Origin of the sequence: Tunturiibacter empetritectus (assembly GCF_014201375.1) — a bacterium.
Lineage (GTDB): Bacteria > Acidobacteriota > Terriglobia > Terriglobales > Acidobacteriaceae > Edaphobacter > Edaphobacter lichenicola_D.
The window spans coordinates 1-115,343 of sequence record NZ_JACHDZ010000007.1 but is presented as its reverse complement, the minus strand read 5'-3'; the positions used below and the strand labels follow the sequence as shown (position 1 = coordinate 115,343).

The 115,343-nt window shown below is 59.0% G+C and carries 109 protein-coding genes, 3 tRNA genes and 1 riboswitch (1 of these 113 running past the window's edge); of the genes, 65 read left to right on the top strand and 47 right to left on the bottom strand.

The window, feature by feature from the left end; translation table 11 throughout:
* Both HDF10_RS18295 and HDF10_RS18290 read left to right on the top strand, forming a co-directional pair.
* A protein-coding gene (locus HDF10_RS18295) for a VOC family protein (protein WP_183815984.1) crosses the window boundary here: on the top strand, positions 1-239 show its 3' portion. It extends 139 nt beyond the left edge of the window; the window shows 239 of its 378 coding nt (coding positions 140-378); its start codon lies off the left edge, out of view; it ends in the stop codon at positions 237-239.
* A 92-nt stretch (positions 240-331) separates the two neighbouring features.
* Complete coding sequence (locus HDF10_RS18290) at positions 332-868, top strand: PaaI family thioesterase (protein WP_183815982.1); 537 nt, start codon at positions 332-334, stop codon at positions 866-868.
* 111 nt (positions 869-979) lie between these two features.
* Here the strand turns inward: HDF10_RS18290 and HDF10_RS18285 are convergent, their stop codons facing one another.
* Entirely contained in the window at positions 980-1,699 is a 720-nt protein-coding gene (locus HDF10_RS18285; RefSeq protein ID WP_183815980.1) for a glycosyltransferase, read from the bottom strand.
* A gap of 175 nt (positions 1,700-1,874) precedes the next feature.
* Here HDF10_RS18285 and HDF10_RS18280 point away from each other — a divergent pair, with 175 nt between their 5' ends.
* Both HDF10_RS18280 and pdxS read left to right on the top strand, forming a co-directional pair.
* Positions 1,875-2,537: a leucine-rich repeat domain-containing protein gene (locus HDF10_RS18280; RefSeq protein WP_183815978.1), complete on the top strand. Its 663-nt coding sequence runs from the start codon at positions 1,875-1,877 to the stop codon at positions 2,535-2,537.
* A 336-nt stretch (positions 2,538-2,873) separates the two neighbouring features.
* Positions 2,874-3,827, top strand: a complete 954-nt coding sequence (gene pdxS, locus HDF10_RS18275) for a pyridoxal 5'-phosphate synthase lyase subunit PdxS (protein ID WP_183815976.1) — start codon at positions 2,874-2,876, stop codon at positions 3,825-3,827.
* A gap of 99 nt (positions 3,828-3,926) precedes the next feature.
* Here pdxS and HDF10_RS18270 read toward each other — a convergent pair whose 3' ends face one another.
* Positions 3,927-4,271: a hypothetical protein gene (locus HDF10_RS18270; RefSeq protein WP_183815974.1), complete on the bottom strand. Its 345-nt coding sequence runs from the start codon at positions 4,269-4,271 to the stop codon at positions 3,927-3,929.
* A 200-nt stretch (positions 4,272-4,471) separates the two neighbouring features.
* Positions 4,472-4,999 carry a hypothetical protein gene (locus tag HDF10_RS18265; protein ID WP_183815972.1) on the bottom strand — a complete coding sequence of 176 codons (528 nt, stop codon included), beginning with the start codon at positions 4,997-4,999 and terminating at the stop codon, positions 4,472-4,474.
* Positions 5,000-5,115: 116 nt separating this feature from the next.
* On the opposite strand from HDF10_RS18265, the gene HDF10_RS18260 reads away from it, so the two are divergent.
* The 8 genes from HDF10_RS18260 to HDF10_RS18225 all read left to right on the top strand — a co-directional run bounded on the left by HDF10_RS18260 (position 5,116) and on the right by HDF10_RS18225 (position 11,548).
* Positions 5,116-5,691 carry a TetR/AcrR family transcriptional regulator gene (locus HDF10_RS18260; protein ID WP_183815970.1) on the top strand — a complete coding sequence of 192 codons (576 nt, stop codon included), beginning with the start codon at positions 5,116-5,118 and terminating at the stop codon, positions 5,689-5,691.
* A gap of 337 nt (positions 5,692-6,028) precedes the next feature.
* On the top strand, positions 6,029-6,691 hold the full coding sequence (pdxT, locus tag HDF10_RS18255) for a pyridoxal 5'-phosphate synthase glutaminase subunit PdxT (RefSeq protein ID WP_183815968.1): 663 nt from the start codon (positions 6,029-6,031) through the stop codon (positions 6,689-6,691).
* A gap of 85 nt (positions 6,692-6,776) precedes the next feature.
* Positions 6,777-6,992 (top strand): hypothetical protein, encoded by a 216-nt coding sequence (locus HDF10_RS18250; RefSeq protein WP_183815966.1) that lies wholly within the window; start codon positions 6,777-6,779, stop codon positions 6,990-6,992.
* 43 nt (positions 6,993-7,035) lie between these two features.
* Positions 7,036-7,815, top strand: a complete 780-nt coding sequence (locus HDF10_RS18245; RefSeq protein WP_311732816.1) for a cupredoxin domain-containing protein — start codon at positions 7,036-7,038, stop codon at positions 7,813-7,815.
* On the top strand, positions 7,812-9,653 hold the full coding sequence (locus HDF10_RS18240; RefSeq protein WP_183815964.1) for a cytochrome c oxidase subunit I: 1,842 nt from the start codon (positions 7,812-7,814) through the stop codon (positions 9,651-9,653). Before HDF10_RS18245 ends, HDF10_RS18240 begins: the two co-directional genes overlap by 4 nt.
* A 35-nt stretch (positions 9,654-9,688) precedes the next feature.
* The gene (locus HDF10_RS18235; protein ID WP_183815963.1) at positions 9,689-10,462 is read left to right on the top strand and encodes a cytochrome c oxidase subunit 3; all 774 of its coding nucleotides are present in this window, start codon (positions 9,689-9,691) and stop codon (positions 10,460-10,462) included.
* Between the two features lie 23 nt (positions 10,463-10,485).
* Positions 10,486-10,680, top strand: a complete 195-nt coding sequence (locus HDF10_RS18230) for a copper resistance protein CopC (RefSeq protein ID WP_183815962.1) — start codon at positions 10,486-10,488, stop codon at positions 10,678-10,680.
* 40 nt (positions 10,681-10,720) lie between these two features.
* Complete coding sequence (locus tag HDF10_RS18225) at positions 10,721-11,548, top strand: isocitrate lyase/PEP mutase family protein (RefSeq protein ID WP_183815960.1); 828 nt, start codon at positions 10,721-10,723, stop codon at positions 11,546-11,548.
* 76 nt (positions 11,549-11,624) lie between these two features.
* Here HDF10_RS18225 and HDF10_RS18220 read toward each other — a convergent pair whose 3' ends face one another.
* Together HDF10_RS18220 and HDF10_RS18215 are read right to left on the bottom strand one after the other, a co-directional pair.
* Positions 11,625-12,221 carry an NADPH-dependent FMN reductase gene (locus tag HDF10_RS18220; protein WP_183815958.1) on the bottom strand — a complete coding sequence of 199 codons (597 nt, stop codon included), beginning with the start codon at positions 12,219-12,221 and terminating at the stop codon, positions 11,625-11,627.
* 305 nt (positions 12,222-12,526) lie between these two features.
* A complete protein-coding gene (locus HDF10_RS18215; RefSeq protein ID WP_183815956.1) occupies positions 12,527-14,449 on the bottom strand; it encodes a CCA tRNA nucleotidyltransferase in 1,923 nt (640 codons plus the stop codon).
* A 217-nt stretch (positions 14,450-14,666) separates the two neighbouring features.
* Between HDF10_RS18215 and HDF10_RS18210 the strand changes: the two genes are divergently transcribed.
* From HDF10_RS18210 to HDF10_RS18185, 6 genes are all read left to right on the top strand, one after another.
* Positions 14,667-15,206, top strand: a complete 540-nt coding sequence (locus tag HDF10_RS18210; protein WP_183815954.1) for a DUF6982 domain-containing protein — start codon at positions 14,667-14,669, stop codon at positions 15,204-15,206.
* A 246-nt stretch (positions 15,207-15,452) separates the two neighbouring features.
* Entirely contained in the window at positions 15,453-16,448 is a 996-nt protein-coding gene (gene lpxD / locus HDF10_RS18205) for a UDP-3-O-(3-hydroxymyristoyl)glucosamine N-acyltransferase (protein ID WP_183816218.1), read from the top strand.
* 57 nt (positions 16,449-16,505) lie between these two features.
* Positions 16,506-17,342, top strand: a complete 837-nt coding sequence (locus HDF10_RS18200) for a response regulator (RefSeq protein WP_183815952.1) — start codon at positions 16,506-16,508, stop codon at positions 17,340-17,342.
* 352 nt (positions 17,343-17,694) lie between these two features.
* Positions 17,695-18,051 carry a hypothetical protein gene (locus HDF10_RS18195; RefSeq protein WP_183815950.1) on the top strand — a complete coding sequence of 119 codons (357 nt, stop codon included), beginning with the start codon at positions 17,695-17,697 and terminating at the stop codon, positions 18,049-18,051.
* A gap of 292 nt (positions 18,052-18,343) precedes the next feature.
* Positions 18,344-19,018, top strand: a complete 675-nt coding sequence (gene tmk / locus HDF10_RS18190) for a dTMP kinase (protein ID WP_183815948.1) — start codon at positions 18,344-18,346, stop codon at positions 19,016-19,018.
* Between the two features lie 181 nt (positions 19,019-19,199).
* Entirely contained in the window at positions 19,200-20,597 is a 1,398-nt protein-coding gene (locus HDF10_RS18185; protein ID WP_183816216.1) for a cytochrome P450, read from the top strand.
* Positions 20,598-20,715: 118 nt separating this feature from the next.
* Here the strand turns inward: HDF10_RS18185 and HDF10_RS18180 are convergent, their stop codons facing one another.
* Positions 20,716-21,141, bottom strand: coding sequence for a TOBE domain-containing protein (locus HDF10_RS18180; protein WP_183815946.1), 426 nt, complete (start codon positions 21,139-21,141; stop codon positions 20,716-20,718).
* Between the two features lie 86 nt (positions 21,142-21,227).
* Here HDF10_RS18180 and HDF10_RS18175 point away from each other — a divergent pair, with 86 nt between their 5' ends.
* A complete protein-coding gene (locus HDF10_RS18175) occupies positions 21,228-21,986 on the top strand; it encodes a CAP domain-containing protein (RefSeq protein ID WP_183815944.1) in 759 nt (252 codons plus the stop codon).
* Between the two features lie 140 nt (positions 21,987-22,126).
* Here HDF10_RS18175 and HDF10_RS18170 read toward each other — a convergent pair whose 3' ends face one another.
* Complete coding sequence (locus HDF10_RS18170; protein ID WP_260177988.1) at positions 22,127-23,446, bottom strand: carbohydrate porin; 1,320 nt, start codon at positions 23,444-23,446, stop codon at positions 22,127-22,129.
* A gap of 415 nt (positions 23,447-23,861) precedes the next feature.
* On the opposite strand from HDF10_RS18170, the gene HDF10_RS18165 reads away from it, so the two are divergent.
* From HDF10_RS18165 to HDF10_RS18145, 5 genes are all read left to right on the top strand, one after another.
* Positions 23,862-25,019: a DNA polymerase III subunit gene (locus HDF10_RS18165; RefSeq protein WP_183815942.1), complete on the top strand. Its 1,158-nt coding sequence runs from the start codon at positions 23,862-23,864 to the stop codon at positions 25,017-25,019.
* Entirely contained in the window at positions 25,016-26,059 is a 1,044-nt protein-coding gene (locus HDF10_RS18160; RefSeq protein ID WP_183815940.1) for an L-threonylcarbamoyladenylate synthase, read from the top strand. The genes HDF10_RS18165 and HDF10_RS18160 overlap by 4 nt, the downstream gene beginning before the upstream one ends.
* Positions 26,060-26,100: 41 nt before the next feature.
* Positions 26,101-26,715, top strand: a complete 615-nt coding sequence (locus tag HDF10_RS18155; RefSeq protein WP_183815938.1) for a class IV adenylate cyclase — start codon at positions 26,101-26,103, stop codon at positions 26,713-26,715.
* A 48-nt stretch (positions 26,716-26,763) separates the two neighbouring features.
* Positions 26,764-27,096 (top strand): energy transducer TonB, encoded by a 333-nt coding sequence (locus HDF10_RS18150; protein WP_183815936.1) that lies wholly within the window; start codon positions 26,764-26,766, stop codon positions 27,094-27,096.
* Between the two features lie 135 nt (positions 27,097-27,231).
* Positions 27,232-28,938: a methyl-accepting chemotaxis protein gene (locus tag HDF10_RS18145; protein WP_183815934.1), complete on the top strand. Its 1,707-nt coding sequence runs from the start codon at positions 27,232-27,234 to the stop codon at positions 28,936-28,938.
* 68 nt (positions 28,939-29,006) lie between these two features.
* On the opposite strand, the gene HDF10_RS18140 is transcribed toward HDF10_RS18145, so the two are convergent.
* Positions 29,007-29,978: an energy transducer TonB gene (locus HDF10_RS18140; protein WP_260177987.1), complete on the bottom strand. Its 972-nt coding sequence runs from the start codon at positions 29,976-29,978 to the stop codon at positions 29,007-29,009.
* Between the two features lie 407 nt (positions 29,979-30,385).
* Here HDF10_RS18140 and ileS point away from each other — a divergent pair, with 407 nt between their 5' ends.
* From ileS to HDF10_RS18090, 10 genes are all read left to right on the top strand, one after another.
* Positions 30,386-33,358, top strand: a complete 2,973-nt coding sequence (gene ileS, locus HDF10_RS18135) for an isoleucine--tRNA ligase (protein ID WP_183815931.1) — start codon at positions 30,386-30,388, stop codon at positions 33,356-33,358.
* Complete coding sequence (lspA, locus tag HDF10_RS18130) at positions 33,358-33,903, top strand: signal peptidase II (protein WP_183815929.1); 546 nt, start codon at positions 33,358-33,360, stop codon at positions 33,901-33,903. The genes ileS and lspA overlap by 1 nt, the downstream gene beginning before the upstream one ends.
* Before the next feature lie 24 nt (positions 33,904-33,927).
* A complete protein-coding gene (uvrA, locus tag HDF10_RS18125; protein ID WP_183815927.1) occupies positions 33,928-36,933 on the top strand; it encodes an excinuclease ABC subunit UvrA in 3,006 nt (1,001 codons plus the stop codon).
* A gap of 134 nt (positions 36,934-37,067) precedes the next feature.
* A complete protein-coding gene (locus HDF10_RS18120; RefSeq protein WP_455685157.1) occupies positions 37,068-37,550 on the top strand; it encodes a DUF4760 domain-containing protein in 483 nt (160 codons plus the stop codon).
* 254 nt (positions 37,551-37,804) lie between these two features.
* Positions 37,805-38,593: a hypothetical protein gene (locus HDF10_RS18115; RefSeq protein ID WP_183815923.1), complete on the top strand. Its 789-nt coding sequence runs from the start codon at positions 37,805-37,807 to the stop codon at positions 38,591-38,593.
* A gap of 70 nt (positions 38,594-38,663) precedes the next feature.
* Positions 38,664-39,776 (top strand): hypothetical protein, encoded by a 1,113-nt coding sequence (locus tag HDF10_RS18110; RefSeq protein WP_183815921.1) that lies wholly within the window; start codon positions 38,664-38,666, stop codon positions 39,774-39,776.
* A 328-nt stretch (positions 39,777-40,104) separates the two neighbouring features.
* Positions 40,105-41,169: a hypothetical protein gene (locus HDF10_RS18105; RefSeq protein WP_183815919.1), complete on the top strand. Its 1,065-nt coding sequence runs from the start codon at positions 40,105-40,107 to the stop codon at positions 41,167-41,169.
* Between the two features lie 312 nt (positions 41,170-41,481).
* Positions 41,482-42,870: a tetratricopeptide repeat protein gene (locus HDF10_RS18100; RefSeq protein ID WP_183815917.1), complete on the top strand. Its 1,389-nt coding sequence runs from the start codon at positions 41,482-41,484 to the stop codon at positions 42,868-42,870.
* Between the two features lie 25 nt (positions 42,871-42,895).
* Positions 42,896-43,363 carry a hypothetical protein gene (locus tag HDF10_RS18095; protein WP_183815915.1) on the top strand — a complete coding sequence of 156 codons (468 nt, stop codon included), beginning with the start codon at positions 42,896-42,898 and terminating at the stop codon, positions 43,361-43,363.
* Positions 43,364-43,396: 33 nt separating this feature from the next.
* Positions 43,397-43,933, top strand: a complete 537-nt coding sequence (locus tag HDF10_RS18090; protein ID WP_183815913.1) for a hypothetical protein — start codon at positions 43,397-43,399, stop codon at positions 43,931-43,933.
* A 392-nt stretch (positions 43,934-44,325) separates the two neighbouring features.
* Here HDF10_RS18090 and HDF10_RS21240 read toward each other — a convergent pair whose 3' ends face one another.
* A complete protein-coding gene (locus tag HDF10_RS21240; protein ID WP_311732814.1) occupies positions 44,326-44,529 on the bottom strand; it encodes a hypothetical protein in 204 nt (67 codons plus the stop codon).
* 15 nt (positions 44,530-44,544) lie between these two features.
* Complete coding sequence (locus tag HDF10_RS21235) at positions 44,545-44,829, bottom strand: hypothetical protein (RefSeq protein ID WP_311732813.1); 285 nt, start codon at positions 44,827-44,829, stop codon at positions 44,545-44,547.
* Positions 44,830-44,841: 12 nt separating this feature from the next.
* Between HDF10_RS21235 and HDF10_RS21230 the strand changes: the two genes are divergently transcribed.
* Together HDF10_RS21230 and aqpZ are read left to right on the top strand one after the other, a co-directional pair.
* Positions 44,842-45,075 carry a M48 family metalloprotease gene (locus HDF10_RS21230; protein ID WP_306458008.1) on the top strand — a complete coding sequence of 78 codons (234 nt, stop codon included), beginning with the start codon at positions 44,842-44,844 and terminating at the stop codon, positions 45,073-45,075.
* A gap of 224 nt (positions 45,076-45,299) precedes the next feature.
* Positions 45,300-46,028 carry an aquaporin Z gene (gene aqpZ / locus HDF10_RS18080; protein WP_183815911.1) on the top strand — a complete coding sequence of 243 codons (729 nt, stop codon included), beginning with the start codon at positions 45,300-45,302 and terminating at the stop codon, positions 46,026-46,028.
* Between the two features lie 22 nt (positions 46,029-46,050).
* On the opposite strand, the gene HDF10_RS18075 is transcribed toward aqpZ, so the two are convergent.
* Together HDF10_RS18075 and HDF10_RS18070 are read right to left on the bottom strand one after the other, a co-directional pair.
* Positions 46,051-48,150, bottom strand: coding sequence for a hypothetical protein (locus HDF10_RS18075; RefSeq protein ID WP_183815909.1), 2,100 nt, complete (start codon positions 48,148-48,150; stop codon positions 46,051-46,053).
* A gap of 58 nt (positions 48,151-48,208) precedes the next feature.
* A complete protein-coding gene (locus HDF10_RS18070; RefSeq protein ID WP_183815907.1) occupies positions 48,209-49,060 on the bottom strand; it encodes a prolipoprotein diacylglyceryl transferase in 852 nt (283 codons plus the stop codon).
* A gap of 66 nt (positions 49,061-49,126) precedes the next feature.
* On the opposite strand from HDF10_RS18070, the gene hpt reads away from it, so the two are divergent.
* Both hpt and HDF10_RS18060 read left to right on the top strand, forming a co-directional pair.
* On the top strand, positions 49,127-49,690 hold the full coding sequence (gene hpt, locus HDF10_RS18065) for a hypoxanthine phosphoribosyltransferase (protein ID WP_183815905.1): 564 nt from the start codon (positions 49,127-49,129) through the stop codon (positions 49,688-49,690).
* A gap of 968 nt (positions 49,691-50,658) precedes the next feature.
* Entirely contained in the window at positions 50,659-51,309 is a 651-nt protein-coding gene (locus HDF10_RS18060) for a dihydrofolate reductase family protein (protein WP_183815904.1), read from the top strand.
* Positions 51,310-51,589: 280 nt separating this feature from the next.
* Here HDF10_RS18060 and HDF10_RS18055 read toward each other — a convergent pair whose 3' ends face one another.
* The 3 genes from HDF10_RS18055 to HDF10_RS18045 all read right to left on the bottom strand — a co-directional run bounded on the left by HDF10_RS18055 (position 51,590) and on the right by HDF10_RS18045 (position 54,848).
* Positions 51,590-52,063 carry a nuclear transport factor 2 family protein gene (locus HDF10_RS18055; protein ID WP_183815902.1) on the bottom strand — a complete coding sequence of 158 codons (474 nt, stop codon included), beginning with the start codon at positions 52,061-52,063 and terminating at the stop codon, positions 51,590-51,592.
* Positions 52,064-52,267: 204 nt separating this feature from the next.
* Positions 52,268-53,242, bottom strand: coding sequence for a YncE family protein (locus tag HDF10_RS18050; RefSeq protein ID WP_311732812.1), 975 nt, complete (start codon positions 53,240-53,242; stop codon positions 52,268-52,270).
* A 532-nt stretch (positions 53,243-53,774) separates the two neighbouring features.
* Positions 53,775-54,848, bottom strand: coding sequence for an LLM class flavin-dependent oxidoreductase (locus HDF10_RS18045; RefSeq protein ID WP_311732811.1), 1,074 nt, complete (start codon positions 54,846-54,848; stop codon positions 53,775-53,777).
* Between the two features lie 135 nt (positions 54,849-54,983).
* Between HDF10_RS18045 and deoC the strand changes: the two genes are divergently transcribed.
* Together deoC and HDF10_RS18035 are read left to right on the top strand one after the other, a co-directional pair.
* Positions 54,984-55,775, top strand: coding sequence for a deoxyribose-phosphate aldolase (gene deoC / locus HDF10_RS18040; protein ID WP_183815900.1), 792 nt, complete (start codon positions 54,984-54,986; stop codon positions 55,773-55,775).
* A 762-nt stretch (positions 55,776-56,537) separates the two neighbouring features.
* Positions 56,538-58,541 (top strand): SpoIIE family protein phosphatase, encoded by a 2,004-nt coding sequence (locus HDF10_RS18035; protein WP_406706691.1) that lies wholly within the window; start codon positions 56,538-56,540, stop codon positions 58,539-58,541.
* Between the two features lie 163 nt (positions 58,542-58,704).
* Here the strand turns inward: HDF10_RS18035 and HDF10_RS18030 are convergent, their stop codons facing one another.
* Positions 58,705-59,634, bottom strand: a complete 930-nt coding sequence (locus HDF10_RS18030) for a DUF2076 domain-containing protein (RefSeq protein WP_183815898.1) — start codon at positions 59,632-59,634, stop codon at positions 58,705-58,707.
* Positions 59,635-59,976: 342 nt separating this feature from the next.
* Between HDF10_RS18030 and HDF10_RS18025 the strand changes: the two genes are divergently transcribed.
* From HDF10_RS18025 to HDF10_RS18015, 3 genes are all read left to right on the top strand, one after another.
* On the top strand, positions 59,977-61,662 hold the full coding sequence (locus HDF10_RS18025; RefSeq protein WP_183815896.1) for a hypothetical protein: 1,686 nt from the start codon (positions 59,977-59,979) through the stop codon (positions 61,660-61,662).
* A gap of 275 nt (positions 61,663-61,937) precedes the next feature.
* Entirely contained in the window at positions 61,938-63,275 is a 1,338-nt protein-coding gene (aroA, locus tag HDF10_RS18020) for a 3-phosphoshikimate 1-carboxyvinyltransferase (RefSeq protein WP_183815894.1), read from the top strand.
* Positions 63,276-63,331: 56 nt separating this feature from the next.
* Complete coding sequence (locus HDF10_RS18015; protein ID WP_183815893.1) at positions 63,332-64,447, top strand: glycosyltransferase family 4 protein; 1,116 nt, start codon at positions 63,332-63,334, stop codon at positions 64,445-64,447.
* A 9-nt stretch (positions 64,448-64,456) separates the two neighbouring features.
* On the opposite strand, the gene HDF10_RS18010 is transcribed toward HDF10_RS18015, so the two are convergent.
* From HDF10_RS18010 to HDF10_RS17975, 8 genes are all read right to left on the bottom strand, one after another.
* Entirely contained in the window at positions 64,457-64,981 is a 525-nt protein-coding gene (locus tag HDF10_RS18010; protein WP_183815891.1) for a bifunctional nuclease family protein, read from the bottom strand.
* Positions 64,981-66,363 carry a tRNA (N6-isopentenyl adenosine(37)-C2)-methylthiotransferase MiaB gene (gene miaB / locus HDF10_RS18005; RefSeq protein ID WP_183815889.1) on the bottom strand — a complete coding sequence of 461 codons (1,383 nt, stop codon included), beginning with the start codon at positions 66,361-66,363 and terminating at the stop codon, positions 64,981-64,983. Before miaB ends, HDF10_RS18010 begins: the two co-directional genes overlap by 1 nt.
* 158 nt (positions 66,364-66,521) lie before the next feature.
* Entirely contained in the window at positions 66,522-66,950 is a 429-nt protein-coding gene (locus tag HDF10_RS18000) for a hypothetical protein (protein ID WP_183815887.1), read from the bottom strand.
* 713 nt (positions 66,951-67,663) lie between these two features.
* Positions 67,664-67,740, bottom strand: a tRNA-Glu gene (locus HDF10_RS17995).
* A 27-nt stretch (positions 67,741-67,767) separates the two neighbouring features.
* Positions 67,768-67,844 (bottom strand) — tRNA-Glu (locus HDF10_RS17990).
* Between the two features lie 98 nt (positions 67,845-67,942).
* A complete protein-coding gene (locus tag HDF10_RS17985; RefSeq protein WP_179582933.1) occupies positions 67,943-68,218 on the bottom strand; it encodes a DUF507 family protein in 276 nt (91 codons plus the stop codon).
* Positions 68,215-68,493: a DUF507 family protein gene (locus HDF10_RS17980; protein ID WP_179638107.1), complete on the bottom strand. Its 279-nt coding sequence runs from the start codon at positions 68,491-68,493 to the stop codon at positions 68,215-68,217. The genes HDF10_RS17985 and HDF10_RS17980 overlap by 4 nt, the downstream gene beginning before the upstream one ends.
* Before the next feature lie 107 nt (positions 68,494-68,600).
* The gene (locus HDF10_RS17975) at positions 68,601-68,999 is read right to left on the bottom strand and encodes a (2Fe-2S) ferredoxin domain-containing protein (RefSeq protein WP_260177986.1); all 399 of its coding nucleotides are present in this window, start codon (positions 68,997-68,999) and stop codon (positions 68,601-68,603) included.
* A 10-nt stretch (positions 69,000-69,009) separates the two neighbouring features.
* On the opposite strand from HDF10_RS17975, the gene HDF10_RS17970 reads away from it, so the two are divergent.
* The 8 genes from HDF10_RS17970 to HDF10_RS17935 all read left to right on the top strand — a co-directional run bounded on the left by HDF10_RS17970 (position 69,010) and on the right by HDF10_RS17935 (position 77,560).
* Positions 69,010-69,468: a hypothetical protein gene (locus tag HDF10_RS17970; protein WP_183815885.1), complete on the top strand. Its 459-nt coding sequence runs from the start codon at positions 69,010-69,012 to the stop codon at positions 69,466-69,468.
* Positions 69,469-69,477: 9 nt separating this feature from the next.
* Positions 69,478-71,325 carry a single-stranded-DNA-specific exonuclease RecJ gene (gene recJ / locus HDF10_RS17965; protein ID WP_183815883.1) on the top strand — a complete coding sequence of 616 codons (1,848 nt, stop codon included), beginning with the start codon at positions 69,478-69,480 and terminating at the stop codon, positions 71,323-71,325.
* A gap of 93 nt (positions 71,326-71,418) precedes the next feature.
* The gene (locus HDF10_RS17960) at positions 71,419-72,660 is read left to right on the top strand and encodes an efflux RND transporter periplasmic adaptor subunit (protein ID WP_260177985.1); all 1,242 of its coding nucleotides are present in this window, start codon (positions 71,419-71,421) and stop codon (positions 72,658-72,660) included.
* Positions 72,661-72,662: 2 nt separating this feature from the next.
* Entirely contained in the window at positions 72,663-73,637 is a 975-nt protein-coding gene (locus tag HDF10_RS17955; RefSeq protein WP_183815882.1) for a tetratricopeptide repeat protein, read from the top strand.
* Between the two features lie 53 nt (positions 73,638-73,690).
* Entirely contained in the window at positions 73,691-75,037 is a 1,347-nt protein-coding gene (locus tag HDF10_RS17950) for a TolC family protein (RefSeq protein ID WP_183815880.1), read from the top strand.
* A 128-nt stretch (positions 75,038-75,165) separates the two neighbouring features.
* Positions 75,166-76,653: a hopanoid biosynthesis associated radical SAM protein HpnJ gene (gene hpnJ, locus HDF10_RS17945; protein WP_183815878.1), complete on the top strand. Its 1,488-nt coding sequence runs from the start codon at positions 75,166-75,168 to the stop codon at positions 76,651-76,653.
* A 107-nt stretch (positions 76,654-76,760) separates the two neighbouring features.
* Positions 76,761-77,180, top strand: a complete 420-nt coding sequence (locus tag HDF10_RS17940) for an EamA family transporter (protein ID WP_183815872.1) — start codon at positions 76,761-76,763, stop codon at positions 77,178-77,180.
* Positions 77,177-77,560, top strand: coding sequence for a hypothetical protein (locus tag HDF10_RS17935; RefSeq protein ID WP_183815870.1), 384 nt, complete (start codon positions 77,177-77,179; stop codon positions 77,558-77,560). Before HDF10_RS17940 ends, HDF10_RS17935 begins: the two co-directional genes overlap by 4 nt.
* 141 nt (positions 77,561-77,701) lie before the next feature.
* Here the strand turns inward: HDF10_RS17935 and hpnE are convergent, their stop codons facing one another.
* The 4 genes from hpnE to HDF10_RS17915 are packed head-to-tail and all read right to left on the bottom strand — an operon-like array spanning position 77,702 to position 82,078.
* Positions 77,702-79,153: a hydroxysqualene dehydroxylase HpnE gene (hpnE, locus tag HDF10_RS17930; RefSeq protein WP_311732810.1), complete on the bottom strand. Its 1,452-nt coding sequence runs from the start codon at positions 79,151-79,153 to the stop codon at positions 77,702-77,704.
* Positions 79,150-80,088, bottom strand: coding sequence for a phytoene/squalene synthase family protein (locus HDF10_RS17925; RefSeq protein ID WP_183815868.1), 939 nt, complete (start codon positions 80,086-80,088; stop codon positions 79,150-79,152). Before HDF10_RS17925 ends, hpnE begins: the two co-directional genes overlap by 4 nt.
* The gene (hpnC, locus tag HDF10_RS17920; RefSeq protein WP_311732809.1) at positions 80,085-81,026 is read right to left on the bottom strand and encodes a squalene synthase HpnC; all 942 of its coding nucleotides are present in this window, start codon (positions 81,024-81,026) and stop codon (positions 80,085-80,087) included. Before hpnC ends, HDF10_RS17925 begins: the two co-directional genes overlap by 4 nt.
* Positions 81,023-82,078, bottom strand: coding sequence for a zinc-dependent alcohol dehydrogenase (locus tag HDF10_RS17915; RefSeq protein WP_183816197.1), 1,056 nt, complete (start codon positions 82,076-82,078; stop codon positions 81,023-81,025). Before HDF10_RS17915 ends, hpnC begins: the two co-directional genes overlap by 4 nt.
* Before the next feature lie 127 nt (positions 82,079-82,205).
* Here HDF10_RS17915 and HDF10_RS17910 point away from each other — a divergent pair, with 127 nt between their 5' ends.
* Together HDF10_RS17910 and HDF10_RS17905 are read left to right on the top strand one after the other, a co-directional pair.
* Positions 82,206-82,985, top strand: a complete 780-nt coding sequence (locus HDF10_RS17910) for an MlaE family ABC transporter permease (protein WP_183815866.1) — start codon at positions 82,206-82,208, stop codon at positions 82,983-82,985.
* An 18-nt stretch (positions 82,986-83,003) separates the two neighbouring features.
* On the top strand, positions 83,004-83,846 hold the full coding sequence (locus HDF10_RS17905; protein WP_183815864.1) for an ABC transporter ATP-binding protein: 843 nt from the start codon (positions 83,004-83,006) through the stop codon (positions 83,844-83,846).
* A gap of 47 nt (positions 83,847-83,893) precedes the next feature.
* On the opposite strand, the gene HDF10_RS17900 is transcribed toward HDF10_RS17905, so the two are convergent.
* The 4 genes from HDF10_RS17900 to HDF10_RS17885 form a co-directional block, all read right to left on the bottom strand.
* A complete protein-coding gene (locus tag HDF10_RS17900; protein ID WP_183815855.1) occupies positions 83,894-85,129 on the bottom strand; it encodes a Gfo/Idh/MocA family protein in 1,236 nt (411 codons plus the stop codon).
* Positions 85,130-85,167: 38 nt separating this feature from the next.
* Entirely contained in the window at positions 85,168-86,223 is a 1,056-nt protein-coding gene (locus tag HDF10_RS17895) for an FAD:protein FMN transferase (protein WP_183815853.1), read from the bottom strand.
* Complete coding sequence (locus HDF10_RS17890; RefSeq protein ID WP_183815851.1) at positions 86,220-86,858, bottom strand: flavin reductase family protein; 639 nt, start codon at positions 86,856-86,858, stop codon at positions 86,220-86,222. The genes HDF10_RS17895 and HDF10_RS17890 overlap by 4 nt, the downstream gene beginning before the upstream one ends.
* Before the next feature lie 791 nt (positions 86,859-87,649).
* The gene (locus HDF10_RS17885; protein ID WP_183815849.1) at positions 87,650-88,996 is read right to left on the bottom strand and encodes a BON domain-containing protein; all 1,347 of its coding nucleotides are present in this window, start codon (positions 88,994-88,996) and stop codon (positions 87,650-87,652) included.
* A gap of 174 nt (positions 88,997-89,170) precedes the next feature.
* On the opposite strand from HDF10_RS17885, the gene HDF10_RS17880 reads away from it, so the two are divergent.
* Positions 89,171-89,247 (top strand) — tRNA-Met (locus HDF10_RS17880).
* A 106-nt stretch (positions 89,248-89,353) separates the two neighbouring features.
* Here the strand turns inward: HDF10_RS17880 and HDF10_RS21600 are convergent.
* Positions 89,354-89,893 (bottom strand): zinc finger domain-containing protein, encoded by a 540-nt coding sequence (locus HDF10_RS21600; RefSeq protein ID WP_455685156.1) that lies wholly within the window; start codon positions 89,891-89,893, stop codon positions 89,354-89,356.
* Between the two features lie 21 nt (positions 89,894-89,914).
* Positions 89,915-90,322: a hypothetical protein gene (locus HDF10_RS17870; protein ID WP_183815846.1), complete on the bottom strand. Its 408-nt coding sequence runs from the start codon at positions 90,320-90,322 to the stop codon at positions 89,915-89,917.
* Positions 90,323-91,367: 1,045 nt separating this feature from the next.
* Here HDF10_RS17870 and HDF10_RS17865 point away from each other — a divergent pair.
* From HDF10_RS17865 to HDF10_RS17855, 3 genes are read left to right on the top strand one after another with little or no spacing between them, the layout of a single operon-like run.
* On the top strand, positions 91,368-92,405 hold the full coding sequence (locus HDF10_RS17865; protein WP_183815844.1) for a P-loop NTPase family protein: 1,038 nt from the start codon (positions 91,368-91,370) through the stop codon (positions 92,403-92,405).
* Complete coding sequence (locus HDF10_RS17860; protein WP_183815842.1) at positions 92,402-93,916, top strand: DNA polymerase Y family protein; 1,515 nt, start codon at positions 92,402-92,404, stop codon at positions 93,914-93,916. The genes HDF10_RS17865 and HDF10_RS17860 overlap by 4 nt, the downstream gene beginning before the upstream one ends.
* Positions 93,909-97,127, top strand: coding sequence for a DNA polymerase III subunit alpha (locus HDF10_RS17855; RefSeq protein ID WP_183815840.1), 3,219 nt, complete (start codon positions 93,909-93,911; stop codon positions 97,125-97,127). Before HDF10_RS17860 ends, HDF10_RS17855 begins: the two co-directional genes overlap by 8 nt.
* Before the next feature lie 214 nt (positions 97,128-97,341).
* Here the strand turns inward: HDF10_RS17855 and HDF10_RS21485 are convergent, their stop codons facing one another.
* Positions 97,342-97,638 (bottom strand): LytTR family transcriptional regulator DNA-binding domain-containing protein, encoded by a 297-nt coding sequence (locus tag HDF10_RS21485; RefSeq protein ID WP_183815838.1) that lies wholly within the window; start codon positions 97,636-97,638, stop codon positions 97,342-97,344.
* Between the two features lie 332 nt (positions 97,639-97,970).
* Positions 97,971-99,593, bottom strand: a complete 1,623-nt coding sequence (locus HDF10_RS17845) for a sigma 54-interacting transcriptional regulator (protein WP_406706750.1) — start codon at positions 99,591-99,593, stop codon at positions 97,971-97,973.
* A gap of 378 nt (positions 99,594-99,971) precedes the next feature.
* Here HDF10_RS17845 and HDF10_RS17840 point away from each other — a divergent pair, with 378 nt between their 5' ends.
* The 7 genes from HDF10_RS17840 (at position 99,972) to HDF10_RS17815 (ending at position 104,431) form a co-directional block, all read left to right on the top strand.
* Positions 99,972-100,283: a radical SAM protein gene (locus HDF10_RS17840; protein WP_183815836.1), complete on the top strand. Its 312-nt coding sequence runs from the start codon at positions 99,972-99,974 to the stop codon at positions 100,281-100,283.
* Positions 100,284-100,353: 70 nt separating this feature from the next.
* Positions 100,354-101,022 carry a radical SAM protein gene (locus HDF10_RS17835; RefSeq protein ID WP_221271858.1) on the top strand — a complete coding sequence of 223 codons (669 nt, stop codon included), beginning with the start codon at positions 100,354-100,356 and terminating at the stop codon, positions 101,020-101,022.
* 49 nt (positions 101,023-101,071) lie between these two features.
* Positions 101,072-101,989: a hypothetical protein gene (locus tag HDF10_RS17830; protein WP_183815833.1), complete on the top strand. Its 918-nt coding sequence runs from the start codon at positions 101,072-101,074 to the stop codon at positions 101,987-101,989.
* A complete protein-coding gene (locus HDF10_RS17825; RefSeq protein WP_183815831.1) occupies positions 101,980-102,852 on the top strand; it encodes a hypothetical protein in 873 nt (290 codons plus the stop codon). Before HDF10_RS17830 ends, HDF10_RS17825 begins: the two co-directional genes overlap by 10 nt.
* Positions 102,853-103,079: 227 nt before the next feature.
* Positions 103,080-103,370 (top strand): acetate and sugar kinases/Hsc70/actin family protein, encoded by a 291-nt coding sequence (locus HDF10_RS20615; protein WP_221271855.1) that lies wholly within the window; start codon positions 103,080-103,082, stop codon positions 103,368-103,370.
* Positions 103,336-104,055 (top strand): BadF/BadG/BcrA/BcrD ATPase family protein, encoded by a 720-nt coding sequence (locus tag HDF10_RS17820; RefSeq protein ID WP_221271854.1) that lies wholly within the window; start codon positions 103,336-103,338, stop codon positions 104,053-104,055. The genes HDF10_RS20615 and HDF10_RS17820 overlap by 35 nt, the downstream gene beginning before the upstream one ends.
* Complete coding sequence (locus HDF10_RS17815) at positions 104,027-104,431, top strand: hypothetical protein (protein ID WP_221271852.1); 405 nt, start codon at positions 104,027-104,029, stop codon at positions 104,429-104,431. Before HDF10_RS17820 ends, HDF10_RS17815 begins: the two co-directional genes overlap by 29 nt.
* 187 nt (positions 104,432-104,618) lie before the next feature.
* On the opposite strand, the gene cobF is transcribed toward HDF10_RS17815, so the two are convergent.
* The 8 genes from cobF to cobG form a co-directional block, all read right to left on the bottom strand.
* Positions 104,619-105,389: a precorrin-6A synthase (deacetylating) gene (gene cobF, locus HDF10_RS17810; protein WP_183815827.1), complete on the bottom strand. Its 771-nt coding sequence runs from the start codon at positions 105,387-105,389 to the stop codon at positions 104,619-104,621.
* Between the two features lie 70 nt (positions 105,390-105,459).
* Positions 105,460-106,290 carry a cobalt-precorrin-6A reductase gene (locus HDF10_RS17805; protein WP_260177984.1) on the bottom strand — a complete coding sequence of 277 codons (831 nt, stop codon included), beginning with the start codon at positions 106,288-106,290 and terminating at the stop codon, positions 105,460-105,462.
* A 30-nt stretch (positions 106,291-106,320) separates the two neighbouring features.
* Entirely contained in the window at positions 106,321-107,109 is a 789-nt protein-coding gene (cobM, locus tag HDF10_RS17800) for a precorrin-4 C(11)-methyltransferase (RefSeq protein ID WP_183815825.1), read from the bottom strand.
* Positions 107,106-107,471 carry a cobalamin biosynthesis protein gene (locus HDF10_RS21480; RefSeq protein ID WP_183815823.1) on the bottom strand — a complete coding sequence of 122 codons (366 nt, stop codon included), beginning with the start codon at positions 107,469-107,471 and terminating at the stop codon, positions 107,106-107,108. The genes cobM and HDF10_RS21480 overlap by 4 nt, the downstream gene beginning before the upstream one ends.
* Positions 107,468-108,718 (bottom strand): precorrin-6y C5,15-methyltransferase (decarboxylating) subunit CbiE, encoded by a 1,251-nt coding sequence (gene cbiE, locus HDF10_RS17790; RefSeq protein WP_183815821.1) that lies wholly within the window; start codon positions 108,716-108,718, stop codon positions 107,468-107,470. Before cbiE ends, HDF10_RS21480 begins: the two co-directional genes overlap by 4 nt.
* 2 nt (positions 108,719-108,720) lie before the next feature.
* Entirely contained in the window at positions 108,721-110,232 is a 1,512-nt protein-coding gene (locus HDF10_RS17785; RefSeq protein WP_183815819.1) for a precorrin-2 C(20)-methyltransferase, read from the bottom strand.
* Positions 110,229-110,852, bottom strand: coding sequence for a precorrin-8X methylmutase (locus HDF10_RS17780; RefSeq protein WP_183816191.1), 624 nt, complete (start codon positions 110,850-110,852; stop codon positions 110,229-110,231). Before HDF10_RS17780 ends, HDF10_RS17785 begins: the two co-directional genes overlap by 4 nt.
* Entirely contained in the window at positions 110,842-112,143 is a 1,302-nt protein-coding gene (cobG, locus tag HDF10_RS17775) for a precorrin-3B synthase (RefSeq protein WP_260177999.1), read from the bottom strand. Before cobG ends, HDF10_RS17780 begins: the two co-directional genes overlap by 11 nt.
* A gap of 110 nt (positions 112,144-112,253) precedes the next feature.
* A riboswitch (cobalamin riboswitch) is annotated at positions 112,254-112,447 on the bottom strand.
* 830 nt (positions 112,448-113,277) lie between these two features.
* Here cobG and HDF10_RS17765 point away from each other — a divergent pair.
* A complete protein-coding gene (locus HDF10_RS17765) occupies positions 113,278-114,072 on the top strand; it encodes a tyrosine-type recombinase/integrase (RefSeq protein ID WP_183815813.1) in 795 nt (264 codons plus the stop codon).
* Positions 114,073-114,532: 460 nt separating this feature from the next.
* On the opposite strand, the gene HDF10_RS21035 is transcribed toward HDF10_RS17765, so the two are convergent.
* From HDF10_RS21035 to HDF10_RS17755, 3 genes are all read right to left on the bottom strand, one after another.
* The gene (locus HDF10_RS21035; RefSeq protein WP_311732821.1) at positions 114,533-114,706 is read right to left on the bottom strand and encodes a hypothetical protein; all 174 of its coding nucleotides are present in this window, start codon (positions 114,704-114,706) and stop codon (positions 114,533-114,535) included.
* 44 nt (positions 114,707-114,750) lie between these two features.
* The gene (locus HDF10_RS21030) at positions 114,751-114,918 is read right to left on the bottom strand and encodes an FGGY family carbohydrate kinase (protein WP_260177983.1); all 168 of its coding nucleotides are present in this window, start codon (positions 114,916-114,918) and stop codon (positions 114,751-114,753) included.
* 17 nt (positions 114,919-114,935) lie between these two features.
* On the bottom strand, positions 114,936-115,343 hold a 408-nt coding region (locus tag HDF10_RS17755; protein ID WP_183815811.1), incomplete at its 5' end, for an ROK family protein.

Below are 115,343 nucleotides of genomic sequence, written 5' to 3'. Positions count from 1 at the left end.
ACGGCCAAACCATTCACCTCCAAAAGGCAGCCTCCGACGAGGTCATGCAATGCGTTCGCGGCCACACCGAGATCTATCTCGAGGTCTCCAACATCCACCCGCTCTGGGAGCATGTAAAGACCCTCAAAGACCGCTACCGCATCCGAGACCTCTTCGACCGCGACTACGGCATGACCGAGTTTCATATCTCCGACCCGAACGATTGCCTCGTCTTCGTTGGCGAACCCAGCTCCAGATAACAATTGCTGGCGACAACGCAGGTTCGTTGGAAAAATGAATGACTATTCATTTCACCCTTCCCTGTGCTAACGTCCGAAGCACAGGTCGATCTATGAGCGAAGACACAACCCTCCCCGACGACGCCCGCCACACCCCCGTCTCCATGGACGGCAACCCGACCATCGACGAGCGCGCTAACCACTGCTTCGGCTGCGGCCCCGCCAATCCTCAGGGCCTCCATCTCCGCTTCACCACCGACACCTCCAACCCCCAGGCCATCACCGCAACCTGCCACTTCCAGCTCGACCGCATGCACGAGGGCCCTCCGGGCCACATCCACGGAGGCATCGTAGCCGCACTCCTCGACGAGGCCATGAGCAAGCTCAACCGCCCCCTCAACGTCCTCGCCATGACCCGTCACATGGAGATCGACTATCTCCGCCCCGTACCGCTCTACAAGCCGTTAGTCCTCATAGGCCGCCATCTCAGCCGCCCAGAAAAGGACGACGGCACCCCCGGGCGCAAGCTTTTCCACCAGGGCGAGATCCAGCTCCCGGACGGCACAGTCCTGGCCCGCAGCAAGGGCCTCTTCATAGCAATTGACGAAAAGCTCCTAGCCGCAGGCCTGGCAGCCCAAGCCGAAACCTAACAGTCCAAGTCGGCCAACGGCCGAACCTGAAGCAGTTGAACTACCAAGACCGGTACACCCGCCACGAAGTGGCCGCTCTCCGCGCAGGAGGCCCGTCCGGCAGGACAACATTTACCCAGCCTCACCCCAGTACCCCTGATCCTCCAGAAAGTACTCCTCATCCCACGTATGCACCATCGTCTTAAAGAACATCCAAACCATCCGCCAGTGTCCCAGCTTCTGAAACCGCCGGTTCGTCGTCAGCACCCGCCCCCGCACAATCCGAAACCGCTGCCGCGCCACGCCCTTCGACAGCAGATAGTCCTCCGCAAACAGAGCCCGCTCATTGAACCCACCCAGCGCCCAAAAAACCTCGCGGTCAAACAGCATAAACATCCCCGTAGCGAACGGCTTCGTAAACGACCCCACCCTCTGCATCAGGTTATTTCCCGCATACAGCAGATCGTCGAATAGACTCCCCTGCCGGCAGGCAATATTCGTCGTAGCCAGGTGCAATCCCCGCCGCTCCATCCGCCAAAGCGCCCGGCGCAACAGCGTAGGCTCAGGCAGCTCCACATCCGCATCTAGAAACAGCACATACTTCGTAGTCGCCAGCTTAGCTCCGGCATTCCGCCCAACCGAAGGCAGCCCACCCTTCACCACCTCCACCGCCAGCCGGTCGCGAAAGCCCAGCGCCACCTCCACCGTCCCGTCAGTCGAACCCGCATCCGCCACCAGCACCCGCGTCTGCGCCATCCCCGTATAGTCCTGTCGGCAAAGAGATTCCAGCAGTTTAGGCAACATCGCCACTTCGTTCTTCGCAGGAATCACAATCGTCAGTTCACCAACCATGCAGAGGCCTCCGTCGAGGCCCACACACCGCCCCGTAAGCGCAGCTTGAGCCCGCAACCCTGTTGTCCTGATAAATTGCAGTTGAATTTTCAGTCAAATCCACCCCCACCGCCCCAAACTAGACAACACCGCCGACGAACTAAGATCGCGCTAAGACCAAGCTAAGATCGATCACATGCCAACCTCCCCAGCCCTCCATCTAAACCTATGGAAGCAGCAACTCGGAGTGGTGCCCGACTCCGTCTGGCAACAAACCGAGATCGAAACCCTGGTTCTAGCCGACAACGTCCTCACCCAAATCTCCGGAGAAATCCGCCGTCTTACCAAGCTTCGCATGCTCGATCTAGGCCACAACCAACTCAGCCAAGTGCCCCGCGAGATCGGCGACCTACCCAGCCTCACCGACTTTCTCTACCTTCACGACAATCGCATAAGTTCGCTGCCCGACTCCTTCGCCAGCCTGACGCACCTGCGCTACCTCAATCTGAGCGAGAACGCATTTCATGTCCTGCCAGAGTGCGTCACCGGAATGTCTCGCCTGCAGGAGCTTCGCATCTCCGACAACTCACTCGAGTCCTTGCCCGTCTCCATCGAACGCCTCTCCCATCTCCGCGAGCTCCACCTCAGAAACAATAAGCTGAGCACGCTGCCTGACTCCATCAGCCTGATGCACGAGCTCCGTCAGATCGATCTCCGCAGCAATCCGCTCACCAAGCTGCCCGCTGCCATTGCCCAACTCCCTCGACTAGAGAAATTGGATCTACGCTGGGTCACGACGCTGAAAGAGTGTGCATGGATAGCAGATCTCGAAGCACGAGGCTGCGCGGTATACCGTTAGACGCGCTGAGACTGATCGGCTAACCGCATCGTCCTGCCGGACGGGCCTCCTGCGCGGAGGGCGGTCACTTCGTGACGCGTATATCGGTCTCGGCAGGATCAGCACCATAGATCCTCCCGCTGGTCTGCCCGAGCATCGCGAGGACCCAAGCCGCTCATCCCACCCAAACAAGGTACACGCGTCACGAAGTGACCGCTCCGCGCGTAGCGGGCCCGTCCGGCAGGACTCCAAAGCTGCTAAACTTAGAATCCTCGCGGACAATCCCGCAGCATCGTGCGCCCACCGCCGCGCACCGCCACAAGAAACCGCGCATCGCCCAAGAAACAAGGAGACACCATGGCAGACCACACCACCAACGGCAACTTCGGCTCCCCGTCCCTCCGCCTCAAGCTCGGCCTCGCCGAGATGCTAAAAGGCGGCGTCATCATGGACGTCATGAACGTCGAACAGGCCCGCATCGCCGAAGAGGCCGGAGCCATCTCCGTCATGGCACTCGAGCGCGTCCCCGCAATGATCCGCGCCGAAGGCGGCGTCGCCCGCATGGCCAGCCCCAAACTCATCAAGCAGATCATCGCCGCCGTCTCCATCCCCGTCATGGCCAAGGCCCGCATCGGCCACTTCGCCGAAGCCCAGGTCCTCCAGCATCTCGGCGTAGACTTCATCGACGAGTCCGAAGTCCTCACCCCCGCCGACGAAACCTACCACATCGACAAGCACGCCTTCACGACGCCCTTCGTCTGCGGCGCACGCAACCTCGGCGAAGCCCTCCGCCGCATCGCCGAAGGCGCAGCCATGATCCGCACCAAAGGCGAGCCTGGCACCGGCGACGTCGTCCACGCAGTCCAACACATGCGCCAGATCGTCCGCGAGATCAAAGCCCTCACCGTCCTCGGCGACGAAGAACTCTATAACGCAGCCAAGGTCCACAGCGCCCCCTACGAGCTCGTCCGCATGGTCGCCAAAGCCGGCAAGCTCCCCGTCCCCAACTTCTCCGCAGGCGGCATCGCCACTCCAGCCGACGCAGCCCTCATGATGCAGCTAGGCGCCGAGACCGTCTTCGTTGGCTCAGGAATCTTCATGAAGGAGCGCGCCACTCCGCTCGACGTCGAGAACGACCCGAAGGAGCGCGAAGAGGCTGTCAGCCGCGCCCGCGCCATCGTCATCGCCACCACTCACTTCAACGACCCCAAGATCGTAGCCGAAGCCAGCGAAGCGGTCATAGGCTCCATGAAGGGTCTAGCAGCAGCAGCCATCGAAGAGCAGGACCTGATGCAAACAAGAGGCTGGTAAATAGTCTCCCCCGACCAACGGGAGGACCACGCGAAGCGGTATACACGCCACGAAGTGGCCGCCCCACGCGTAGTGGGCCCATCCGGCAGGACAAGCTCTTTACTGAAAGTTCCTAATCGGCTCCCAGGGCAAAACCACAATCGTCTTCCCCTGCCAGTACCCCATCACCCCACGCGACAGAATCCTGCCACTGGTCTCCATTTCGACAGAAAAACGATGTTCCGCCATAAACTGACTCGCCCCTGCCGCAGTCGGAAACACCACGAACTCCTCAGGATGCTCCGCAACATCACGCCGCAGACTAGCCTGCACTGCGGCCGCATCTTCCGGCGGCGTCGCAGCCACGATCCGTCTCTCAGCCACAGCGTCCGGTCGAACCAGCGGCGCAACCGACGCCTCGGCGGACAGACCCATCAGCAAAAACACGACGCACGAACTAACCATGGCCCGAGGAACTCGCACCCCTTATCTATAGCGAAACAGCCTCCCCGCGGCCATCCCCCAAACGATGCATCCCACGCCAGATCTTCACTTGGCTAATCCATCCGCTCTAGAACGCCCAACGCTGTCCTGCCGGACAAGTCTTTCAGAGAAACTGAAATCCCGATGTTTCTCCAGGAATGGCAGTTAATGAGAGTGGTTGATCACACATGGGATGCAATCGCATCACCCGTGAGGACCGGAGCGGCCTTGGACTGCGGACGCGCCAGCCAATACAAAGCGACCACGTGCGTGATCATCAGCAGAGGCACGTACAGAATCGGGATGGCATAGGTGGAGCCCAACTCTCCAGCCATCGCAGGAAGGCCGAGCCGGACAGCGTGGTAGTAGGCGAGGAAGAGATCGCTCACGCCCACGAGATTGAAGGCAACGATGAACAGCCAAAACAATGGGCGCACCCTTGCCGTGAGAAGCGCCAGCAGGGCCAGCACTCCAGTCGCAAAGTCGCCATAGGCGGTGTACGTAGTAAAGCCAGAGGGCAGATGACCGACAACGCCTGGGAGGAGAAAGACGAGGCCGAAAAAGCGGAAGCTATGCAGAGTCGCGATGGCCCGGTGCGCTTCAAACCGCTCCATCGACCTGAGTCTGGGCAGGATGTACACGCTGAAACAAAGCAACCACGCAACATAACCTAAAACGAGATGGATTTGGAAGATAGTTTGTGGCGACATTTGGTGCCTCCTGCCACATGGGATTATAGACGTCATCCTATGGACTCAGAATTTCTTCGAACGATCTGCGGGATTGGTTGAGCTGTGAGATGATCGCCGACATCTTATAATGCGTCATGCGCTATCGGCCAGAGCACAAAGGCGAAGTCCATCAGAAGATTGTCAAAGACGCCTCACGCCGCGTTCGCACCGAAGGAATCACCGGCGCCGCGGTTTCAGCCGTGATGAGAGATGCCGGCCTGACCCACGGAGGCTTCTACAAGCACTTCGGAAGCAAGGACGAACTGCTGATGGAGTCGGTGACCGAGGCATTCCAGGAAACGGCCGACCGTCTTGCTCACGTCGCGAAGCAGTCCAAACCCGGAACAGCGTGGAAGGCGATTGTGAAGGCATACCTGAGTCTGGAGTTTTGCAATCATCCGGAGTATGGGTGTCCGATGACGGCTCTTGCGCCTGAGTTGGCGCGGGCCGATAAGGCGATGAAGGCCCCGATCCTTGGGGAACTAGTGAAATACAAGAGTCGAATGCTTCCGTTTATGCCAGGCCGGCGAACTGCGGACAAGGAGCGAGCTTTCTTTTCCATCTTTTCAACCATGATCGGAGCCATTGAAATCGCTCGCATGCTGCCGGAGCCCGCGATGCGCGAGAAAGTGCTGGCGAGCGCAAGAGAGTTTCTCCTACAAAGCTTTTGAGTTTTGGGGTCGACTTGGCAGTGCCAGACGCCAAACGTAAGTACCCCGAAGAATATGCCGGGAAAACCAACTGTCAAGCCCCAACTCCCCATAAACCCTTCGATAACCGACAGTTACGCCTGGCGTATCGAGGCGATCCAATCCTTTATACTTAAGACAGGCAAGTATCTCAGTCACGACCGTGCAGAAAGGAACGATAGCCTCCCACAGCAATCTAACTCCTTCCGCAAGAATACTTTGCCAGCAAGTCTTTTCGTTATAATACTTTGCAATTTCGATCAGACCTTAAGTCATTCATAACAGATACTTTATACATAAGATCCAGGGGGAGGGAGACATGACACAGCAACCAGCACCGCCACATCTACCCACCCTCGGCATCCTGGCCCTCCAGGGCGCCTATGAGGCCCATGCCCGGACCCTGGCCACCCTCGGCGTCACCACAAGGCTCATCCGAACCCCCGACCAGCTCCTCACCCCCGACGGCCACCCCAGCATCGACGGCCTCATCATACCCGGCGGCGAGTCCACCACCATGCTCAAATTCCTCGAGCGCAACGGCTTCCTCGACTCCCTCACCACCCTTGTCCGCACCCTCCCCACCTTCGGCACCTGCGCCGGAGCCATCCTCCTCGCCAACGACGTCCAGAATCCTGCTCAGATCTCCCTCGCCGCCCTCGACATCACCGTCGAGCGCAACGCCTACGGCCGTCAGTTGGACTCCACCATTCTCACCGCCCCTACCAAACTGCCCGGCGGGCCCCTCGAGATGGTCTTCATCCGCGCCCCCCGCATCACCCGCACCGGACCCCAAGTCGAAACCCTCGCCACCCGTGACGACTTCCCCGTCCTCGTCCGCCAGGGTCATCTCCTCGCCGCAACCTTCCACCCTGAGCTCGGCCACGACCCCCGCGTCCACCAGTTCTTCCTGGACCTCGTCTCCTCGACCTTGTCCAAAGCCATCTCAGACGTTGGCTCCTTTGAAAACACAAGTCCCTGAAATCAGACCCCAAAGCCGCTAACGGATCCCGCATCTAGGCCAAATCTTTACGATTTCTTTACGCCGTCGTAACTAACATTCGTATATGAGTTCCAGCCCCGTCCAGACGGATGTCCTCAAGAACGGAAGATCCGAAGGTCAGTTCCTTCTCTTCACCGGCAAAAAAACGCAGCTAGACAGCATAGCCAATGCAGTCGACACCAAAGTCGACGTAGACATGCTCGCCCCTCTTCTGGTCGGAATGGCTGCAGCCATAGTCTTCGTCATCCTCTACGCCTTCCTCCTCGGCAAGCTAGGCTGAGGCACTCTCTCCTCTCACCTCGCGGACAAGATATCCTGCATAGGTGATCTGCTCCCGCCTTACGAGCGCCTGCCTTCCCAGCCTCTGGCTCGATCGCGCCGCAATCCGCAGCCCATGGCTGTTACCCAGAGACGCCAGCGCCCACGGCCTCGCCCTTGATCACCACCTGCTCCTCAACCTCTGGATCGCCCTCGCTCTCCTCGCCCTCGCCCACCTCATCCTCCTCATCGGCCTCCTCGCCCGCCGCCATCCCGAACCAACGCGCCTCTGGCGCATCGAGTACCTTCCGCTCGCCGCCCTCGCCCTCCTCTTCGCCGCACTCACCCTCAAGGCCGAGCGCCTCTGGGCCTCCTCTCGCTATACCGGAGCTTCCCCCTCAGCCCTCCAGGTCGAGGTCACCGGAGTCCAGTTCGCCTGGTACTTCCGCTATCCCGGTCCCGACGCCACCTTCGGCCTCACCCACCCCAGCCTCGTAGCCCCCGGCGAAGGCAACCCCCTCGGCCTCAGTCCAACCGACCCGCACTCCGCCGACGACCTCGTCTCCTCCCAGCTCGTCCTCCCCGCCAACCGCGAGGTCGACCTCCGCCTCCGCGCCCAGGACGTCATCCACGGCTTCTCCATCCCCGAGATGCGCCTCAAGCAGAACGCCGTCCCCGGCCAGACCATCCACCTCCACTTCACTCCCACCGCCCCCGGCACCTACGCCATCCTCTGCACCCAGCTCTGCGGCCTCGGCCACTACCGCATGAACGCCACACTCCTCATCCTCCCCCCAGACCAATTCGCATCCTGGTTAGCCGCAAAACAAAAGGCAGCCCCATGACTCCCCCCTTCAACACCCCGCCAGCGCAGCCGCATTCCACAAGCGCCACAAGAAGAAGACTTTGCGCAGCCCTCTTCACGACCGATCACCGAGTCATCGGCATCCAGTACCTGGTCCTCGCGCTCCTCTCGGTAGTCATCGGCACCCTCCTCTCCCTTCTGATGCGTATCCACCTCGTCTGGCCCGACTGGCCTCTCCCCCTCCACGGCCCCATCCTCCCCGAAGACTACCTCGCGCTCGTCACTATCCACGGCACCATCATGCTCTTCTTCGTCCTCACCACCGCGCCCCAGGCCGGCTTCGGCAACCTCATCCTCCCCGCCCAGATCGGCGCTCGCAGCATGGCCTTCCCTGCCCTCAACGCCGCCAGCTTCTGGCTCACCGCCGCCGCGCTACTTACGCTCCTCAGCTCCACCTTAGTCCCCGGCGGAGCAGCCATCTCCGGCTGGACCGCCTACCCACCCCTCAGCGCAATCCCAAGCTCAGGCCCCGGCCAGGCCCTCGGCATGGACCTCTGGCTCACCAGCATCGGGCTCTTCGCCATAGCCTCCACCGCGAGCTCCATCAACACCCTCACCACCATCGTCCGCAATCGCTGCCACGGCATGACCTGGGAGCGTCTCCCCCTCACAGTCTGGGGATGGTTCACTGCCGCCCTGCTCAGCATCATCGCCTTCTCCGTCCTGCTCGCAGCCCTCCTGCTCCTCTTCTGCGACCGCCACGCCGGCACCAGCTTCTTCCTCCCCACCGGCGATCTGGTCAACGGCATCCTGCACCAGGGCGGCAACGGCAGCCCCCTCCTCTGGCTGCACCTCTTCTGGTTCTTCGGACACCCCGAGGTCTACATCGCCATCCTCCCCGGCATGGGCCTCACCTCCATGCTGCTCGCGAACTTCAGCCACCGCCGCGTCTTCGCCTATCGCACCATGATCACCACCACCCTCCTCATCGGCCTCCTCGGCATCCTGCTCTGGGGACACCACATGTTCGTAGCCGGCCTCAACCCCTTCGCCAGCTCCGCCTTCTCCATCTCCACCATGGCCATCGCGCTTCCGGCTGCAGCGAAAGTCCTAAGCTGGCTCGCCACCATCTGGCGCTCCCGGCCCAGCTACAAAACCCCAATGCTCTTCGCCCTCGGCTTCGTCAGCCTCTTCCTCACCGGAGGCCTCACCGGCCCCATCCTCGCCCAGCCCATACTCGACGAGTACCTCCACAACACCTTCTTCGTCGTCGCCCACTTCCACCTCATCATGGCGATGGCCGGCATCTTCGGCCTCTACGCCGCGACCTACTACTGGTTCCCCCTCCTCACCGCAACCAGCCACCACCCAGGCCGCCTCCTCTCAGAGCGCCTCGGCCACCTCCACTTCTGGTGCACCCTCCTCGGAGCCTACGCCGTCTTCCTTCCCATGCACCTCACCGGTCTCGCCGGCGAACCCCGCCACTACGCCCAGCTCACCGGAATTCCCGGCCCAGGCGGCTCCCTCAGTCCCGCCGGAGCTCTCCTCTCCCACACCCTCCCGCTCAACCGCTTCATCACCTACACCGCCCTCTTCCTTGCCACCGCGCAGCTGATCTTTCTCTTCAATCTCGCCCGCAGCCTGCGCAAAGGAAAGATTGCCTCGTCTAACCCATGGCAAGCCACCACGCTTGAATGGCACCCAACCATGAATCCTTTCCCCCCACTACCCGCATCCGATACACCAGACATCTCCGTACACCGTGCTCCATGCCAATATCAATCCAACCAGGTTGAAATTTCGTTCCTGCCACAATGGGCGCCCATCCCATTCGAGCAAGATGAAATCGAAGACGTCACAGACACAAAACCGGAGTAAGCTGTCCAATACGCGTGCACTCAGAGGGCAACTTCATGCCGGCAACCATCACTCCCAATAAAACCGAGCAGGAACGAAAACGCCGCGTAGAAGACCACGACAACGGCTCAGGCCGACGTCCACCAACCGACAAGCGCACCGGCGGCGGTGGAGACAACGACAACTGGAACGATCGCCCCAACGGTCGCCGCGGCCCCTATGAGCGCCTCCATCGCTACCGCATGGGCCTCTTCTTCGCCCTGGCCAGCGATCTCATGTTCTTCGTCGCCATCGTCAGCACCTTCTTCGTCAACCAGTCCACCGGCCACTTCGACGCCTACAACCACTACGTCAACGAGTGGCTCCCCACCACCATCCCGCCCATCCTCTGGCTCAACACCGCCGTGCTCATGCTCAGCTCCGCCGCCATCGAGTTCGCCCGTCGCAACATGTTCCGCGAGACCGACGTCATGGACGAGTGGCTGGGCCTGGGCAAGCCAATCACCCGCCGCGCCCTGCCCTGGCTCTCCGCTACCATTGCGCTCGGCATCCTCTTCCTCGTCGGTCAGTGGATCGCCTGGCGTCAGCTCGCCCTTCAGCACATCTTCTTCAAGACCAACCAAAGCAGCCACTTCTTCTATCTCATCACCGGCGTCCACGCGGTCCACCTCTTCCTCGGTATCGCGGGTCTCATCACCGCCTTCACCGGCCTTTACGTCTCCCGCCAGCTGGAAACCCGCCAGATCCTGGTCGACGGCGCAGCCTGGTACTGGCACGCGATGGGCCTCCTCTGGCTCTTCCTCTTCACCCTCCTCGTCTTCTTCCAATGAACCGCACCTCACGAAGAACTCTCATGGCATGTATTCTCTTCGCCGCGTCACTCACCCCCGCGCCAACCCTCGCCCAAGGCTGCACGCAATGCCAGGACAATACCGCCGCCACCCCTCCCAAAACCCAGGCCGCCTATCGCCACGCCATCATTCTGTTAACCGCAACGGCCAGCAGCCTCTTCGTTGGCTCCCTCTTCCTCTTCAAACGCCACCGCTAGCTCGACCTTCAGATCTCTTCCCCCAGCGAGAACTACAAAGATGACACGCGACCAAAAATACAAGGCGTTTCAAGCGCTTCATCAGCGCCCGGGAGCCTTCGTTATTCCCAACCCATGGAACGCCGGTACCGCAAAGATCCTCGCCGCACTCGGGTTCGAAGCCCTCGCCACCACCAGCGCCGGCTATGCCTTCTCCGTCGGATATCAGGACTCCGCTCCAGAGCTCACTCGTGAGCACATCCTCGAAAATGCACGCGAGATCGCAGAGGCCACCACCCTCCCCGTCTCAGCAGATCTCCAGAATGGATTCGGCCACTCCCCTGATAGCTGTGCGGAGACCATTCGATTTGCCGCTGCCACCGGACTGGTCGGCGCATCGATCGAAGATGCTACCGGCGATCCGTCCAATCCCATCTACGAACTGCAGGCGGCCAAGGATCGGATTGTGGCAGCATCCGAAGCGGCCCATCGCCATCAACTCCTCCTCACCGCACGAGCCGAAAACTTTCTTCACGGCAAACCCGATCTTGACGACACCATCCGCCGTCTCCAGGCCTTCGACGAAGCGGGAGCCGACGTTCTCTACGCACCCGGACTCCCCACCCTTGAAGCCATTCGAACGGTCTGTGCCTCTGTCTCCAAACCGGTCAACGTCCTGATGGGTCTCAAAGGAGCAACCTTCTCCGTAGAAGAACTAGCCGCCGTCGGTGTCAAGAGAATCAGCGTAGGTGGAGCATTCGCCCGAGCCGCATTCGGCGCATTCCTAAAAGCGGCCCGCGAAGTGAAAGACCAGGGCACCTTCAGCTTCGCAGCGGACGCCATCCCAAGCGCAGAGATGGCCCATTACATGACCGAACCCAAGCACTAACGTACTCACGTCTACACTCACTCAAAACCATCGCAAAAGCTTCGCGACACAGGAAGTGAAGTGATGCGGATAAGTTTTAAGCAGGCACACCCTTCGCCCGCTCCGCCTTCATCGCCCGCATATACCACTCAAACTCATCAAAAAACTTTCCGCTCTTCTCCGCCAACTCCTGCGTCAGCGCAACGCCCTCCTTGCTCAGCGAGCTCCCAATCGACGGAATCGGCTGCAGCGAAGGAATCGTCGTCATCCCCACCTCAGGCAGCAACGCCCGTAACTGCATCGCCGCTCTCACTCCACCATATAGGCCGCCCGAATAGCACACGATCGCCGATGGCCTGAAGATATACTCCTCCAGAAAATAGTCGATCAAATTCGTCATCGCCGGCGGAATGGAGTGGTTGTACTCCGCGCTCACGATGCAAAATCCATCCGCACGCGCATACAGCTTCGCCAACGGAGCCAGCTTCTCCTGCAACTTCTTATACTTCGCCGGAGGATTTTTCTTAACTTCCTTCCACATCTTGTCCAGCAAAGGCAGCTTCAACTCCGCCGCATCGACAAGTACCGCCTTGTGCCCCCGTTTTTCCAGCTCCGCAATCACCCACTTCGCAGCCCGATCGCCCATCCGATCACTCCGCACCGATCCCAGCAACACCGCAACCACCATGAACATTCACCTCGAACCCATGAGATGCGTCCACACGCAACGGAGAGCAGAACTACGGTCGAAATTACACGCTCCAGCAAACCCATGCCGCTGTTTTAGCCGCTGTTACAGTCGCTGCTGTTGCTGTTGTTCTAGTCGTTGCTATTGTCGTTGCCGTTCGCCCTGTCGCTGTTGCCGTTCCAGCTGTCATCCTGACACTGAGCTTGTCGAAGGGGAAGGATCCCGAAGGTCTCCATCCATCCAAAACCTTCCGACCCTTCCGCGCAAACATTCAAAATATCTTCCTGACATCCAACCGGCGCCGAAGACCCTTAGCGGCGCTTCTTCGGAGCAGTCTTCACTGCCTTCTTTGAAGGTGCATGCTTTGCCGGCTGATGCTTCACAGCAGCCTTCTTCGCAGGAACAGCCTTTGCCGCCGTCTTCTTCGCCGGCGCTGCTTTCTTTGCCGGAGCATGTTTCCTCACAGCAGCTTTAGCCGCAACCTTCGCGGGAACTTTCTTAATCACGGTCTTTACCGGAGCCTTCTTCGCAACAGCCTTTACAATTTTCTTCACCGGCGCCTTGCTCGAAGTCTTCACGAGGGCCTTCTTCACCGCAGCTTTAGCCACCACCTTCTTGGCCGCAACCTTCACCGGATCCTTGGCAACCGCCTTACCCTTCACCGGAGCAACGGCCTTAGAGACAGGTGCAGCCTTCTTCGCAACAAGCTTCACCGGGGCTGCAACCTTCACTGGCGCAGTAGTCTTCAGCGGCACAGCAGCCTTCACGGGCACAGCAGCCTTCGCCACGCCATTCTTAGCAGGAGCAGCAGCACTCGCCTGAACCCCGTTCGTCTCCGCCACCGCCACAGCCTCCGCATCGCCATTCGCATCCACTGCAGCAGCCTTCTTGCGGCTCTTGGCCGGCTTGGCATCCTTCTTCGCCACCCGCGGCCTGCGCAGATGCACCGGCGGCGGAGGAGCCGGCGGCGAGTAAGGCTCAAGATAAGCCTTCATCTCCTCAACCGTTCCCAGCTTGCCATCCATCAGCTCAAAGAAAAGTTTGTCCAGCAGCTCGCCATACCCCGACAGTTCAGGAACAATCCGCATCTCCTGCATCAACACATAAGGCAGCTTCTGCTTCGCATGAGCCCACTCGGTAAAGAATCCCTTGAACTTGTTCTGAATTCCAGCGTTCTTCGACGTATGCGCCACCCACAGGATCGACTCCGGCTTAGCCGAGTGCAACAGCTTCCAAGCCTGCGAAGGCGACGCCGCGCCCTTGCCCGAGAACTCCGCCGCAAACGCCTTCGCCTCGTCCTCCAGCGACTCAATCTCGTGCACGAACCCCTGCCGCGCAAAGCTCTTCTTCAGCGCCGCCACTTCCTTCGGAGCCATCTTCGCCGTCAGGTAGGGAAAGTTCGCCGCCGCCGTCTCAGGATGAATCCCCTGCATCTGCAACTGCGACTGCACATCCCGCAGCTTCTCCAGCTCCGTCACATTCGCCTTGGCCGACGACAGTGCCGGGAACAGATTCTTCATCCACCCCTCGGCCTCAAGCTTGCGCAGCACCCGCAGCGGATCCTCCTCGTGGAAGATCTCCTCGGTCTCATACCCGCGATGAAACTCCCCCATCGCCGAGATATACCCTTCCTGCTTCCCTGTCTCATACCGTGCCTGGGTCTTCTCATCCATCTGCCAGCTCAGCCGGGCCATCAGCCGCGCAGCACGAATCATCCTCACCGGATCTTCGATAAACCCATAGTTGCTCACCAGCCGCAGTTCGCGATTCTCAATGTCCGCCACCCCGTTCAACGGATCCATCAGCAGGCCATACGAACCGTCGTTCAGCGAGAGCGCCATCGCGTTTGCCGTAAAATCCCGCCGTCGCAGGTCGTCCAGAATCGTTGCAGCCTTCACCACCGGCTTACCCGGCTTCGGATAAGTCACCGTCAACGTGCTGCCAATCTCCATCCGCACGCCACCGGGAAACCGCACAAACAACGCCTGGCCGGCTTCGTTCTCACCAGTGATTACGGCATGAGCTTTCTCTAAATCTTTCTTCAACTTGAGGGCATTTCCCTGAACCACTACATCCAGATCCCGCACCGGCGATCCGCTGGTCATGTCCCGCACCGCGCCCCCCACCAGAAACACGGTAAGTCCTTTGGCGCGAGCCACTTCACGCACTGCCAGCAGCGAGTCACGCTGCGCTTGAGAGAGACGATTTTCGAGCAGGTAGATGTAGTCAGCCATAACTGGTACTTTTACTCCAAGCCGGTTCAAACCGGACCGCTGCAACCCATCGAAGCCCCCTCTACTGCCAGGCTAAGCTCCGACGAATCAAGCGTTTATAATGGTGAGCACAGGTAAACGCAAAAGGCCAATGTAACACAGCATTAGCGAATTGACTACTCCAACTGCACCTTTTTCGTTGCTCTAACCCCTGGTATGCGACAATCCGCGAGTCCTTATGTCCTCAGCGCACAAGAAGGTAATCGTCCGCCGCTTCACCGGAGACACCCTCCCCGGCTACCTGCCGCTCGCCGGCTTCACGCGCAACCGCATCGTAGACCTCCTCGACCTCGAAGGCCGTGTCATCTCCCTTGCCATCAATGACATAAAACACATCTGCTACGTCCGCGAATACAACCTCCACGACACCGCCAACCCCGAACGCCTCACCCGCCGAACCTTCCTCGCCAAGCCCCGCACCGAAGGCCTCTGGCTCCGCCTCACCTTCCGCTCCGGCGACCTCCTCGAAGGCCTCGCCCCCATCGACGCGACCCTCGCCGACGACCTCATCAACGACACCGGCCTCCAGCTCACCCCACCCGACGTCCGCTCCAACACCCAGCGCATCTTCGTCCCCCGCACCTCCCTCACCGAGCTCCAACTTCTCGCCGTCATCACCACCCCCTCGCGCCGCAAGCCCCTCCCAGCCTCATCGGTCCCCAGCCTCCAGGAGGACCTCTTCACCAACCTCATCCCACCCAACACCCGCCCCAACTAAACCCAAGCTGTCCCGCCGGACGGGCCTCCTACGCGGAGCGCGGTCACTTCGTGACGGGTATACCGCTTTGCCCAGCGCTCCCGATGGTCCCGAATGACGCTCATTCCGACATCGAGAGGACCACGCGAAGCTCTAAAAAGGCGTGCGAACGCCCGCCGCCCGCGCAGGGCGCCCGTCCGGCAGGACAGCACGCTCTCCCCAGCCCGTTCCATTACAATCCACACCATGCAACCCCGCACCAGCTCCATCACCCTGGCCGAACTGGCCGACTACCTCGGCGCCAGCCTGCACGGCGATCCCGCCGCCAAAATCACACAGGTAGCCGGCATCGAAAGCGCCACCACCGGCGCCCTCGCCTTCGTCGCCAACCCGAAGTACGCCTCCCTCGCCCACACCACCCAGGCCACCGCCGTCCTCGTCGAACCCGACTTCCCCCAGATCCCCGCCGCAACCCTCCGTCTCAAAAACCCCTACCTAGCCTTCGCCCGAGCCATCGAGCTCTTCTATCAGCCGCCCACCTACGCCCCCGGCATCCACCCCACCGCAGCCATCGCCCCCACCGCGCAGATCGGCACCAACGCCCACATCGGCGCCTATGCCGTCATCGGCGATCACGTCACCATCGGCGACAACGCCATCATCCTCCCCCACGTGGTCATCTACTCCCATGCCGGCATAGGCGACAACCTCTTCGCCCACGCCCACGCCATCGTCCGCGAACACTGCCAGCTAGGCGACAACGTCACCCTCCAGAACGGAGCCATTGTAGGAGCCGACGGCTTCGGCTTCGCCCGCCAATCCGACGGCAGCTGGTACAAGATCCTCCAATCCGGCCCCGCCATCCTCGAAGACAACGTCGAAATCCAGGCCAACGCCTGCATCGACCGCGCCTCCATCGGCGAAACCCGCGTACACGCCGGAGCCAAGATCGACAACCTCGTCCAGGTCGGCCACGGCTCCACCGTCGGCGAGAACACGCTCCTCTGCGCCCAGGTCGGCCTTGCCGGCTCCACGATCATCGGCAAAAACGTCATCCTCGCCGGACAGGTCGGCGTCGCCGGCCACTGCACCATAGGCGACGGAGCCATCGCCACCGCCCAGAGCGGAATCCCCAACGACGTTGCCCCGGGAAAGGTCGTCAGTGGCTATCCCGCCATCGACAACCGCCAATGGCTTCGCTCCGTCGCCCTCTTCAACCGCCTGCCCGAACTACTACGCGACATAAAGTCAAAACTAAAATAACCATCCACCATGTGACCCTCGTCGTATATAAATCAGAGACGTACTTGGGGGTAGGACATGACGGAACCTCCCGAAAGTCTCCGCAACGGCTCGAACGAGATGCAAAGCACCACGACCCAACCCGTTCGCGTCCTTCTGCTCGATGACGAACCCACCAATCTCCATCTCCGCTCCGCCATCCTGCGCCAGCACGGTTACGAGTGCGTCCCCGCCTCCACCATCGAAGAGGCCACCGACCTCTTCAACAACATCGACATCGCCGTCCTTGACTATCATCTCGGAGCCGGCCAGTTCGGCACTGAAGTCGCCGCCCTCCTCCGCCGCCGGCGGCCCCACGTCCCCATCATCATTCTCTCGGCCACCATCGACCGCTACTTCGGCGGCGTCGAAGACATGCATCTCCTCAAGGGCCACAGCTCCGTCGAAGACCTTCTCGACGCCCTCAGCTCTCTCGAAGCCAAGCGTCGCGGTGCACCCGTAGTCGTCGACGCCCGCGACTTCTTCTACTCCCGCATCGCCATGGCCATCGGCACCGATGTTCTCGTCCAGATCTTCGACGAAAAAGGCGTCTGGCAATACTGCAACGACAGCGTAGCCGAGTACCTAGGTCAGCCCCGCGAATGGTTCATCGGCCGCAGCGTCTTCCAGGAGATGCGTCCCTTCATGCGCGACTGGAGCGACGTCCTCCAGACCGTCTGCCTCACCCGCGAGACCTACATCGACCGCACCCATCGCGGCCTGCTCGCCCAGCCCCGCCCGCAGGAACCCCAACTCACCTGGAGCGTCCTCGCCTTCCCCATCACCCTGCACGACAACCGCTCCGGAGCCGTCCTCACCGCCCGCATCCTAGACAAGCCCCCCACCCGAACCTCCGAACTCCTCCCCTTCCTCTAAACGTCAATTAGGACCTTAGCCGGCTGCTTAGGCCTCTCGGCACATTGACGGCTAAGGCTCGAGCAAATTCGTGTGGGTGTTGGCCTGGTTGGGGGGCGCGACTCCAGAGTCTTTTGACTTCAAAGACTTTACAGATGCGTCATTTCGACCGGAGACGTGCTGTCTCATCGCACGGCGGAGCGGAGAGACCCCGTATTTGTCTCTGCTTGTCTTCCTGGAATTAGATCAAGTCGTAGACATGCAATTCAGGAGGGATTTTCAAACTACACCTTCATGAAAGTTGCTCGAATCAACCGGCTCTGGCGCATCAACTCGAAAACGGGTCAACGACACCCTGATACCCTTGAACCTTATGCGTTCTCTGCTCGTGCTCGCCCTTCTCACCAGCCTCACCGCCACCGGCTGCCACTCCCCCTACGTTGAGACCACGGTCAGCAATCGAACCGGCCAACCCATCGAGCTCCTCGAAGTCGACTACCCCAGCGCCAGCTTCGGCACACAAAACCTCGCCACCGGCGCCGACTTTCACTATCGCTTCAAGGTCCTCGGCTCCGGTCCCACCAAGCTTCTATACACCGACAGCGCCCATCAGGAACACAAGTCCGACGGCCCCTTCCTCAAAGAAGGTGCAGAAGGTCCCCTAGCCATCGCCATTACGACCACCGGAGTCACCTGGCAACCCGCGCCCACCGTCACCAGCGCCAGGTAGACCCATCATCCATTCGAGCCCGGCAGGCTCACTTCACTCCGTGTGTCTCACTCCCGGCCCTCAGCTGTCTGCCATGAAACTCGCGACCGTGAGATCGAATCATCAGCGTAATCACCAAACCTAATGCCAGAAGCACAAAGACCATTGCAAAAATCACGACCATCATCATACGTTAGGGCCCTCTGCTGCACTCGCTTTCCGCAGCGCGCAACATAATAATCCTTCTCGGGATCGACTGGCCAATACTTTCTCCCGAACTCTCCCCATCACCATCTGGGATAAGCTGAAGACAATGCCGCGCGGATATTTCATTACCTTCGAAGGCCTCGACGGCTCCGGAAAGACCACTCAACTACGCCGCCTGGCCATCTCCCTAGAGTCCAAAGGCCGCACCGTCGTCACCCTCCGCCAGCCCGGCGGAACCGTCCTCGGCGACCGCATTCGCAGCATCCTGCTCGACTCCCGCTCCGAAGCCTCCCTCGGGCCCATCGCGCCCGCCGCCGAGATGGCCCTCATGTTCGCCGACCGTGCCCAGTCAATCGCCGAGGTCATCCTTCCCGCCCTCGCCGCGGGCTCCATCATCCTCTGCGACCGCTACACCGACTCCTCCGAGGCCTACCAGGGCGGAGGCCGCCAGCTAGGCAGCCAGCGCATCCTCGCCATGCACGCCGCCGCCTGCGACAACCTCCAGCCCGACCTCACCCTCCTTCTCCTTCCCTCGCTCGAGTCCTCCCTTCGCCGCGCCCGCCGCCGCAACCAGCGCCACGTCGAAAAGCAAGGCACCGACGAAAACCGATTCGAGCGCGAGTCCGACGACTTCTACCGCCGCATCTACGAGAAGTACGAAGAGATAGCCGCCCGAGAACCTCACCGCGTCGCAACCATCCGCGAAGACGCCTCCATCGACCACATCGAAGAGATCATCCGCAGGATCGTCCTTTCTCGACTCGACCACGCCGAAGCCTGATCCCGCTTCTTTCCACCTCGTCAATGCTGCTCCCCCCAGCCCGCAGAACTGTGTTCTCCTCGTCTAAGAGAACATCTAAGACAGATAAGAAGCCGCAATGACCACCCCTCCCCCCACCCTCGAAGCCCCACCCGAACCGGCCGCCTCGGTCAAGCTTTCCGACAACGGTGGCAAAGGCCTCATGCCGCCCGGTCTGAAGCACTCCCTCCCCTTCTACGCCTTCAAGCCCTGGGTCAAACTTGGCAGCCCCATCCTCCTCTTCGAGTACCTCCTCAAGACCTACGGCAACATCGCCTGCTATCGCTTCCTGGGCACGCCCATCGTCTTCATCAACGATCCCGAATACATCCGCGAGATCCTCGTCACCCAGGCCGCAAGCTTCGTCAAGGAGCGCACCGTTCGACGCATGAAGGTACTCCTCGGCGAAGGCCTCATCACCTCCGACGATCCCATCCACATGCGTCAGCGCAAGATCGCCGCCCCTGCCTTCCATCGCCAGCGCATCGCCGCCTATGGCGACCAGATCGTAGCCTGCGCCGCCCACCAGAGCGAAACCTGGCAGAGAGAATCCCCCTCCGGCCAGCCCATCGACATCGCCGCCGCCAGCATGAAGCTCTCCCTCGAAATCGTCGCCCGCACCCTCTTCGACACAGCCGTCACCGACGACATCCGCAGCATCAACGACGAGGTCAACACCATCATGGGCCTCTACAACTTCATCGTCGCTTTCCCCAAAATCGAATCCTTCCTCCACCTCCCTATCCCCGGCATCATGAAGTTCCGCCGCTCCAAGGCCCGCCTCGACGCAGTAGTCGACCGCCTCATTCGCGAGCATCGCGAAGCCGCCGTCCACGCCCAACCCGGCGAAGCAGAAAAGACAGGCGGCGATCTCCTCTCCATGCTCCTCGCCAGCAAATACGAGTCCGACGATCCCACCACCCAGCAAACCGGCATGTCCGACGAGCAGGTCCGCGACGAAGTCCTCACCATCTTCCTCGCCGGCTACGAGACCGTAGCGAACGGCCTCGCCTGGACCTGGTACCTCCTCAGCCAGAACCCACACATCGAAGCCAGACTCCACGCCGAACTGGACGCCGTCCTAGGCACCGGCCCCACCCAACGCCTCCCCACACTCGCCGACTACCCAGCCCTCCGCTACACCGAACAAGTCTTCGCCGAATCGATGCGCCTCTACCCGCCCGCCTGGGCCATGGGCCGCATGTCCACCAAACCCATCACACTCGGTCCCTACACCATCCCACCAGGCGCGCACTTCTTCTTCAGCCAGTACATCATGGGTCGCGACCCCCAATACTTCCCCGACCCGCTCCGCTTCGACCCCGACCGCTTCTCCCCCGAGAACAAAGCCGCCCGCGCCAAGTTCACCTACTTCCCCTTCGGCGGAGGCAGTCGCCAGTGCATCGGCGAGAGCTTCGCCTGGATGGAGGGCGTCTTCAGCATCGCCACCCTGGCCCAGCGCTGGCGCATGACCTACCTCGGCGAAACCCCACCTGAAGTGCAAGCCAAGATAACCCTACGCCCCCGCGACCCACTAATGATGCAGCTAATCCCCCGCTAAAAAAGCCACGCCAAATCCCGACCAACGGGAGGACCCCAGTTTTTACCCACCAAGACCGGTATACCCGTCACGAAGTGACCGCCGCCCGCGCAGGGAGCCCGTCCGGCAGGACAAGCAATCAATCCACGGCAACAATCACGCTCGAAGCCTTGAACGCAGCACAAACCGTCTCGCCTATATGTAACTCCAACCGGTGCAAACTCCCATCAGTGATCACACCTGTCAGCAACTCACCACCCGGCAGCTTGATCGAAACCTCATCGTTCACGCTGCCCTCATGAATACTCTCCACCACACCGCAAAGAATATTCCGTGTGCTGATCCTGCTTTTATCCAACTCCTTCCCTATGATGATCCAGCTCGCCTTCACCAGCGCATAAGCCTTCATCCCATCCTTCAAACCCATGGCATCCACGCTGCCATTCGTTATGATCGCGGCAACCTCATCCCCACCCCCAGTCCTCAACAGCACCTCGGAGTTCACCGCACCCTTCGTAATCTTGCTGATCGTTCCCGCCAACATATTCCGCGCACTCGTCTTCATGTACATTCTCCTCATCCCTATCGTACTCAACCGCAAAAAGCCACCAGGCGGCAACCTTCCCAAACACCAAGAGTTCCAACTAACACATGCAAACCGCAAGCCAAGCACGAAGCCTCCTCCTCGCACTAACCCTCACAGCCCCACTCGCCTTCGCCCAAACCGCTCCCTCCCGAGCCGAGCAGACCATCCTTCAACTCACCAATCAAACCCGAGCCGCCCACAACCTCCCGCCCCTCCACTGGGACAGCGACCTCGCCCACGCCGCCCGAGTTCACGCCCAGCGAGTTCTGCATGAACAAGGCGAGTTACTCCATCAGTACCCAGGCGAACCCGACATGACCACCCGCGGCGCCCAGGCCGGAGCCCACTTCACCACCATCGCCGAAAACATCGGCCGCGCCCCCGACCCCGCTACCCTCCAACAAACCTGGATGAACAGCCCCACCCACCGGGCCAACATTCTCGACCCCAATCTGGACGTGGTAGGCATCGCCATCATTGCAGACCAGGGCCTCCTCACCGCCGTCGAAGACTTCTCCCACAGCGCAATCGTCCAGTCGTACGACGGCCTCGAAAAGCGCGTAGCCCAGACCCTTCAATCCCACGGCATCGCGCCCGCTCCCTCCAACGCAGACGCCCACCAGACCTGCACCATGCCCACCGGCGCCGCAGGCTCGCCAAAGCTAGTCGTCCAGTGGGACGGCCCCGACCCCACCCTCCTGCCCGACGCTCTCCTCCACGCCATCTCCACCGGCCAGTACACCTCTGCCGAAGTAGGAGTCTGCGCCAGCAAACAACCCAACCCGCAGTTCACCACCTACAACGTAGCCGTCCTCCTCTACTAAGCAACGGCGAAAGATATCTAATCGCGACCAACGGGAGCGCCAACCGAAGGGGTATACCAGTCACGAAGTGACCGCCGCCCCGGGGTCCCCACAAACAGGTCTTCGTTTGTGGGGTGGTCAAGCGCAGGGCGCACTTAGTTTTAGAAGATAATCCGCATCCGAGCATTCAGCAGCACACTCGTATAAGCCTTCGCCGCGTACATAGGATGAATTGACACCTGCACGTCCGGCCCGATCTCCATGCTCTTGGTCATACGAATCCGATAAAACGTCTCGAAGATACTCTCGTGCCGTTTCCCCGAACGCGTCGGTTGAATGTAGTTGAACGCCGCTCCGAACATATCGCCCCGCCGGCCAAACGGGCTAACGTTTGTCAGCCCCAGCGTGTCGGTCTGTCTGATCGCCGTTCCCGTCTCCGTCGCGAATCCATACCGACCGAACGGTGCCCAGCCATTTGCAAACTCATGATCGAAACCAAACGCTACACCATGTCCGCTTCCCGTATTCTTCGTATCGTCACGCCACCCCCCAACGCGCAGCTTCAAATACTTGCTCCCAGGCGCACCATCAAACCAGCCGAACTCGATCCCCTCAAGAAATTTATTGTCCCCCATCGTTCCGATCCCTGTGTACTGTGAACCGATGGTGTCAATCGCCAAGGCGTGCATATAGAAGTGGTGCGAAATCTGAAAATCAACCGCTCCGCCACCCGCATACGTTCCGTCCGAAGCAATTGCAAGGTTGCCGTCGTTCTCTCCATTTAAAAACTGAGTTCTCTCATCGTTGTTCAAAAAGCTCAGGCTGACGAACTGATTCGGATGCAGCTTGCCTGCATAAAACGACAGTCTCTTATGCATGAAATCCTGCCGCCAATAAAGAACGTTCACGGAAATTGGCCGTTGCGCTCCGCCCCCTTGAAGGCAATTCAAAAAAATCCCCGACCCCATCTGGTCGCTAAGGTTCCACTGCTGACTCATTCCAATGTTCGTTCCCGAACGCACCAGCAGCGCAATCGAGCCAGCCGTGCTCCCCCTCTCATACACCGCCCAGTTTCCCGTAAAGTCCAGCCGCCCGCTTATCTGGTCATGACGCTGCGCCGTATCCGGGATCACCGTCGCATACTGATTGAGGAACGTATACGTCGCTCCAAATCGAAGCCGCGCACTCATCTCCAGCCAGCCCCCACCCATGTCCGCTGCCTTGGTAACGAACCTGAAAGGATCGGTCTTAAACAGCGGATCTGCCGGCACCAGCCCCAGCGCCGCCGAAGCCGAGTCCAACTCTTGCGGGTACCGCTGCAGCGGCTCATTGATCGCCGGCTCAGACTGTGGCTGGTACTGAGTCGTCTCATCGGTAGCACCCGGCCTCACGGTTTGACTGCTCTGCTGCCCCATAAGAGCAGGCGAAGCTCCTATCAGGACCACCGTAACGGTCGTTCGTACGCACTTCGTGACGTCCATGAAGCTCCTTAGCAACGCATCTCTGTTCAGAACTAAACAACTGATGCGGCGTCATCATCCTTCGTGTCATGAATAATCTGTCTCCGGATCAGGAGAGCCACAAGGCGGCACAGTCCAGAACTTTTGCGCGGTAATCCATGTCAACCCCACAAACCTTTGTACAGAGCACAAAAGCAGCTAATGACGCACCTTTCAACGCATCCGGCGTTTGGCGTATTACCCTTGTTCGAACGAGTATCATGGAGGTAGGCGAAGTATTTGAAACAATCGACAAATATCTCAAAATCACTGAGAACACTCCGATAAAGGTCCAGACGTAACCTTCATCGTTGGAAGACTTTAGCACTAAATCAGTACCCAGGGGAGTATCCCGCAGCCGCATCGAACACCCAAGCCGAAGAGGAGTCCGCAAGTCGTGACCGCACAAACCGCTCTCCCCGCCACCTTCAACGACTTCCTCGGCAACAGCACCGCCATCGAGCATCTCCGCACCGCCATCGCCGCGGGCCGCCTTCCCCACTCCCTCATCCTCGCCGGACCCAGCGGAGCAGGAAAGTACACCCTCGCCCTCATGCTCGCCATGGCCGTCGAGTGCGAACGCCAGCCCCGCGATCTCTGGTCCAACGGCCAGGCCCTCGCCAGCTTCTGTGGCGTCTGTCACAACTGCACCCGCATCGCCTCCGCCGCCAACCTCGAAGACGAGGTCGAAAAAGCCGTAGCCATCCGCGAAGAGCTCAAGACCGAAGCCGACAGGAAAGACACCCGCGTCCTCGTCCAGCCGCACCCCGACGTCCTCATCGTCCCACCCGACCCCCCGCAACTCCTCATCAAGCTCGGCCAGATCCGCACCGTCATCCAGCGCTCCCACTACCTCCCCAACGAGGCTCCACGCAAGATCTTCATCCTCACCGCTGCGAACATGATGAAGGAGGCCGCCAACTCCCTGCTCAAGGTCCTCGAAGAGCCACCCGCGACCGTCCACATCATCATCCTCGCGGAGAATCCCGGCGAACTCCTCCCCACCATTCGCTCCCGCTGCGCCACCGTCCGCTTAGGCGCCCTGCCCGTCGAAGAGATCGAGATGCTCCTCACCGATCGCCGCCCCGACATACCGCCAAAGCAGCGCACCCTCATCGCGCGCCTCTCCCAGGGAGCCGCCGGCAAGGCCCTCAGCTTCGATCTCGAAGCCTACACGGCCTCCCGCGCCGACGCACTCCTCTTCCTGCGCAACGCCGCCGCAGCCAACTCCGGCACTGCCGAACCCGACCACACCGCCCTCTTCAAGATGACCGAGACCTACCGCGCCGGAGCCGAAGGACAACAAAAAACCTCCGCTCTCCTCCGCAGCCTCTCCCTCCTCCTCGAAGATCTCCTCCTCCTCGGAGCAGGCACGCCCGAGCTTGTCCGCAACACCGACCTGCGCCCCGAGCTCGACCGCTTCGGCAGCGTTCTCAGCTTCGCCTGGATCGAATCCGCATCCCGCGCCCTCGACCAGGTGCAAAGCGGTATGCGCCGCAACCTCCTCCGCAGCCTCTCCCTCGACGCCTTCGCCGGACAGCTAGCCGCAAGATGAGCCAGCCCATCCCACAACGAACCACAGAACGAACCACGGAGCGTCTGACCTCCAGCCCACAGGACATCGCCCGCGCCGCCGAGATCCTTCGTCAGGGAGGCACCGTAGCCTTCCCCACAGAGACCGTCTACGGCCTCGGAGCCAACGCACTCGACCCCTCCGCAGTCGAGCGCATCTTCCAGGCAAAAGACCGCCCCCACTGGGACCCCCTCATCGTCCACGTCAGCAACCGCGCTATGCTCGACGAAGTCGCCACCGTCTCCGCACAGGCAGAGCGCCTCCTCGAAGCCTTCTGGCCCGGCCCCCTCACCCTCCTTCTCCCCCGCAGCAAAAAAATCTCAGACGCCGTCACCGCAGGCCGTCCTCTCATAGGCGTCCGTATGCCTGCCCATCCCATCGCACACGCGCTCCTCGAAGCCGCAGGTCTACCCCTCGCCGCCCCCAGCGCCAACCGCTTCGGCCGCATCAGCCCCACCACCGCAGCCCACGTCCTCCAGGATCTCGACCACCGCATCGACGCAGTCCTCGACGGCGGCGCAACCACAGTAGGCGTTGAATCCACCGTCCTCGATCCCAACCAGTCCCCGATGATCCTCTACCGCCCCGGCGCCATCACCGCAGCCATGCTCGAACCCATCGCAGGCCCAGTCACCCTCTATCAACCCCCGCAGCAGTCAAGCTCCGAACCCCAAAGCCTTCCATCCCCCGGCGTCGGCATCCGCCACTACGCCCCCCGCGCCCAACTCATCCTGGTCGACAGCGAATCCGACCTGCAATTCCAGCTAGCCGCAACCCCCGCCACCACCAACGACCGCATCGGCGTTATGCTCCCCCAGGGCTGGACCATCACCAACACCGCGTTAGAAGTCTTCCCATGGAACTCCATCGAAGACCCCACAGCCCTCGCCCAGACTCTCTTCGCCGGACTGCGCGACCTCGACGCCCGCGGCGTAGCCATCATCCTCTGTCCCATGCCCAAACCCGAAGGCCTCGGCCTCGCCATCCGCGACCGCCTGAAAAAAGCCGCAAAATCAAAGTAGCGGCCTCGTTTTGCACCACACACCCGCCGTATACTCCAGTCATGCAGAACTCTGAGATCGAACTCAAGTTCCCCGTCCCCGATCCAGAAGCTCTCCAGGCCCGCCTCACTCAACTAGGCTTCCACCTCGTCACCCCCCGTACCTTCGAGCACAACACCCTCTACGACACACCCAACCGCGACCTGCGCACTCAAAGACAGATCCTCCGCCTCCGCCAGTACGGCAGCCTCTGCACCCTCACCCACAAGCGCCTCCCCGACCAGCAGGACCCCGTCGACACCACCCGCTACAAGATCCGTGTCGAGACCGAGACCACCCTCGCCGAGCCCGAGGCCATGGCCGAGATCTTCAAGCAGCTGGGCTACCTCCCCGCATTCATCTACGAGAAGTACCGCACTGAGTGGTCCCACTCCACAAGCCCCGACGAAGTCACCGCCCACCTCGTCCTCGACGAGACCCCCATCGGCATCTACGCCGAGCTCGAGGGCCCCACCGCCTGGATCGACCAGACCCTCGCCGCGCTCAACATCGACCCGGCCACCTGCCTCACCGACAGCTACGGCAAGCTCTTCCTCGACTGGAAGCAGCGCACCGTCAGCCCGGCCGAAAATCTCACCTTCGCCGAAGTAACCTCCCCCGTCCTCTCCCTCAGCTAAAGCCTCCCGCCCCTCCGCCGATACAACCTCTGTACCCGGAGGTTTTCCTTGGCAATCCCACTTCGCTCTTCGCGCCCCCTTCTTCTTGCCGGAAGCGTCGCCCTCTGCGTTGGCACTGCCTTCGCAGGCAACGTTCATCGCGCAATCGTCTCCCGTACCAACCCCTCCTATCCGGAGCTGGCGAAACGCATGCACGTCGGCGGCAAGGTCGTCCTTCTCGTCACCATTCAGGCGGACGGTACCGTATCGGCCACCAAGGTAGAGTCAGGCCACGCTCTCCTCGCCCCCGCCGCCCAGGACGCGGTCACCCACTGGCGCTTCGCTCCAAACCCCGATGCCACCGAGTCCGAGATCGAAGTCAACTTCAACCTCGACCAGTAGCCCAAAGCATCAGTAGCCAAAGCATCAGTAGACCAAAAGCCCAAGCATCATCGCGACAGAGACCCCGTCGGGATCATCCGGCGGTGTTCTTAAACCCTGAAATCAATCACCCCTCAACTCTGCTCCGAGGTCCTCATGCAACTGCAGTCGAAGATGTTCCTGATGACTGGCGCCATCGTCGCCACTACCGTTCTCAGCGCATGTATCGCCCACCGGTACATCGGAGAGGCCAACGCTCTCTCGAACATGGTCACGGAGAATCGCATCCCCGTCATCATGTCCAGTCGCGACATCCGCTCCCACTTCACAGACACCGTTCGCCTGCTTGAGTCCTACATGCTCTTCGGCATTGACGCGAACGCCTCGGCGACCTACCGCAACGCCCGGCGCACACAGTTCGAGCAGGCCGAGGCCTCGCTGGCCCTGCTCCACCAGCAGACCTCGCACTTCGACCTGGGCTCCGATGCCTCGCGGCTGATCGCCCTCGACAACGACCTCGCAGCGCTCAAGGTCCTCGAAGAGAAAGTCGAAAGCCTGAACGAATCGAAGACCCCGCAGGGCTCCGCCGCAGCCTACGACACTCTGCAGAACCAGATCATCCCTCTCGAAAACACCCTCTTCTCCAACATCACCGAGATCACGCAGTCCCAGACCCGACTCGCAAACGAAGAGCAGGCGCACCTCCGTGAGGCCAACCACTTCACCCTCATCGTCCTCTGGCTCGGCACCATCATCGCCTCCCTCATCGGCATCTCGGTATCGATCTATCTGGCTCGCAAGATCACCTACGCCCTGAACATGGTCATGCACCGTGCCGATGCCATCGCATCGGGCGATCTCAGCGGCCAGCCTCTGGTGCTCGACACCAGCGACCAGACCGGAGCCCTCGCCAACGCCGTCCAGAAGATGCAGTCCAACCTCGCCGGCATCATCGGCACCCTGGCTCAAACCGTCTCCACCATCACCGGCAGCGCCGCCACCATGGGCACCGCCAGCGATCAGATCCATCGCCGCATGGATCAGCAGAGTCAGCAGACCCAGCAGGCCGCCACCGCCATGCAGGAGATGTCCGCCTCCATCGCCGAGGTCTCCCGCCACACCCAGTCCGCCGCCGAGACCGCCCGCAGCGCTGCAGAAACAGCCCGCGAAGGCGGCACCATCGTCAAGCAGGTCCTCGGCAGCATGCACTCCATCGCCACCGCCGTTAGTGACACCTCCGCCACCGTCGGCCTCCTCGGCGACGACTCGCGCCGCATCTCGCAGATCGTCACTGTCATCGACGAGATCGCGCGCAAGACGAACCTGCTCGCTCTCAACGCCGCGATCGAGGCAGCCCGTGCAGGCGATCAGGGCCGCGGATTCGCCGTGGTCGCCGGAGAGGTCCGCCGTCTCGCTGAATCCACCGCGCAGGCCACCGGCGAGATCGCCAGCATGATTCAAGGCATTCAGGACCGCACCCTCACCGCCATCGCCAGCATGGAGAGCGGCACCGGAACGGTTCAGCAGGGGGTCATCACCACCACCCAGGCAGGCGAGGCCCTCGAGCGCATCATTGGCATGGCCGAACGCGTCGACCGCATGATCGCCCAGATCGCCATCGCCGCCTCCCAGCAGACCGCTGCGGCCGACCAGTCCAGCGCCAGTCTGCACTCGATCCACTCCCTGAGCCACGAAAATCTCACCGAGATGGCCACCACCGCAGCCGGAATTGAATCGCTCCGCACCACCGCCGTCACGCTCGAGCAGCAGGTCGAACGCTTCAGCCTCAGCTCGGCCCCCGACTCAAGGCTGATTCGCGTCGCAAACTCCCCCGAGCGACACGCCACCTTCCAACACGCATAACCAAACCATCACTCTCCAAAACAAAGAGGCCCGCCAACAGCGGGCCTCTTCTTTTGAAACAATCATCGTTAGAAGATCTGGAAGTTAACCTCGATGTTCAACTCGACTACAACAGGCTTTCCGTTCTCCATCGCTGGCTTGAACTTGTACTGTTTCACAGCTTCAACGGCTTTTTCGTTCAGCCCCATGCCAATACCCTGCACCACATGCACATGGCTTGGAAGTCCATCCGCCCCGACCCATAGGCTGACTACCACGATCCCGGCGACCTTGGCCTTGCGGGCCTCTTCGGAGAACTCCGGCTCAACCGTATAGATGGGCACCGGCGCGGAAACGCCGCCGCCGATCCGCCGGGGTCCACCGCCGGTATTTCCGCCCGACCCTGGACCAATTCCGGAGCCATTCCCGGCACCCATGCCCGTCCCACTGCCATTTCCCATTGACATTCCTATCAGCGGAGAGTTGGCCACACCGAGTTGCGGAATACTGGTCGCCATCTTGATATCTTTCTGCATTTCGACGGTCGGATCGATCTTAATCTTCGGCTCAACCAGCGGCGGAGCCTTCGGCGGAACGATCTGTGTATCCGCTGCCTTGGGCGGCGTTCCCTTAGTCACCGGCGTCGGCCCACGTTGCCCACCGCCTCCACCCATCGCCTGAGCCTTGGGCGGAGCTTGTGGCGGCACCGAAAGATCCGTCACCTGAACCGTCCTCACGGGAGCGGCAAACTGAACCTTCTTCGCCAACAAAAACGCGATCAGCAGAATAATCAATCCGTAGATCACGACGGCGGAGGTCGTCGCAATCGGATTCTGCTTCGTCTTCATCCGATCGACAACCGCAATCGGCTTTGACTCGAGCACCAGCGGCGGCAGCTTCACCGGGAAGAACACATCCCGCACGCTGTTCAACAAGGAAGCAAAGACTCCCTCTTCCTCAATAATAAAATCGTTGTCAGCGGGCCTCGACTCAAGATGCAGCGGCGTTTCGTCCGACCTGCTGAAAGCATCCCGCAGGTTCGCGAAGAACGAGGTCCACATAGACCCATCGGTCTCCTCGTTCAAATTCGGTGCATCTGCCGGTCGCAGGGTCGGAGCCTGTCTCTCTGGATCTATCTGCGGTGGTGGTGTCAATAAACTATTCGCCATAAGCTGCTTCGCCTCGGTGCAGTAAGCCGCAGCTCCCGCACACCACTTCCAAAAATCTCACCGCCTCGAATCTCTTCTCTTCTTACGCACCACGTGCCAGGTCGGTTCTCTTTCCGGCTCTGGCCAACCCGCCTGGTCATTAAACATTCTACAAACATTCACGAACCGGCGCTTGTACCCTTGGACGCACGTCACTACAGGAATGTCTCCTTGCCATCCTATGTACCACCCCTCCGCGCCGTCTACAATAGAGGTTTGCCACAAACTGGATCTTTGTCACAACGAACCAAGAGGACCGAATGTCGGAAGCAACCCAGGCAAAACCCGAACTCAAAGCGCTAAAGTCCACGCTGAACCTGCCACAGACCGCCTTCCCTATGAAGGCCAATCTGCCGCAAAACGAGCCTGCCCGCCTCCAGGCGTGGCAGCAAAGTGACTTATACGCTCAGATCCGCGCCGCCCGCGCCGGCCAGCCCAAGTACATCCTCCACGACGGCCCACCCTACGCCAACGGAGCCATCCACCTCGGCCACGCCCTCAACAAGTGCATCAAGGACTTCGTCGTCAAAACCAAGACCATGGCCGGCTTCGACGCCCCCTACGTCCCCGGCTGGGACTGCCACGGTCTGCCCATCGAAATCAAAGTCGACGAGCAGCTGGGCCGCAAAAAACTCGAGATGGACCCAATCGCCGTCCGCCGCGCCTGCCGCGAGTACGCGCAGAAGTACGTCGATCTCCAGCGCTCGCAGTTTGAGCGCATCGGCGTCTTCGGCCGCTGGAACGATCCCTACCTCACCATGAGCTTCGGCTACGAAGCCAGCATCGTCGAAACCTTCTACGACTTCTTCGAGAAGAAGTTCGTCTACAAGGGCCTTAAGCCCGTCTACTGGTGCATCCACGACTGCACCGCGCTAGCCGAAGCCGAGGTCGAGTACGACCAGCACACCTCGCCCAGCGTCTACGTCCGCTACAAACTCACCAGTGACACGGCTCAGATCGACCCACTCCTCGCAGGCAAAAAAGATCTCTACACCGTCATCTGGACCACCACCCCGTGGACCCTCCCCGCGTCGCAGGCCGTAGCCTTCAACCCACAACTCGAATACGTCGCCCTCGCCTGCGAAGGGGGCACCTACCTCATCGCTCAGGCACTCATGTCCTCGGTCATCGCTCACTGCCACCTGGTGAGCGCGAAGAACCCCGCTGAGCCCGCATCGCAGGCCGACATCCTCGCCGTCTTCACCGGCAATCACCTCGAGCGCGCCACCTTCCAGCACCCTTTCCTCGACCGAAGCATCCTCGGCGTCACCGCCGACTACGTCACCGCCGAGCAAGGCACCGGAGCCGTTCACACCTCACCCGCCCACGGCGTCGACGACTTCTACACCGGCCAGCGTTACCACCTCCCCGAGATCCAGTACGTCGACAACGCCGGCCGCCAGCGCCACACCGGCACCAACGGCGGAGGCGGAGTCGCCCAACCCTACGAAGACCTCACCGTCTTCAAATCCAACCCCGTCATCATCGAACTCCTCAAAGAAAAAGGCGCACTCCTCAGCGACACCACCTTCGAGCACTCCTACCCCCACTGCTGGCGCTGCCACAACCCCGTTATCGTCCGCGCCACAGAGCAGTGGTTCATCGGCATGGAAACTCCAATGATCACCGACGAAGGCGCCACCACCACCTTCCGCCAGCGCGCCCTCGACGAGATCAAACAAGTCGTCTGGGACCCAGCCTGGGGCGAAGAGCGCATCTCCAACATGATCGCCACCCGGCCCGACTGGTGCATCTCCCGCCAGCGCATCTGGGGCGTCCCCATCGCCGTCTTCCTCTGCGACAAGTGCGGCGAGCCGCTCAACGAACCCGCCGTCAACAAAAGCATCGTCGACCTCTTCAAAAAAGAGGGTGCCGACGCCTGGTACGCCCACGATGTCGCCAGCCTCCTTCCCGCCGGAACCGCCTGCGCAGCCTGCAGCCACCAGGAGTTCCGTAAAGAGATGGACATCCTCGACGTCTGGTTCGAATCCGGCTCCAGCTGGCACGCCGTCCTCGATCTCGAACCCGAGCTCCACTCTCCCGCCGACCTCTACACCGAAGGCGGCGATCAGCACCGCGGCTGGTTCCACTCCTCTCTTCTCACCTCGGTCGCCGTGCGCAACCACGCCCCCTACAAGATGGTCGCGACCTCCGGCTGGACCCTCGATGAACAAGGCCGCGCCTTTTCAAAGAGCCTGGGAAATGGAGTGGATCCTGTAGACATCGCCAAGCGTCTCGGCGCGGAGGTCATCCGTCTCTGGGTAGCCTCCGTCGACTTCCGTGAAGACGTAGCCGCCAGCGAAAACCTCATGCAGCGCGTCAGCGACAACTACCGCAAGCTGCGCAACACCCTGCGCTTCCTCCTCGGCAACCTCCACGACTTCAACCCAGCGACCGACGCGATCGCCTTCGCGAACCTGCAGCCCCTCGACCAATACATCCTCGCCCGCACCGCCGAGCTCGACGCCAAGATCCGCGCCGCCTACGACAGCTTCGAGTTCCACCGCGCCTATCACGCCCTCAACGAGTACGTGAACACCGACCTCAGCGCCCTCTACCTCGACGTCCTCAAAGACCGCCTCTACACCTTCGCGCCTAACCACCCCGGCCGCCGCAGCGCACAAACCGCTCTCTGGCGCATTGCCGAAACCCTCACCCGCCTCATCGCCCCCATCCTCAGCTTCACCGCCGACGAGGTCTGGGCCTTGTTACCCAAGGTAGAAAACCGCGAGTCCAGCGTGCACCTCGCCCTCTTCCCCGCCATGTCCGAGATCATCCCCGGCACCACTCGCAAACTCGAAGAAGACTTCGACCATCTCCTCACTCTGCGCGACGAAGTTCTCAAGGTCCTCGAAGAGGAGCGCACCGCCAAGACCATCAGCAACAAACCCTCCGAGACCGAGATCGTCCTCGGCTGGCTCAACACCCTCGCCGAGCAGCCTAACCCCGTCTTCGAGCAGTACAAGTCCATTCTCCCCGAGCTCTTCGGCGTAGCTCAGGTCGAAATCTCAAACGCCATCATCACCGAAGGCACCGTAGAAAAGGGAGCCTTCTACGTTCAGGCCAAACCTGCCGCAGGCTCGAAGTGCGAACGCTGCTGGCGCTTCACCGAAGACGTAGGCCACGAAGCAAACTACCCAACCGTCTGCCTCCGCTGCGCCGAAGCCCTCGAAGCCATCCACTTCCCACCCTACGAAGCGCCACCCAACAACGCAACGGAGTCGCAAGCCTGATGTCCCTAACGAACAAGACGACCTACGAAACCCCAACCCCGGCCACCGAAGCCAGGCCACGCGATCAACGTGGCCTCACGCTTGCCATCGCCGCCGCAGTCGTCCTCCTCGACCGCATCACCAAGCACATCGTCGCCCAGCAACTCCCCAACGGCCAGGCCCACACCGTCATCCCCGGCGTCTTCCGCATCACCGACGTGCACAACACCGGCGCGGCCTTCAGCATGTTCGCCGAATCCGCCTCGCCCACCACCGTGCGCAACATCCTCATCGCCTTCTCCGTCATCGCCGCCATCGTTCTCCTCGGAATGCTCTGGCGAACAGGCCGCGCCCTCACACTCAGCTCTGCCGCTCTCGCGCTCATCCTCGGCGGGGCTGTCGGCAACCTCTACGACCGCATCCGCTACAGCTACGTCGTCGACTTCCTCGAAGTCCACATCGGCAACTACCACTGGCCCGACTTCAACGTCGCCGACAGCTGCATCGTCATCGGCGCCTGCCTCCTCCTGATTGAAATCTTCCGCCCGCAACCGATCGACTCCTAAGCCTCACCCGTGTACCCACTCCCTATGAATGACCAGATCACAATCCGCGGCGCAAGAACCCACAACCTCAAGGGCATCGACGTCGACATCCCGCACAACGCCCTCACCGTAGTCTCCGGCGTCAGCGGCTCCGGCAAATCCTCGCTCGCCTTCGACACCGTCTACGCCGAAGGCCAGCGCCGCTACGTCGAATCGCTCTCCGCCTACGCCCGCCAGTTCCTCGAACGCATCGAAAAGCCCGACGTCGACTTCATGGACGGCCTCGCCCCCGCCATCGCCATCAAGCAAAAGAATCAAACTCGCAACCCCCGCTCCACCGTGGCCACCGCCACCGAAATCTACGACTATCTCCGCCTCCTCTACGCCCGCTGCGGCACTGTCACCTGCCTGCACTGCGGCGGCATCGTCAAGCACGACACCGTAGACGAAATCGTCACCACCCTCTTCGCTCTACCCGAAGGCACCCGCACCTACGTCCTCTTCCCCATCATCCGCACCGAAGTAAAACTCGAGCCGATGCAGATCGCCACGCCCGACGTCGAGGTCGAAGCTCCCAAACCCAAAAAGACCGCCGCAAAGAAATCCGCGAAGTCCACAAAGCCCGCAGCCATCGAGACCCTCACTCTCACCGACGCACTCAAAGACCGCCTTACCGAACTGCGCCGCCGCGGCTACAACCGCCTCTACCAATCAGGAAAAATAGTAGAGTTTTCCACGCCCGAGTCCCTCCTCGAACTCGACTTCACCCAACCCATCTTCGTACTCATCGACCGCCTCGCCATCACTCCCGAGAGCCGTGCCCGCATCGTCGACGCCATCGAAACCGGCTACCGCGAATCCGGCGAAGTCCAGTTCCACACCGTCCCGCGCGAAGACAACGAGAACCCAACGAAGTTGCGCTTCTCAGCCGCCTTCGAGTGCACCACCTGCCACCGCGCCTACCGCGAACCCGAACCCCGCCTCTTCTCCTTCAACAACCCCTACGGCGCCTGCCCCCGCTGCCAGGGCTTCGGCAACACCATCGACTTCGACCCCAACCTCATCATCCCCGACAAGTCGAAGACCCTCGACGAAGGCGCCATCGCCCCCTGGACCACCACGAAATACCGCCCGCATCACGGCGAGATGAAGCGAGCCGCAAAGGCCGCCGGCATCCCCACCGACGTCCCCTGGTACGACCTCACCGCCGCCCAGCAAGCCGTTATCGAAGACGGCAACAGCACCTTCCCCGGCATCCGCGGCTTCTTCGCCGCCCTCGAACACAAAAAATACAAGCTCCACGTCCGCGTCTTCCTCTCCAAATATCGCGGCTACGCCCTCTGCCCCGACTGCCGAGGCCAGCGCCTCCGCGCCGAAGCCCGCGCCGTCCTCATCGCGCCTCAAAATGGTCCAGCCCAGAACATCTGCGAGACCTCAGCCCTCACCATCACCGGCGCACAGCAGTTCTTCGACAATTTGCAACTCACACCGGCACAATTAGAAGTTGCCGGAAAGATCCTCGAAGAAGTCCGCCAGCGCATCCACTTCCTCCACCAGGTGGGCCTCGACTACCTCACCCTCGACCGCCTCAGCTCCACCCTCTCCGGCGGCGAAGCCCAGCGCATCCAACTCGCAACCTCCCTAGGCTCCCGCTTAGTCGGCGCACTCTACGTCCTCGACGAGCCCAGCATCGGCCTCCACACCCGAGACACCGCCAAGCTCATCAGCATCATGAAAGACCTTCGCGACCTTGGCAACACCATCCTCGTCGTCGAGCACGACCCCGACGTTATCCGCGCCGCCGACCACCTCCTCGACCTAGGCCCCGGAGCCGGCGAACTAGGCGGCCAACTCCTCGCCTCCGGCACCGTCGCCGAGGTCACCGCCAACCCAAACTCCATCACCGGAAAATATCTCTCCGGTCGCGCCACCATCCCCATCCCGAAGCACCGCCGTGAACCCGGCCGCGAACACCTCAAACTCACCGGAGCCCGCATCCACAACCTCCGCGGCGTCGACCTCGACATCCCCCTCGGCCTGCTCTGCTGCGTCACCGGCGTCAGCGGCTCCGGCAAATCCACCATCGTCCACCAGGTCCTCTACCGCGCCCTCATGCAGTCGCTCGGCCAAACCGAAGGCGCAGACCCCGCGCACCTCTATCGCGAACTCTCAGGCACCCAGCACCTCAACGACGTCGTCCTCGTCGACCAGTCACCCATCGGCCGCACCCCGCGATCCAATCCAGTTACATATATCAAAGCCTTCGACGACATCCGCGCCCTCTTCGCAGCCCAACCCGACGCCAAGCGCAAAGGCTTCGGCCCCGGACACTTCTCCTTCAACGTCCCCGGCGGCCGCTGCGACGTCTGCGAAGGCGACGGCACCGTCACTGTCGAGATGCAGTTCCTCGCCGACATCGAACTCCCCTGCGAAGAATGCAACGGAACCCGTTACAAATCCACCATCCTCGACATCCGCTACAAAGGCAAGAACATCCATGACGTCCTCAACATGACCGTCAAGGAAGCCCTCGTCTACTTCGCCGGCCACCCCAAGATCGTCGACAAGCTCTACGTCCTCGACGAGGTCGGCCTCGGCTACGTCCGTCTCGGCCAATCCGCCACCACCCTCTCCGGTGGCGAAGCCCAGCGCGTCAAGCTAGCCTCCCACCTCGCCACCGCTCGCTCCATCACCAACCGCAGTGCCAACGACACCGCCGCCAAAGCCCGCAGCCGCACCCTCTACATCCTCGACGAGCCCACCACCGGCCTCCACTTCGACGACGTCGCCAAGCTCCTCGCAGCCTTCCGCAAGCTCATCGAAGGCGGTGGCTCCCTGCTCGTCATCGAGCACAATCTCGACGTCATCAAATCCGCCGACTGGGTCATCGACATGGGCCCCGAGGGCGGCAGCGGCGGCGGCCAGATCGTAGCCACCGGCACCCCCGAAGAGATCGCCGCCAACCCTGCATCCCACACGGGCCACTGGCTGGCCCCCGTCCTCAACCTCGCCGCCCCAAAAACCGAGCCAGAACTCCAGGTCACCGCTTAGACCGAACAGAAAGCATCGGCTCTGGTCGTCATCAACCTCTTTCATCCCCTGTTCGTAGCAATCAGACGGCTGTTATTGTAGAGGCGATGAGAAAAAAGAGAGCAGCTACCGCCAACGCAATTCAGTAGGCTGAACTGATTCTGAAGCTATATGAACTCCGGCGGGAGGCGGTCATGCGCGAAGCGCGCTCCTACGTAGGCGGCGATTTTCTACCAGCATCCGCCAGCGAATTTATCCAGATCGTCAGTGCAGGCGACAGGCGCAGTAGCTTCGTTCTTCAAGTCTATGGATACTGGGAGATGGTCGCCGCCTTTGTAAGAAGCGGCGCTCTAGACGCGGAGTTGCTCTACAATACCTGCCCCGAGATGTACTTCCAATACGCCAAAATTCAACCCTACCTGGCGCAGTTTCGCGAAGAGATGAACATGCCTGAGTTCCTGATCAGCATCGAACAGCTTATCGATCGATCACGTACGGGCCGCAAGCGTCTCGAAGCCATGCAAAAGAATCTGGCGGCCATCGCCGAGGTACGAAGTCGCTCTGCGTCAAAGCCACGGACAACTTCAAAGCCAACCTCAAAGCCACGGACAAAGTCAAAGCCACAGACAAAAAGATAACTTCACTCCAGGTCACCGCGTAGCCCGCAGCATTCCATCCCCGACCATCCCGGACCATGCCCGGACCGCGCCGTTCCCCAGAACACCGTTTGCCTTTTCGCGTTCCATCGGTCTAGTATCGAAGTTTTCTCCTCCCCAGGCATTGCGGGCCCCCATTTCAGAAAACCCAGGGGGATACTATGGGTTCATCCAGTCCCAACCGACCTCGTCCTGGCCTTAGAGTAGCCAGATTAGCCACAGCAACCTTATTCGGCTTGTGCGCTCTCTCTGTCGCCGCCGTCGCTCAAGCCAACGACCCACTCCTCCCCGGCGTCACCTACGTCTGCAGCGGCGAGCGCATGTTCATCGAAAGCTGCAACATCCGCGACACCTCAGACACATCCACCTGCATGGTCGGCCATCCCGATCACATCCAGCCCAACGGCCTCATGCAATACACCAACGCCACCCGTGGCGCCCTCAAAAAACTCTTCCCCACCTGCACCCAACCCTCCGCCAAACAGGTCGCCGCCGCAAAGGCCTTCCAGCAGAAGCAGCAGGACCTCTACAACGCGAACGCCCAGAGAGCCGAAGACCAGCTCAAAGCCCCCCCGCAACAAGCCCCGTCCGGCGGCGGCTACGGCCAGCCCGCTCCCCCAAAGAACGCCGAAGAGCGCGCAATGCGCCGCTGTGTCTCCTCCGGCAGACTTCCCACCACCTGCACCGGCAACTCACTCCTCGGAGCCTTCGGCCAGATGCTCTCCCAGGTCCTCCCCGGCGCCAACAAAGAGACCATCCCCGGTCCCGACATGGCAGGAGTCTTCGAAGGCCCCGGCCACTGGCGTCTCGACTTCATCGACGGCGGCGTCCTCGTCAACTGCTCCTTCCTCTCACCCAATCAAGAGGCCTACTCCCTCGACTTCAAAGGCGGCCACGCCGTCCTCACCATCAACACCAGGCCCAAGCCTCTCGTCCTCATCCTCCACGGGACTGAAACCATCACCGGGCCACCCGGCCCCGTCACCATCGACGGCGTCGTCGCCGGCGGCTACACCCCTAGGTAGCTCCTCTCCCGGCCACACCGAAACCTCCCAGACCACCACCCACGAAATCGTCGACAAGAGCCAGACCGGCATGTACGGCCAATCCCAGCTCACCTACCAGGGCAACGGCCAATACGACGCCGCCACCACTCACACCAGCAGCACCTACGTCCCCGGCGCATCCACCCCTGGCTACACCAACTTCGTCCCCAAGCGCGCCACCTGCCCCGCCATCAACCTCTCCTCCAAGGGCGTCGGCACAGGCATCCAGACCTTGCAAACCGATCTCCTCAAGACCGCGTTCGGCGGCGAAAAAGGCCCACCCACCCCTCCCGGAATCCGCATGCACGGCATCTTCGCGGCATCCACCGGCTTCAGTGTTCAGTTCTTCCCCGAGTCCGCCATCCTCGGCTGCGGCCCCGATGCCGCACGAGCCTATCCCTACACCGTCGAGCCCGGCACATCCGGCGTAGCCATCAAAATCGCCGCACCCGATCACCCCCTCGCCCTCACCATCAAGCCCGACGGCTCACTCGACCCCGGCGACTCCGGTCCCTACCAGGTCCACGGACGCGTGGTCACCGGCCAGGACAACAACGACAACTTCACCTTTGCCCCCCTCGAACAGACCTGCAACCTCGCCCCCCTTACCCCCAGCAAGACCATCCCCTCCTCCGGCGGCGCCACCACCGTGCTCGCATCCGCTGGAAGTCCGGCAGCATCCGTTGGAAATCCAGCCGCAACCCCATCCAACAACGGCAGCACCCTCTCCTCCTCTACCGCGCCCCTCGGCAACGCCACTCTGTTCATCGTCTCTGGACTCCCCCCACAACCCGGCGCACCCAACCCTCTCGCCGGACATCCCTACACCCTTCTGCGCAACAGTGTCGCCGACATACTTGCCAAGCAAGGCATCGCCGTTCCTCAGGGTTCGAACCCTTATAAGGTCCTCGGCATCGCCTGCGGAAATCACACCCCCGACTGCCAAAAGATTCTGGATGCGGTCAAGGCAAACGCCGCCTCCGCCATCCGCGCCGACGCCAACGGCAGCGGAACCTTCCCCGGCGTCTCTCCCGGAACCTATTACCTGATGATCTCCGCCCGCTACAACAACCAGGCCCTCGTCTGGGACCACCCCATCCAACTAAAGCCCGGCCCAAACTCACTCTCGCTTGATCAGCGCAACGCAACGCCGATCAATTGAAAACAAACCACACGTCCCGCTGCCGCGACCTCGGGACCCCGGTCCCTGAACCTTATATAAGCCGTTCGACGCCTCGCGCGTGCGATCTAGTTTGCGGCGTCAGCATAGCTCAACAGCTCTTGGATGCGGGTCTCGTCGACGAGCTTCAGGTTGATATCATGCGGGTATTTTTAAGCATCGGTCTCCGGTCTTTTGAAAGCTCCAGCCTTGAGCACGTCCGGCTCGAGAAAATCAACTTGCAGAAAGTCGGCGTGAGAACAAACCTCAGATTCCGTGCGAAGCAGCCGTTGACCTTTCAGGCCACCTTGTCTGCCACTAGAATGGCACAGTGACCCTTCCCCGCCCTGCATTTATCGCCTCAGCCGCCACGATCGTCGTCCTCTTCCTCTGCTGGCTCTTCTGGCACTCGCGGTCCAGGGCGCCCGCTCCTCCACCCTCCTCTTCCGTTGCAGCCTCCGGCCCCGTCAGCGCGACAGACACTGAGGACCTCGCCCCCACCCTGGTCTACGCGCACAATCTGCTCCTGCGCAAAGGTCCCAACTTCCGTATCTACATCCGCTGGATCCGGGGACAGATGGTTCGCACCCGTCGGCAGGTAAATCCGTCCTTCGATGACCCGGATTCTTTCGTCCTACAGATTCAGAAGGGTGTCATCCACGCGAACATAGGAGACATCAGCAACTATCTGAACACCAGCTCTCCGCCCAACTCTCCTCTCACCAACATCTCGATTCAACCCGAAGGCGAACAAATCAAGCTGCAGGGCACCGTACACAAGATCGTTCCCCTTCCCATCGAACTCATCGGCACCCTCTCTCCCACTCCGGATGGCTTCGTCAAGTTTCACCTCACAAAGCTCAACGTCTTGAAGGTTCCGCTGAAAGGCCTCCTCGGAGGCTTCCATGTCGAACTATCCGACCTGGTTCATACGAGTAACATCCCCGGAGTTCAGATAGTAGACAACGACATCATCTTTGACACCCAGAAACTGCTCCCCCCGCCGCACATCCATGGCCAAATAACCACCGTCCGGGTCAGCCCGCCGGACATCGAAGTGCTCTACGGCAACGCGGGCAATGACGAGACCCGACTCGCACAGTGGCACAACTTTCTCCGTCTCAGTGGAGGCACCCTCGACTTCGGCAAGCTCACCATGCACCACGTCGACCTCACGATGATCGACGCCTCTCAGGATCCCTGGTTTGACCTCGACCTCGTCAACTATCAGGCTCAACTCGTCAACGGCTATACGCGCATGACCGCACAGGCTGGCCTCGAGATCTTCATGCCCGACCTCGATGAGCAAACCCCGAAGAAAGCCGGCCAGAGCGTCACGCTCGAATGGCTCAAAGACCGCAACCGCTCCCTCCCGGTTGACGTCCCTGCCAAGTAGCGCGTCCGAAGCTTCGCATTGCTTTTAATGACTGGGACAGCGGCCGCCGAGAGGCCTCTCCAAGGCGCAATGAAACTTCAAAGCGTCCCCGGATGCCTCTGGTCTCAGAAACTCATCCCTTCACGCCATCTCCGCTCTGTCTTCCACAACTCGCCTCTTGACGCGTCTGTTATCCTCTTAGTAGGGAAAAGCTACTGAAGCCCGGCCATCCAGGTCGGGCTTTCGTACTTAACAATCGCAGTAAAGTCCAAACCTAAAGTCAGTCGTTCGAAGACTTTGCACACTTTAAGGGTAGTAGGGGGAGTACCGGAGATGCACGACACAAGACGCAACAAGTCAACACCTGCACACAGGCTACGCCCACGTCCCCCTGCCATCCTGTCGTTAATATTTTTCTCTCTAGTCCTTGCATCAGGGTCGGCCCGGGCACAACTCCCCGCAGGCGCCATCGACACCACGGCCGCTCCCAAACCCGCACCGATCGACCCCGCCCGCGCCCAGGCCAACGACGCCCTCGACAAGCAGGACTACCCCACCGCCCTCAAAATCCTCACCCTACTCGCTGACAAGAATCCCACCGACGCCCACCTCCTCTATGACCTGGCCTTCACCCAGGACGCACTCGCCGAAACTCCCGCCCAGACCACCGCCGCAGAGCAAACCTACCGCCGCGCCATCGCCGCCGACCCCAACTACTTCGACCCCCATCTCGCCCTAGGCCTTCTCCTGGCCCGCGGCGGCCGGCTCACCGACGCCCACAATGAGCTCCTCAAATCCACCACCCTCACCACCGACAACCCCGCCCTCAAAGCCCGCGCCTACCGCGCCCTCGCCCGCATCGACCAGACCGCCAACCCCTCCGCCGCCAGCGACGAACTCCTCTCAGCAATCAAGATCACCCCCGAGACCCCCGAGGACATCCTCCTCTCCGGCGAGCTCGCCGAAGCCTCCGGCGACACCACCGCCGCCGAGCTCGCCTACCGCCGCCTCCTCGCCGTCGACCCCCAGAATCACGACGCCACCGCTGCCCTCACCCATCTCCTCCTGCGCCAACAGCGTCCCGACCAGGCCGAATCCCTCCTCACCACCGCCCTCGCCAAAGACCCCAACAACCCCACCCTCAACGCCCAACTCGCCAGCCTCTACGAGCAGCAGGGCAAGACCACCCAGGCCATCCCACTCGCCGCCAAACTCCACGCCGCCCACCCAGAAGACGCCGCCATCACCCGCCTCCTCGCCCGTCTCTACAGCCGAAACAAGCAGTACGACCAGGCCGCCCCCCTCTACAACGGTCTCCTGACCAAATCCACGCAGGACCCCACCCTCCTCGACGACAGTGCCGACGTCCAGATCCACCTCAAAAACTTCGCCGAAGCTGAAGCCCTTCTCAAGCGCGCCCTCGCCCAGCCCAACGCCTTCCCCACTAAAGACGATCTCGCCCAGGCCGCCAGCCATCTCGCCTTCGCAGCGTCCGCAAACAACGACCCCGTCACCTCCTTGCAAGCACTCGAAATTCGTGATAAAGTGCTGCCACAGTCGCCTTCAAGTCTGTTCCTTGCGGCAACTGCGCACGACAAACTGCACCACACCAAACAGGCGACCGACCTGTACAAACAGTTCCTCTCCGTGGCAAACGGCCAGTTTCCGGACGAGGAGTGGGAGGCCCGCCACCGTCTCCTCACCCTCGATCACCTGAAGTAGGCAAGCGCTCCCTTCGAGGTGCGTTATGAAATCGATCCGTCGGTTCGCTCTTCTTCTCTCTCTGCCGCTGCTTCTGTCCTCTCCAGCAACCGCACGCGCCGCCTCCTTTGACGACACCCTTCCCACCGCCCAGGCACTCGCGCAACTCGAACTCCGCGCCCAGCAGGCCAATCCCCGCGATCAGTGCTTCCTCTACACCGAGCTCGTCCATGTCATGACCGAGATGGCCGGCAAGCAGATGCTCAACGGCGACGTCGATCAGGCCACCGCTACCCTCAAGAAGGTCAACGCCTACGCGATGCTCATCCACATGGATATCGCCAGCAACTCCAAGCGCCTCAAGAACGCCGAAGAGTTGATGCATCACACCTCCTACCGCCTCGGAGAGTATCTCCATAAAGCCTCCAATGAAGATCGCGACACCCTCCAGGCCACCCTCAAGCAGCTCGACCAGGTCCACGACGAACTTCTCGCTCAGGTCTTCAAGCACTAAGAACCAGACACCAGTAATCCAGACCAGGAACCGATGCTCCGCAGACTCTCGCTCGTCCTTCTTCTGCTCTCGCTTGCCCTGTCCCTTCCCGCCCAGCGCACCGACGCCTCCCTCTCCGACGGCGAAGTCGAGCAGCTCCGAGAGGTCGCCTATTATCCCAACGACCGCGTCCTTCTCTTCATCAAGCTCCTCGACGCACGCAACAAATCCATTCAGGATCTCTTCGCCACTCCGCGAAAACCCGGCCGCGAGCAGGACACCCACGATCTCCTCGAGCAGTTCACCGCCATCGCCGACGAGCTCAACGACAACCTTGACGACTACGGCGCCCGTCACCGCGACATCCGCAAAGCTCTCCCCAAGCTGGTCGAAGCCACCGAGCGCTGGTCCTCCAACCTGAAGGCCCCGCCTGACAACGAGACCTACAACGTCTCCCGCAGGCTCGCCCTCGAAGCCGTCCACGACCTTCACGATCAAGCCACCCAACTCATCGAAGAGCAGAAGGCCTGGTTCCTCGCCCACCCACCGCAAAAAGAAAACAAGAACGCCCCTATAGACCTTCCCCGATAGCATCGAAGAATATGTCCTTCCGGACGGGCGCCCTACGCGGGCAGCGGTCACTTCGTGACGCGTATACCTTTCTTGCAGCGACGATCTCTTGTGGTCTTCCCGTTGGTCGGAACCGATTTTCTTCCGACCAACGGGAGGACCACGCGAAGCAGTAAAAGGCGTGCGAACGCCCGCCCTCCGCGCAGGAGGCCCGTCCGGCAGGAAAGTGTCTAAGCACGAACCTACCAACGTACCTCCTGCACAGCCTCGCCTCTTATAAAATCGTCCTGTAGCACCAAGACAAGGACGAAGCCCTGACCACCCCGAAGCATCCCGGCCCCTCCCCCCTGCGCCAATTCCTGCAGCTCTTTTCATCGCCTTCGCCCACTCTTTTCGACCACCTCTCCGCCCCATCACCCGCAGCCCCGATTCGTCCTCACACGCCCCGCAAACCCCGCACCCCAAAATCCAAGTCCGCCGCCACCTCCCTCGTAGCCGTCTTCGAGGAGCAGTACCGCGAACTCCGCCCCCGCGCCCCCATCCCTCCGCTCGACATCCGCTTCCGCCGCTTCACCTCCCTCAACACCACCATCCGCCTGCGCGAAGGCCGTCTCCACGTCCGCCTCTCCGACCTACTCGAGTCCGCGCCCGACTCCATTCACCACGCCATCGCCCACATCCTCCTCGCCAAGCTCTACAAAAAACCCATCGCCCCCGCCCACGCCGACCGCTACCGCCGCCACGTCTCCTCCGAGGCCATCTCCCGCCAGGCCGAGCACATCCGCCAGACCCGCGGCCGCAAACGCCTCTCCACCCCCTCCGGCCATCACTACGACCTCAACGAAGTCTTCGAATCCCTCAACACCCGCTTCTTTCACGGACTCCTCGGCCGCCCCACCCTGACCTGGTCCGCCCATAACGCCCGACGCATGCTCGGCCACTACGACGCCGCCCACAACACCATCGTCGTCAGCCGCGTCTTCGACCGTCCCGACACCCCACGCTGCGCCATTGAGTACCTCCTCTACCACGAAATGCTCCACCTCAAGCACCCCGTCCGCGTCAAAGCCGGCCGCCGCTGCGTCCACTCCCGCGAGTTCCAGGCCGAGGAGCGCCTCTTCCCCGAACTCGAAGCCGCCAAAGCCTACCTCAAGCGTCTCTAAATCCTTCCCCTGCAATCCGCGCCAATCAAAATTTCACGTGCCGGGATAAAATCCCGTGCTACGATTTCGCTACGTAAGACGTCAGCGTTTCTCGCATTCGGAATCGCGTAGGAGTCGTTGAACCATGCGACTATTGCCATTGCACTAGTCGCATGGGCCCCGTTCTCCAGTTATCTTTCCGACAGGCGAAAATCCAAATCACAAGAAAGAGCAGGCAGACCCCAATGGATCTCTCGAAACGTGCAGCAGCGGAGTTCTTCGGCACCTTCTGGCTTGTCTTCGGCGGCTGCGGCAGCGCCGTCCTCGCTGCGGCCTTCCCCAACCTGGGAATCGGCTTCGCCGGAGTAGCTCTGGCCTTCGGTCTCACCGTCCTCACAATGGCCTTCGCCATCGGCCACGTCTCCGGCTGCCACCTGAACCCCGCAGTCTCCATTGGCCTGGTCGTCGGCAAACGCTTCGCGCCCTCCGAACTCCTGCCCTACATCATCGCGCAGGTCCTCGGAGCCATCGCCGGCTCAGGCGTCCTCTACCTCATCGCCAGCGGCAAACCCGGCTTCTCCCTCGCCGCCGGCTTCGCCTCCAACGGCTACGCCGACCACTCCCCCGGCGGCTACTCTCTCCTAGCCTGCTTCGTAGCCGAGGTCGTCCTCACCGCCTTCTTCCTTCTCGTCATCCTCGGCGCCACCGACGAGCGCGCCCCCAAAGGCTTCGCCCCCATCGCCATCGGCCTCTGTCTCACGCTGATCCACCTCATCAGCATTCCCGTCACCAACACCTCGGTCAACCCCGCCCGCAGCACCGGCCCCGCCATCTTCGTAGGAGGCTGGGCACTCAGCCAGCTATGGCTCTTCTGGGTAGCACCGATCTTAGGAGCAGTCCTGGGCGGCCTCATCTCCACGGCCTTCTTCGCCGCCCCGCAGCCACCAATCCGCGAAGAGATGTCCCGAAACTAGACAGCAATGCCACGTCACAAACTCATAGCGGCGCCGCACTCCGACTAAGCCAAGCGCCGCCGTGATATTCCTTCAGAGTGAGTTTGTAGTGATCCTTCCAAACCATCCAGCCGGGATGATACGGCACGATCGTCATCTCCTTCACCACGGCGCCGTTCAGAGAGTGTTCATCTCCATCCACAAATTGAGCAAACCCCCGAGTGTCTTCAACCAATGGCGATACGCAAAATCCGGTCCTCATCATTGTGGGCAACACACGATAGTCCCGTCTCGTGCCATCCGATAATTTCAATAAAATTCTCACCTGCGTTGGTTTGAAAACTATGCCGATAAGCCTGCCAAACGGCGTAGGCTCCAGATCTATCTCAGCAAAAATCGGTTTTCCAGACCCGGACATCACAATCCTCTCTCCGGTTTTATAGACACCTGTCTGCAGAATGTTGAAATCGGAACGATCCTGCACAACGTCTTTCTTGTGCAGATAGGCAAACTGCTCATCCACCCTGGACACGGTGTAGTTGTCTAAAAACGCGGCCCAACTGACCCCATCATTAAGCGAAGGCAGATGATTATCCTCCATGGGAACGAAACCGAATAACAGATAATTGGGAGCTTTTTCCGTCCGTAAATGCTGCTCATTGATCAGAGCAAGTTTTGGTGTCCACGCAGTATAGCTTTGGATGACGGGACGCGGATTCCAAGTGTCGCCCGATGCAAGAATGTAGGCATCGTCGGTCGGATAGATATCCACTGTTCCCGCCAGCTTCGGCACCGGATATTCCTCCCTGATCTTCGCAAGTCCCTCAAGATACGCGTTGGAGAGTTCGTCGTTTTCGAACAGCCGAATCCGCAAACCATTCCACAAATGTCCGTACACTCCAAGAACAGCATCGCCGGCAAGGGTGGAGATAGATTTTTTCTCTTCAGTAACGTCATGCCGCGATATTGGCAGGTCTCCGACTGGCGCCTTCGTCTTCTGCTTGTAATTCGGAATGATGGCCTTAGCCAGGTTGAGCACTTGAGGGTTATACCGAATTGTTATGCCAGCTAACACCAGGGCACATAAAACAAGAGTGACTCGAACTCGACGGTCCCAACCTAAAAACCCCGTCAAAATGCTTGCGAATACCAGGCAACTCGCCGCAATAGGCGCATGCATATCGTGCCGTACAAAACCGCTCTTGAAGCCTACAAAAAAGAACAGCGTAAAACAGACACCGAGAAATAACTTCGACACGCCCGTAACCACCATTGACCTCGACAGGTTCCAAAGAACTGCGGCGGCTGCAACAAGGTATGCCGCGATCTCCACATTAGGCAGGTACCCTAGAATGCCTCGAAATTCCCCCTGCAACCCCATCGCCTCGGTATATCCGGAGAGTATCTGGACGCTACTCGATCCATAGTCCGCAAGCCCATTAAACGGCTGCCCCGCCATCGTCCAAAACAAAAGAAGGGAGAGTATCGGCACGACAACAACTACTACCGCCAGCATGACGTATCTCTGATACAGGAGATAACTCGCAATAAGAAGAACCATCATCGCGCATAGAACAATCATGTTTCCTTTTACTAAAGGAAGTATGCCTAGTGGAATGCAGAGCGCGGCCACTGACGCCAGTCGCCGAAAATTTGACTGCGGCTGTTTTTCCTGATGACCGCAAAACTTCGCCGCGCTAAGAGCCAGAAGAAGTGGATAGGAAAAAAACAACGCATCGCGTGACTGGGCAAACCAGCCAAGAAATACAAGGAAGAGAATGGCAATTGTCCGATTCTCATTCCCGGCCATATACAGCAACGCCCCCAGATAGCAGAGCGCAAAAATAAGGCTGGTGAGCAGTATCAGGTGGTCGACCAGCGGGTGATAGACCTGCGAATACATCGCGGCATAGGGACCAAATGTGAAAATAACGTCATGGCCGATTCTCATGTGATCGGCCACCGCCTCGTTCATGGACATCACCCATGATCGATCAATGCCTCCACGTGGCGTCTCCGGATTCAATGGAACGATCAGTCCAATAACTGTGATGGCTGCGAAAAGCGGAAACCAGACCTTCAGAAAAATTTGATACGCCGTAGTACTCCGTAACTCAAATCGGCGAGATGTCTCTTGCTGCATACCTCTCCTTATACAACTCAGCTTTGAAGGTTAAATTCAAAACGAAAGCAACCGAATATCAGGAAACAACCGTCGGATGCGGCTCGACAAACGGAGTTGGCTTCCGCGCCACCCCCATCACCACCAGCCCCACCACCACCGACCCCAGCGCCGCCACCTGCGCATTGCTCATTCCCCAGTAAAGCCGCGGATTCACCCGCACAAACTCCACCAGAAACCGAGCAATTCCACTCAGAAAAAGATACAGCCCGGTCATCCACCCCAACGGCCTCGCCTTCTTCCCTAACCGCCAAAGCAACCACCCCAGCGCCATCGCAAACAGAAACTCATACACCGGCGTAGGCTGCACCAGAGCATCCGGCGGAGTCGGCAACACCAGCGCATCCTTCGCCATATGCACGCCCCACGGCAGCGTCGTATTGATCCCGTAGTCCCCATCGCCCGACGTCAAACACCCAATCCGCCCCACACCATATCCAATCGCAGCCGCCGGAGCCGCCAGATCCAGCATCCGCACCGCAGCCTTCCCCCCAGCCAGACCATCAGGTTTAGCAATCCGACCCTGCCACATCAGCATCGCGATCCCGGCCAGCATCCCGCCAAACCACGCAAACCCTGCCTGAAACCAGTGTAGAAAATCCATCGCCACCGCAAACGGCCGACTCCACCCCGGAGCAATAATCTGCCGATACGCCGCATAAAGATCCGCCGGATTCTGCAACTCATGCCAGGCCTTCGCGCCCAGCACCCCCGCGATCACCACCAACGCAACCACGTTCAGCGCGTCCGCATCGACGCCATTCCGAACAAAGTTCTTATGCAGCACCACCGTCGCCGCCACCGCCGCCAGCCACAACAACAACCCAAACGTACCCAGATGAATCGGGCCAATATCGATATAGGGAAACATAATCCTCGCTCTATAAAAGTATAACGGCCTTTGCCTCAGCCCCCCACTCGCGTTAGCCTATCCCTTATGGCCACCAGCACGCCCGTCTTCCCCCCCGCCTCAGAGATGGAGATTCTCTTCTCCAAACAACAGATCGCCGACCGCACCCGCGAAATCGGAGCCCAGATCTCCGCTGACTACAAAGGTCAATCCATCGTCCTCATCGGCGTCCTCAAAGGCGCAGCCATCTTCCTCGCCGACCTCGCCCGCGCCATCCAGGTCGACAACACCTTCGACTTCGTCGCCGTCTCCAGCTACGGCCGCGCCCGCGTCTCCTCCGGCGCCGTCAAGCTCATCAAGGACATCGACAACCCCATCGAAGGCAAGCACGTCATCATCGTCGAAGACATTCTCGACACTGGCCTCACCCTCAGCTACCTTCGCGGCCTCATGCTGCAACACAAACCCGCGTCGCTAAAGATCGCATCCTGCCTCGACAAACCCGAGCGCCGCCTCGTTCCCATCGAAGCCGACTACGTAGCCTTCAGAATCCCCAACAAGTTCGTCATCGGCTACGGCATGGACTACGCCGAGCGCTACCGTGGCGTAGAAGACATCCGCATCTTCCCCTCCGACGTCGCCGGCCACTAGCCACAACACAGTCTGCTCTCGTTTTCTTGCACAACGTGCCCGTTCTAATTCTCCCCCTCAGCGGCGTCAAAGAGGGAGCCCCATCGCTTTTGCCGTAGTCCGTTGTTTTGGTTGTCATCCCGTCAGGATCTGCTTCTGCGGTTGTCCTCTCACATCCAGCAACAAACGATCGGGTGCCCCATCCATCGCAGCCTTATGCGATGGATGGGAATGTAAACCTCTCCCAGCCGGGCCAAGGCTGCCATGAACGCGCAGTTCCAGACTCTCATTTCCCTAATTTCCCACAAAAACACCAGTATTTCCACATAAATAACGCGCTCGACTCCATTGCATCGCGGGCAATTCCGAGTAGTATTTTTTCAGCGGAAGAGCAATCTTCCAGGAGGAGAGAGTAGACAACAGCTATCGGAGAGGGCCGGCAACGGAACTCGAGGGCACTCAGGCAACTGAAGGCCGGATGATAGAACGAGAAAGCTCTTACAACGGACGCGATAACGAAAGAGAACGGCAATGCGGGCTACGCTCGCAGTACCGAAGGATTTCGGAATTGACAAGGTTGTGATCCGGGCCGTACTGGATCTTCGAAAAATCGGATAGCAAAAAGGGCGAGGTCTCGCAAGGGACCCGCCCTTTCGCTTGTGCTTCAACTCACCCGAGTCCAGACTCCCGCGGCAGCAACTCATAACTCCGCAGCCGCTTCACCTGATTCCACACAATCGCTTGTCAATGAGTGACTTGGCGATTTTGCGTCAACCGAGGAAGCAGTTCTGTTGCTCCAGATCTCAGAGTCACTAGCTCGGCACTTTGCATCGATCCGCCGTTTGCCAAATTGATTCGGGGTAGCTGGTTTGCTAGAGTCGTCGTCATGTCTAGCGCTCCACGGAGCAGATACGCGAGTTGCTCCACTCAAAGTTGATTACGTCACCACGGGCGGGGCTAATCAGAATTTTCGAAAGCGAGGAGCATGCATGTCAAAGGTTCGTGTCGCGGGATTTGGTCTTTCGTTGGACGGTTTTAGCGCAGGGATAGAGCAGAGCCTGGACGATCCGCTGGGCAAGCGCGGTCCAGAGATCTTTCAGTGGTTCTTCCATACCAGGACATTCTCCGCCATGCTCGGGAAGGAAGGCGGATCTATCGATGTGGACGACGCGTTTGCACGGCGGGGAATGGAAAACTTTGGAGCCTTCATCCTCGGCCGCAACATGTTCGGTCCGGTGCGTGGCCCATGGCAGGACTATTCGTGGAAGGGATGGTGGGGGGCCAATCCGCCCTACCATGCGCCAACCTTCGTTCTGACCCACTACGAGCGCGAGCCCCTCGTGATGGAAGGCGGGACGACCTTCTACTTCGTCACCGGTGGAGTCGAAAAGGCGCTGAGGCTCGCGAAGCAGGCAGCGGGCGACAAGGACGTCAAGATCGGAGGCGGTGTTTCCACCGTGCGGCAGTATCTGCAGGCGGGGCTGATCGATTCCCTTCACTTTGCACTTGCACCTGTTGCCCTCGGTCAAGGGGAGGCACTGCTTACCGGTCTTGACCTGCCCGCGCTGGGATTCTCTGTGACCGAGCACGAGGCGACGGAGCACGCGACACACGTTGTGCTGGAGAAGCTGCGAATTTGAACGAAATGATGAAGGAGAGCGAGCAGCTGCGGCGAAAGAACATCCCGCGGTAAGGGCGACGTGTGATCGGCACGCTCTCAGTTAGCCGTAACAGGCCAATGCGCTCATTGAGTTCTGTGCAGAGAGCCCTGTGAGTTCCTGATCGACTGAGAACCGCCCGGAGCTGTCTGGTTCGGGCTAGCCGGCCACTAGCCACAATGGCTAAGCCTTTCTGCGTCTCGACCTGGTAAAAGCCCCAGCAGACCATGCCAGTGCATAACGAAAGGTCAGGCGTTCTCTCCTACTTACATTTCACGCGATTATCGTGCGAGGCGATGATCTGCCATGTACCGCCGCGCTTCAGCCACGTGTCAGTCCAAACCTGGCACACCTCTATGTTCGGCTGGGACTTATCTTTGCCGACATAATGTTCGCTGCCGTAGACAACGGCAAGACTGTCTCCGAAGAAACGCACTTTAGCCTCATCAAGTTCGCACTCATGAGCGGTGCGTGGGCCTTTCTCGTCCTTCAGTTCATCAGCTTTTGTGAAGCGCGCACCGCTCGTGGAAGTGCCTTGGAAGTCGTCGGCAAGCAGACCAGCGACGACACCGTTGTCAACACATACACCCTCAGCCCACTTGCGCTCCATCTCGATGATGTACTTCGCGGTTTTATCATCCGCCGAAGACCAGTGACTCTGCTGGGCGTATGCCTGAACAAGGAACAACGTCTTCGCGATTGCCACCGCGAAGACTCGTAAACGCGTTTCTCGCATGGCGAAATCCTACACTACGCTCCGATGGTGACGCACTATTACACATTCGGTTATTTCGGTTGCATGTCGGCAAACCGCAGCACCGCACGCCTTCGGTGTGGATGATACTTTGCACGCTAGATGGCAGCATAACGCTGCACTGGGTTGGCAGAATTGATTGTTATTCAGTACACCCAAGCCGCATCAGAAGCTACCTTTCGCGGCCTACTCGGAATTCAGCGTCCAGATCGTCAACGTCGCAGTGTTGTCATCGACCGCCGCCAGAATCGCCTTATCCTCCGTCGTGCGCACCGCTAAACCAAACGATCCGCCCTGGGCCGGATCCACCGGGATCTCCTTCACAAATCTTCCGTCCGTCGTAAACTCGACGATCTCGCTCGGCTGATTTGCATCGGGATTGATGCCATCGTTGTTGGTCACCAGCAGGTGCCCATTCGGAGCCATCGCCAGCCCCAGCGCCCCGTGCAGATGAACATTGTCCTGGTAAATGATGGTGCCCAATCCACCATCCGTATGACGGTCCGCCGCATCCCACACCGCGAAGACGGCGTTGTCCCCCGTCGAGGCAACGTACAGCACGTCGCGCCGATCGTCGTACACCAGTCCCGTGGGAGCCACAAACAGCGTCACCGGATCGCCGCGGTGAATATACCCCGAAGCAATCGTCTTCGTACTCAGCAGCGTCAGACCGCTAAAGCTAACCTTGAACTTCAGCCGGACGACCGTCCCCGTCAGGTCATTGGTGATAAACGCAGTTGCCCTGTCTCCGCCGTCAACCAGCGCCATGTCCCACGGCCCCTGTATCTCCGCACTGGTGAACGTCTGTATCAGCTTGCCCTGATTGTTGATCACCAACAGCGACCCGGGCCCTGCAGTCGCTGCGGTACCATCCGCCGTCGGCGCATTCCCGACCACCACGAACCCATACTGCAGCGTCCCCAGCGCCGTAGAAAGCCCCAGCGGTTTTTTACCCTGGAAGAACACGGTCGTCGATCCGCTCTTCGGCACCCTGACGATGGTCGTTCCCGTACCCTGCAGAGTCATGCTGTTGTTGAAGTTCGAGACGAGAATGTCTCCACGCTTCAGCGGCCCAGACCCAGCCTGAAAGTTATCCCCAACAAACGCAACCCCGTACGGATTCGCATCCCCATTACTCGGTACCGTCGAGACACTTCTCACCGGGCTCGGCAGAAAAGCATCGTCGCCGTCATGGTGTTGCGCGAGTCCTATTCCAGTCGCACAGACCAGCAACGTAACGGCTGTAAGAGTTTTGCTCCAACCAGTTCTGCTTCTTTGGCGAAGCAGCGGCACATCTGTTTCACGGTGCGAGAAACATTCGTAGATTCGCATTTCGTTGTACCTCGAAGCGAGACATCTCTGCCTCGAGTGAGACCACAGCGGAACCCATCTCTCAGCAGCAAGCGAAACAATAGACCACTCACATTAACCATGTCGGTAGAAGGCGCAACGAATGACAACATATTTACAACTTTGTGACACGAGTGACAATTGCGTCCGGTAAACCGACTCCGCCTGGAAGAAAAATCAACTCCAGCAACCTGCGGTCATAGTGCCGCGACAGACGCTCGAGACGAGCGTCGTAATGCACTTTTCGCGCGTGCGAGGCCGCTACAGAGTCAGAAGAGAACCCGTCTGCGCTGTCTCAATCTCCAGCCGTAAACTTCACGTTCAATCACCCATGAATGATTCGCTAACTTCGAAGATCAACCATCCGCGCATCTCTCTCCCCGGCGAATGCGCCCAACTCAAACTCCTCCGCCAGCAACTCATAACTCTGCAGCCGCTTCGCCTGATCCCACACAATCGTATTCACGATCAGCTCCCCAATCCCCAACTCCTCCGCCATCGCCTCCATCTGTTCCCGCACCACCGCAGGCGTCCCCACAAAGTACCGCGGCCACTCTCCCTCCTCCTGCGGCATATCGCCCAACTTGTACAACTCCCGCGCCGCGTCCTCCGGCGACGCCACCGGTCGCCGATCACCCTGCCGAATCCGCCGCTGCAGCAGCCGCACGCTCGAAAACAGAAACTCCGCCTCCTCCTGCGTCTCCGCGCAGATCACACCCACCGCCACCGTAGCCTCCGCCGTCCTCCGGTAAGCACTCGCACTGAACCCACGCCGATAAGTCTCAATCGCCGCCCGCGTATTCACCGGGCTGAAGAAATGCGCAAACGAGTAAGGCAGCCCAAACTCCACCGCCGCCGCCGCGCTCCACATACTCGACCCCAGCATCCACACATCCGGCCCACCCGGCATCTCCGGCGAAACCCGAATCCCTGCAAACGGATGCCCCTCCGGAAACCGATGCCCCAGAAACGCCAGCAACTCGCCCACTTGGTCCGGAAAATCATCGAGCATCTTCGTCTTCCTGTCCCGCTTCAACGCCAGCGCCTCAATCGGCCCACCCCCCGGCGCGCGCCCAATCCCCAGGTCCACCCTGTCCGGATAGAGCGCATGCAGCATCCGAAAACACTCCGCCACCTTCAACGGCGTGTAGTGCGGCAGCATAATCCCGCCCGACCCAATCCGTATCCGCTTCGTCTCCGCACCAATCCGGGCTAGCATCACCTCCGGAGCCGTACACGCCAGCGTATCCATCGCATGGTGCTCCGACATCCAGAACCGGCTATACCCCAGCCCATCCACCAGCCGCGCCAGCTCAATCGAGTTCGCCAAAGCCACCCCGGCGAAACTCCCCGCAGGCACCGGCGACTGATCCAGCACCGAAAGCCGCAATCCGTTCTTCAAGCCATTATTGATCACACTCTTTTGATGTATAAAACCCGAGATCGAACCACCCCGGCTCGCAAGTACTCACATCTGTTAAACCAGCCCCAACCCCCGTATGATAGAAAGTAACCCGGCGCGAACACCTCCCCTCGCCGAAGGAGCACTTTTTTGAACACGCTGTCCATCACCGATCCCCTCCCCCACGGCCCAGAGCACTTCGACGCCGCAGCCTTCGCCGCCCACACCCTCTCCTCCCTGCAGAACCTCGCCGCCGTCCTCGACCACACCCTCCTCAAGCCCGACGCCACCCGCACCCAGGTCCTCCAGCTCTGCAACGAAGCCGCCGAACACCGCTTCGCCTGCGCCATGGTCAACCCCGCCTGGGTCCCCCTCGCCACCGCCGCCCTCCAAGGCACCGGCATTCCCGTCGGCGTCGTCATCGGCTTCCCCCTCGGCGCCACCCTCGCCATCTCCAAGCGCGAAGAGACCGCGCACATGCTCAAACACGGCGCCCACGACATCGACATGGTCCTCAACGTCGGCCTCCTCAAGTCCGCCCAGTCCGCAGACTACGAAGCCATCCGCCAAGACATCCACGGCGTCGTACAGATCGCCCACGCCGCCGGAGCCATCGTAAAAGTCATCCTGGAAACCTGCCTCCTCACCTTCGAAGAAAAACTCCGTGCCTCCGAGCTCGCCCTCGCAGCCGGCGCCGACTTCCTCAAAACCAGCACCGGCTTCTCCACCGGCGGCGCCACCGCCGACGACATCAGTCTCCTCCGCGGCGTAGCCGGCACCCGCGCCGGCGTTAAAGCCTCCGGCGGAATCCGCTCCCTCGCCGACGCCACCACCATGCTCCGCGCCGGCGCCTCACGCATAGGAGCCAGCGCCAGCGTCAAAATCCTCAACGAGCTCGCAGGACACGCCCCAGACCCAGCCACCCCAGCCCCCACCTACTAAATCCACCGCGTCTTATCACATAAAGACGGGACGCCTAGCGACGGGACGTTTAGCGATGAGGCGTCTAGTGATGGGGCGTGAGTGATGAGGCGTCTTTAAAGGCGTCATCTCGACCGGAGCGACGAACAGCCTTATCGTTCGTCGCGCAGTGGAGAGACCCCTGTATTTTGTCTTTGGTTGTTGCCGTTCTTGTTGTCATCCCCGAAGGGGATCTGCGGTTGTGGTTGTCGTTGCTTTTGCCGTTGCCGCTCTTCGCCGTCATCCTGACGGAGTGAAGGATCCCGACACCTTCCACCCACCCATACCGTTCGAACCTTCAACCCAAACACTCCAATCGTTTTCGCTCTTCCCCACAAAAATCGACCGAAGCGGTCCAGCCTCACCATGAACAGCGCAGCGAAGAGCCACCAGTCCCCTGTCAAGCCCCCGAACGACCAATCCCATTCAAAATCAAAAACATAGACGTGGCGTACCAGTTCTATCGCCTCCGCTATAATGGATATAGCACTTAAATTTTCGACCCCGGTCACCGGGGTCGTCTCGTTTAAGCAGCTATACACCCGTCAAAGGAGAATTAGACTACAAACCCTTTGGAATGAGGATTCTGCAGCTAAACCTTTTGCAATGTTATTTTTGCGAGTAGCCTCTCCTTGCAAAGGCAACAAAAATAACCCACTTACACGACAATAATATGGGGGGGTACCCCCTGAGTGCCAGGAGCGTATGAATCACACGATCACAACCGGAGAGGAGCCGCGAGATATGACGCCCACACTGGCTCCAGCGGAAGAACCCCGGCTGCTCGTCCACACCGATCCGCAATCCCGATCAGGCACTCCCCAAACCCAACCTCACCCGGTAATATCAACGCAAAGCAGAATGCCTTCCCCCATCAAACCGAGTTCCACGCCACCCGCTGCTCCCGAAGCACCCGCGCCCGAGCACCCCTACGAGGGGGACTACCGCCCGCCCACCCAGCAACTCTTCCACCCCCACGCCGCCGACCCCAAAATTCGCGTCGAGCCCCTCCAGGTCGAGTTCCTCCACAACCTTGCCGACGCCCTCAACACCACCCTCGACCTCAACACCCTAATGCACCGCGTCGCCGACCTCGTCCGCGCCGTCATCGACTACAAGATCTTCGCCATCCTCCTCATCAACGAGCGCGCCTCCGACCTCCGCATGCGCTTCCAGATCGGCCACTCCTCCGAGGTCGAGCGCATGCGCATCAAGCTCGGCCGCGGCGTCGCCGGCCAGGCCGCACTGCAACGCAAATCCCTCCTCATCGAAGACGTCACCACGCAGGAGAACTACATCGACGCGAACCCCAACGTCCGCTCCGAGCTCGCCGTCCCGCTCGTAGTCAAGAACAAGGTCATCGGCGTCCTCGATCTACAGTCCGAGACCATCGGCTACTTCACCATGGAGCACCAGCGCCTGCTCGAGCTGGTCGCCTCCCGCATGGCCATCGCCATCGAGAACGCCCGCCTCTACACCCGCGTCTCCCGCCAGGCCCAAACCCTCGCCGTGCTCAACGAAATCTCCCGCGAGATCACCAGCATCCTCGATCCCGACGATCTCCTCGAACGCATCGGTCAGCTCCTCAAGCGCGTCATCGACTTCCACATGTTCACCATCCTCCTGTGGAACGACCGCACCCAGCTCTTCGAGCATCGCTTCTCCTCCCGCTTCGGCGAACGCGTCACCCGCGCACGAACCATCGCTCTCGGCGAAGGCCTCATCGGTACCTCCGCCCAGCTCCGCGAGCCCATCCTAGCGCCCGACGTCCGCAAAGAGCCACGCTACGTCGAAGCCAACCCCGAGGTCCGCTCCGAACTCGCCATTCCCCTCGTCTACAAAGGCGAGGTCATCGGCGTCCTCGACCTCGAACACACCCGCGTCAACTACTACAACGACGATCACCAGCGCACCCTCTCCACCCTCGCCTCACAGGTTGCCATCAGCATCGCCAACGCCAAGCTCTACCAGCGCATCCACGAGGAGGAGCAGCGCATGGAGCGCGACCTCGACATGGCTCGCCAGGTCCAGCTGCGTCTCATGCCCTCGCACCCGCCCAAGCTTGATCGCGCCGAGATCGCCTCCCGCTTCGTCGCCGCCCGCTCCATCGGAGGCGATGTCTTCGACTACCTCGACTACGGCTCCGGCCGCATCGCCATCGCCGTAGGAGACGTCAGCGGCAAAGCAGCTCCCGCCGCACTCTACGCCGCCCTGGTCAGCGGAATCCTCCGCTCCCTAGCGCCCCAGCATCTCTCTCCCGCAGCTATGCTCACCGCGCTCAACGACCAGCTGCAGGAGCGCAAGCTCGACTCCCAATACGTCACCATGCTCATGGCCGTCTGGGACGACAACAACCAGACCCTCCAGATCGCCAACGCCGGCTCCGTCCAACCCCTCTTCGTCGCCGTCAACTCCGACACCAGCAAGCCGCCCACCGTCCGCACCATTCAAGCCGAAGGCTTCCCCCTCGGCCTCTTCCCCAACGCCGAGTACGAAGAGTTCACCCTCTCCACCCGCCCCGGCGACCTCATCGTCTTCTTCTCCGACGGCATCGTCGACGCCATCAACGCCACCGGCGACATGTTCGGCGACGAACGGCTCACCCAACTCCTCGAGTCCCAGCACCAACCCACGGCCCAGTTCACGGTAGACACCGTGCTCCAGGCGGTCACTGACTTCCAGGCCGGCACCGCCCACTTCGACGACGAGACCATAGTGGTCCTACGAGCCACCGGCCAAAGCACCTAGAAATCTCTTCCCTTGCGACCAACGGGAGCACCGGGCGAAGCGGTATACAAGTCACGAAGTGACCGCCCCACGCGAAGTGGGCCCGTCCGGCAGGACAGCAGCATCTACAAAGGAAAAGAGGCCCGCACCAAGCAGGCCTCTCCTCACTTCAACAAGATGCACTTTAGGCGAAGTTACTATCGTCTCCACCACCCGACCCATCATCGCAAGAGTTGCCGCTATCATCGAACGAAGCATCATCACTCGAACTATCCGAATCGTCGAAGCTAGCATCATCGCCAGCACCTGTGTCATCGGACCCATAAAGAGAATCCCGATCGTTTGAGGATGTATCCGAACCGCCACGCGACCCAAAGTCCCGATCCTCCTGCTGCCCCAGCGACCTCTCATCCGCCGAAACATCGTGTCCTCCTCCGCCTCCACGATCATCGCCATAGTAGTTATTGACGATCTCCTCGGTCGGACGCTGACCACCATCGAAGCCGCCCAGTCCCTGACTGCCGCCATACCCAGCCTCATGCCCAAACCCATGCATCAGCGACTCCACGCCCTGAAACGCCAGCGCACCTGCCGCAACTCCAGCAGCCGTCTGCAGAGCGCCCCGCATAAACCCACCTCCACCCATCCCCTGCGGAGCCCCATACTGCGACGGAGCCCCATACTGAGGAGCAGCACCATACTGTACCGGAGCCCCATACTGAGGAGCGGCACCATACCCGCCTCCCACCGGAGCATACGGTGGATAAGCCGGCCCCCCGCCCTGCAGATAAGCCTGCTGTGGTGGTGGCGGTGGGGGTGGCGCCGGCTCCTCATTGCGCCCCAGTAGACTCCCCAAAAAACTCGTCGCATGTTTCGGCTCCGGATGCTGTTGCATCTGCTCGATCTGCGCCTTCGCCTGCGACAGCTGTGTCTGCGCCTGCTCCAGCGCATACTTCTGCACCAGCACCGTCTGCGCCAAAATGTATAGTGCATCTGGGTTGCGTCCCAATCCCTGCTGCAGCATCTGTTCCGCGTCCGTATCTTTCTCTGCAAGCTGCGTCTTCTGGATGCGGTCGATCAGACCGCCAATCATATCCTGTTCCTGAGGAGTCATCTTCAATCCCTTTCCGTTATCCTGCACCAACTACTTACAGCGCCCGCAAAGTCTGTGGAGCACTTCCAATGGACGTACACCACGCCGTAACGTCGACACCAACATCACGCACAGTAGAAAATAAGATCCCGTCTCAATGCTGATAGGATGCTTCGCGCCTCTCTCAAGACAACCTACGCAGGCCAGTCTACTTTCGTTCACTCAGAAGCCATGCGCTTCACTATCCATTCTCACCTCGTCTGAGCCTTCTTCAGCTTTACTTAAGATTCACCAGTTCCTAACATAGCCGGCATAGAGTCCTCTCCGTAACTCAGCACGAAAATCAACACCACGGAGACACTAATGCAACCCTTCTTTCCGAAGTCAAAAAGTTCCTGGCAGCCGCTCCTCAAAGGAGCCGCAGCTCTTTCCCTGGCCACTCTCGTCGGTATCCCCGTCAGCGCGCAGGACCGCGACCACGACGACCATATACGCTTCTTCCCTGGGAATCTCGTCGTCTCTCGCAGCGTCTACGACAACAACCCCAACAACGTAAAGGTAGGCGCGTTCCTCCCCCCAAACTGCGCCAACACCACCACCCCCTGCGTAGCCGCGACCAACGACGGCACCTTCCCCTACGTCTTCAATAACGTCCTCGCCGATGGCAGTTTCGGCATCACCTCCAAGGTCTATCTCGACCAGGTCACGCCCTGGGGCTTTCTCGTCGACAGCCTCGAGGTCCCCAACAGCTCCCAGCGCAACATCCGCTCCGAGAGCAACCAGCTCGTCACCAGCTTCAGTTCGAAGTCGGAAGAAGCCCTCAACCTCTCCACCGACGGCAAGCTGCTCACCTTCATCGACTACGTCGCGCCCGTCAACACCATCGACGTCTCCAACTCCAACACCCCCGGCGTCATCGATCCCACCAACCCCGTCGGCGTGGCCTACTATCGTGCCGTCGCCACCGTCAACCGCTCCGGCAAGTTCACCTTCACCGAAACCAACGCCTACAGCGGCAACAACGGCCGCGCCGCCATCTTCAACAACACCAACGGAGCCAACTTCTTCTACACCTCCGGCAACGCTGGCAACGGCAGCAATCCCCAGCCCAACGGCGTTATCCTCGGCGCCGGCGCTCAGATCATCGATCCCGCCAACGCCCTCGAGAGCTTCCAGACTCCCGGCACCCCCACCCCTGTCGCCAGCTTCTCCGTCACCCTGCTCGGCGATAAGGCAGACAAGATCGGCAAGGACGACAACTTCCGCGGGCTCACCGTCTTCAACAACGTCCTCTACTACACCAAAGGCAGCGGCGGCAACGGCGTGAACACCGTCTACTTCGTCGACACCACCGGCACCGCCTGCCCCAACGGTGTAGGCGTCCCCGCCGTCGGAGCAACGCTCCCCATCTCTCCCCTGGCGTACGACCCAACCAAGCTCCAAACTGCTGGCCTGCCCAGCAACATGTGCATCCTCGCTGGCTTCCCCACCGCATTGGCCAAGACCGCCAACCCAGTCGCCTTTCCCTTCGGCATCTGGTTCGCCAACGCTGACACCCTCTATGTAGCCGACGAAGGCGACGGCTTCGCTAGCGACACCACCCTCTACACCCACGCCGCCGCCCAGACCACTGCAGGCATCCAGAAGTGGATCTTCAACTCCTCCACCAAGTCCTGGAGCCGCGCCTACACCCTGCAGACCGGCCTCGAACTCGGCGTCCCCTACACGGTCAACCGATACCCCACCGGCAACAACTCCGCCACCAGCCTTCCCTGGTCGCCAGCCACCGACGGCGTCCGTAATCTTACCGGCAGGGTCAACGACGACGGCAAAGTTACTCTCTACGCCATCACCTCCACCGTCAGCGGCAGCGGAGATCAGGGCGCCGATCCAAACCGCCTCGTAGCCGTCACCGATGATCTATCCAACGCCGACGCCACCAAAGCCGCCAAGGAAAAGTTCACCATCGTACGTAAAGCCGACTTCGCCGAAGTCCTCCGCGGCGTCTCCTTCACCCCTGGCACACGGACGGATCACGATCGCTGGTAGTCGCACTTCACCCCAAAACACCCATCCACCTCACAACGCATCGCGGCGGAAGTACATCTCCCGCCGCGATACGTTAAATCGCTTTATTTTGCACAAAACTCAGAGAACGCCTCTAGTACATCTCCTCGTTGGAGGTATGTGAAGTAAGAGCGTAAGCGATATCCCACCGGCTTTCCCAGTCTCTTCAGGCGTCTACCACCCTCATCTCTACTCTTCTACTCTGGCCGTCTTCCGCGGCTCTCGCAATCACGCAAAGGATTGTAAGCTAGAACTCAATGTCTTCCTCTTCCAACACGCAAACCATTCGTCCCGCGCGCAACTTCAAGGGCTCTCTCACCCTCCCGGGCGACAAATCCATCTCCCACCGCTACGCCATGCTGGCCGGCCTCGCCGAAGGCACCACCCGCCTCTCCAACTTCTCCACCGGCGCCGACCCCCACTCCTCTCTCGCCTGTATGGAGGCACTCGGCGCAACCATCGTCCACAAAGAAGACAAGACCATCGAGATCACCGGCACCGCAGGAAAATTTCTGCAACCCTCTGCACCCCTCGACTGCGGCAACTCCGGCTCGACTATGCGTATGCTCGCCGGCCTCATCGCCCCTCATCCTCACACCTTCACTCTCATCGGCGATCACTCCCTCAGCCTCCGTCCCATGGAGCGCATTCGCAAACCGCTCGGCCAGATGGGCGCAAAGATCGACCTCACTCTAAATCCCGGAGACAAAGACGGCCACGCCCCCATCACCGTTCACGGCGGCCCACTCCACGCCATCGACTTCGACACCCCAATCCCCAGCGCCCAGGTCAAAACCGCAGTCCTCTTCGCCGGCCTCCAGGCCAACGGCACCACCAGCCTCACCGAATCCATTCGCACCCGCGACCACTCCGAACACGCCCTCCAGGCCTTCGGGGCAACCCTCAATCGCACCAGCTCTCGAGGAGGAGAGGTCACAAAGCTAAGCATCCCCGGCCATCAAACCCTGAAAGCAATCGACGCCACCATCCCCGGCGATATCTCCTCCGCGGCCTTCTTCCTCTGCGCCGCGCTCCTCTTCCCCGACTCCAACCTCATCCTCGACAGCGTCGGCATGAACCCAACCCGCGCCTCCCTACTCGACGTCATCACCGCACTTGGCGGCAAGATCAAAGTCCTCAACGTCGAAGAGCACCACGGCGAACTCATCGGCACCATTCAGGTCAACGTCTCGCCCAACGGCCTCCGCGGCATGCACATCGGCGGAGCTCTCGCCGCTCAGATCATCGACGAACTCCCCGTCCTCGCCGCCATCGCCCCCTACACCCACGACGGCATCACCATCCGCGACGCCAAAGAACTCCGCGTCAAAGAGTCCGATCGCATCGCCCTGGTTGCAAAAAACCTCCGCGCCATGGGAGCAGAACTCACCGAGCACGAGGACGGCCTGGTCATCCCCGGAAACCAGCCCCTTCACGGAGCACAGATCGACTCCGGCACCGATCACCGCATTGCCATGGCCTTCTCCATCGCCGCCCTGCGCGCCACCGGAGATACCGTAATTCACGGAGCCGAATCCGCCGCCATCAGTTTTCCAGAGTTCTTCACTCATCTCGACAATCTCTGCCAACGCTGAGCCGCCGTCGTCAACACTGCAATTTGCTAAGCTGACTTCAATCTCCCAACAGGTCCATGCAAACACCCTCGAGCGGCTCCCGCCCCATCCTCATCACCGAGATCGACCAGTTCGGCGGTTCAGAGCGCAGCGTCCTCGCGCTCTCCCGCTGGCTCCATCAACGCAACCTGCCCAATCACGTCGTCACCTACTTCGACCGCTGCAACCTCGCTCAATACGCCACCCACCCCCTGCAGGTCGTCGAGCTCAAACCCTCACCCGGAGCACGCCACAAGGTCGCCTCCCTCCGCACCTACTTCAACCAGCAGCCCCCAAACTCACCCAAGCCGCTCGCCTCCGGCTATCAACCGGCCCTTCACGCAACCCTAGCCGGACAGCGCGGATTCCACACCCTTATGCACGACACGCCCTCGCTCTTCGGTGATCAGGACACCCGCCGCGCACCCATAAAGCTGCGCATCGCCGTCTCAAATCGCATCATCGGCTATGGCCTGCGCTCCGGCGGCAACACCATCGTCACCAGCGAGTACCTCCGCAGCGAATGCCGCAAGGACTTCAACATCGACGCAAAGATCGCCCGCATGGGCGGCCTCGTCACCAGCCCCGCAGCCCAGCTCGCTCACCCGGTAAACGACCAGCTCCGAATGTTCTCCGTCTGCCGCATCGAACCCAACAAACGCATCGACTGGATCATCCGCGCCCTCGCCAAACTGGAGCGCAACGAAAAACCGCTCTCTTCCCTCATCGACTGGAGACTCGACCTCGCAGGCAAAGGCTCTCTCATCCCAAGCCTTACCCAGATGGCTCAAACCCTCGGCATCGGCGACCGCATCCACTTCCACGGCTTCGTCCCCGACGACGATCTCGAGCGACTCTTCTCACAGACTCACCTCTTCCTCATGCCCGCCGTTCAAGGCTACGGAATCCCCGCCATCGAATCGCTCCACCGCGGCATCCCAGTCCTGCTCCACCGCGAATCGGGCGTCAGCGACATTCTGCTCGACACCCCCTGGGCAACCGTCTTCACCGGAGGCGAAGAAAACATGACCCCGGCGCTCCAGTCTGCGATCGAAGGCATCCTCGAAGACAAGCATCACGTCGTCCCACAGCCTCATCTCCCCACAGAAGACGAGTGGGCCGAACGCGTCGCAACACTTTGCAATTGGCTGTAACCAAAACCGTTACATTTTGTAGCGGCCCATGTCATCGTCATTCAGATTTTCAAGCCACCGCCGCATCTCCTCGGCATTCACATTCGGGGAGCCGCTGGCAGCCTGCTTCGAGTTCTCGAGTACCGTGCGATTGACATAGATTGGGCAGTCCCACCGCAGCGCCAGCGCAATCGCATCCGACGGCCTCGCATCCATCGTCACCGTCTCGCCCGCCTGGTCCATCCAGATCACCGCAAAAAACGTATCATCCCGCAGCTCTGACACCACCACCTTGCGCACCTCGGCATTCAGCCCACGAGCCATGTTCTGCAACAGGTCATGCGTCATCGGGCGCGGCGTAGCTGTCTTCTCCAGTTCCAGGGCAATCGCATTCGCCTCGAAGATCCCCACCCAGATCGGCAGCACCAGATCGCTCCCAACATCCTTCAGCACAATGATGGGCATATTCGTAACCGGGTCCATCATGAGCCCGCGAATCTGCATCTCGACTTCATCAGGAGCCTGCACGACGGGTTGAACAGAAGAGGGATTCATCAGTTGAGCACCACAAAATCCGCAGCCCGTTGCACCGCCACAAAAGGCAACGGGTCCGCCTCGGCGATCGCCTCACCCACCAGGCAGTTCGGCAGCGTCTGCGTAATCCGCACCGGTAGATAACTCCCGATCGGAGGCTGAGCCTGCACAATCTGCACAGTCGAGAAGTTCACCGTCTTGTTCTGCGAACTGCGTCCGACTACCTGGTTGCGCGAAGGATTGTAGCTCTCCACCATCACCTCCTGCACCTCACCCAGATGCCGTCCATAGTGCTCCCGCTGAATCTCCCGCTGCCGGTCCATCAAAATCCGCAGCCTCTCCGACTTCACCTCATCCGGAATGCTGTCCGCCATCGTCACCGCTGGCGTGTTCGGCCTCGGCGAAAACTTGAACGCAAACACCGCGTCGTACTGCACCTCGCCCACCAGCGTAATGGTCTCCTCAAAATCCGCGTCCGTCTCGCCCGGAAAACCCACAATCATGTCGCTGGTAATGCTGATATCGCGCTTGGCCGCCTTGATCCAACTCATCCGCTCCAGATACCACTCCCGCGTATACTCCCGCGACATAGCCTTCAGCACCGCACTCGACCCCGACTGCACCGGCAGATGAATATGGTCGCAGAGTGTCGGCGTGTCATCGATCGCCTGCACAATGTCCCGCGTAAAGTCCCGCGGATGCGAAGTCGTAAACCGCACGCGTCGAATCCCCGGCAGCTCCCCAACCGCAACCAGCAACTCCGCAAACGACATCCTTCCCGAAGGATCACGGTACGAGTTCACATTCTGACCAAGAAACTGAATCTCCGTGAACCCCAGGTCCACCATCTTCTTCGCCTCAACCAAGACCGAAGCCGCAGTCCGGCTGCGCTCCTTGCCGCGCGTATAAGGCACCACGCAGTAAGCGCAAAACTTGTCGCAACCCTCAATGATCGTGATATACCCACGATGCGGATTCGACCGCGCCGTAAACTCGGTCTCAAACGTCAGATCAGTCTGCCGGTCATCGAGCCCCGTAATCCGCTCTTCCCCAGCCTCCAGCCGCCGCAGCATCTCCGGCAGATTCCGGTACGAAGCCGACCCCGCCACCATCGACACATACGGAGCCTTCTCAAAGATCTTCTCGCCCTCCTGCTGAGCGACGCAGCCCAGCACAGCGAACTTCTTCCCCTCACCCTGCAGCTTCTTGTACTCATTCAGCCGATGAAATACCTTCTGCTCCGCCTTATCGCGAATCGAACAGGTGTTATACAAGATCAACCCGGCCGCGTCCTCATCCTGCACGCGGGCATACCCCTGCTGCTCCAGCGTCCCGATGACCTTCTCCGAGTCATGGGCATTCATCTGGCAGCCAAACGTCTCAATATAAAAAGTCTTACTCACTGCTACAGTATAGCCGTTCGCTAAAGCACGATTGACACTAGGCTTATGACTTGAGTGGCCTTCGACTCAAGCCCGGTTCGAGGAAAAGGACTGGTCGCGGGGATGCAAAGCCCACCGTCTTCCCAGGTGGTGGGCTTTGCAGCTCTCACAAGATTGTCCTAACGCTCCGCCCCTGCCAATTTAATCTGGACGTCTGCGCCAGCGTGATCCTGCATCGCTTTTACAGAGGCCACTATTCCGCTGTTCAAAGCTGCCTTCACTTTTTCATCCGACACTTTGCTCGCTGCGGCATGCATCGAAGCCACTAGCGTTGCGTCCACAAGAAATGCCGGGTAATTAATAGGCCCAATACCTGGAATTTTGAATGTTATCGGGTATTCGATGATTGGAATGTAGTGACAGTGGAGTTTGCCGCCGTACTTTATGCATATTTCCATAACGTTCACCTCGCTCTGCGATTTGGCTACATGGCCCCCATTGCACAAGTTCTTTTCTTTCGACTCTGTTTGGATAGTGGTCTCGAACGTCGAAGCGTTTCGTATCGGAAGAAAAACAAGCCCTCTCACATCCACGAACGTCATGGGCATGTTGATGTCAAAAGTATTGTCAAATAGCCGTTCGCTGCGTCTCGGCTGCCGATGGCTTGAAGGGGCGCCCCGCTACGCCCGAAGTTTCAAAACTGCTTGCCCCCGGGAGATTTGTGGCTTTGTGAAACATTAAAGGTCAATGGGCACACTCGCCCTGTGCCCATCTCGCCTCTTGGAATCGAATCAATCGAATCAATTCTCATTGCACTTCTTACAACTGTCGCTATGCTGCACCATCGCGTTATAGGTCCACAAAAGTTCTGCACGCCTGCCGCTTGTCCTGCGCTTACCTAACGTGTTCACGCACTCACGGACGGCTTTCAGAAAACTCCGCGTAAGCTCTATGCCCTCATCACACTCCGGCCACTTTTCGAGGTTCGGCCAGGAGGAAAGAAGTTGACTTTGGTTCATTAACATCAGCTATAACCTGCCCTTTCAACGTTGCATTGCCATTGTGTCGCTAGCAGAGCCACGACGGCCCTCTACCTATGGTGATCGGGGGTTGAAGAACGTTTCCTCTATCTCTTCATTAGACGCAGACGCTCCTTCAAATTCGCCAAATGTTTGGAGCCGGTAGTCCTGACTTTCACATTGGATTCACACACCGACGGAGCGCATCTTCGGCTCCGCTCGAGAAGCCTGCGCAACCCTGACCAGTGCCGGCTACGCGGGGAACCGGACGACCGTTTTCTCTGTCTAAGTTGTTGAAGGGTTGGTAGCGCCAACGGGGATCGAACCCGTACTCTCAGCCTTGAAAGGGCCGCGTGTTAACCAGTTACACCATGGCGCCAAACACGAAGTTGCAGAAGGAAAGGATTGGTAGCGTCAACGGGGATCGAACCCGTACTCTCCGCCTTGAGAGGGCGGCGTGTTAACCAGTTACACCATGACGCCAGAAACCAAACAGGAGAGGAACTTCTCCACTGCGATATACAAATTATATCAGCTAACGACGCTGCTGAGCGGCCTGCGGCCCTCTGAAAAAGAAGCCTTTACAGCCCCAGCTTCTTTACCTCGTCGTTGTAGTACTTGCGGTACAGGATGTCCCACTCCTGCGACCCTTCCACGATGATCTTTCGCTGCGAAGCGATCTTCTGCCGAGCCGCCGCATCGATCTTCGTCTCTTCCATCAGCAGCTTCTCCAGAGCCTTCCGAGCCTCCTGCCGAATCGTATTCCGATCCTCCAGAAAATCGACCTCCGGAATCTCCGCCAGGGTATCTGCCACCGTATGAGCCAGCTTGTTCAGCTTGTCGCGAGAGATTCTCACAGCACCGCCTTATACTTGCGGGCCAACTCGTTCTTAACCTTCTTGAACATCTCCGGATAGCTCGCGCCGGTCTTGCGCATGTCATCCTGAAAGGCCTCAAGGATCACGCGAACCTCATCGTTGATCCGGTCTTCCAGCGCCAGCTCATCCACCATTCCCGCAGTGACGCGTTCGTTGACCACAGCCGGTTTGTCAGTGTGGATCATCTTCTCGGCGACTAAATGCTTAACCGTCTGGCGCGCCAGGTATCCAACGTAATCTTTTGAAAAAATCATTTGACTTTCCTTCGAATATACCACGCGTAACGGCGCATCCACCGCCCGCTCCTCACCGCACCATCACATACGTTTCAGCATGGGCTTATGCGGACAACTCTCTGTATTCAGACAAGTATCGCCAGCCGCAGCCGCTCCACCGGACGCCCATGCAGCAGATGTTCCGTCACAATCTCCCCCACATCGTTCGCAGAGACAGCCCCGTACCACACCGCATCCGGATAGACCACCACCACCGGCCCATGCTCGCACTGGTCGAGACAGCCAAGCTCATTCGCCCGAATCTGCCCCTTCAACCCCGCGTCCTTCACCGCATCCTTGAAGGCCGATTTCAGCCCCCTGCTACCTTCGCCGCTGCAACTCGGCCGCGATGCGCTCTCGTCCCGTTCATTGATGCAGATAAAAACATGATGCTTGAACTTTGCCAATCCAGATTCCCTTCCACCAGCCGACAGCCGCGCCCGCAACGAAGTCTCTCGTGCGATGCACCGGCGTTTCTGAGACAATACTTATCGAATGCAACCTGACAATCTTATCTCGCTCAAAGACGACATGGTGGCCTTCATCGCCGGCCACGGCATGCGTCGCCTCAACGCCTACATCACCGAAGATGTCCCCACCGTCATCTTCGAAGAAGAAAACCCCGACGGATGGAAGGACTTCGTCGAGCACGCCAAGGCTGCCGGCTCCCCTTTCGTCACCATGAGCGAAGTCATCCTCGAAAAATCGGACGTCGCCATCCTGCTCGAACAGCTTCGCGACCAGACCTTCCCCGACGACAACTCCGAAGAGCTCGACGACGCCGAGTATCTCGTCAACCACGTCGGCAAAGTCGGCTACCTCCAGCTCGGCTTCGCCCACCAGGGCGTCATGTTCATCTTCGAGGTCGCAACCGACTGGTACGACAGCTTCCAGAACCTCATGGAGACCGTCACCGACCTCGGCGGCATCGTAGTCGACGACAGCGACGAGTAAACAAAGCCAATGTCCACCGCCCCCGTTGGCAATCCAGCTGGGCTGCCAGCCTGGACCACCCGCCCCGCAGACGAGACTGCCGTTCGGAAGCTCGTTGATGCCCTAGGCTGTCCGTACGCAATCGCTCAGATCCTCGTCTCCAGAGCCATCTCCAACACAGCGGAAGCCCAGACCTTCTTCACCCCAACCCTCGACGACCTCATCGACCCCATGCTCATGCTCGGCATGGACACCGCCGTCGCCCGCATCCAGCACGCCGTCCGCACCAGCCAACCCATCCTCATCTACGGCGACTACGACGTCGACGGCACCACCGCCACCGTCCTCCTCAAGACCGCCATCGAACGCATCGCCCCCAAAGAGACCCCAGCCACCGTCACCTACCACGTCCCTCACCGCATCCGCGAGGGCTACGGCATACAGACTGGCGTCCTCGGAGAAGCCGCCGCTTCTGGCATCCGTCTCGTCATCAGCGTAGACACCGGCATCCGAGCCTTCGCTGCAGCCGAAGAAGCTAAGGCTCTCGGCATGGACCTCATCGTCACCGACCACCACCTCCCCGACGGCGTCATCGGCATTCCGGACGCGGTCGCAGTCCTCAATCCCGCTCAGCAGAACTGCCCCTACCCCTTCAAACATCTCTGCGGCGCAGCAGTAGCCTTCAAACTCGCCCATGCTCTCCTGCTGGCCGCAACCGAGACCGAAGAGCAGCGCGCAAAGTTGAAACGCGGCCTGATTCCCTCCTTTCTCAAGCTGGTCGCCATCGCCACCATCGCCGACTCGGTCCCCCTCGAAGGAGAGAACCGGGTCATCGCGGCCCTCGGCCTCAAAGAGCTTCGCAACCCTGTCCAGCCCGGACTGCGCGCCCTCATGCAGGTAGCGCAGATCCCCATCAATCGCCCACCCACCGCCACCGAAGTCGGCTTTCGACTCGCCCCCCGCATCAACGCCGCAGGCCGCATGGACATCGCCGGCGACGTCGTCGAGCTCTTCCTCACCAAAGACCCCGCCCGCGCCACCAACCTTGCAGACAAACTCAACCGCCTCAACGACGAGCGCCGCGCCACCGAAGCCAAAGCACTCGAAGCCATCGATGCCCAACTCTCCGCCCTGCGCGACAGCCTCGGGGACTACCTCGCCGAGTGCATCATCCTCGACGACCCCGAGTGGCATCGCGGCGTCCTCGGCATCCTCGCCTCCCGCGTCGTCGACCGCACCGGCAGACCTGCCATCGTCATGACCCACGAAGACGGCCACGCCCACGGATCCGGTCGCTCCATCAACGGCTTCCACCTGCTCGACGCCATAAGTGCGGTCCACGAGCCGCTAACCCCATCAGACGCACCGCTCTTCTCCAGGTTCGGTGGCCACGCCCACGCCGTCGGCTTCTCCATGCCCTCCGACCGCACGCCCCTCCTCCGCGAACGCATGCAGCGCTACGGCGCCCCCAGACTCACCGGAGAGATCACCGCACCTCCACTCGAGTGCGACGCCGAGCTTCTCCTCAGCGACCTCACCCAGAGTTTTTACGACTGGCTCACCCGCTGCGAGCCCTTCGGCATCGGCAACCGCGAGCCCGTCTTCCTCACCCGCGGCCTCACCCTCTCCGCGCCCGTTCGATTCATCAAAGAAAAACACATCTGCCTCCAGCTTCACAGCCCCGGCCTTCTGAGTTCCGGCACAATCACCCGTATCAGCGCTCTAGGCTGGAGCCGCACCATAGACTGGCCAGCCCGCTGCGCTGAAATAGGCCTCAATACAGGCTCACAGCTCGATGCCGCTTACAGATTGAAGTCCAAAACCAACCCTCAGTTCCCCGGTCTGGAGCTGGAGTTAGTCGCTCTCCGGCTCGCCTGACCCGCTGCATCGCATCGGTTAACTACCTTATCCTCAAAAGTTTCTGGTCCGATCGGACCGCGTGCAGCGTCTTATATACTGAACCTTCGACTGATGCCCACTACTGAGACAAGACGGCTAAATCCTGTAATGCTGTGGGGCATCTTCCTCGCAATCATCGCCATCGGCTTCATCATCGTGCGCTCGTCCACCCGCGACATGGTTGGCGTTCGCATCGCAGTCGTCGACCACCAGAACATCGTCAGCTCCGTCTCGACCAACGGCAAGGTCGAGCCCATCGAAGAGTTCCCTGCCGTCGCGACAGCCCCAGGTGTCGTCGAAAAGGTTTACGTCGAGGTTGGCCAGAAGGTCAAAGCAGGCCAGCTCCTCGTCAAGATGGATGACGCCGACGCTGTCGCCAAGATCGCAGCCGCAAACGCCGCAGTTCACACCGCCCAGGCGACCCTCCACGACATCGGTCAGGGAGGCTCGCAGGACGAGCGCATAGGACTCTCCGGTGATCTCAGCCGCGCCGAGCAGCAGCAGCGGCAGGCCGCAAAAGATCTCGGAGCACTCAAGGCCCTCCAGCAGAAGGGAGCCGCCTCCGCTAGCGAGGTAGCCTCCGCCGAACAGCGACTCCTCACCGCCGAAAGTTCCGTCAAGGGCCTTCAGACCCGCAGCACCCAGCGCTACGGCGCCACGGACCGGTCCCGCGCCGAAGCCCAGCTCGCCGATGCACAAGCCTCCCTCGCCGCCGCAAAGGCCGCCTACGCCAACGCCAATATTCGCGCCCCGTTCCCCGGAACCGTCTACTCCATCCCCGTCTCCAACTACGACTTCGTCCCCGCCGGCGAAAACCTCCTCGATGAAGCCGACCTGAACAGGATCCAGGTCCGAGCCTACTTCGACGAGCCCGAGATCGGAAAACTCGCAGTAGGTCAGGCCGTCAAGATCGTCTGGGATGCAAAGCCCACTCAGGCCTGGCACGGCCATATCAGCCGCGCCCCCTCCACCGTCATCACCTACGGCACACGCAACGTCGGCGAGTGCATCATCACCGTCGACGACGCCCGCGGCGACCTCCTCCCCAACACCAATGTCGTCGTCACCGTCACCACCTCGCAGCGCTTCAACGTCCTCAGCGTCCCCCGCGAAGCCCTCCACACCGAAGGCGGAGACTTCGTCTTTCGCGTCGTCAACAACAGGCTCGTCCGCACCCCCGTTCAGGTAGGCGTCGGAGTCAATCTCACCCGCCTCGAAATCGTCACCGGCCTCTCCGAAAAAGACACGGTCGCCCTCAGCGCCGTCAACAACCGTGAACTCACCAATGGGCTCCCCGTCAAAATAGTCGAGTAGCTATGTCCCCTTCGACACGCCCGTTTCGTCTTCCCCACGCGTTCCTGCTCGCCCTCCTCTTCACGACTCCCCTACTCGCTGCTGACGAAACCCAGGCCAACGCCCTCCTCCAGCAGGGTCGCGTCGACGAAGCCGCAGCCATGCTCCAGGATCTCCTCGCCTCCCAACCCAACAATGCGCTTGCCCATCAGCTCTTCTGCCGCGTCTATTACGCCCAGGAGAAAGCCGACCCCGCCATCCACGAGTGCGAACTAGCCGTAACCAACGCACCCGACAGCAGCGAAGATCACATGTGGCTCGCCCGCGCCTATGGATACAAGGCCGCCCATGCCAGCCCGTTCTCCGCGTTAAGCCTCGCCATCAAGGTTCACAACGAGTTCGAGCGCGCCGTCCAACTCAGCCCCGAAAACTTCCAGGCCATGAGCGACCTCGGCGAATACTACGTCGCGGCCCCTTCCATGATCGGCGGCGGCACCGACAAAGCCCAGGCTCTCGCCGCCAGAATGCAGCCCAGCTTCCCCGCTCAATCCCACCGCCTCCTGGCCCTCATCGCAGAGAAGAAAAAAAACAGCGCAGCCGCGGAGGCCGAGTATCAGGCCGCTGTCGCTGCAGGCAAAACGCCCGAAGCCTACATCGACCTGGGCGATTTCTACAAGCGCCACAATCAGCCGGACAAGATGCTCGAAGCCCTTCGAGCCGCCGTAGCCGCCGATCACCGCAAAGGCCCTCCCCTGGTCGACGCCGCCACCACCCTCTCGGAGGCTCACAACTCACCCCAACTAGCCATCAGTCTCCTTCGCACCTACCTCGCAGCCTCAGGCAAAACCGACGGAGCCCCCGCCTTCAAAGTTCATCTCCAGCTAGGTGGCCTTCTCGCCCAAAGCGGAGACACCGCCGGAGCTCACAACGAATACCTCGCAGCTCTCTCCCTCGCATCGAACTATGTACCCGCCCGCAAAGCATTACAGGGATCGTAGGCAAAAGGCGGTACCATGATCTCTAACCGTTCCTAAGGAATCTCCCAGCAAGTATGATTCGTCTTCTTCGCCAATTGATCGCGTGCTCTGCTGTGGCTTGTGCCGTGACGCCTGCCATCGCGCAGATATCGTTTACCAGCGCGGTAGGTCTGGCCCTGAAGAACAGCCCCAAAGTTCTCACCGCGCAGGCCGACGTCAACAAGGCGCAGGCCGCCCTCGATCAACTCATAGACGCCTTCGTCCCAAATGTTGTCGGCGCATCCTCCATCGGCCCTCCCTCCTACGGATTCCCGCTGGGCCAGCCTTCCATCTACAACCTCACCGCGCAGTCTCTTGTCTTCAGCTATCCCCAACGCGACTACATCCGCGGCGCCAAGGCCTCCCTCGAAGCGGCCGGCCTCGCACTCAAGGACGTTCGCGAGGCCGTCACCGAAGACACCGCTATCACCTACCTCGCGCTCCATCGCGACCTTCAGCGACAGACCGTCCTCCAGCAGCAGCAAGGCTTCGCCGACCATCTCGTCTCCATCGTCGAGGATCGTCTCACCTCCGGTCAGGACACCCCCCTCGATCTCACCACCGCCCGCCTCACCGCAGCGCAGATCCATCTCGCCCGTCTTCGCGTGGACGACGAGGCGGCTACTGACCAGGCTCATCTGGCGCGCCTCCTCGGCCTGCCCCCGCAAGGCATCAGCACCTCCGGCAGCAGCGTTCCCGCCCTCACCGGCGACCTGCTCGACGGCAAGTCCGCCGACATCAACGCAACGCTAATCGGCTCCAGCCCCGCCGTCGAGTCTGCCTTCGCCAACGCGCGTTCCAAGCGTGAGATCGCCTTTGGAGAGAACCGCTACCTCTGGCGGCCGCAGATCGTTCTCCAAGCCCAGTACAGCCGCTTCGCAAAGTTCAACAACCTGCAGGACTACTACTTCCGTTTCCAGCAGAACAACGCCGCCATCGGCGTCCAGATCACCATTCCCTTCTTCGACGTCGCCCACAAAGCCAAAGCACGCGAGGCAGACGCTGATGCCGCCCACGCCCAGCACGAAGCCGACTCGATCCGCGATCAGTTCTTCGACTCCCGACTCAAAATCCAGCACGCCGTAGCAGAACTCGCCGTCCGCGCCGAGATCGCCACCCTTGATCAGCAGCTCGCCCAGCAGAACCTCGACGTCCTCCTCGTTCAACTCAACACCGGCAACGGAAACATGACGGGCACCCAGATGACGCCCAAAGACGAGCAGACCTCCCGCATCGCCGAACGGGAAAAGTTCCTCGCCGTCCTCAACGCCAACTTCGAGCTGCAACAGGCTCAGATCAATCTCATGCGAGAGAGCGGCGACCTCGAAAGCTGGATCTCCGCGGCCCTGCAGGCACAGCCCGTCGCTCCCGCAAAACCCTGACCCAAATTCACGAATATCCGTTGTGAAATGAATCGTCTGGCGCACTCACGCATCGCATCAGATACCTCCTCGAAACGTCAGAAAAGCCCCTCAAGCCCTTAACGAAATGGTAAAATCGAGTTATTATTATGCCTCTCAAGACACTATTTCTGAACCCGCCCTCCTTCGAGAAGTTTGACGGTGGCGCCAGCTCCCGCTGGCCCGCAACCCGCGAGATCGAGTCCTACTGGTATCCCGTCTGGCTCACCTATCCAGCTGGCATGCTGGAAGGCTCCCGTCTCCTCGACGCCCCACCCCACCACATCAAGTGGCAGGAGGTCGTCGAGATCCTCAAGGACTACGAGTTCCTCGTGCTTTTCACCAGCACCATGGGCTGGGACGGTGACCAGAAGATGGCCGAGGTCATCAAGCAGACCTACCCGAATATCAAGATCTCCTTCGTCGGCCCTCCGGTGACCACCTCACCCGACAAAGCCCTCAACGAGTGCCCCGCGATCGATTTCATCTGCCGCCGCGAGTTCGACTTCTCCGTCGTCGAGTACGCCAACGGAAAGCCGCTCAACGAGATCCTCGGCATCAGCTACAAGGACAAATCCACCGGCAAGATCCTCCACAACCCCGACCGCCCACAGGTCACCCCGGAAGAGCTCGACGAGATGCCCTGGGCCACGGAGATCTATCACCGCGACCTCGACGTCACCAAGTACAACGTCCCCTTCCTCCTCCACCCTTACGTAGCGCTCTACTCCACCCGCGGCTGCCCCGCCCAGTGCACCTTCTGCCTCTGGCCCCAGACCCTCTCCGGCCATGCCTGGCGCAAGCGGTCTACGGATGATGTGGCGGCCGAGATGAAGCAGGCGAAGGAACTCTTCCCCCACGTCAAGGAGTTCTTCTTCGACGACGACACCTTCAACATCCAGAAGGCCCGCACCATCGAGCTCTGCGAAAAGCTGAAACCCCTCGGCCTCACCTGGTCCTGCACCTCGCGCGTCACCACCGACTACGACACCCTTAAAGCCATGAAGGAAGCCGGCTGCCGCCTCCTCATCGTCGGCTACGAGTCCGGTGACCCTCAGATCCTCAAGAACATCAAGAAGGGCGCCACCGTTCAACGTGCCCTCGACTTCCAGCGCGACTGCCACAAGCTCGGCCTCGTCGTCCACGGCGACTTCATCCTCGGACTCCCCGGAGAGACCCGCGAGTCGATCCGCAACACTATCGACTTCGCCAAGCAGCTCGACTGCGAGACCATTCAGGTCTCAATCGCCCACGCCTTCCCTGGCACCGAGTTCTTCGACTACGCCAAGGAGAACGGCTTCATCACCAACGAAGCCATGAGCGATGAGGGCGGCCACCAGATGGCGCACATCGAATACCCCGGCCTCCCCGTCGAGTACGTCATGGAGATGGTGCACAAGTTCTACGACGAGTATTACTTCCGCCCCAAGGCTGCCTTCCGTGTCGTCTGGCAGGCCATCGTCAACCGCGACGTGCCCCGCCTCTACACCGAGGCAAAGTCCTTCATGAGCCTCCGCTCCAAACGCAACAAGGCCGTGCGCGCCGTCAAGGAAGCCAACGCCGCCAAGGCGCAGGAATCCGTCAGCATGAACGCATAACTACCCTGTCGGCAAAGCATCTAACGAGCGGTCAGCATGCAGATGCTGGCCGCTTTCTCTTAGCTTTCACCACCGGGCTTTCAGCACCAGAACGGATCGATCAAGAGATGCAACACACCCTCACTCCCCGCCGCTGGCTCGTCCTCATCGCCGTCATGCTAGGCGCCTCCATCGGCGACGCACTCCTCGGCATCGGCATGAAGCAGCTCGGCCCCGTCTCCCTTCATCACCTCAGCGCACTCTTCTTCGCTCTCAAAAGCCCCTGGATCATCTCCGGCATCATCGTCTTGCTAGGCTTCATGGCCTGCTACATGACCGCCCTCAGCTGGGCCGACATCACCTTCGTCCTCCCCGCCACCGCCTTCGGCAACGTCATCGTCACCGTCCTCTCGCGCTTCTGGCTCCACGAGCACGTCTCCCGCTCCCGCTGGCTCGGCGTTGCCCTCATCGTCATCGGCGTAGGCTTCGTCGCCAACGGTCCCTCGCGCACCGAGCACGCCCCAGTAGAAGTCGAGGCCCTCCCATGAACTACGCCCTCCACACCTGGGCCACCATCGCCGTCGTCGTCCTCACCGCCACCGCCGGCGACATCCTCATCGCCGGCGGCATGCGCAAGCTAGGCGACCTCGACGACATCCGCGCCAAATCCGGCCTACTAGGCGCCATCAAAGCCGTCCTCTCCAGCGGCATGTTCCTCCTTGGAATCACCTGCATGGCCCTCAGCTTCTTCTCGCTCCTCTTCGCACTCTCCGGAGCAGACCTGAGCCTCATCGCCCCAGCAACGGCTTCTCTCACCTTCATCACCACCGCCGCTGCCGCAAAGTTCTTCCTCAAAGAAAACGTAGACAGCCGCCGCTGGATCGCCGCACTCTTCGTCTGCGCCGGCGTAGCATTGCTCGCAAAATAAACGAGAACCAAGCAAAGCAACTGCCCGTTCCGACCAACGGGAGAGGCCCCTCAAACTCCGCCTAGCAAGACAAGGTATACACGTCACGAAGTGACCGCCCCACGCGAAGTGGGCCCGTCCGGCAGGACATCTCGTCGCTAGCTACTCCCGACTAAACCACCGCATCAACCCACTGGCCGGAGTCTCCGCCGCCATAAATCGCTTCGAATCCCCCACCACCGCCCCCGCCGCCAGCCGCCCGCTCCGAACCCCACCCTCCATCGTCGAAGGCCACTCCGTCGCAGTCCAATCCCCCGCAAGAAAAAGCCCCGGCCACTCCGTTTGCTGCTTCGGACGAAACTGATCCAGCCCCGTCGTCACCGAGAACGTAGCCCGAGCCTCCTTCAATACCCCACTCTTCACCAGCTTCGCCTGCTTCACCTCAGGAAAGAACATCTCCAGCTCCCGCAAGGCCGACGAGAGAATCTCCTCCCGGGTCATGCTCAGCTGCGCCCGCGAGCCCGCGATCACCAACTCAACATAGCTTCCCTTCTCCTTCGCATACCGCCTGATTCGCGACTTATGAAAGAACCACTCAATCGTCGTATCCAGCAGCCACGCATGATCAAGCTCAGTAATCTCGCGGTCATACCAAAGCAAAATCGAAGTAAACGGCGAGTGCATCTGCCGAGCCATCTTCAACTCAAGATCATCCTTAGTCTCGGCATATCGTCCCGCAAACTCCTCATTCACCCGAACCGCCGGCAGCAGCCTCTGCGTCTGTTCAAACGGGAGCGCCAGAATCACAGCATCAGCCGTATACCCCGCGTCAGCCGTATAAATACGCCACCGTCCATCCCCCTCCCGCACCAACCCCTCTACGCTCGCCCGAAGCCGCACCGTCCCCCCGTGAGCCTCGATCATCCGCGCCTCTGCCGCATAAAACTCGCTCAGCGGAACCGTAGGTATCCCCAGCCGCCCACCCGTAGACGACTTCACAAACAGCTCATGAAAAACCTTGCCCGCATACCGAGTCGAGCAGTGCGACAGACGATCATTCAAAGTCGCCATCACAATCGGGCTCCAGAAGTGCCTAATCGAAAGCTCCGTCTGCTTCGTACGCTTCAGCCAATGCTCGACGCTCTCCGTATCTTCCGCCGGATACCCGCGAAAGAACTCCATTAGTCCACGCGCAAGCCCAATCTTGTCCTTCCACCCCAGCATCGACATGCGCGCAAAGCTGGGCGCGAAGTGAAACGGCGCAGGCAGATCGCTCGTCACAATCGTGCTGGCACTTCCATTCGGCTCGAGAAAAGTCTGTTCGTCATACCACCGAATCTTGCCCGCAGTGCCAGCCTGCTCGCAAAGCTCAATCAGGTTCGTGCAACATCCCAGCAGTACATGCTGCTGGTCCACCACCTCCCCCAGCGCAGGATGCTCATACGAGTAAGCTCTCCCGCCCACATAAGGCTTACGTTCAAGAACAGTTACAGACTTCCCTGCCCGCGCCAGCGCACTGGCCGCCGCAAGTCCCGCTGCACCGGCTCCAACAACAATCACATCGCTATGTGCTGTACCATTCACAGCGGGACCACTCACAATCCCACCACTCACAAAACCATCCGGTTGCGCACAGCCATCCCCATCCCTTGCGCCAGGATCAAAAGTTTCCGCGAGGTCGGCACACTCACGCGCTCCGAAAACACATCGTAGTTCTTCGCCATAATCCGCTCCAGCAGCCCGCGATAGATCGTCACCAGCACCCACAACGCCGCCCGGCTATCCTTGTCGATCAGCGGCAGCAACTCCTCGGCCGCAGCGTAATACATCAACGCCCGCGCCGCCTCCTGGGCCAGCAAACTCCGCACCACCTTCGTCTCAGCCTCCCGACGAACCACCTGCAGCAGCTGTTTCACCTCAACCCTGCCCGCAGTCAGATCCTGCAGCGGAAGATAGATCCGTCCACGCTCCGCATCCTCACTCACGTCCCGCAAAATATTGGTCAGCTGAAACGCAACGCCAGTCTTCTCCGCCAGCACCTCCGCCCGAGGATCGCTATACCCAAAGATGCGAATGCAAACCAGCCCCACCACCGACGCCACCAGATAGCAGTAGCGATACAACCCCTCAAAATCCTCGTACACCTGCAGCGTCTGCGTTTTATCTGCAACCGTATCAGTTACAAGAATCACATCGGCCTGCGACTCTTCGAGGTCCATCGTCGTACCCCGCACCAGGTCCTCCAGCAACGCATCCGGAATCGCAAACCTCTTCTGCGTATCGTTCAACGCCACAAAGACCGGATCATCCGACACCCCGCTCCGCCGCGCCTCCCGCCACGCACTCAGCCACTCCGACATCACCACACGCCGCTCCACCACCGGCATCGTCTCCTCATCGGAGATATCATCGGCCCGGCGCATAAACGCATACACCGCGCACATCGCATCTCTCTTAGGCTCCGGCAACACGCGAAACGAGTAGTAAAAATTCTTCGCCTCCCGCTGCGCAATCCCCGTGCACACGGCATAAGCCTCAACAATCGTCACGAAGTCATCCCCGCGCTCAGCTTGCCCAAAAGCGCCTCGATCAGCAGACCAGCCTTCCGCGTCTTCGACACCACCGGTCTTCCCCGCAGCACATCAAAGTCCTGCCTCGTAATGCCGTTCAGAATCGCCTCTCCTCCCTTGCGAAACAGATCCAGCACCACCTTCAGCTCTTTATCCACATGCAGGCTGATCTCTCCACCCTTCAGCAGCATCGCCCGCGTCCGCACCACCAGCTCCTGGATCATCCCGCGAAACTCCGGCGTAAACACTCGCCCCTCGATCTGCCCCTCCTCCACCCCGAACCGCACCATCGACTCCGCCGGAAGATACCGTCGCCCCCGCTCCTTATCCTCCACCACATCCTGCCAGAAGTTCGCCAGTTGCAGCGCCGTACAAACCTTGTCAGACATCAACGCCCGTGCCTCATCCGTATACCCGCACACCCAAAGCACCAGCCGCCCCACCGGATTCGCCGAGTAATGCGAGTACTCCAGCAACTCCTCCCAACTCCCATACTCCGTCTTGTACTGATCCATCCGAAACGCATGCAGCAGATCCAGAAAGAGCTGCCGCGGCGGATCGCACTCGCGAATCGTCTCCCGCAGCGCTACAAACACCGGATGCATCGACCGCTCCGGCGCGTCGTAGCACTCCTCCAGCATCGCGCCCCAGGTGTTCAGCAGACGAGTCGCCACCTCGCGATCCTCCACCTCATCCCCCAGGTCATCCGCCACCCGGCAGTACGCGTAGATGCTCTCGAAGTGCGGCCTCACCTTCGTCGGGAGAAAAAATGTCGCGACATGGAAGTTCTCATAGTGCGACGTCGCCAGCTCTCTGCACCAGGCCCGCGCCTCGGCAAGAGTCGGCCTCTCCAGCGGCGTCAAATACTCATGCGGAGCTCCCAGCAGCGCATGCTGCATCGCAGTCGTCTCGCTCACCGCGGCCCCCCAGCGGGAAAGACCGCCGTCTTGATGTCCCGCGCACTTCCATTCCGATGCATCATCCCCGCAAAGATCGCCGGCACCTCGTCCAGTCCCGCTCGCCCCGTAATGTACTCCGCGCACTTGAACCGCCCGCTCGTCACCAGCTCAAACGCCGTCCTGCAGGTCGCCGGCGTGTGGTGAAAGCTAGCCTTCAACGTAATGTCGCCATAGTGCAGCCGGTTCGTATCCAGCTTTACCTTCGTCCCGCTCGGTGGACCCCCAAAAAAATTCACCACCCCACCCTTCCGCACCATATCCACCCCCCACTCCCACGTCGCCGGAACCGCCACAGCCTCGATCACGATATCCGCGCCTCTTCCCGCAGGAGTCAGAGCACGCGTGGCCGCCACCACATCCGGCACCGCGCCCACATGAACCACCTCGCGCGCGCCAAACAGCTTAGCCGCCTCAATCTGGTCCTCGCGCTTCACCACGGCAATCACCTCTACCCCAGCGATCTCCGCCGCATGCATAAACATCAACCCAATCGGCCCCGCTCCGATCACCACCATCGTGTCCCCGGCCTTCGCTCCACTCTCCTCCAGCCCGCGCACCACACAAGCCAGAGGCTCAGTCAGCGCCGCAAACTCCAGCGGAACCCCCTCCGGCACAATTAACGTATTCTTCTCGACGATCCGCGCCGGAATCCGAATAAACTCCGCATACGCCCCATTGTTGAACAAAAGGTCTTCACAAAGATTCTGCTGTCCATGCCTGCAAAAAAAACAGACATCGCACGGAGCCGAGTTCAAAGCCACCACCCGGTCCCCCACCTTGAACGCCGTCACCCCGGCGCCCACCTCCTCCACCACCCCCGCCAGCTCATGCCCAAACGGCATCGGCGGCTTCAGCATCTTGGCATGATAGCCTCGGCGATAGACCTTCAGATCCGTCCCACAGGTCAGCGCCGCGCCCACCCGCACCACCAGCTCTCCGACACCGGCCTGCGGTATGGCCACGCGTTCCAGCCGCAGATCTTCCTTGCCGTACAACACCGCCGCCGTCATCTCAGCATTCACTCTTCTATCTTCTCATTCCCGGCCGGATTGGTGCACATTTCGCCATCCCTCAAATCGTTCAAAACATGCAATCCTCACCGCAACCCCAGCATCTGATAATCTGAGCCACATAAACATGCCCTTTGTCTCCCCAGAGATCTTCGCCAAGGAAAGACTCGCCGCGATCCAGGACTACTCCATCCTGTCCTGGCGGGCCGTCGTCAATCTCTTCACCCGCCCACGCTATCTGGCCGACATCTACACCCAGATGGACTACATCGGCGTCGGCTCCATGCCCATCGTCGTCCTCACCGGCTTCTTCACCGGCTGCGTCCTCGCCCTCCAGTCCGCCACCTCGCTCGAGGCCTTCGGCTCCGTCAGCCTCACCGGCAATCTCGTCGCCCTCTCCATGGTCAAAGAACTCGGCCCCGTCCTCACCGGCCTCATGGTCTCCGGCCGCAACGCCTCCGGCATGGCCTCCGAGATCGGCTCCATGAAGGTCACCGAACAGATCGACGCCATGCGAGCCCTCGGTACCGACCCCGTCCGCAAGCTCGTCACCCCACGCCTCTACGCCACCGTCTTCATGCTCTTCTTCCTCACCATCATGTCCGACGCCTGCGGTATAGCCGGCGGCGCGCTCATCAGCGTTGCCCTGCTCGGACTCAACGGCTCCTCGTACTTCCATAATTCCTACCGCGCCCTCCAGTACGGAGACGTCGTCCAGGGCCTCACCAAGCCCCTCTTCTCCGGCTTCATCATCGCCACCGTCGGCTGCTACTTCGGCATGAACACCAAAGGCGGTACCCAGGGTGTCGGCAAAGCCACCACCCAGGCCGTCGTCGTCTCCTCGGTCTTCATCATCATCGTCGACCTCCTCGTCACCCGCGCCATGATCGGCGTCTTCGGCAGGTAAGGCAGCAATCTCACCCCAATGGCAGACCTCGCCCAATCCGACTCCGCAACCCTCGAGCAGCAGCCCGACTCGAAGGAGCCCATCGTAGTCGTCGACAACGTCTCCATCATCTTCGACGTCAAGCCCGTCCTCCAGAACGTCTCCTTCACCGTCCAGCGCGGTGAAACCCGCATCATCCTCGGCCCCGCCGGCGGCGGAAAATCCGTCCTCCTCAAACTCATCAACGGCCTCCTCAAGCCCGACACCGGCTCCATCCGTGTCTTCGGCGAAGACGTCTCCACCATGCGTGAGACCGAGCTCTTCAAGCTCCGCAGCCGCATCGGCATGGTCTTTCAGGAGTCAGCCCTCTTCGACTCCATCTCCGTCGGCGATAACGTCTCCTACCGCCTCCACGAAGACCACCTCCCCGAAGAGGAAACGCACGCACGCGTCGTCGAAGCCCTCCGCTTCGTCGAGCTCGAAAACACCATCGAGAAGTTCCCCTCCGAACTCTCCGGCGGAATGCGCCGCCGCGTCTCCATCGCCCGCGCCATCATCACCAACCCCGACCTCATCCTCTACGACTCCCCCACCGGCGGCCTCGACCCCATCACCTCCACCACCATCATCGACCTCGTCATCAAGCAGCGCGACGTCACCCACACCACCTCGCTCGTCATCACCCACCGCATCCAGGACGCCTACCTCCTCGCCCGCAGCCGCTTCAACACCGAGACCGGCAAAGTCGAACAGATCCCCAACAATGGCATCGATGACAGCACAAAGTTCCTCGTCCTCAACGAGGGCAAAGTCGTCTTCGATGGCACCACCGAAGAGCTCGTCCACTCCACCGACCCCTGGCTCAAGGAGTACCTCTCCTAACCAGCCTCGATCTTTTGCTCCAAGACCGAAGCGAGCAGCACGCCGCTTCAACCGCTATGAGCCGCCTTCGGAATCAGCATCTTATTCTCCACAAACACCGCATCATGTGCCACCGAGCAAGCAATCGCCGCACGAAACCCACACTGCACATCGGCAAAGATCGCATGCTCCCCGCGCACAGCCTCCACAAACGAGCGAGCCGCCGCCAGCGTTGGATCCTCCGAACTCGCCACAACAACCTTCTCGCCCGGCCCACGATACGGCATCTCGCCCGCGGTCGAATACGAGGCCCCCGTCACCACGCCACGCTCAACGACGGTCTTGCCCTCTGCCTGATCGGCGGTCGGCTTATTCGAACGATTCTTCTCGAAGTACATCGTGGCGTCTTCGATCGTGATCTGCACGCTCCCGGCCGTGCCATAGATCCAGAGCTCACACCCAACCTTCGCATTATCCGTAATCGACGAGAACACCAGCCGCCGCCCTTGAGAGTAATTAAAAACCGACTGCACATTATCGCCAACTGTGCGTCCATCGTGATAACGGCAGATGCTGTTGGTCCCAATCACGCTCTCAGGCTGTTCGCCAAAGACCCAGTTCGCCATATCGATATGATGCGAGCCCAACTCCGTGCCCAGCCCACCCGAGCTCTCGCGATACAACCGCCAGTTGATCAGCCGCTCCAGCTTTCCATCGGGATCAGGCGAAGGAACACTCCGCCGCCAATCGCCGTTGCGATGCCAGTAGGCATACACGTGCGTCGGCGTTCCAATCTCGCCGGCATGCACCCGGCGTATTGCCTCCCGCACCCAAGACGCATAGCGATACTCATGCCCAATCTGAAACAGGACCTTGCTACGCACCACCGCGTCGAGAATATTCTGGTTGTCCTCCACCGTGAAGCCCAGCGCCTTCTCTCCATAGATCGCCCGGCCCGTCTTCGCCGTGGCGATCACATGTTCCGCATGACACGCCACCGGCGAGGCGATCATCACCGCGTCGATATCGTTGCGCGCCAGCAACTCGTTGTAGTCGGCTGTATGTGGCACCTCTTTGCCAACAAGGCGATTCACCTGCTCGTACCGCGGAGGATAGATGTCGCAGATGGCCTCGACCGAGACTCCGGGCACACGCAGAAACTGGCGAAGGTTCTCCTGCCCTCTGCTGCCCGCGCCGATGATACCCAGCCGAACAGGTTTCACCGCCGGCACAGCAGCGCGGGCGATCGTGGTTGAGGCAAGAGCAGCAGCGGAGGCGGATTGTAGAAAGTCACGACGGTTCATAGTTGGCCTTGGAAGCTAAAACAGTTTCAGAAAACAGTTCAGAGAGCACAATGGGTTGAGTCAATCGAGCTTGTCCCATGACTTATCCAGTGAAAGGTGGTGCAACGTGCAGCCCCCGCATCGCCGGAGACGATCAAAGCATGAGCATCCGGAGCAAAGGCCCTGAGCGTAGCAACACTCTGCTCCGGTGTTTCGACAAAGACGACGTTCGAGAGCGCATCGCTCGCAGTTGCCGAAGGAGCAACAACGCTCACCTGGATCCTGCCTTCCACCGGACGCATCGTGCGCGGGTCCATGATGTGGCAGTAACGATGACCACCCAGCGTGAAGTTCTTCTGACTGCAATCGGCGCTCGAGAGCGAGGTATCGCGCAGAGTAATCACCGAGAGCGTCTTCTGCGAAGGCAAAGGCCCCGGAACGACGACACGCCATCCCGTCTTGTGCGGCGGCGCGCCCAACGCATACACCGTGCTGCTGCCCGCAGAAAGCATCGCCGCCACGATGTGATCGGCACGCAGAATGCGAACCGCCGCATCCACAGCAAAACCCTTGCCGATCCCTCCCGGATCGAGTTCAATCCCCGGCGAGGTGAACTGCACCGTGCGGGCAGCCGGATCAAGCTTCACCTTCTCCCACCCTGTTACTGCACGAAGATCTTCAAGTTCGGAGTCCATCGGAATACGTCCATCGTAACGGAAAAACCCCCACGCCTTCATCAGACGGCCCACCGTAATATCGAAGGCCCCGCTGCTGGCCTGGCTCCAGTGCTCGGACTGCTCTAAAAAATCCAGCATCTCCGGGTCAGTTGTCACGGGACCAGCGCCGGCGTTCTGATTGATCCGTGACAGCTCGCTCGAGTTGCGATAGTTCGAGAGCAGCTGCTCAATCCGGTCGACCTCGTCGAAGACCTCCTCGGACGCAGCAGCCGCAACCGCAGGGCTCGCGCTGTAGAGGTACAAAGTGAACTCTGTACCCATCGCAGGATGCGTCGTTATAAACAACCTGAGCGGCGAAGGCGACGGCGCAGCTGCAACCGCCAGTGGTGCCACGCTCAGAGTGATCGCAAGCCAGACGACTGCCAGCCAGCGCCTCATCTCTTCCCTTTCTTCCACTCCTCATAAGGAATCCGCGGAATATTCAAGAACGAGTCCCGCGTCTTCACATAAGCCCCCAGCCCATTCATCCGGCCAATCGCATGCAACTCCTCGGACAGCACATAAGGCCCCGCCGGATCGACAAACTTGTCCTCGATGTAAATCGACACCACCCGCCCCAGCACAATCCGCGACCGGCCAATCTCCATCGTCGTAAACTCTCTGCACTCGAGCGCCGCATGAGCCTGCGCGATCCGCGGCACGTTCACCACCTGCGAGGGCGCAGTCGTAAACCCGGCCATCTCCACCTCATCAAACTCCGCAGGAAAATCCGTAGCGCAGATGTTCATCTGCTGTGCGATATCCTCGGTCACCACGTTCACCACAAACTCCCCCGTCCGCCGGATATTCCGCGCCGTATCCTTCGGCACAAAATGCTCCGACGGACGATTCATCACGCCCAGCCCGACGATCGGAGGATCGGTGCAAAGGTAGTTGTACGAGCTATAAGGCGCAGCATTCATCCTGCCCTCTTCGTTCATGCTCGTCACCAGCGCAATCGGCCGAGGCGCCACCAGACCGATCAGCAGGTTATAGGTCTCACGCGCCTTTATCTTCTCAACATCAAAAATCATCGTTACTCCTGGTCCCCTTCAGCAGCCTAGCACCGAATCCCAAGCGATGAGTCACTCACCTATAGTCGTCATCCTGCGCCCTCAACCATCGTCATCCTGAGCGAAGTTGCTCACGGCACTTTGTGAGCAACGCAGTCGAAGGATCCCCGTATTTGTCTTTGTCCTTGCTGTTGTTCTTCGTCCATAAGCCAGTAGCCACCGCTGAACTCGCCGCCCTCCGATTCTCCGATCTGCCTAAAACCGAAAGAACCCAAACTGCGTCCTCCGCCGATCTCCAAAAAACCTGTCAAGCCCCAAAACAACGAAACCCGCGCCACACAAGGAGAATCACGTGGCGTATGAGTTTCACTCCAACGGCTATACTGGTAGCAAGATCCAAGACACACATCAGCCCCGGAGACCCTCCGGGGCTAATTCATTGATAATAAATATTTTAGCAACAACCCATTTGTTATGAATAGCTTACAGCCACGACCCACCTGTAAGCCACTGAATATAAGCACCTTACTCCCAAAATACCTCCTAGCCTAGGGGGAGGGGGAGGGGTCTGAGCCCAGCCAAGGAACCTCAGCCGCTAACCCAAGCCGCCCTAAGCCAGCCAAAAGATAGCCACGAAAACGCCACAGCAGCCACAGTTCACACCACAAACTCACCACAAGCTGCGGCAGTGCCGGCTCGCACCCACGCGAAAAAAACGCCCGCAAACAGCCAAAGCTGCTTCACGGGCGTATCACAATCTGCAACGAAAAAAGATGGAGAGAGCCAAAAGCCGACTCTCTCCCAACGACAACTTAGTAAGGCCGGTAGTAACCAGGACCGTAGTAGCCAGGCGGAGGAGGAGGAGGATAACGGCGACGGAACTGTGGATCCGCGCCCACCGGAACACCTGCACCCAGTCGGTTCAACTCAGCCTGAGACACCGTCGTAATGTCCGCCGGTTGCGTCAGATGGAAGACCAGGATCGCCTCAGGAGGCAGCTCTGCCTCGCCCCGGCCCGAAGCCGCCGACACGCCGAGACCGGCCACGCCGCCAACCCCGGCACCGACAGCCGCCCCCACGCCGCCGCCGGCAACCGCACCGATCAACGCGCCAACCGCGCCCAGCCCCACCGTATTCCCTACCGTGTTCCCCGTCTTATCCACCCCCTGGTGCCACCAGAAATCGGTAGCAATCGGGTAGACCCTGCCGCCCAGCGAAACAGAATTGAGCTGCAACTTCAACTCGCCCTTGCCCTTCAACTCGCCCGCAGTATGCACCCCCACCACAGTTCCCTGGATAGAAGCACCACGTGGAATCGCGATCGAATTACCAGCCACCACGTCATTCAGAACCACTCCGTCAAACGAAGTCCCGACCGTGGTGCTCTTGCTGTTCAACCCCTGGTTGATCCGAACCCGAAGGTTGGCTCCAATCGGCACCACAACGGCGTCTCCACCCTTCTGCGCCACATAAGGCCGCTGCGGAGGATACTGCGAAGGATAAGGCTGCCCATAAGCCGGATACTGCCCCGGCTGCTGCTGTCCCGGATAAGGCGGTGGATACTGTCCCCCCTGCCCACCATAAGCTGGAGGATACTGACCACCCTGCTGCCCCTGATAAGGCGGGGGATTCTGACCACCCTGTTGCCCCTGGTAAGGGGGTGGGTACGGGCTGGCCTGCTGGGAACCCTGCGGCGCAGCAGGTGCACTCGGACTGTTTGGAGACGGAGTGCTCTGCGCTTGCGGAGGAGCAACCGAGCCATCAGATTGCAGATTTGGATTCGTTCCCTGAGAGGAGTCCTGCTGTTGCTGCGAAGAGTTGTCAGTAGCAGCCGGGACCGCACCAACGACCAACTGGTCCACAACCTTTTGCACTCCGGCCGTATTCGAAACCACGTGATCCGCAAGATCACGCGACGGCTCATCCCGCACCGTGCCACTCAGCGTCACGACGCCATAAACGGTAGTCGAGGTGATCGCCTGATCGGCCAACTCCGGGGCACCCGCTAAAGCCTTCAGAACACTTGCCTCAATCTCGGCATCGGGCACAGTCGCTGGCTTGGCCTGCGCTAACCCCACGCCACCCTTCGACGCCAGACTGGCCATCAAAAATGCCGTCATCGCGAACTTGAAAAACTTGCGCTGAAACCCCTCGTACATATGCCCCCGCTCCCTCCGGCGCAGCACTCTATCGCCACGCTAACATCCTTATTGATGCAGACTCGGTTTTCGGGTAAAAGTTCCGTTCAATCTATCTCGACACAGACAAGAAACCCGCCCTTAGCTCCACTTCAGGCTAATTGACCTAAGCTGGGAGTAACGGTATATTCAAAGAGCGGGGTGGAGCAGCCCGGTAGCTCGTTGGGCTCATAACCCAAAGGTCGTAGGTTCAAATCCTACCCCCGCAACCACTTAGCGAAAACGCTAACCCCAGATAACCCCACGTAAGAGAAGCCAACAATTCTCCGTGGGGTTTGGTTGTTTCTGGAGGCGTTTCCGTTCATCGCTACGAGCTCCTCAAGATCTTGCTACAACTGCTGTGTTCGCATCGCGTTTGGACTCCATCAGAGCGTTCCCACAAACGTTCATGGTGGTCGCAACCTGGGCGTGCCGCATCAGCTTGTGTTGGATGCCGATGGGAGCACCCGTGTCATCGAGCCACGAACGATAGGTATGCCGGAAGGTGTGCCAGCCGACATGGCCATACTTGCCCGCCGCCTCCCAGCGCTCATCGTGAATCGGTAGACGCTTTCCGTTGGGCACCGGGGAGTCTGTAAAACACCAGACGCCGGCACCTGCCCCACACGTTGGACACGCCACGAGACAGCACCATGCAGGACGGAAGTAGTCCTGTTGGATGGGCGACGCGTGGTAGTGGCGTCCCGTGACGGGACTCGTGAAAAGAAGCTCAGATTCCTGAACCTCGATTCCGGTTCTCTCGAACGCCTCTCGGGCCTCTCGTTCGCATTGGCGTATCCAGTCCAAAAGGATCGCCGCGAGGTCCGGATCGAGCGGCAACTCATCCTCGGAGGTCCTCGCGATCGAGAAGCCGGACATTCACTTTGAGAAACTCAGCATTCAGCTCTTCGCCACCAGCACCATCGTGCGATAGGGCTGCGGTACGAGTTCAAAGCCCATAAAGAACTGATCGACCGTCAGGATCAATGGCCGCTTCCGCCGCTTGCTGATCCCTTTGATCTCCACGAGTTGCATAGGATTGCGCTGCCATTCGACCAGTTCCCAAAACATCGCCTTCTCGAACAAGCGGTGCATGACAGCCTTGATATGGCCTTTGGTCTTCGGTGCCAAATTAAGGCCCTTCAGCCACTCCTGGATCTTCATCGGCTTCATCCGAGAGACGCGGGTGGTTCCCCATTTTTCCCGGATGCGCTTGATGTTGCTGAGGTAGCCAGAAGCAGTTGAATAGCTCAGTTCGCTAATGTCATCGCTTCGTTCACCAGGGCGCACGCTCTTGATTTCAAGCAAGCGTTCCTCGGTGATGAAACGATCAAGGATGATGTCAAAGGTTGGGTCTAATACAGCGAGGGTTGGATTTTCATCAGGAGGTCTCTCGATCGTCTCTAAGGGTGTTCGCCTGTCGCATAAAACCTAGAAACTCATTGAGCCTTCACATAGCTGCATGCGACTGGGAACAGAACACCTATTTATGGGAACAATACGCGGTTCTACGAGTATCTCCAGGGCCATAAGAGGGCCTCTCAGAGTCAATAGCTTAGCGGTTGCCCAAATTTTGGCACGGTGAAGTCGCTGCTTCTCTTACTGAGAGACGGCCGTGACCCAAAGATCCACTTAGGCAGCAGTTCGTGTTAGATCGACAGAAAATGTGATGGATAGCAAATTCGGCACATTGCAGGCCCACGCAACCACACGAATTTGCCGTGAGGCCGCGTCTCCGGCAAACTTCTCTTTTTCGCCTCCAACAGATTCCAGGTACCTTCCGCCTCATAGTGTGGCTTTCCCTTCCTGTGCCCCACCTGTGGAAATCATCCGTCCTCCGAGACGTGTTTCTTGCAGGGTTTGTCCCCAGCGAATAACGGAATTGTGCCAGCCGATTGTCTTCCCTTCGATCCTGGTCCGTTTCACTACCGGGCGGATAAACCCCTCTTCTCACGCTTCATATCCCAGATCGCAATCGGAAGAACGATCAACCCAAGGATTGTGAACTTCCCTACCTAGAGACCAATCGTACAGAAAAAATGCCAAATGTCGGAAGCCGCACCCGCTAACGATTGCGGTGACGACCACCGTGAATAAAACTGTAAGACCGAACGGGAGAGCCATTTTGTACATGACATCACTCCAAGGCGGCAGCCTGACATTGTTCCTCGAACCCATCATGTCTGCGGTATCGACCACACATGCAGGCAAGTTTAGAAGGTGCCGGGCACACTCTTTGACATTTTTATCTTTCGTCAGATGTGTGACTTAGTCTCAGATTGCACCGGTAACTGTGCGAGCAGTGATTGACTGGCTCCCTATCAATAGGCGAACATAAGGCGAACATAACAACATGACATCCTCCGCCACAATACGCGTTCAACTTGAAGCCACTTTGGCTAACCGAATTCCTTCTGCCCTGACGCCGGCGAAAAAGGTGCTTCGCCCTGTTGCACCCACGGGTGTCGCTGCGGTGGATGAGGTACTTAAAGGTGGTCTGCCAGTTGGAGCTATCACAGAGATGATCGGTCGGGAGTGCAGCGGGCGCACCTCCCTCGCGCTCTCTTTTCTCGCCAATCTTACACAGTCGGCAAAGGTCTGCGCCTGGATCGATGTGGCTGATGTCTTCAATCCAGAATCGGCTGCAGCGGCAGGAGTTGATTTGTCCAGGTTGCTCTGGGTGAGGTGTGGTGTTCTCGCGGACAAACTGCAACGGGCCACAAAAGAGCAATTCACTCTTCCCGACAAATACCTCGTTTCTCCGCCTACGAAAAAAGGATTACACGGTGGAGGATACAGCCCTCATCCGCGCGGTGAAGTAAAAGGTCTTTCGGGTGCGGTAAGTACCTTTCTTAGAGAGGAGATGATTGCGCCACGATGTGCTGAACCACAGCCAAGAGTAAGACGGGAACCGGAGGTCTTTGAACCGAACCAACGGCCAGTCCCAAAGAAATGGGGCGGCCACACCACTCCTAGAAAACCGTGGTCAAGGATCGAACAGGCACTCCAGTCGACAGATCTAATCCTGCAGGGCGGTGGCTTCAGTGCGATCGTACTGGACATGGGTAGCATCGCACCCGAGCATGCCTCGCGAGTGCAATTGGCAACATGGTTTAGGTATCGCGCATCTGCCGAAAAGACTCAGGTGAGCTTCGTTCTCCTGACCCAGCACTCTTGCGCCAAGAGCAGCGCAGAACTAGTACTCCGCTTATATCCAGGAGACCCGCTCAACGACGACGCTACTGTCTTCACTGGCTTTGAGCATCGAGTAGAAGTGGCGCGCCGACGTTTTACGCAAACGCCATCCAATGCGGTCCCGCTTCGCAAGCCACCACAAAACGCAAATGTGGCAAGCTGGTCCACCCGGAGCACATGGGCAGGTGTGCGATGACGAAACCTGCTGAGCTGTATGCCTGCCTCTATGCGAAAGAGTTTCCAGCACAGACACTACTGCGTCTCAGGCTGGAGTTACGCAACAGGCCATGCGTCGTTATGGAGGGTGAACTGCCATTGCAACAGGTTTGTTCGCTCAACACGAAGGGGCGCTTGCTCGGCATTGCTCATGGCATGACCTCCGTAGAGGTCGATACCTTTCCTTCTGTCGCAGTCCTGACGCGTTCGAAGAAAGAAGAGGCATCTACGAAGACCGCGCTGCTCGAATGCGCCCGCGCATTTTCGCCGCACGTAGAGGATCTAAGCGAAGATCGTGCCTTTCTCAGTGCCATTGACATTGCTGGGACAGAGAAGCTTTTGGGCCCGGCGGAAACACTAGCGCGTAACCTTCTGCACCGTGTCAAGGCACTTGGCATTGCCGCCTGCGCGACTGTCAGCAGCAACCGCAATGCAGCAATATCTCTTGCCAAAGGCCTCCCTCCGCGAACTGCTGTGCAGATCATTCCACGGGGGGACGAAGCTACTACACTCGCACCGCTGCCCCTCAGGGTACTGGGGCTTACAGAAGAGCACGAGGAGACGTTTTCACTTTGGGGAATCCGCACCCTGGGAATGCTTGCAGCTTTGCCTGAGGGAGAACTCATCGCTCGGATGGGGCAGGAGGGTAAGCGTCTTCGTCAGTCGGCACGCGGAGATCTGCCCCACCTGTTTCAACCGATGGAGCCTGCTTTCATTCTCGAAGAGCGGATAGAACTCGACTCACCCGTTGAAGAGCTCCCTTCATTGCTCTTCGTAGTGAATATAATGTTGGATCAACTTATCCTGCGTGCGAGGGCGCGTGTGCTCGCGCTGGCTTCGGTTACCGTTACGCTCACGCTCGAAGATAAAGAGACGCACACGTGCACCGTCCGTTCCGCGCTGCCGACGAATGACAAACAACTCTGGGTCAAACTGCTCCATCTCGACCTCAATGCCCATCCATACCAAGCCGCCATTCTGTCGCTGACTCTCTCGGCCGAGCCCGGCAGCACGAGTAAGGTCCAGCTCGGCCTGTTCTCTCCACAACTCCCCGAACCGATGCAGCTCGACGTTACACTCGCCCGTATCCGCGCCATCGTCGGCGATGAATGCGTGGGCAGCCCTGTCCTTAATGACACACACCAACGAAAAGGATTTCGTATGGAGCCATTCACCGTGTCGGCCAACTCGACTCCCGTGATTTCTTCAAACCGATTCCCATCCGCATCGCGACAATTGCGATCAGCTGAAAATGTCTCAGTTACATTGCAGAGCCAGCGCCCGAAGGCGTTTGTCTTTCGGGATAAACGTTACCTCGTCGAACGTATCTACGGACCTTGGCTAACAGGCGGCGAGTGGTGGAACCCGACTTTCTGGAGCCTCGAACAGTGGGATCTGGTAGCGCGTGCGCAGGACAGCACTTTGCTCTCCTGCTGTCTGGTACGCGATCTCATGCAGGATCGTTGGCAGATGGCGGCCCTTTATGACTGAGCGTTATGTAGAGTTGCACGCTACTAGTGCATTCAGCTTCCTTCAGGGAGCATCGCAGCCAGAACAACTTGTCGAACGGGCGGTTACGCTCGAAATGCCAGCGATGGCCTTGCTCGACCACAATGGCGTCTACGGTTCCGCTCGTTTTCACACCAGCGCGAAGAGGAACAAGATTCAGGCACATATTGGAGCCGAGGTTGGCGTATCGAGCTTCGGCTTGCGGCTCACGCCTCCTGAATGGCTTCCACACCAGCACCCCCAGGAACCTGCACGGTTGCCTCTTCTTTGTGAATCGCGCGAGGGATATCAAAACCTCTGCCAGCTCATCACGCAGTTTAAGATGCGCGAAAAGACGAAAGAAGAAGGAGCAGCGAACTTCGAGGATCTTCAGCAGTACGCATCAGGCCTCATCTGTTTGACGGGCGGAGATGAAGGCCCTCTTGCTTCGGCGTTGGTAAGCGGTGGCGAGGAAGCAGGTCTACAGACTGTGGAACAATTGGTTCGCATCTTCGGTCCGAAGAACGTTTATGTCGAACTACAACGTCATTGCGAACGCGAGGAGGAGTGGCGAAATCAGGCCGCGATTCGGATTGCCCGCTCCCTGCACCTGCCTGTGCTAGCGACGAACGGGGTCCGCCATGCTACTGCATATGACCGTGAGATTCTGGACCTCTTTACCGTAGTGCGCCACCATACAGACCTCGATCACGCTGGGCGTTTGCTCACGCTGAACAATCAACGTCACATCCGGCCAGCACATGAGATGGCGGTAATGTTTCGGGACGTGTCCGGCAGTATCGAAAACACAGCGGAACTCTCCTCTCGCCTCAGATTTGAGTTGAACGATCTTGGCTATAAGTTCCCTTGCTATCCGGCGCCGGATGGCGAGACGATGGACAGTTTCTTGAGGAAGCGAGTGACGGAGGGTGTGGCGCGACGCTATGGCCCGAAGAACGACAGTGACCTGATGGAGAGAGCGAAAAAACAGGTCGAGCATGAACTAACGCTGATCGCAAAGCTCGGCTTCGCCGGCTACTTCCTCATCGTTTGGGACATCGTTCGGTTTTGCAAGGGCAATAACATCCTGATTCAGGGCCGTGGGAGTGCGGCCAACTCCGCCGTCTGCTATGCGCTCGAAATCACAGCTATCGATCCTGTCGGTATGGAACTTCTTTTCGAGCGGTTTCTGAGTGAGAGCCGGGGAGAGTGGCCGGACATTGATCTCGATCTACCGTCCGAAGACAAGCGAGAACAAGCCATCCAGTACATCTACCAGCGGTACGGTGAGCTCGGAGCCGCAATGACCGCGAACGTCATCACCTATCGCGGCAAATCGGCTGCCCGAGAGGTTGGCAAAGCTCTCGGATTCGATGAAGAATCACTGGGGCGCCTGTCGAGCCTAGTCAGCAATTGGGAGTGGCGAGGCAAAACCGATACGATGGCGCATTCCTTTCACAATGCCGGCTTCGACCTGAAACATCCGCGTACCGCCAAATATCTCGAACTTTCTATGCGTATTCAAGACCTGCCTCGACATCTGGGTCAACACTCGGGAGGTATGGTCATCTGCCAAGGGCAGTTGAACTGTGTGGTTCCGTTGGAGCGCGCCTCGATGCCGGGCCGCACTGTCGTCCAATGGGATAAGGAAGACTGTGCCGACCTGCACATCGTTAAAGTGGACCTTCTCGGTCTCGGTATGATGGCGGTCCTGAAGGACTGCGTAGAGCTGATCCCGCAATACTATGGCGAGAAGATCGATTTGGCGCAGTTGCCGGAAGACGAAGAGGTCTATCGGTCACTGCAAAATGCAGACACGGTGGGGATGTTCCAGGTGGAGTCTCGCGCTCAGATGGCATCGCTACCGCGAAACAATCCCACGAAGTTTTACGATCTCGTCGTGCAAGTTGCCATCATCCGACCTGGGCCGATCGTCGGCAAGATGATGCACCCCTATATACGGAGGCGGCAGAAGAAGGAAAAAGTTACTTATCCGCATCCTTCCTTGGAACTAGTGCTGAAGCGGACTCTAGGTGTTCCACTCTTTCAGGAACAGCTGCTCCGTATGGCGATGACGGTTGCCAACTTCACCGGCGCAGAAGCGGAAGAGCTGCGACGCGCGGTGGGAATGCGCCGCTCGTGGGAGCGCATGAAAAATCTGGAAGGCAAGCTCCGCGCAGGTATGACCGTCAATGGTATAGACACCGCTACCCAGGACAAGATCGTCCAGAACATCAGCTCTTTTGCCCTGTACGGTTTTCCAGAGTCGCACGCGGCAAGCTTCGCGCTCATTGCTTATGCGTCGGCGTATTTCAAGGTGAAGTATCTTGCGGCCTTTACCTGTGCCATCCTCAACAATCAGCCGATGGGGTTTTATTCATCTGCTGTGCTCGTGAAGGATGCGCAACGTCACGGCCTGCGTGTGAAACCGATCGATGTTCAGATTTCGGATTGGCCTTGCACTATTGAATACGAATCAAACGGAACCTTGTCTCTGCGATTGGGACTGGGTTATGCCAAACGCCTGCGAAAGCTGTCGGCAGAAGCACTCGTAAAATCACGTGTCCAGGATGGTCCCTTCCGATCGGCAGAGGATCTTGCCCTGCGTGTCGGGTCGCTCGACAGAAAGGAACTCACGCTCTTGGCCCGAATCGGTGCGTTAAATAAGATCGATGGGATTGCCCATCGCCGGGATGCTCTCTGGCAGGTGGAACGTGCCGGCAAGCTAGAGGGGCCTCTACTCAGGCAGCAGAGCGACTGGCTGAAAGATAATGCTGAGCCATTGCCGCTCCGACAAATGGAGATCGGAGAGCGCCTGATCGCCGACTATGCCGGAACAGGTCTCACAGTAGACAGGCACCCAATGTATCGTCGGCGTACCGAATTACGACGGCAGGGGGTCCTAACTGCGGAGGAGTTGCGGAAGTGCAAAGACGGAGAGTTCGTAAGAACCGCTGGTTGTGTCATCGCTCGGCAGCGCCCCGGCACGGCGAAAGGGTTCATCTTTATTTCGATGGAAGATGAGACTGGCATAGCCAATGTCATCGTCACACCGGATCTCTACGACCGGGATCGTCTGCTAGTCACCCGCAGCAAATTCTTGCTGACTGAGGGGTTGCTTCAAAATCAGGACAACGTGGTCCACGTAAAGGCTGTTCGCCTGCGGGAATTGTGCGGCAACGGATTGGAGCTGCGATCCCACGATTTTCAGTAACCGCAAAGAGTTCTTGACGAATAGCTGGCCGCTTGAGCCAAAGCGGTCTACAGTTTGCTTCATCATCGCCGATCCCTCTACCTCCCGCGATTCTCAGGTACTGATCGTATATTGGTCGATGTCTGCGTAGGGCGCGGCGAAAGGCCGGCATGCTTCAGAAAGGCGTCGAAGGATCGGAGTAGAGCGGCGTTATGAATACGTCTTTTTTTTGAAATCAAAATGAATCTCCCCCCGGTGCGTCCTGAACCGAAAGCGATTCTAAGAGATGCTTCGTATACAGTCCAGTCGCCACAAACTTTGCTCCATCCCGGAGCATCATCAGAAGAACCTGCTCGCCATCCTTGTCGATGGACGTGATCTCGTTGAGATCTACAACACAGCTCCGAGATGGCTGACACCGTGGATTTGCGCGCCAACTAGTGATCAACTCTTCGATGGTTGATCCTGTCAACCGGCCTTGAAGAATCCACCGTTGCTCGGATGTACTCTCGGTCACAGTGATTCGCAGCATGTTGCTCGTTCCTTACAATCCGATATGACCAACTATCTCCTTGAGACAAACCTTGCTATTGCACAGTAGCCCGTCAATCACGTGCATCAGCGGGCGTAGCCGGCCAATATTTTCTCTCTCTTTCATCCAGCGTCCGGCTCAACGTTCCATGTCTGTCGGCTGTCTAACATGCGAGCAATCGGCATGCCTAACACACAGACATTCTCCAGTGGCTGACTTTTGCGTAGAAGATGGCGAAATCGATATAGAGATGTTTTCGGAGATGCTTATAGATTGGCAGCATGCCAAACGGTTGGCACTCAACGAGTCAAGCTATTGCGCGTTTCTGTGAACTAGGATTTCTGTGGGCGGGAGATGCCGAGCTTTTGCATCCGAAACTGCAGCGTTGGACGCTTCATTCCAAGCTTCGCAGCTGCTCCGTTTGGGCCCGCGAAGACCCAGTTGCTCTGCTCAAGGACTGACAGAATGTGCCTTCTTTCGATCTCCTCTAGAGTCGCAATTCCATTTATGTGACTGTTCGGATCGGAAGATTTTGATCTCAAGTCAGTTAAGGATATCTTCAGCATCGGGCCTTTCGAGAGGATCACCGCCCGTTCAATCACATTCTGCAATTCACGAACGTTTCCCGGCCATGGGTAGTTGGCCAGCGCATTCATAGTCTCGGCGGAGATCGTGTCGATGTCCTTCGTCATGTTGCGAGCGAAGTACTGGGCAAAATGACTGACCAGGAATGGGATGTCCTCTTTCCGCTCCCTAAGAGGCGGGACATAGACGGGGAAGACGTTCAGCCGGTAAAACAGATCAGAGCGAAACTTTTGCTCCTCCTCCACCATCGCGCTCAACTCCCGGTTGGTGGCCGCAATGAGGCGGGCATCGGTGCGAAGCGTACGCGAACTGCCCAAGCGTTCAAACTCTCGTTCCTGTAAAACGCGCAGAAGCTTGGGTTGCAGGTCAACCGGAATCTCGCTGATTTCGTCTAGAAAGATAGTCCCTTGAGATGCCAACTCGAAACGCCCAATCCATTGCGCGATTGCTCCGGTGAACGCCCCTTTCTCGTGCCCAAATAGCTCGCTTTCCAACAAACCGGTGGGAATTGCCGCGCAGTTCAGTTTGACGAAGGGATGGTTCCGACGCCGACTGAGGTTATGAACGGCGCGTGCAATCAGTTCCTTTCCGCTGCCAGTCTCTCTTAGTATCAGAACGGTTGAGTTTGTCGGCGCGACTACTTCCACCTGACGCAGCACCTGGCGGAGTGCTGTGCTGTTCCCAACGATCTCCTCAAAATTGAGCTCGCTGCGGATCTCATCTTCAAGATAGAGATTTTCCTGTTTGAGCTGATCTGAGAGCTCCGTAATCCGGAGATACGCAAATGCATTGTCGATAGCGATCGCCACCTGTCCGGCGATTTGAGACAGAAATTCGATATCTGGTGAAGTGAATGCGTTCTTCTCCAGTCTTACCAGACAGAGCACCCCAAGAGTGGAGTTGCACCGGGTTAGCGGGAGCATGCAGAGCGTTTTGACGCCTTCTCCGGAGATAACCCAGTTGCCAAAACCTGATCCGCTCAGATCCTCAATATTTCCCACCCATGGCTTTCCGGTGCGAAAGACCTGGCCGGCTAGCGAACCGTCGAGAGATCTTGACATATCTTGATGCAAGATGCCCTTACCGTCTGGAAAGTCAAGCGCATAAAGTTGAAGTTGTTGGTTCGCGGCATCGGGCAGAATCAGAGCCACTCCGTCCAACCGCATGGTCTTGCGAATGCTGGGAGAGACGGACCGCAGAACATCTCGTAACTCAAGATTGGAGACAATGCTGTTGTTCAGGTCAAGGATGAGCTGCAACTTCCTCCGTTCGCTCTCCAGTTGAACTCGCACTGATTCTGAATGAGCAAAGTTCAGGCAGTCGTCGATTGCCAACGCAACGTAATCGGCAACTAAAGACAAAAGGTCTATTTCTTTCTTGGAGAAGGCGTCGCGTGGCTCTCTCGCGCAAGTTGCAATGGCTGAAATGAAAAGACCGGTAGTAGCATTTGAGACTCGCAGGTTGAGGGTCTTTTTCCATTGGTCTTGAGAAGGAGGACCGATGCATCAGGAGCAGCAGCAAGCGGAACAAATGCCTGGTTTTCGGCTTGACGTCCCGCTACATGATCTACTTACGAAATCAACAGCGATCTCGCCTGGGTTGTCGTCCAGTGGGAAGCCGCAGAAATTTCCTGATCCCGTATTTCCGCAGCATCCCGAGCTGCTCGGCCCAATCGATGAGGCAGGTAGTTGGGCTCCGCCCGAAAAACGCAACTGGAGACCAGGGCAGATCTATCACGCGATGCAAGGATGGCTATTCCCCTACATCCGTTGGTTACGGCAGGCGACTTCCATCCGCTCATCTCTTATCTCTTTACTGAGTTCAAATGTAATCTCGACTGCCACTACTGCTGGGCCTTTGACAACAAAGTCAGGGGAATGACTGAGGATACGGCTAAGCGCTCCATTGATTGGCTCCATGGCACAGGCTGTCGTGTGCTCGCCTACATGGGCGGAGAGCCGCTGCTGCGCCCCGACCCTATTCATCGAATCACCTACTATGCCGCAAAGAAGAACTTTTGGATCTACCTCCCGACGAACGGCTATTGCGCACCGACGTAATCGACAAGCTGGCTGATGCGGTATCTCCACCTTCAATATCGCCGTGGATGCCGTCGATGTGAAACCGGGCTTGCCTAAGGCTCTGGTCCCCATCGGCAAGCAATTTGACTACCTCATCCGCAAGCAATACGGATATGGCTTGTCGGTCTTCCTCAACATCAATATCTGCCGCAATAATTTGGACGATGTCCGAGAGCTTACCGAGATCGCCCACGACAACGGCATCGCAACTGACTACCACATCAACGAGTCTCCGTTGCTTGAGCAGGACGAGCACTTCAAGCATGCGGACCACAACGTCACCTACATCACGAAGGATGACTGGCCGGCCGTGGAGGAGACGATTCAGTGGCTGACTGAAAAGCAGAATGCCGGATACAAAATGGTGAACTCAAACACTCGGTTATGGCAGATGGTCGACTTCATGAAAGGCAACCACTTCCCCTGGAACTGCCGTGCCGGTCAGAACTCCATGATCATCCGTGTCGATGGAACGCTCGCGCCCTGCTTTCCGATGTATACGGCGAACTATGACTGGGGCGTAGTCGGCGATCACAAGTTCGATACCAAACAATTGGATCGCCAGAAAGAGTCCTGCCAGACCCACTGCTTTTCTACGCTTAATCCATATCGTCGGCTGGTGCTACAACGACCAGCGTGTCATCAAGTATTTCTTCAAGCAACTCGCTCATGGCTTCCAGGGAGCGAACGGGCAGATGTTATGCCGGACTATCCCTGATAGCGGAACCGATCGAAACTCGCACGCAATCGAGCACAAGGAGACGCAAATGCCGGTAACTGAAGAGATCGTTCAAAAAGACTTTGAAGTAGAGATCCAGGCTCGTATCGATGCTGAGCGGGCGCGTCTTCGTGCGGAAGCCGGATTGGCGCGTATGCGCGAGTTCAAAAAGCCAGTAGAGCGCACATTCACTGCCGCAGAACAAGACTACGTAACGATTCTCTTCGGCGGTCTCACCTGGAAGCGCGAAGAGATGATCAAGGCCGTCTTTCACGTTAGCGGCTATCATTGCGAGAATATTCCGACGCCGGTCGTGGATGACTTCCAGGCCGGAAAGGAGTTCGGAAACAACGGTCAGTGCAACCCGACGTATTTCACGGTCGGCAATCTCGTGCGTTACCTCCAGATGCTGGAGCAACAGGGCCAGACCAAGCAGCAGATCATCGACAACTATGTCTTCTTCACCGCCGGTTCGTGTGGTCCGTGCCGTTTCGGGATGTACGAAGCTGAATACCGCTTCGCCTTGCAGAATGCTGGCTTCGATGGCTTCCGTGTTCTGCTATTCCAGCAAACCGACGGCATCAAGGCCGCAAGTGGCGAGCCGGGATTGAAGTTCTCTGTTGACTTTGGCATGGGCATGCTCAATGCGCTCAATCTTGGAGATGTCATCAATGAGCTTGTGTACCAAGTTCGCCCTTTTGAAATGAACAAAGGCGAGACCGACCGCGTCATCCGGGAATCAGTGAAGACACTCACCGATACGCTGCGCGACCGGAAGCGCTGGCACAAATCATGGACGCTGCTCCTTCCTGGGCAAAACCGTTCCTCGATAAGAATAAGAAACTCACGGGAATTGGCTGCACTCGCGGGAAGATCGGTGACAACCTCTACGGCAAAGAGTACGTGGACGCGCTGCACTCCTGCCGCGACAGCATCAACACGATCGAAATTGACCGCTTGCGTGTAAAACCCGTTATCAAAATCACTGGTGAGTTCTGGGCCCAGACAACCGAGGGCGACGGCAACTTCAATATGTTCGCCTTCCTCGAAAAGGAAGGTGCACAGGTGCTAGTCGAACCGATCGCTACATGGATAGCCTACATGATGTTCGTCGCCAAAGCGCGAGCGGACGCGGAAGCTCCCTATCGTGATCCCAAGTGGTACGAGGTGAAGGAGCGTCTTGCGAACGAACTAAAGATCTTCAAAAAGACCGGAGGGCTCAGCGCCGGAGGTGCTATGTGGACGTATTTTTATCACCGCACCATCAAACACATGAGAGATACAGCTCATCACTTGATTCCCCAGAAGGAGCTCTCGCGGCTGGCCCATCCCTTCTACCATCAGCTCGCCCGTGGCGGAGAGGGTTATATGGAGGTCGGCAAGAATGTCTACTACACCGTGAATCATCTGTGCCACATGGTCCTGGCTCTGAAGCCCTTCGGCTGTATGCCCTCGACGCAATCGGGTGGTGTTCAATCTCGAGTCGTCAACAAGTTCAAAGACATGATCTTCCTACCCATTGAGACCTCGGGCGAAGGCGAAGTCAATGCGCACAGCCGGGTCCAGATGGCACTCGCAGAAGCAAAGGCTAAAGCGCGCGCCGAGTTTGACGGAGTCTTGCAAGAGACTGGCAAATCTTTAGATGAGCTGCACGATTACGTCGAGCAGCACCCGAAGCTGAAGCAGGCACTTTACCGGGTCCCACATCGGAAGGGTATCGCTGGGACCGCTGCGCAGTTCGCCTGGCATGTGAGTGATTTGATGAATAAAGATAGTGCCTATCACCGCCGGAGTCGTGTCTCCACGCCAGGTATACAGCGGGTTGCCTGATGCGCGTCTTGTCGGGGCTGCTTCTGGTAGCGTGTATCACCTTAGGAACGGCCCTCACGGCGCTGTTCGTCGTGATGCTGCGACCCTCCCTGCTGCATTTGATCAAGTTTCAGAGCGAAAAGTCCACACCGGAGAGTGAACCTTATGCTGGCGTTGGCCGAAGAGAACGAATCAAGCGTCCAGCTTTTCTTACCGGCATTCAGGATTAGTCCTTTGAGGAGAAGGCGATGCATCAATTTTTAGTTGGCCTGGACATAGGTTCCACTACCGTCAAAGCAATTGTGGTTGATGCTGCCACCGACAAGACTATCTGGCAGGACTATCAACGTCATGAGACACGCCAGCCGGAAAAGGTCCTCGAGTTCTTACGACGGATGGAAGCCGACGCTGGAATCGCCGCTGGAAATACACGCATATTTGTCACAGGATCAGGTGGCGGAACTATCGCCGAGATGATCGGCGCCAAGTTTGTTCAGGAAGTGCATGCTGTCCCTCGCCGTCGAGAAGCTCCATCCTGAGGTGTACTCCGTCATCGAATTAGGTGGACAGGATGCAAAGATCATCGTCTTCAAAGATGACGAGGAGACGGGGCGCAAGAAGAAGATTCCCTCCATGAACGACAAGTGCGCCGGTGGCACCGAAGCGGTGATCGACAAGATCAATGCCAAGCTCAAGATCCCCGCGGCAGAGCTTGCGATTCAGGGATATCACGGTATCAAGCTGCACAAGGTTGCCGGTAAGTGTGGTGTCTTCGCAGAAACGGACATTAACGGTTTGCAGAAGACCGGTACCCCCTCGGATGAGTTGATGGCCTCGCTCTTCGAGGCAATCGTGTTGCAAAACCTCAGCGTGCTCACTCGCGGACATACACTGCGGCCGCACGTTCTTCTCCTGGGCGGGCCCAATGGGTTCATCCGCGGCATGCGGGAGGCCTGGCAGGCCAACATCCCCCGCATGTGGAAAGAACGGAAGGTCGAGATTCCGGAGGGCGCGACTCCGGAAGAGTTGATCAAAGTACCCGACAATGCGCAGTACTTTGCAGCGCTGGGATCGGTCGAATTTGAGAAAGAGGAAGAGCTTGGGGTGGGAAACTATCTCGGCACAGAAAAGCTTCTTTACTACATTGACTATGGTCGTGCTGAGGAAAAAGCAACCGCCGGTGGTAAAGGTCTGGTTGATTACCCATCCGCTCGACATCAGTGACGTCTGGAAGAATCGTTACTCCAGCCAACCACAAAGTCTGGGCCGCAAAGTTTACCGTGCGCCCCCCAACTTGGTTGCGCTCGAGGTTTCCAGCTTCAAGTGTGGTCACGATGCTCCCATCTACGGGGTCATCGAAGGCATCATCGAGCAATCTGGTACGCCCTATTTCTCATTCAAGGATCTCGACGAAAACAAGCCCATTGGCTCTATCCGCATTCGTGTCGAAACAATCGACTACTTCCTGCGGCGCTATCGTGAAGACATCCTCAAACGCCGCCACATCGAAAGCAATATCGAAATGCAATTGGCTGTGTTCGAGCAAACGCTTCGCAGCCAACCACGAGAGCAATACGAGATGGCAGTGGCAGGGGATTGAAATTCGAGGTGCACCTGAAAACCTGCCGCATAGCGTCAACGGGTCGCTGATCCAGGAGTGTCGACCCGTTCTATGGTTGCATCGTGGAGTTCCATCAATCGATTCGTTGCAACCCGCATGCTGCGATAACCAGAATAGGCCGTAAGAAGGCTAAGATTGGATCGTATGTTGTCGCAGAGAACTACTGTCAAGGCCGGCGTGCAGATGGATTCCGAAGTAGATAGGTGTCCATCACCCAACCGTTTTTCTCTCTAGCCGCGCTTCGAGCCATCTCGATGCTCTCCCTTGTTTCGGTAAGTCTTCCAGACAAGAGAACCTCTTTATCACTACCGACGTATGCTCCCCAATAGATCTCCACCTCTTTGTCTAGCACCTCTTTGAAGGAACACTTTCCGTCGAGCATCACAATAACGTTCTCGGTGTTGGAGATTAGGGCAGCCGATAGTTGACGACCCGTTGTGATACAAATTGACTCCCCTATACCATTCAAAGTTATCTTGTGGCGCGCTGCGAGGGCTTGAATGCTTGTAATTCCAGGGATGACTTCGTAGTCAAAATGAATTTGACCACGGCTAATAATCTGATCAATCACTCTAAGAGTGCTGTCATAGAGTGACGGATCTCCCCAGATAAGAAATGCACCACACTCATTCTCTTGCAACTCATTAATGATCAGTTCTTCGTAGGTTAGCGCCCGCTGCTGGTGCCACGCCTCGACTCGAGAAGCGTAAGAATCTATCGTCGGATCGCGCCCCGAATCGACGATCTCGACAGTTCTGTAGGATGGCTCGTCGATGTATCGTTCACATATCTCTTTTCGAAACTGAGTGAGATCGTTCTTCGCCTCTCCTTTGCTCGTAACAAAGAACACATCAACCTGATTTATAGCCTTAATCGCTTGAATCGTAACTTGTTCTGGATTACCCGGACCGATTCCAATGATGTATAGCTTCCTCATATTGACATTCCCTTTTTAATGGTCGACACGCGTGGCCGACATTCCAGACATCGATACCCCATGCGCAATCTCATAAGCGTCGTTGTGTTGTTCGATTAGACTGAATTAAGCGATCAACTTCCACGAGTACTTTTTCAAGTGTTTCAACAGTTGGAACGGTATGTTTGACAGGCCGCTTCACCATGACTACTGGTATTTCGAGTAGTCGTGCAGCTTGAATTTTGGTATATGTCGCCGACCCACCACTATTTTTGGAGATGACGTAATCGATTGAGTGATCCTCTAGTAACCGTAATTCTTCGTCAAGACTAAAAGGCCCGCGACGTAATAGAATTTCATGAAAACGTGGAAGTCGCCGTGTCGGTTCTTCGATCGCGCGAATCAGAAACCAGGTCTCGTGACAAGCCGCGAACGAACTTACTTCTTGCCGGCCAATAGACAGGAATGCTCGTCCTTTCTGAACGTCAACAACACTGGCTGCTTCCTCAAAATTTAGGACTTCGTGCCAAAGATCCGCTTTTGACTTGATCCAGGGTGGCCGGATGAAAGCGATTAGTGGCAATCCTAACCTGGCGCACGCAAGCTCTGCGTTACGGCTGATCCGGACAGCAAAAGGATGAGTAGCATCAACGACCATCCCGATGTTCTCTTTCACGAGGAAAGAGGCGAGCCCCTCAACGCCACCAAATCCTCCAACTCTGACGACTCCTTCGGGACGTGTGGGCTCGCTAACGCGCCCAGCCAGTGAAGAGATGGTATATAGGCCCGATCTATGTGCAAGACGCGAAGCAAGCTTCGTTCCCTCTCCAGTCCCACCAAGAATCAGTATCCGTGGCGAGAAATTTTGAGATCCATCGGGCGTACTTTCTATCGCATCCGATGTTGGATTGAGGTCCGCCAAGTTACACATCCTATCTTTGAATTGCACTGATCAATCTGCGTCGGCGGATACAGGTCTGACACTATCCTGAGTCTCCGACTCGCGCTCTCTGGAAACAGAGTAGAGATAGCTTTCACCAAAATCGGGTCGACTAAGAGATCTTCCGACCAAAATCAGCGCATTGTTATCTACCCCTGACTTGGCAACAATCTTTTGGATATTAGATAGTGTCCCACGCAGAATCATTTCGTCTGGCCAACTCGCACGAAACACGATGACTACTGGGCAGTCTGGGCCATAGAGTGGCAATAGCTGCGACGTCACCATATCAAGGTTCGTGATTGAGAGATGAATGGCCATTGTCGCGCCCGATCGCCCCAGCGTTGTGAGATCTTCACCGTTTGGCATTGCCGTAGACCGAGTTGAGGTCCTTGTCAGAATCAAAGTTTGGGCTACCTCAGGAAGGGTTAGTTCTTGATTGAGTGTAGCGGCAGCGGCGGCGAATGATGGGACACCGGGGGTTACGTCGTAAGGGATTTCGAGGGGAGTGAGACGACGGATCTGTTCCGCCATCGTGCTCCAGATTGAAAGATCCCCTGAGTGAATTCGAGCGACGTCGAGTCCCTTCTCATGAGCGGAGGAGATCTCTGCGATGATCTCATCAAGATTCATCTGTGCTGAGTCAACGATACGAGCTCCCGCCGGAGCATGTGCGATAACTTCTTTAGGCACTAATGAGCCTGCATACAGGCACACGGGGGAGCGGCTAATCAGATCTCTTCCCCGCAGCGTGAGCAAGTCGGGAGCGCCAGGTCCGGCTCCAATGAAATGAACTGTCATCGCAGCACCGCCACAGCACACGTGCAGAAACGTCCCGTCTGGCGCGGCAAAATCAGACTGGCTGCTGGTCCCAGAGAAGCCAACGCCGATGCTTCTGCGACGTTCGCTGTCCCGACCCTCGATGCAGCCAGCAACGACTGACTTTTAATTCCGCGAACCTGCGCAAGAACACTCGCCGGAAACAGTACAAGCCGCAGTTTGAGCGTAGTCGCGACTGCTTCTCCGATATTTGAGCAACGGTCCAACGTTGCGAGGATGCCTCCGGGAGTAATTTCGCTTACGCACTGTTGAATAAGCTGAATAACATCCGAAGATGTCGCACGAGAGGAGCAGCCAATCCCGATCGAACAAGAGATGCTCATGACTTCACCGCCGACCATTGAGTAATTGGCATCAAATGACGCCATCCGAGGACGCCACCGACGGGTTCTGCTCTAGCTACGAGGATTCGCACAAGCTCGCCGCCGTACAACCTCTGCCAGGTTGCTACCGCTATCTCGCTTTCGATGCGAACCGCGTTCGCAACGATCCGACCGCCATTGGGGAGTCTGTCCCAGCAGGCCTGGAACAGGCCGTCCCTGCCGATTCCCCCTCCGATAAAAATCGCGTCTGGCGGCTGCAATCCGTTGAGAGTAGACGGCACACTCCCCTTGATTACCTTTAGGGTTGGCACACCAAGTCTCTTCGCGTTGGCTAAAATTCTAGCGGCCCTATCTTCGCGTTCTTCAAAGGCAATGCACGAGCATAAAGGATGAGAGCGCATCCATTCGATACCTACCGTTCCCGTACCCGCTCCTACATCCCATAAATGTTCGCCCGGCAACGGTGCTAAACGCGCTAGCGTTGCGGCGCGGACTTCACGTTTTGTCAGTTGTCCGTCTGTTAGATAGAAATCGTCGGAGAGTCCTGGAACAATCGGCAACCGTCTCGTTTCAGAATCAGCAATGCATACGACCGCAATCAGATTCAAATCACCACATTGTTGTACTGACCAAATATTTGCCCGGTCGTCCCGGCGTCTCTCCGCAGAGCCACCCAGATATTCAAAGACCGTGAATTGACTCGATCCATACCCGCTGTCGGTTAGAAATTGCGCAACTGCCGCAGGCGTTGTGCCGTCTTCAGAGAAAAGTACCAGCCGCTGGCCTGGATGAAGGTATCTGTGCATTTGCTCGATCGGGCGATTGACCAGTGATACCAGGACGGTCTCAGAAACTCCCCAGCCGAGGCGGGCACACGCCAGGGAAAAAGCAGAGACCTGCGGTACAACAAGAAACTCGGTGGGGGCCAACTCGCGAGTGAGCGTCACACCAACGCCAAAGAGCATCGGATCGCCGCTGGCTAAAACAGAAACCCTACTCCGACCTCGATGGTGTGTCAGAATCTCGTGCACCGCTGGGGCCATGGGAGATGGCCACGCTATCTGGGCAGCACTAACCGCTGGAACATAGGCGAGATGGCGAACGCCACCATAAAGAAACTCCGCAGACTCTACAGCTTGCTTCGCTGCTAGACTAAGGCCATCCCAGCCATCTTCGCCAATGCCGATGATCGACAACCAACGCTCGTTGAAATCCGATCTCGCTATTTCAGTTTGAGTAGGTCGCATAGTCAAACCCCATAGGTTCGAGGAGTGTAGATCATCTCCCGATGATTCGACAAAGCGAGACTGCGAGTTGTCGAAGAACCGACAAGAATGAGCGTCTGCATGTCGGCCAATGAAGGATCGAATCGCGCAAGATCTGTGATCACAATTTTCTCGTCTGATCTGCCGACAGCGCGGGCTAGTACTACCGGTGTTTCGGGCGTCCTATAGCTTGCGAGAATTGCCTGTGCTTCTGCCAACTGCCACTTCCGCTCAGAAGAGATGGGGTTATAAATCGCGATGGCGAAGTCAGCGGAAGCAACAGCGTGCAACCGCTTCACGATGACCTCCCAGGGCTTTAGACGATCCGACAGCGAAATAACGCAAAAATCGTGACCGAGAGGAGCACCCAATCTGGCTGCTACTGCTTGCATTGCCGAAACCCCAGGAATAATGCGGATATCGAGAGAACGCCATGTTTCTGGCCCCTGATCCACCGACTCCAACACTGCGGAGGCCATTGCAAAAATACCTGGGTCTCCCGACGAAACGACACATACGCGCCTGCCAGACTCCGCGAGAGAGAGCGCATGACGTGCGCGCTCTGCCTCTACCTTGTTGTCAGATCCGAAACGACGCTGACCGGATCGAAGTGGAACTCGATCCAGATATCGCTGGTATCCAACCAGATCGGTCGCCTTAGCAAGTGCTTGCTGGGCCTCCGGCGTAATCCACTCAGCGGAGCCTGGTCCTAGTCCGACAACTGCTATCTGTCCTGGGCTATTGACGATATCACTGTGTTGGCTCTGCCTCGAATCAGGAACAAGTATGAGCGAAAAATAAGGAACGCTTGGCGAATCTACTTCGCTTAGTGGAACGATCCGCTCCTGGCTCATCGTCGCACGTTCGATGTAGAGAGCCTTACTCAAAACCTGGGCTCGAGACAATGCGTTTTTCACCTTCGTGAAGTTGCGGCCAAGTTTTATGATCGCAAATGCATCACGAGGATTTAGCCGAGCTGTCAAGACATCTTCCGACAAAGTTGCAGGGAGTATAGTTAGTTCTGAATCCCTTCTGACGAGCGGAGTGCCGAGCCTTGCTGCAGCGGCCATCACAGATGGAATTCCTGGAATCACCGAGGTGGAAAAGCGGTGAGCCAGCCTGTCGTGAAGGTACATAAACGACCCATAAAAAAAGGGATCACCCTCACATAGAACCGCAACGTCACGACCTTCCAGCAGATGAGCCGCAATTTGCTCAGCCATCTGATCATAGGACTGAGCAATGATCGCCTCATAACCGCCAGGATGATCGGTCGATTCTGTCGTGATTGGATAAATCATCGGCATCTCGATCTGTTCGTGTGTCAACTCCGCGCTCACAATGCAACGTGCGTTACTCTGGCCGTGCTTGGCTGTCGGATAAACAACAACGTGAGCCTGCCTGATAATACGCAGAGCCTTGAGAGTAATAAGCTCAGGATCGCCAGGTCCTAGTCCAACGCCGAATAGTTTTCCTGGCATTGTGCTTTTAATCATTCTTCCTCACTTGCCATAGCGTTGACGGCAGCCGCGGCGATGGCGCTTCCACCGCGGCGCCCTCGAACCGTCAAATAAGGAAGATTCAGGTGGTTAGTCTCAAGGGCTGCTTTTGACTCCGCCGCGCCAACGAAACCAACAGGAATGCCGATGATGAGTGCGGGAGCCGCTGCGCCTGCTTCGAGCATCTCGAGCAGGTGAAACAAAGCCGTCGGTGCGTTTCCGATCACAACAATCGAACCGCCGAGTCTATCGCGCCAGAGCTCCAGCGCCGCTGCGCTGCGCGTCGTCTCAAATCTTCTCGCTAGTTCTGCGGTGCGTGGATCACTCAGCGTACAGATCACTTCGTTGTCCTTCGGAAGTCGGGATCGGGTGATCCCATTTGCCACCATATTTGCATCGCAAAGTAAGGGCATCCCGGCTAGAAGCGCCTGCTCGCCGACTTCAGTAGCTGTAGATGATGCAGAGACATATTGCGCCAGATCTGTCATCCCACATGCGTGAATCATCCGCACCACCACGCGTGCGAGTACTGGTGAGAACGAAGATAGGTCCGATTCCGCCCTGATGATCTCAAAGGATTCTCGGTAAATATCCCGGGCGTCTTTCTTATAAGTCATCGTCACGAAAAACCTCAAAGGGCACCTCTGCCTGACATGCAGCCACCTTGTCCATAACAAATTCAAGCGAACAGTTTGACGCGATAAAACGCCCATCGATCCGCAAATCGTAACCAGAGGAACTTGCTATCAGCTCAGCAGTCGCACCATTTCGCATCGCGCATTGTTTTTCACATCCTGAGATGTTGACCGTCCAGCCATGTTTTGTATTGCGGCCGGCCAGGCGGCATGCCAACAAAGACGCATCACGTCTCACGTCAGCCAAAGAAGCATCACAGCCGGCGCTCCCTGCACACGCGGCTATCCCCAGATACCCATCTTTGCCGTCAAAGGACACGCCTACGGCCTCAAGCCGCGCAGTAATCTGGCTAATCGAACGTTCCGGAACAGATCCGAGCACGATACCCCGCCATGGAGCCAACCGAATATCTCCATCGCACTCTTTCGCGATTGCGGCTACACACTGCAATTGCTCTGCGGTTAGTCGTCCGAGAGGAACCAAGGGAACCAAGTTTGCGAAATCGAATCGCTGAGTTGCATAGACTCCTACCGGCATATGGGCAACGAGGGTTGAACTGCCGGGAGAAGGACAAGCCACTAGAAAACTCGACAACTCCTCAAGTAATCGACCCATCGCCTGAGGTACTGACGCAATCTTCCTTCCCCTTGCTGGCATCTCGAGTTCTTTTGAGATCTTGAGACATATCTTTGCGGCCTCGAGTATGCAGTCCAGGGCCTCATCTACCCTTACGCAGAAGCCGGAGAAGGTGTTCCCAATGATGAAATGAAACAAATGCGTGTCATCTACGTTCATTACTCGCTTCACTCGCAAGGTTAGATCATCGCTATCGCGAGCAAACCAGTCCCCTCCGCCATCGATGGCAAAGCTGAACTTAGGTTGTAGACCGGCCATCCCCTGATTTGCAATGAGGCGACGATCTAACTCTCGAACGAATGGCCGTGTATCCAAAATCTCACCGAAGCCTAACCCGGCGAAGGGGCTTGTCACTACATTGCGGACTCGATCGTGTTCTGGTGAAGGAAGAAAGCCGGCGGAGTCCAACCCTTGAACCAAGGACTTCAGATCTTTCTTTTGAATCGCGCGCAATTGCAAATTGGAGCGTGAAGTAATTTCGATGTTTCCGTTAGCGAACGAGGTTGAGAGTTCTGCGACAGCAGTGAGTTGGCTGGGGGTGATCATCCCTCCCGGCACTCTTATACGAGTGAGTAGACCGTCTTTCGCCTGGACGGCGTGAAGAATTCCAGGGCAGAAACTCTCTCCAACTCTCATCATGCGACTTTCTCTCTTGACCTGTCACCGCAAGATGGTCGGGAAACGCAGCGACGGAATAGGCTGCGGCCACCCGGCCTTCCCCTCGGAGGCGTGTGTCACTGTGTCCGATGTGGACACTGTTTGCGGCAGGTCTTCGGACTTACAGGCTGCCTAATCGCTCCAGCTTCCCAGTCCACTACCAGACCAGTGCTCTTGTTGGAGCTTTCGTTCCTGATTACCGCTGCGGGGCAGTTCCGGGCTCTCACCGGATTCCCTTTTGGTTGGCTTCTCTGAAGCAACCACCGGAAACAGTTCGAGTATAGATCAGATAAATATTCAGGACAATGTGATGAATTCTCGTAAAACAGCGGATGTCAATGCTTTGTCAGGCTTGTGTTTCGAATTGATCTGGCGTGGTGGCCCGGGCAGGAGTCCTGATGCGAAGCGCGATTCGGAGATTTGTGGCGTGGTGGCCCGGGCAGGAGTCCAACCTGCGACCTTCGCGTTAGGAGTGCTAAGCGCGTCTTTATCAGCCTGCACTTCCCTGCATCAAGATGCATCATTAAGTAAGCTATATCAATAGTTACACTTGATCCACGATGTGCAGGCTGGAACAGAGAAAGTGCCAAAAAGTGCAGGTTTAGACACTGGCGTGTATCACATTCGTATCACACTCTTGTAAGGTGGTTGACGGAGGCACTACCCAGTAATGGCGCGACCTGTAGCGATGGTAGGGGGTGTTTATGAGAGGGTACCTGGAAGCGGACTGTATCACGCTAGGTACCGAAAAGACGGAAAACTGGTCCGCAAGTCCTTTAAAAGGGATAGAGCAGCCGCTATCGCATGGGTGGAGAAGGCGCGGACGCTCAAGCGCGACGGCGGTGCAGACGTACCGACCTTGGCAAAGCTACCCATCCGGACCGCCGCCGAGGTAGCAGCTGACAAGATCGCCGCCGCGAAGGAGGCTGCGAAGACAGCTGAGGTTCTCCTGGGCGACCTCTCGGGCTCATCCACCAGATCAGGAGCAGGCCCAACGAGTACAAGGACCTGCGCAACCCTCCGTTCCGTATCCAGCGCATCAAGGAGGCATTCGGCACTCGACCGGCGAGGGACATAAAGGCCCGCGAGATCGACGACTGGCTGAGCAGCTTGATGACGGCCCCAACCACACACACGCGGGACCCCCTCAAGAAGCCGAAGCCGTCGAGACCGATGTCCCCGGCCTCCCAGAATCGCTACAAAGCTATGTTCTCGGCGATTTACAAGTATGGCCGTCAGCGGGACCTGGTCGACGTCAACCCGGTAAGCGCCATCGAGTCCCGCGCGATGAATAACGGTCGGGAGGGACGCTTCCTTCTACCGTCGGAGGAGCAACGGATCCGTGCAGTCCTCCAAGGGGACATCGATGCATGCGGCCCACAGAACGAGCGCCGCCCCAAGAGAATGATCCACCGCCTGTGTGAGTTCGAGATCACACTGATGACCGGGATGAGAAAGACGGAGCAGTACTCCCTGACGTGGGGACCAGACGTCAACTTCGAGACCAAGGAGCTGACCCTCCGCGAAACTAAGAATGGGACCTGGAGGACGGTTCAGATCCTGCCCACGGTAGAGAAGGCACTGATGACCCTGAAGGTTATCCCGCTCGAGCGGAAGCGCCGGAGCAAGGATAAGCCGAACGAGTCACCTGCCAACTCCGTCTTCGGCATCGCGGACAGTAAGAAGTGGTGGGCTTCAGTGCTTCATCGGGCGAGGGTCACAAACTTCCACTGGCACGACAATCGTCACACGTTCTGTTCGCGGCTCGCACAGAAGGGTGCCAACCTCAAGCTGATCCAGGAGGCCGCCGGACACAAGACGATCGCCCAGACGGCGAAGTACGCAAAGATGGATACGGCATCTCTGCGGCAGGGGCTGGCGCTGCTCGAGCCTGAACGGGAGGAGTAACCGAACCGTTGACTCTCCTCTGATAAGGAGGACACTACAGAAGTGATAAGTGGTCCTGAGAGCTGCGAACTCTTGGGGCAGTGAGCAACTGCTTATTCACTGGACTCTGACGAGTGCTGCAAGAGCCAGATCCGCAGATCGCCGTTCAAGGTCTGCGGGATCACTTCGTTAACGATGAAAGACCCGAGCGCATAGGCATTACAAAATCTTTTTTCCTCTCCACTTCTTAATCAGAGTTACAATCCGCTCGGGGACCCTACTACTACCGAAACGACTTCGGACCCTCTTCGATGGCCTCGATGGCAAGGGCCATAGCTCGCCGTAGTGGGTGACAGAACCGTTGGTAGACCGGATGGAGCGTGTGGGTTGGCAAGCATCAGAGATTCGCCAGGCAGTGGGATAACAACCTTCGCTGTCAGGGCTTCGCCGAAGCCTACGAAAAGCAGTTGACCAAACACATCTAGAACGCAGCGGAGCAGACGAGATCTCGAAGTAGGCTTGCTGGCCTCCGAAGCGGGCGATCAATTCCGCGTTTTTGCGTTGCTGGTTCCCTGTCGTTCCAGAGCTTGGCAGGGCGAATCACCTGCAGGTGCTCGTCGAGAACGACCAGTCCGTGCTGCTGGCCGGAAACCACGAGAGCTTTGATTTGGTGGTCAGGAGCGTGTGATATCGCTTGCTTCACTGATAGCGAAGCGCCTCAATCCACCACTTCGGATCCTGCTCGCGGGCGCCGGCGGCTCGCTGGATCACCTCATGCATAGCGTGTCCCCGGTCCTGCGCGATGCCGTGCTCATCGATTAGGAGAGCCTTTGTCCCTTGAGTGCCGCAGTCGATGCCTAGATACATAGATGTGAGATCTCGTGTTAATGTGCAATGCTTGCGGTTTGATTACTAGTCTCGGGGCGCTTGCTTGCGTTCGATTTTTCTTTCGTGCCGCGGCGGGATGAGCTGTGATAGCCGGAGTGACGCTGGAGGGCGATCGCTGCAGCTCCACGAAGGCGGGCCATCTCTCCTCCCGTTGCGATCTCAAGGCGAGGTGGAGAGCCTGCGAGAATTCCGGATACCAACTCGTCCTGAACGATGGAGCCGAAGGCAGACCACGCTGTGGTGAAAGCGCCGGCGATGAGGATGAGCTCCGGAGACAGGGCCGCGGTGACGAGGCGTAGGCCTTGTCCCAGATGCAGGGCCTGCTTCTGTATCGCCTTGATGGCGAGAGGATCACCTTCTTCGGTGAGATGCATGAGGCTTTGAATGGAAGTGACGTTTGCGTT

Coding starts and splice junctions, on each gene's coding strand:
- HDF10_RS18235 (WP_183815963.1), top strand. CDS start 9,689: ATGCCGGCAACCATCACTCCCAATAAAACCGAGCAGGAACGAAAACGC.
- HDF10_RS18260 (WP_183815970.1), top strand. CDS start 5,116: ATGCGCTATCGGCCAGAGCACAAAGGCGAAGTCCATCAGAAGATTGTC.
- HDF10_RS17855 (WP_183815840.1), top strand. CDS start 93,909: ATGACTGAGCGTTATGTAGAGTTGCACGCTACTAGTGCATTCAGCTTC.
- uvrA (WP_183815927.1), top strand. CDS start 33,928: ATGAATGACCAGATCACAATCCGCGGCGCAAGAACCCACAACCTCAAG.
- aroA (WP_183815894.1), top strand. CDS start 61,938: ATGTCTTCCTCTTCCAACACGCAAACCATTCGTCCCGCGCGCAACTTC.
- HDF10_RS17865 (WP_183815844.1), top strand. CDS start 91,368: ATGACATCCTCCGCCACAATACGCGTTCAACTTGAAGCCACTTTGGCT.
- HDF10_RS18055 (WP_183815902.1), bottom strand. CDS start 52,063: ATGCGAGAAACGCGTTTACGAGTCTTCGCGGTGGCAATCGCGAAGACG.
- ileS (WP_183815931.1), top strand. CDS start 30,386: ATGTCGGAAGCAACCCAGGCAAAACCCGAACTCAAAGCGCTAAAGTCC.
- HDF10_RS17860 (WP_183815842.1), top strand. CDS start 92,402: ATGACGAAACCTGCTGAGCTGTATGCCTGCCTCTATGCGAAAGAGTTT.
- HDF10_RS18265 (WP_183815972.1), bottom strand. CDS start 4,999: ATGTCGCCACAAACTATCTTCCAAATCCATCTCGTTTTAGGTTATGTT.
- HDF10_RS18195 (WP_183815950.1), top strand. CDS start 17,695: ATGCGTTCTCTGCTCGTGCTCGCCCTTCTCACCAGCCTCACCGCCACC.
- HDF10_RS21485 (WP_183815838.1), bottom strand. CDS start 97,638: ATGCTGCGAATCACTGTGACCGAGAGTACATCCGAGCAACGGTGGATT.
- HDF10_RS18100 (WP_183815917.1), top strand. CDS start 41,482: ATGCACGACACAAGACGCAACAAGTCAACACCTGCACACAGGCTACGC.
- HDF10_RS18145 (WP_183815934.1), top strand. CDS start 27,232: ATGCAACTGCAGTCGAAGATGTTCCTGATGACTGGCGCCATCGTCGCC.
- HDF10_RS18160 (WP_183815940.1), top strand. CDS start 25,016: ATGAGCCAGCCCATCCCACAACGAACCACAGAACGAACCACGGAGCGT.
- HDF10_RS17980 (WP_179638107.1), bottom strand. CDS start 68,493: ATGATTTTTTCAAAAGATTACGTTGGATACCTGGCGCGCCAGACGGTT.
- HDF10_RS17910 (WP_183815866.1), top strand. CDS start 82,206: ATGCCCTTTGTCTCCCCAGAGATCTTCGCCAAGGAAAGACTCGCCGCG.
- HDF10_RS17765 (WP_183815813.1), top strand. CDS start 113,278: ATGACGGCCCCAACCACACACACGCGGGACCCCCTCAAGAAGCCGAAG.
- HDF10_RS18060 (WP_183815904.1), top strand. CDS start 50,659: ATGTCAAAGGTTCGTGTCGCGGGATTTGGTCTTTCGTTGGACGGTTTT.
- HDF10_RS17830 (WP_183815833.1), top strand. CDS start 101,072: ATGCCGGTAACTGAAGAGATCGTTCAAAAAGACTTTGAAGTAGAGATC.
- HDF10_RS18090 (WP_183815913.1), top strand. CDS start 43,397: ATGCTCCGCAGACTCTCGCTCGTCCTTCTTCTGCTCTCGCTTGCCCTG.
- HDF10_RS21230 (WP_306458008.1), top strand. CDS start 44,842: ATGCTCGGCCACTACGACGCCGCCCACAACACCATCGTCGTCAGCCGC.
- HDF10_RS21235 (WP_311732813.1), bottom strand. CDS start 44,829: ATGGGCGGACCAGGTCAGGGTGGGGCGGCCGAGGAGTCCGTGAAAGAA.
- HDF10_RS18185 (WP_183816216.1), top strand. CDS start 19,200: ATGCCGCCCGGTCTGAAGCACTCCCTCCCCTTCTACGCCTTCAAGCCC.
- recJ (WP_183815883.1), top strand. CDS start 69,478: ATGTCCACCGCCCCCGTTGGCAATCCAGCTGGGCTGCCAGCCTGGACC.
- HDF10_RS18225 (WP_183815960.1), top strand. CDS start 10,721: ATGACACGCGACCAAAAATACAAGGCGTTTCAAGCGCTTCATCAGCGC.
- HDF10_RS17935 (WP_183815870.1), top strand. CDS start 77,177: ATGAACTACGCCCTCCACACCTGGGCCACCATCGCCGTCGTCGTCCTC.
- HDF10_RS18140 (WP_260177987.1), bottom strand. CDS start 29,978: ATGTGGACCTCGTTCTTCGCGAACCTGCGGGATGCTTTCAGCAGGTCG.
- HDF10_RS18230 (WP_183815962.1), top strand. CDS start 10,486: ATGGCATGTATTCTCTTCGCCGCGTCACTCACCCCCGCGCCAACCCTC.
- HDF10_RS21030 (WP_260177983.1), bottom strand. CDS start 114,918: ATGTATCTAGGCATCGACTGCGGCACTCAAGGGACAAAGGCTCTCCTA.
- HDF10_RS18290 (WP_183815982.1), top strand. CDS start 332: ATGAGCGAAGACACAACCCTCCCCGACGACGCCCGCCACACCCCCGTC.
- hpnJ (WP_183815878.1), top strand. CDS start 75,166: ATGCCTCTCAAGACACTATTTCTGAACCCGCCCTCCTTCGAGAAGTTT.
- pdxT (WP_183815968.1), top strand. CDS start 6,029: ATGACACAGCAACCAGCACCGCCACATCTACCCACCCTCGGCATCCTG.
- HDF10_RS17905 (WP_183815864.1), top strand. CDS start 83,004: ATGGCAGACCTCGCCCAATCCGACTCCGCAACCCTCGAGCAGCAGCCC.
- HDF10_RS21600 (WP_455685156.1), bottom strand. CDS start 89,893: ATGTCCGGCTTCTCGATCGCGAGGACCTCCGAGGATGAGTTGCCGCTC.
- HDF10_RS18200 (WP_183815952.1), top strand. CDS start 16,506: ATGACGGAACCTCCCGAAAGTCTCCGCAACGGCTCGAACGAGATGCAA.
- HDF10_RS17820 (WP_221271854.1), top strand. CDS start 103,336: ATGCTGTCCCTCGCCGTCGAGAAGCTCCATCCTGAGGTGTACTCCGTC.
- HDF10_RS18075 (WP_183815909.1), bottom strand. CDS start 48,150: ATGCAGCAAGAGACATCTCGCCGATTTGAGTTACGGAGTACTACGGCG.
- tmk (WP_183815948.1), top strand. CDS start 18,344: ATGCCGCGCGGATATTTCATTACCTTCGAAGGCCTCGACGGCTCCGGA.
- HDF10_RS18170 (WP_260177988.1), bottom strand. CDS start 23,446: ATGGACGTCACGAAGTGCGTACGAACGACCGTTACGGTGGTCCTGATA.
- HDF10_RS17915 (WP_183816197.1), bottom strand. CDS start 82,078: ATGACGGCGGCGGTGTTGTACGGCAAGGAAGATCTGCGGCTGGAACGC.
- HDF10_RS18010 (WP_183815891.1), bottom strand. CDS start 64,981: ATGAATCCCTCTTCTGTTCAACCCGTCGTGCAGGCTCCTGATGAAGTC.
- HDF10_RS18155 (WP_183815938.1), top strand. CDS start 26,101: ATGCAGAACTCTGAGATCGAACTCAAGTTCCCCGTCCCCGATCCAGAA.
- HDF10_RS18070 (WP_183815907.1), bottom strand. CDS start 49,060: ATGTTTCCCTATATCGATATTGGCCCGATTCATCTGGGTACGTTTGGG.
- HDF10_RS17780 (WP_183816191.1), bottom strand. CDS start 110,852: ATGACTTATAAGAAAGACGCCCGGGATATTTACCGAGAATCCTTTGAG.
- HDF10_RS20615 (WP_221271855.1), top strand. CDS start 103,080: ATGCATCAATTTTTAGTTGGCCTGGACATAGGTTCCACTACCGTCAAA.
- lspA (WP_183815929.1), top strand. CDS start 33,358: ATGTCCCTAACGAACAAGACGACCTACGAAACCCCAACCCCGGCCACC.
- HDF10_RS18025 (WP_183815896.1), top strand. CDS start 59,977: ATGCAACCCTTCTTTCCGAAGTCAAAAAGTTCCTGGCAGCCGCTCCTC.
- HDF10_RS18240 (WP_183815964.1), top strand. CDS start 7,812: ATGACTCCCCCCTTCAACACCCCGCCAGCGCAGCCGCATTCCACAAGC.
- HDF10_RS18250 (WP_183815966.1), top strand. CDS start 6,777: ATGAGTTCCAGCCCCGTCCAGACGGATGTCCTCAAGAACGGAAGATCC.
- HDF10_RS17840 (WP_183815836.1), top strand. CDS start 99,972: ATGGCTATTCCCCTACATCCGTTGGTTACGGCAGGCGACTTCCATCCG.
- HDF10_RS18210 (WP_183815954.1), top strand. CDS start 14,667: ATGTCCTCAGCGCACAAGAAGGTAATCGTCCGCCGCTTCACCGGAGAC.
- HDF10_RS17885 (WP_183815849.1), bottom strand. CDS start 88,996: ATGTACGAGGGGTTTCAGCGCAAGTTTTTCAAGTTCGCGATGACGGCA.
- HDF10_RS17940 (WP_183815872.1), top strand. CDS start 76,761: ATGCAACACACCCTCACTCCCCGCCGCTGGCTCGTCCTCATCGCCGTC.
- HDF10_RS17960 (WP_260177985.1), top strand. CDS start 71,419: ATGCCCACTACTGAGACAAGACGGCTAAATCCTGTAATGCTGTGGGGC.
- HDF10_RS18030 (WP_183815898.1), bottom strand. CDS start 59,634: ATGACTCCTCAGGAACAGGATATGATTGGCGGTCTGATCGACCGCATC.
- HDF10_RS18110 (WP_183815921.1), top strand. CDS start 38,664: ATGTACGGCCAATCCCAGCTCACCTACCAGGGCAACGGCCAATACGAC.
- HDF10_RS17890 (WP_183815851.1), bottom strand. CDS start 86,858: ATGATTTTTGATGTTGAGAAGATAAAGGCGCGTGAGACCTATAACCTG.
- HDF10_RS18285 (WP_183815980.1), bottom strand. CDS start 1,699: ATGGTTGGTGAACTGACGATTGTGATTCCTGCGAAGAACGAAGTGGCG.
- HDF10_RS17950 (WP_183815880.1), top strand. CDS start 73,691: ATGATTCGTCTTCTTCGCCAATTGATCGCGTGCTCTGCTGTGGCTTGT.
- HDF10_RS18220 (WP_183815958.1), bottom strand. CDS start 12,221: ATGTTCATGGTGGTTGCGGTGTTGCTGGGATCGGTGCGGAGTGATCGG.
- HDF10_RS18095 (WP_183815915.1), top strand. CDS start 42,896: ATGAAATCGATCCGTCGGTTCGCTCTTCTTCTCTCTCTGCCGCTGCTT.
- cobG (WP_260177999.1), bottom strand. CDS start 112,143: ATGAGAGTTGGAGAGAGTTTCTGCCCTGGAATTCTTCACGCCGTCCAG.
- HDF10_RS18215 (WP_183815956.1), bottom strand. CDS start 14,449: ATGGCTGACTACATCTACCTGCTCGAAAATCGTCTCTCTCAAGCGCAG.
- cobF (WP_183815827.1), bottom strand. CDS start 105,389: ATGAGGAAGCTATACATCATTGGAATCGGTCCGGGTAATCCAGAACAA.
- HDF10_RS17785 (WP_183815819.1), bottom strand. CDS start 110,232: ATGATTAAAAGCACAATGCCAGGAAAACTATTCGGCGTTGGACTAGGA.
- cbiE (WP_183815821.1), bottom strand. CDS start 108,718: ATGCGACCTACTCAAACTGAAATAGCGAGATCGGATTTCAACGAGCGT.
- HDF10_RS17955 (WP_183815882.1), top strand. CDS start 72,663: ATGTCCCCTTCGACACGCCCGTTTCGTCTTCCCCACGCGTTCCTGCTC.
- HDF10_RS18270 (WP_183815974.1), bottom strand. CDS start 4,271: ATGGTTAGTTCGTGCGTCGTGTTTTTGCTGATGGGTCTGTCCGCCGAG.
- HDF10_RS21480 (WP_183815823.1), bottom strand. CDS start 107,471: ATGAGCATCTCTTGTTCGATCGGGATTGGCTGCTCCTCTCGTGCGACA.
- hpt (WP_183815905.1), top strand. CDS start 49,127: ATGGCCACCAGCACGCCCGTCTTCCCCCCCGCCTCAGAGATGGAGATT.
- aqpZ (WP_183815911.1), top strand. CDS start 45,300: ATGGATCTCTCGAAACGTGCAGCAGCGGAGTTCTTCGGCACCTTCTGG.
- cobM (WP_183815825.1), bottom strand. CDS start 107,109: ATGACAGTTCATTTCATTGGAGCCGGACCTGGCGCTCCCGACTTGCTC.
- pdxS (WP_183815976.1), top strand. CDS start 2,874: ATGGCAGACCACACCACCAACGGCAACTTCGGCTCCCCGTCCCTCCGC.
- HDF10_RS18280 (WP_183815978.1), top strand. CDS start 1,875: ATGCCAACCTCCCCAGCCCTCCATCTAAACCTATGGAAGCAGCAACTC.
- HDF10_RS17970 (WP_183815885.1), top strand. CDS start 69,010: ATGCAACCTGACAATCTTATCTCGCTCAAAGACGACATGGTGGCCTTC.
- HDF10_RS18015 (WP_183815893.1), top strand. CDS start 63,332: ATGCAAACACCCTCGAGCGGCTCCCGCCCCATCCTCATCACCGAGATC.
- HDF10_RS17900 (WP_183815855.1), bottom strand. CDS start 85,129: ATGAACCGTCGTGACTTTCTACAATCCGCCTCCGCTGCTGCTCTTGCC.
- HDF10_RS18000 (WP_183815887.1), bottom strand. CDS start 66,950: ATGCCCATGACGTTCGTGGATGTGAGAGGGCTTGTTTTTCTTCCGATA.
- HDF10_RS18180 (WP_183815946.1), bottom strand. CDS start 21,141: ATGAAGACGAGTGCGCGGAATATGTTGGCGGGAACGATCAGCAAGATT.
- HDF10_RS18035 (WP_406706691.1), top strand. CDS start 56,538: ATGACGCCCACACTGGCTCCAGCGGAAGAACCCCGGCTGCTCGTCCAC.
- HDF10_RS18175 (WP_183815944.1), top strand. CDS start 21,228: ATGCAAACCGCAAGCCAAGCACGAAGCCTCCTCCTCGCACTAACCCTC.
- HDF10_RS17895 (WP_183815853.1), bottom strand. CDS start 86,223: ATGAGGCGCTGGCTGGCAGTCGTCTGGCTTGCGATCACTCTGAGCGTG.